General features: G+C 66.4%; 112 protein-coding genes, 2 tRNA genes and 1 pseudogene (1 of these 115 cut by a window edge). 77 read left to right on the plus strand and 38 right to left on the minus strand.

What is annotated here, in order from left to right; all coding sequences use genetic code 11:
- Positions 1-302 precede the first annotated feature (302 nt).
- The 6 genes from ACLMAJ_RS32660 (at position 303) to ACLMAJ_RS32685 (ending at position 6,348) form a co-directional block, all read left to right on the plus strand.
- Complete coding sequence (locus ACLMAJ_RS32660; RefSeq protein ID WP_412017859.1) at positions 303-2,345, plus strand: magnesium chelatase subunit D family protein; 2,043 nt, start codon at positions 303-305, stop codon at positions 2,343-2,345.
- A 32-nt stretch (positions 2,346-2,377) separates the two neighbouring features.
- Entirely contained in the window at positions 2,378-2,992 is a 615-nt protein-coding gene (gene cobO, locus ACLMAJ_RS32665; RefSeq protein WP_412017735.1) for a cob(I)yrinic acid a,c-diamide adenosyltransferase, read from the plus strand.
- A gap of 157 nt (positions 2,993-3,149) precedes the next feature.
- The gene (locus tag ACLMAJ_RS32670) at positions 3,150-4,697 is read left to right on the plus strand and encodes a cobyrinic acid a,c-diamide synthase CobB (RefSeq protein WP_412017736.1); all 1,548 of its coding nucleotides are present in this window, start codon (positions 3,150-3,152) and stop codon (positions 4,695-4,697) included.
- Complete coding sequence (locus ACLMAJ_RS32675) at positions 4,684-5,064, plus strand: cobalamin biosynthesis protein (protein WP_412017737.1); 381 nt, start codon at positions 4,684-4,686, stop codon at positions 5,062-5,064. Before ACLMAJ_RS32670 ends, ACLMAJ_RS32675 begins: the two co-directional genes overlap by 14 nt.
- 117 nt (positions 5,065-5,181) lie before the next feature.
- Complete coding sequence (locus ACLMAJ_RS32680) at positions 5,182-6,090, plus strand: bile acid:sodium symporter family protein (protein WP_412017738.1); 909 nt, start codon at positions 5,182-5,184, stop codon at positions 6,088-6,090.
- Positions 6,091-6,135: 45 nt separating this feature from the next.
- The gene (locus tag ACLMAJ_RS32685) at positions 6,136-6,348 is read left to right on the plus strand and encodes an SDR family oxidoreductase (protein ID WP_412017739.1); all 213 of its coding nucleotides are present in this window, start codon (positions 6,136-6,138) and stop codon (positions 6,346-6,348) included.
- A 59-nt stretch (positions 6,349-6,407) separates the two neighbouring features.
- Here ACLMAJ_RS32685 and ACLMAJ_RS32690 read toward each other — a convergent pair whose 3' ends face one another.
- Together ACLMAJ_RS32690 and ACLMAJ_RS32695 are read right to left on the minus strand one after the other, a co-directional pair.
- Complete coding sequence (locus tag ACLMAJ_RS32690) at positions 6,408-7,505, minus strand: Rv3169 family protein (RefSeq protein ID WP_412017740.1); 1,098 nt, start codon at positions 7,503-7,505, stop codon at positions 6,408-6,410.
- 8 nt (positions 7,506-7,513) lie between these two features.
- The gene (locus ACLMAJ_RS32695; RefSeq protein ID WP_412017741.1) at positions 7,514-8,644 is read right to left on the minus strand and encodes a phosphotransferase family protein; all 1,131 of its coding nucleotides are present in this window, start codon (positions 8,642-8,644) and stop codon (positions 7,514-7,516) included.
- Positions 8,645-8,975: 331 nt separating this feature from the next.
- On the opposite strand from ACLMAJ_RS32695, the gene ACLMAJ_RS32700 reads away from it, so the two are divergent.
- Positions 8,976-10,340 carry a DoxX family protein gene (locus ACLMAJ_RS32700; protein WP_412017742.1) on the plus strand — a complete coding sequence of 455 codons (1,365 nt, stop codon included), beginning with the start codon at positions 8,976-8,978 and terminating at the stop codon, positions 10,338-10,340.
- A gap of 20 nt (positions 10,341-10,360) precedes the next feature.
- Here ACLMAJ_RS32700 and ACLMAJ_RS32705 read toward each other — a convergent pair whose 3' ends face one another.
- Together ACLMAJ_RS32705 and ACLMAJ_RS32710 are read right to left on the minus strand one after the other, a co-directional pair.
- The gene (locus tag ACLMAJ_RS32705; RefSeq protein ID WP_412017743.1) at positions 10,361-11,320 is read right to left on the minus strand and encodes an isopenicillin N synthase family dioxygenase; all 960 of its coding nucleotides are present in this window, start codon (positions 11,318-11,320) and stop codon (positions 10,361-10,363) included.
- Between the two features lie 52 nt (positions 11,321-11,372).
- Positions 11,373-11,843 (minus strand): nucleoside deaminase, encoded by a 471-nt coding sequence (locus ACLMAJ_RS32710; RefSeq protein ID WP_412017744.1) that lies wholly within the window; start codon positions 11,841-11,843, stop codon positions 11,373-11,375.
- An 85-nt stretch (positions 11,844-11,928) separates the two neighbouring features.
- Here ACLMAJ_RS32710 and ACLMAJ_RS32715 point away from each other — a divergent pair, with 85 nt between their 5' ends.
- Positions 11,929-13,464 carry a PucR family transcriptional regulator gene (locus ACLMAJ_RS32715; RefSeq protein WP_412017745.1) on the plus strand — a complete coding sequence of 512 codons (1,536 nt, stop codon included), beginning with the start codon at positions 11,929-11,931 and terminating at the stop codon, positions 13,462-13,464.
- Between the two features lie 31 nt (positions 13,465-13,495).
- Here the strand turns inward: ACLMAJ_RS32715 and ACLMAJ_RS32720 are convergent, their stop codons facing one another.
- Positions 13,496-14,905, minus strand: coding sequence for a purine-cytosine permease family protein (locus ACLMAJ_RS32720; protein WP_412017746.1), 1,410 nt, complete (start codon positions 14,903-14,905; stop codon positions 13,496-13,498).
- Between the two features lie 116 nt (positions 14,906-15,021).
- Entirely contained in the window at positions 15,022-16,005 is a 984-nt protein-coding gene (locus ACLMAJ_RS32725; protein WP_412017747.1) for a poly(ethylene terephthalate) hydrolase family protein, read from the minus strand.
- A gap of 72 nt (positions 16,006-16,077) precedes the next feature.
- Between ACLMAJ_RS32725 and cobA the strand changes: the two genes are divergently transcribed.
- The 3 genes from cobA (at position 16,078) to ACLMAJ_RS32740 (ending at position 20,488) form a co-directional block, all read left to right on the plus strand.
- Positions 16,078-17,352 carry a uroporphyrinogen-III C-methyltransferase gene (gene cobA, locus ACLMAJ_RS32730; RefSeq protein ID WP_412017748.1) on the plus strand — a complete coding sequence of 425 codons (1,275 nt, stop codon included), beginning with the start codon at positions 16,078-16,080 and terminating at the stop codon, positions 17,350-17,352.
- A 126-nt stretch (positions 17,353-17,478) separates the two neighbouring features.
- Entirely contained in the window at positions 17,479-19,014 is a 1,536-nt protein-coding gene (locus ACLMAJ_RS32735; RefSeq protein WP_412017860.1) for an MFS transporter, read from the plus strand.
- Positions 19,015-19,027: 13 nt separating this feature from the next.
- Positions 19,028-20,488, plus strand: coding sequence for an MFS transporter (locus ACLMAJ_RS32740; protein WP_412017749.1), 1,461 nt, complete (start codon positions 19,028-19,030; stop codon positions 20,486-20,488).
- A 28-nt stretch (positions 20,489-20,516) separates the two neighbouring features.
- Here ACLMAJ_RS32740 and ACLMAJ_RS32745 read toward each other — a convergent pair whose 3' ends face one another.
- The 3 genes from ACLMAJ_RS32745 to ACLMAJ_RS32755 are packed head-to-tail and all read right to left on the minus strand — an operon-like array spanning position 20,517 to position 23,870.
- On the minus strand, positions 20,517-20,924 hold the full coding sequence (locus ACLMAJ_RS32745) for a PPOX class F420-dependent oxidoreductase (protein ID WP_412017750.1): 408 nt from the start codon (positions 20,922-20,924) through the stop codon (positions 20,517-20,519).
- 49 nt (positions 20,925-20,973) lie between these two features.
- Positions 20,974-22,344 carry an aspartate aminotransferase family protein gene (locus tag ACLMAJ_RS32750; RefSeq protein ID WP_412017751.1) on the minus strand — a complete coding sequence of 457 codons (1,371 nt, stop codon included), beginning with the start codon at positions 22,342-22,344 and terminating at the stop codon, positions 20,974-20,976.
- A gap of 35 nt (positions 22,345-22,379) precedes the next feature.
- A complete protein-coding gene (locus ACLMAJ_RS32755; protein WP_412017752.1) occupies positions 22,380-23,870 on the minus strand; it encodes a CoA-acylating methylmalonate-semialdehyde dehydrogenase in 1,491 nt (496 codons plus the stop codon).
- Between the two features lie 225 nt (positions 23,871-24,095).
- On the opposite strand from ACLMAJ_RS32755, the gene ACLMAJ_RS32760 reads away from it, so the two are divergent.
- On the plus strand, positions 24,096-25,697 hold the full coding sequence (locus ACLMAJ_RS32760) for a PucR family transcriptional regulator ligand-binding domain-containing protein (protein ID WP_412017753.1): 1,602 nt from the start codon (positions 24,096-24,098) through the stop codon (positions 25,695-25,697).
- A gap of 32 nt (positions 25,698-25,729) precedes the next feature.
- Positions 25,730-26,419 carry an NADPH-dependent F420 reductase gene (locus tag ACLMAJ_RS32765; RefSeq protein WP_412017754.1) on the plus strand — a complete coding sequence of 230 codons (690 nt, stop codon included), beginning with the start codon at positions 25,730-25,732 and terminating at the stop codon, positions 26,417-26,419.
- Positions 26,420-26,461: 42 nt separating this feature from the next.
- On the opposite strand, the gene yaaA is transcribed toward ACLMAJ_RS32765, so the two are convergent.
- Positions 26,462-27,205: a peroxide stress protein YaaA gene (gene yaaA, locus ACLMAJ_RS32770; RefSeq protein ID WP_412017861.1), complete on the minus strand. Its 744-nt coding sequence runs from the start codon at positions 27,203-27,205 to the stop codon at positions 26,462-26,464.
- Between the two features lie 58 nt (positions 27,206-27,263).
- Between yaaA and ACLMAJ_RS32775 the strand changes: the two genes are divergently transcribed.
- Together ACLMAJ_RS32775 and ACLMAJ_RS32780 are read left to right on the plus strand one after the other, a co-directional pair.
- Positions 27,264-29,012 carry a proline--tRNA ligase gene (locus ACLMAJ_RS32775; RefSeq protein WP_412017755.1) on the plus strand — a complete coding sequence of 583 codons (1,749 nt, stop codon included), beginning with the start codon at positions 27,264-27,266 and terminating at the stop codon, positions 29,010-29,012.
- A gap of 130 nt (positions 29,013-29,142) precedes the next feature.
- Positions 29,143-30,894 carry an acyl-CoA dehydrogenase family protein gene (locus tag ACLMAJ_RS32780; protein ID WP_412017756.1) on the plus strand — a complete coding sequence of 584 codons (1,752 nt, stop codon included), beginning with the start codon at positions 29,143-29,145 and terminating at the stop codon, positions 30,892-30,894.
- 98 nt (positions 30,895-30,992) lie between these two features.
- Here the strand turns inward: ACLMAJ_RS32780 and ACLMAJ_RS32785 are convergent, their stop codons facing one another.
- Positions 30,993-31,427, minus strand: a complete 435-nt coding sequence (locus tag ACLMAJ_RS32785; RefSeq protein WP_412017757.1) for a ferritin-like domain-containing protein — start codon at positions 31,425-31,427, stop codon at positions 30,993-30,995.
- Entirely contained in the window at positions 31,424-32,050 is a 627-nt protein-coding gene (locus ACLMAJ_RS32790; RefSeq protein WP_412017758.1) for a hypothetical protein, read from the minus strand. The genes ACLMAJ_RS32785 and ACLMAJ_RS32790 overlap by 4 nt, the downstream gene beginning before the upstream one ends.
- Before the next feature lie 193 nt (positions 32,051-32,243).
- On the opposite strand from ACLMAJ_RS32790, the gene rimP reads away from it, so the two are divergent.
- From rimP to ACLMAJ_RS32830, 8 genes are all read left to right on the plus strand, one after another.
- Positions 32,244-32,891, plus strand: coding sequence for a ribosome maturation factor RimP (rimP, locus tag ACLMAJ_RS32795; protein ID WP_412017759.1), 648 nt, complete (start codon positions 32,244-32,246; stop codon positions 32,889-32,891).
- Complete coding sequence (gene nusA / locus ACLMAJ_RS32800; RefSeq protein ID WP_412017760.1) at positions 32,888-33,919, plus strand: transcription termination factor NusA; 1,032 nt, start codon at positions 32,888-32,890, stop codon at positions 33,917-33,919. The genes rimP and nusA overlap by 4 nt, the downstream gene beginning before the upstream one ends.
- Before the next feature lie 146 nt (positions 33,920-34,065).
- Positions 34,066-34,401, plus strand: a complete 336-nt coding sequence (locus ACLMAJ_RS32805; protein WP_412017862.1) for a YlxR family protein — start codon at positions 34,066-34,068, stop codon at positions 34,399-34,401.
- Between the two features lie 108 nt (positions 34,402-34,509).
- Entirely contained in the window at positions 34,510-37,557 is a 3,048-nt protein-coding gene (gene infB, locus ACLMAJ_RS32810) for a translation initiation factor IF-2 (protein ID WP_412017761.1), read from the plus strand.
- 101 nt (positions 37,558-37,658) lie between these two features.
- Positions 37,659-37,949, plus strand: coding sequence for a DUF503 domain-containing protein (locus ACLMAJ_RS32815; RefSeq protein WP_412017863.1), 291 nt, complete (start codon positions 37,659-37,661; stop codon positions 37,947-37,949).
- 27 nt (positions 37,950-37,976) lie between these two features.
- Positions 37,977-38,423, plus strand: coding sequence for a 30S ribosome-binding factor RbfA (gene rbfA, locus ACLMAJ_RS32820; RefSeq protein ID WP_412017762.1), 447 nt, complete (start codon positions 37,977-37,979; stop codon positions 38,421-38,423).
- Positions 38,424-38,436: 13 nt separating this feature from the next.
- Entirely contained in the window at positions 38,437-39,453 is a 1,017-nt protein-coding gene (locus ACLMAJ_RS32825) for a DHH family phosphoesterase (protein ID WP_412017763.1), read from the plus strand.
- 148 nt (positions 39,454-39,601) lie between these two features.
- Entirely contained in the window at positions 39,602-40,969 is a 1,368-nt protein-coding gene (locus ACLMAJ_RS32830; RefSeq protein ID WP_412017864.1) for an MATE family efflux transporter, read from the plus strand.
- A gap of 66 nt (positions 40,970-41,035) precedes the next feature.
- Here ACLMAJ_RS32830 and grpE read toward each other — a convergent pair whose 3' ends face one another.
- Positions 41,036-41,521 (minus strand): nucleotide exchange factor GrpE, encoded by a 486-nt coding sequence (grpE, locus tag ACLMAJ_RS32835; protein ID WP_412017764.1) that lies wholly within the window; start codon positions 41,519-41,521, stop codon positions 41,036-41,038.
- 103 nt (positions 41,522-41,624) lie between these two features.
- On the opposite strand from grpE, the gene ACLMAJ_RS32840 reads away from it, so the two are divergent.
- From ACLMAJ_RS32840 to ACLMAJ_RS32870, 7 genes are all read left to right on the plus strand, one after another.
- Positions 41,625-43,307 carry an Hsp70 family protein gene (locus tag ACLMAJ_RS32840; protein ID WP_412017765.1) on the plus strand — a complete coding sequence of 561 codons (1,683 nt, stop codon included), beginning with the start codon at positions 41,625-41,627 and terminating at the stop codon, positions 43,305-43,307.
- An 8-nt stretch (positions 43,308-43,315) separates the two neighbouring features.
- Positions 43,316-46,384, plus strand: a complete 3,069-nt coding sequence (locus ACLMAJ_RS32845; protein WP_412017767.1) for a hypothetical protein — start codon at positions 43,316-43,318, stop codon at positions 46,382-46,384.
- 745 nt (positions 46,385-47,129) lie between these two features.
- Positions 47,130-48,086 carry a metallophosphoesterase family protein gene (locus ACLMAJ_RS32850; protein ID WP_412017865.1) on the plus strand — a complete coding sequence of 319 codons (957 nt, stop codon included), beginning with the start codon at positions 47,130-47,132 and terminating at the stop codon, positions 48,084-48,086.
- A gap of 40 nt (positions 48,087-48,126) precedes the next feature.
- Positions 48,127-48,801, plus strand: coding sequence for a 4'-phosphopantetheinyl transferase Npt (gene npt, locus ACLMAJ_RS32855; protein WP_412017768.1), 675 nt, complete (start codon positions 48,127-48,129; stop codon positions 48,799-48,801).
- Positions 48,801-49,733, plus strand: coding sequence for a tRNA pseudouridine(55) synthase TruB (truB, locus tag ACLMAJ_RS32860; protein ID WP_412017769.1), 933 nt, complete (start codon positions 48,801-48,803; stop codon positions 49,731-49,733). Before npt ends, truB begins: the two co-directional genes overlap by 1 nt.
- A gap of 69 nt (positions 49,734-49,802) precedes the next feature.
- On the plus strand, positions 49,803-50,051 hold the full coding sequence (locus tag ACLMAJ_RS32865) for a DUF4345 domain-containing protein (RefSeq protein WP_412017770.1): 249 nt from the start codon (positions 49,803-49,805) through the stop codon (positions 50,049-50,051).
- Between the two features lie 223 nt (positions 50,052-50,274).
- Complete coding sequence (locus ACLMAJ_RS32870) at positions 50,275-50,472, plus strand: hypothetical protein (protein WP_412017771.1); 198 nt, start codon at positions 50,275-50,277, stop codon at positions 50,470-50,472.
- Between the two features lie 282 nt (positions 50,473-50,754).
- Here ACLMAJ_RS32870 and ACLMAJ_RS32875 read toward each other — a convergent pair whose 3' ends face one another.
- On the minus strand, positions 50,755-51,423 hold the full coding sequence (locus ACLMAJ_RS32875; protein WP_412017866.1) for a metal-dependent transcriptional regulator: 669 nt from the start codon (positions 51,421-51,423) through the stop codon (positions 50,755-50,757).
- A gap of 378 nt (positions 51,424-51,801) precedes the next feature.
- Between ACLMAJ_RS32875 and ACLMAJ_RS32880 the strand changes: the two genes are divergently transcribed.
- The 5 genes from ACLMAJ_RS32880 (at position 51,802) to ACLMAJ_RS32900 (ending at position 59,096) form a co-directional block, all read left to right on the plus strand.
- Positions 51,802-52,767 (plus strand): bifunctional riboflavin kinase/FAD synthetase, encoded by a 966-nt coding sequence (locus tag ACLMAJ_RS32880; RefSeq protein ID WP_412017772.1) that lies wholly within the window; start codon positions 51,802-51,804, stop codon positions 52,765-52,767.
- Between the two features lie 290 nt (positions 52,768-53,057).
- Entirely contained in the window at positions 53,058-53,327 is a 270-nt protein-coding gene (gene rpsO, locus ACLMAJ_RS32885; RefSeq protein ID WP_412017773.1) for a 30S ribosomal protein S15, read from the plus strand.
- 504 nt (positions 53,328-53,831) lie between these two features.
- Positions 53,832-56,111 carry a polyribonucleotide nucleotidyltransferase gene (locus ACLMAJ_RS32890; protein ID WP_412017774.1) on the plus strand — a complete coding sequence of 760 codons (2,280 nt, stop codon included), beginning with the start codon at positions 53,832-53,834 and terminating at the stop codon, positions 56,109-56,111.
- A 146-nt stretch (positions 56,112-56,257) separates the two neighbouring features.
- Positions 56,258-57,553 (plus strand): M16 family metallopeptidase, encoded by a 1,296-nt coding sequence (locus ACLMAJ_RS32895; RefSeq protein ID WP_412017775.1) that lies wholly within the window; start codon positions 56,258-56,260, stop codon positions 57,551-57,553.
- Between the two features lie 52 nt (positions 57,554-57,605).
- Entirely contained in the window at positions 57,606-59,096 is a 1,491-nt protein-coding gene (locus tag ACLMAJ_RS32900; protein WP_412017776.1) for a tetratricopeptide repeat protein, read from the plus strand.
- 134 nt (positions 59,097-59,230) lie between these two features.
- On the opposite strand, the gene ACLMAJ_RS32905 is transcribed toward ACLMAJ_RS32900, so the two are convergent.
- Positions 59,231-59,566, minus strand: coding sequence for an ArsR/SmtB family transcription factor (locus ACLMAJ_RS32905; RefSeq protein ID WP_412017777.1), 336 nt, complete (start codon positions 59,564-59,566; stop codon positions 59,231-59,233).
- Here ACLMAJ_RS32905 and ACLMAJ_RS32910 point away from each other — a divergent pair.
- Together ACLMAJ_RS32910 and ACLMAJ_RS32915 are read left to right on the plus strand one after the other, a co-directional pair.
- Positions 59,565-60,872 carry an MFS transporter gene (locus tag ACLMAJ_RS32910; protein ID WP_412017778.1) on the plus strand — a complete coding sequence of 436 codons (1,308 nt, stop codon included), beginning with the start codon at positions 59,565-59,567 and terminating at the stop codon, positions 60,870-60,872. The two genes, ACLMAJ_RS32905 and ACLMAJ_RS32910, sit on opposite strands and share 2 nt — an antisense overlap.
- A gap of 55 nt (positions 60,873-60,927) precedes the next feature.
- Positions 60,928-60,999: transfer RNA gene (locus ACLMAJ_RS32915), tRNA-Gly, on the plus strand.
- A 129-nt stretch (positions 61,000-61,128) separates the two neighbouring features.
- Here the strand turns inward: ACLMAJ_RS32915 and ACLMAJ_RS32920 are convergent.
- Both ACLMAJ_RS32920 and ACLMAJ_RS32925 read right to left on the minus strand, forming a co-directional pair.
- On the minus strand, positions 61,129-61,482 hold the full coding sequence (locus ACLMAJ_RS32920; protein ID WP_412017779.1) for a VOC family protein: 354 nt from the start codon (positions 61,480-61,482) through the stop codon (positions 61,129-61,131).
- Positions 61,483-61,576: 94 nt separating this feature from the next.
- On the minus strand, positions 61,577-62,014 hold the full coding sequence (locus tag ACLMAJ_RS32925) for a hypothetical protein (protein WP_412017780.1): 438 nt from the start codon (positions 62,012-62,014) through the stop codon (positions 61,577-61,579).
- 183 nt (positions 62,015-62,197) lie between these two features.
- Here ACLMAJ_RS32925 and ACLMAJ_RS32930 point away from each other — a divergent pair, with 183 nt between their 5' ends.
- A complete protein-coding gene (locus tag ACLMAJ_RS32930; protein ID WP_412017781.1) occupies positions 62,198-62,827 on the plus strand; it encodes a winged helix-turn-helix transcriptional regulator in 630 nt (209 codons plus the stop codon).
- Between the two features lie 88 nt (positions 62,828-62,915).
- On the opposite strand, the gene ACLMAJ_RS32935 is transcribed toward ACLMAJ_RS32930, so the two are convergent.
- Positions 62,916-63,251: a YnfA family protein gene (locus ACLMAJ_RS32935; protein ID WP_412017782.1), complete on the minus strand. Its 336-nt coding sequence runs from the start codon at positions 63,249-63,251 to the stop codon at positions 62,916-62,918.
- A gap of 519 nt (positions 63,252-63,770) precedes the next feature.
- Between ACLMAJ_RS32935 and ACLMAJ_RS32940 the strand changes: the two genes are divergently transcribed.
- Positions 63,771-64,883: an ABC transporter substrate-binding protein gene (locus ACLMAJ_RS32940; RefSeq protein WP_412017783.1), complete on the plus strand. Its 1,113-nt coding sequence runs from the start codon at positions 63,771-63,773 to the stop codon at positions 64,881-64,883.
- Between the two features lie 73 nt (positions 64,884-64,956).
- Here ACLMAJ_RS32940 and ACLMAJ_RS32945 read toward each other — a convergent pair whose 3' ends face one another.
- A complete protein-coding gene (locus ACLMAJ_RS32945) occupies positions 64,957-65,331 on the minus strand; it encodes a nitroreductase family deazaflavin-dependent oxidoreductase (RefSeq protein WP_412017784.1) in 375 nt (124 codons plus the stop codon).
- Between the two features lie 162 nt (positions 65,332-65,493).
- On the opposite strand from ACLMAJ_RS32945, the gene ACLMAJ_RS32950 reads away from it, so the two are divergent.
- Positions 65,494-66,138, plus strand: coding sequence for a TetR/AcrR family transcriptional regulator (locus ACLMAJ_RS32950; RefSeq protein WP_412017786.1), 645 nt, complete (start codon positions 65,494-65,496; stop codon positions 66,136-66,138).
- Here the strand turns inward: ACLMAJ_RS32950 and ACLMAJ_RS32955 are convergent.
- Positions 66,135-66,485, minus strand: coding sequence for an ATP-binding cassette domain-containing protein (locus tag ACLMAJ_RS32955; RefSeq protein WP_412017867.1), 351 nt, complete (start codon positions 66,483-66,485; stop codon positions 66,135-66,137). The genes ACLMAJ_RS32950 and ACLMAJ_RS32955 overlap by 4 nt on opposite strands.
- Before the next feature lie 137 nt (positions 66,486-66,622).
- Here ACLMAJ_RS32955 and ACLMAJ_RS32960 point away from each other — a divergent pair, with 137 nt between their 5' ends.
- Together ACLMAJ_RS32960 and ACLMAJ_RS32965 are read left to right on the plus strand one after the other, a co-directional pair.
- Positions 66,623-67,033, plus strand: a complete 411-nt coding sequence (locus ACLMAJ_RS32960; RefSeq protein WP_412017787.1) for a hypothetical protein — start codon at positions 66,623-66,625, stop codon at positions 67,031-67,033.
- Positions 67,030-67,353, plus strand: coding sequence for a transcriptional regulator (locus ACLMAJ_RS32965; protein ID WP_412017788.1), 324 nt, complete (start codon positions 67,030-67,032; stop codon positions 67,351-67,353). Before ACLMAJ_RS32960 ends, ACLMAJ_RS32965 begins: the two co-directional genes overlap by 4 nt.
- 92 nt (positions 67,354-67,445) lie before the next feature.
- On the opposite strand, the gene ACLMAJ_RS32970 is transcribed toward ACLMAJ_RS32965, so the two are convergent.
- A complete protein-coding gene (locus ACLMAJ_RS32970) occupies positions 67,446-68,033 on the minus strand; it encodes a TetR/AcrR family transcriptional regulator (RefSeq protein WP_412017790.1) in 588 nt (195 codons plus the stop codon).
- Between the two features lie 94 nt (positions 68,034-68,127).
- Between ACLMAJ_RS32970 and ACLMAJ_RS32975 the strand changes: the two genes are divergently transcribed.
- Together ACLMAJ_RS32975 and ACLMAJ_RS32980 are read left to right on the plus strand one after the other, a co-directional pair.
- The gene (locus ACLMAJ_RS32975; protein ID WP_412017791.1) at positions 68,128-68,616 is read left to right on the plus strand and encodes an anthrone oxygenase family protein; all 489 of its coding nucleotides are present in this window, start codon (positions 68,128-68,130) and stop codon (positions 68,614-68,616) included.
- Positions 68,617-68,685: 69 nt separating this feature from the next.
- Complete coding sequence (locus ACLMAJ_RS32980; protein ID WP_412017792.1) at positions 68,686-69,126, plus strand: VOC family protein; 441 nt, start codon at positions 68,686-68,688, stop codon at positions 69,124-69,126.
- 18 nt (positions 69,127-69,144) lie between these two features.
- On the opposite strand, the gene ACLMAJ_RS32985 is transcribed toward ACLMAJ_RS32980, so the two are convergent.
- Entirely contained in the window at positions 69,145-69,543 is a 399-nt protein-coding gene (locus ACLMAJ_RS32985) for a hypothetical protein (RefSeq protein WP_412017793.1), read from the minus strand.
- Positions 69,544-69,702: 159 nt separating this feature from the next.
- Here ACLMAJ_RS32985 and ACLMAJ_RS32990 point away from each other — a divergent pair, with 159 nt between their 5' ends.
- Complete coding sequence (locus tag ACLMAJ_RS32990) at positions 69,703-71,121, plus strand: pentapeptide repeat-containing protein (protein WP_412017794.1); 1,419 nt, start codon at positions 69,703-69,705, stop codon at positions 71,119-71,121.
- Between the two features lie 137 nt (positions 71,122-71,258).
- Here ACLMAJ_RS32990 and ACLMAJ_RS32995 read toward each other — a convergent pair whose 3' ends face one another.
- The gene (locus tag ACLMAJ_RS32995; RefSeq protein ID WP_412017868.1) at positions 71,259-71,654 is read right to left on the minus strand and encodes a VOC family protein; all 396 of its coding nucleotides are present in this window, start codon (positions 71,652-71,654) and stop codon (positions 71,259-71,261) included.
- 345 nt (positions 71,655-71,999) lie between these two features.
- Between ACLMAJ_RS32995 and ACLMAJ_RS33000 the strand changes: the two genes are divergently transcribed.
- Entirely contained in the window at positions 72,000-73,106 is a 1,107-nt protein-coding gene (locus ACLMAJ_RS33000; protein WP_412017795.1) for an alcohol dehydrogenase catalytic domain-containing protein, read from the plus strand.
- Between the two features lie 8 nt (positions 73,107-73,114).
- On the opposite strand, the gene ACLMAJ_RS33005 is transcribed toward ACLMAJ_RS33000, so the two are convergent.
- Entirely contained in the window at positions 73,115-73,579 is a 465-nt protein-coding gene (locus ACLMAJ_RS33005) for a MarR family winged helix-turn-helix transcriptional regulator (protein ID WP_412017796.1), read from the minus strand.
- A 60-nt stretch (positions 73,580-73,639) separates the two neighbouring features.
- On the opposite strand from ACLMAJ_RS33005, the gene ACLMAJ_RS33010 reads away from it, so the two are divergent.
- Entirely contained in the window at positions 73,640-74,050 is a 411-nt protein-coding gene (locus ACLMAJ_RS33010; protein WP_412017797.1) for a MarR family winged helix-turn-helix transcriptional regulator, read from the plus strand.
- Here the strand turns inward: ACLMAJ_RS33010 and ACLMAJ_RS33015 are convergent, their stop codons facing one another.
- Positions 74,051-74,428, minus strand: coding sequence for an alpha/beta fold hydrolase (locus tag ACLMAJ_RS33015; protein WP_412017876.1), 378 nt, complete (start codon positions 74,426-74,428; stop codon positions 74,051-74,053).
- 110 nt (positions 74,429-74,538) lie between these two features.
- Positions 74,539-74,583, minus strand: a pseudogene (locus tag ACLMAJ_RS33020) (hypothetical protein); the annotation flags it as partial.
- Between ACLMAJ_RS33020 and ACLMAJ_RS33025 the strand changes: the two are divergent.
- The 8 genes from ACLMAJ_RS33025 (at position 74,584) to ACLMAJ_RS33060 (ending at position 81,063) form a co-directional block, all read left to right on the plus strand.
- Entirely contained in the window at positions 74,584-74,826 is a 243-nt protein-coding gene (locus ACLMAJ_RS33025; RefSeq protein ID WP_412017877.1) for a hypothetical protein, read from the plus strand.
- Positions 74,823-75,569, plus strand: a complete 747-nt coding sequence (gene dapB, locus ACLMAJ_RS33030; RefSeq protein ID WP_412017798.1) for a 4-hydroxy-tetrahydrodipicolinate reductase — start codon at positions 74,823-74,825, stop codon at positions 75,567-75,569. Before ACLMAJ_RS33025 ends, dapB begins: the two co-directional genes overlap by 4 nt.
- The gene (locus ACLMAJ_RS33035) at positions 75,566-76,069 is read left to right on the plus strand and encodes a tetratricopeptide repeat protein (RefSeq protein ID WP_412017799.1); all 504 of its coding nucleotides are present in this window, start codon (positions 75,566-75,568) and stop codon (positions 76,067-76,069) included. Before dapB ends, ACLMAJ_RS33035 begins: the two co-directional genes overlap by 4 nt.
- Positions 76,066-76,563 carry a flavodoxin family protein gene (locus tag ACLMAJ_RS33040; RefSeq protein ID WP_412017800.1) on the plus strand — a complete coding sequence of 166 codons (498 nt, stop codon included), beginning with the start codon at positions 76,066-76,068 and terminating at the stop codon, positions 76,561-76,563. The genes ACLMAJ_RS33035 and ACLMAJ_RS33040 overlap by 4 nt, the downstream gene beginning before the upstream one ends.
- A 152-nt stretch (positions 76,564-76,715) precedes the next feature.
- Complete coding sequence (locus tag ACLMAJ_RS33045; protein WP_412017801.1) at positions 76,716-77,444, plus strand: DNA-binding response regulator; 729 nt, start codon at positions 76,716-76,718, stop codon at positions 77,442-77,444.
- Between the two features lie 71 nt (positions 77,445-77,515).
- Complete coding sequence (locus tag ACLMAJ_RS33050) at positions 77,516-78,802, plus strand: sensor histidine kinase (RefSeq protein ID WP_412017802.1); 1,287 nt, start codon at positions 77,516-77,518, stop codon at positions 78,800-78,802.
- Positions 78,795-79,814 carry a hypothetical protein gene (locus tag ACLMAJ_RS33055; RefSeq protein ID WP_412017803.1) on the plus strand — a complete coding sequence of 340 codons (1,020 nt, stop codon included), beginning with the start codon at positions 78,795-78,797 and terminating at the stop codon, positions 79,812-79,814. Before ACLMAJ_RS33050 ends, ACLMAJ_RS33055 begins: the two co-directional genes overlap by 8 nt.
- Positions 79,815-79,863: 49 nt before the next feature.
- The gene (locus tag ACLMAJ_RS33060; protein WP_412017804.1) at positions 79,864-81,063 is read left to right on the plus strand and encodes a winged helix-turn-helix domain-containing protein; all 1,200 of its coding nucleotides are present in this window, start codon (positions 79,864-79,866) and stop codon (positions 81,061-81,063) included.
- Between the two features lie 35 nt (positions 81,064-81,098).
- On the opposite strand, the gene ACLMAJ_RS33065 is transcribed toward ACLMAJ_RS33060, so the two are convergent.
- Positions 81,099-81,551 (minus strand): hypothetical protein, encoded by a 453-nt coding sequence (locus ACLMAJ_RS33065; protein ID WP_412017805.1) that lies wholly within the window; start codon positions 81,549-81,551, stop codon positions 81,099-81,101.
- Positions 81,552-81,698: 147 nt separating this feature from the next.
- Between ACLMAJ_RS33065 and dapA the strand changes: the two genes are divergently transcribed.
- Together dapA and ACLMAJ_RS33075 are read left to right on the plus strand one after the other, a co-directional pair.
- Entirely contained in the window at positions 81,699-82,607 is a 909-nt protein-coding gene (gene dapA / locus ACLMAJ_RS33070; protein WP_412017806.1) for a 4-hydroxy-tetrahydrodipicolinate synthase, read from the plus strand.
- The gene (locus ACLMAJ_RS33075) at positions 82,604-84,673 is read left to right on the plus strand and encodes a ribonuclease J (protein WP_412017807.1); all 2,070 of its coding nucleotides are present in this window, start codon (positions 82,604-82,606) and stop codon (positions 84,671-84,673) included. The genes dapA and ACLMAJ_RS33075 overlap by 4 nt, the downstream gene beginning before the upstream one ends.
- A gap of 62 nt (positions 84,674-84,735) precedes the next feature.
- Here the strand turns inward: ACLMAJ_RS33075 and ACLMAJ_RS33080 are convergent, their stop codons facing one another.
- Complete coding sequence (locus ACLMAJ_RS33080; RefSeq protein WP_412017808.1) at positions 84,736-85,284, minus strand: WKL family lipoprotein; 549 nt, start codon at positions 85,282-85,284, stop codon at positions 84,736-84,738.
- Positions 85,285-85,347: 63 nt separating this feature from the next.
- The gene (locus ACLMAJ_RS33085) at positions 85,348-85,716 is read right to left on the minus strand and encodes a DUF4189 domain-containing protein (protein ID WP_412017809.1); all 369 of its coding nucleotides are present in this window, start codon (positions 85,714-85,716) and stop codon (positions 85,348-85,350) included.
- Positions 85,717-85,974: 258 nt separating this feature from the next.
- Here ACLMAJ_RS33085 and ACLMAJ_RS33090 point away from each other — a divergent pair, with 258 nt between their 5' ends.
- Both ACLMAJ_RS33090 and ACLMAJ_RS33095 read left to right on the plus strand, forming a co-directional pair.
- Positions 85,975-86,598, plus strand: coding sequence for a TIGR03085 family metal-binding protein (locus ACLMAJ_RS33090; RefSeq protein WP_412017810.1), 624 nt, complete (start codon positions 85,975-85,977; stop codon positions 86,596-86,598).
- A 156-nt stretch (positions 86,599-86,754) separates the two neighbouring features.
- On the plus strand, positions 86,755-89,337 hold the full coding sequence (locus ACLMAJ_RS33095; RefSeq protein ID WP_412017811.1) for a DNA translocase FtsK: 2,583 nt from the start codon (positions 86,755-86,757) through the stop codon (positions 89,335-89,337).
- A 69-nt stretch (positions 89,338-89,406) separates the two neighbouring features.
- On the opposite strand, the gene ACLMAJ_RS33100 is transcribed toward ACLMAJ_RS33095, so the two are convergent.
- Positions 89,407-89,556, minus strand: coding sequence for a hypothetical protein (locus ACLMAJ_RS33100; protein ID WP_412017812.1), 150 nt, complete (start codon positions 89,554-89,556; stop codon positions 89,407-89,409).
- Between the two features lie 70 nt (positions 89,557-89,626).
- Between ACLMAJ_RS33100 and ACLMAJ_RS33105 the strand changes: the two genes are divergently transcribed.
- Entirely contained in the window at positions 89,627-90,610 is a 984-nt protein-coding gene (locus tag ACLMAJ_RS33105) for a helix-turn-helix domain-containing protein (protein ID WP_412017813.1), read from the plus strand.
- 107 nt (positions 90,611-90,717) lie between these two features.
- Here the strand turns inward: ACLMAJ_RS33105 and ACLMAJ_RS33110 are convergent.
- Positions 90,718-90,791 (minus strand) — tRNA-Leu (locus ACLMAJ_RS33110).
- Between the two features lie 561 nt (positions 90,792-91,352).
- Here ACLMAJ_RS33110 and ACLMAJ_RS33115 point away from each other — a divergent pair.
- Positions 91,353-92,354 (plus strand): TerC family protein, encoded by a 1,002-nt coding sequence (locus tag ACLMAJ_RS33115; protein ID WP_412017814.1) that lies wholly within the window; start codon positions 91,353-91,355, stop codon positions 92,352-92,354.
- Positions 92,355-92,415: 61 nt separating this feature from the next.
- On the opposite strand, the gene ACLMAJ_RS33120 is transcribed toward ACLMAJ_RS33115, so the two are convergent.
- Both ACLMAJ_RS33120 and ACLMAJ_RS33125 read right to left on the minus strand, forming a co-directional pair.
- On the minus strand, positions 92,416-92,700 hold the full coding sequence (locus tag ACLMAJ_RS33120) for a YciI family protein (protein WP_412017815.1): 285 nt from the start codon (positions 92,698-92,700) through the stop codon (positions 92,416-92,418).
- Positions 92,701-92,712: 12 nt separating this feature from the next.
- Complete coding sequence (locus ACLMAJ_RS33125) at positions 92,713-93,282, minus strand: amino-acid N-acetyltransferase (protein ID WP_412017816.1); 570 nt, start codon at positions 93,280-93,282, stop codon at positions 92,713-92,715.
- A gap of 136 nt (positions 93,283-93,418) precedes the next feature.
- Here ACLMAJ_RS33125 and pgsA point away from each other — a divergent pair, with 136 nt between their 5' ends.
- The 7 genes from pgsA to ACLMAJ_RS33160 all read left to right on the plus strand — a co-directional run bounded on the left by pgsA (position 93,419) and on the right by ACLMAJ_RS33160 (position 98,575).
- Positions 93,419-94,078, plus strand: coding sequence for a CDP-diacylglycerol--glycerol-3-phosphate 3-phosphatidyltransferase (gene pgsA, locus ACLMAJ_RS33130; protein WP_412017817.1), 660 nt, complete (start codon positions 93,419-93,421; stop codon positions 94,076-94,078).
- Positions 94,075-94,608, plus strand: a complete 534-nt coding sequence (locus ACLMAJ_RS33135) for a CinA family protein (RefSeq protein WP_412017818.1) — start codon at positions 94,075-94,077, stop codon at positions 94,606-94,608. The genes pgsA and ACLMAJ_RS33135 overlap by 4 nt, the downstream gene beginning before the upstream one ends.
- Before the next feature lie 132 nt (positions 94,609-94,740).
- Positions 94,741-95,196 (plus strand): helix-turn-helix domain-containing protein, encoded by a 456-nt coding sequence (locus ACLMAJ_RS33140; protein WP_412017819.1) that lies wholly within the window; start codon positions 94,741-94,743, stop codon positions 95,194-95,196.
- Positions 95,197-95,396: 200 nt separating this feature from the next.
- On the plus strand, positions 95,397-96,227 hold the full coding sequence (gene pspA / locus ACLMAJ_RS33145; protein WP_412017820.1) for a phage shock protein PspA: 831 nt from the start codon (positions 95,397-95,399) through the stop codon (positions 96,225-96,227).
- A gap of 153 nt (positions 96,228-96,380) precedes the next feature.
- Positions 96,381-97,286 carry a phage shock envelope stress response protein PspM gene (gene pspM / locus ACLMAJ_RS33150; protein ID WP_412017821.1) on the plus strand — a complete coding sequence of 302 codons (906 nt, stop codon included), beginning with the start codon at positions 96,381-96,383 and terminating at the stop codon, positions 97,284-97,286.
- Positions 97,287-97,523: 237 nt separating this feature from the next.
- Positions 97,524-97,697, plus strand: a complete 174-nt coding sequence (locus ACLMAJ_RS33155) for a hypothetical protein (protein WP_412017822.1) — start codon at positions 97,524-97,526, stop codon at positions 97,695-97,697.
- A 167-nt stretch (positions 97,698-97,864) separates the two neighbouring features.
- Positions 97,865-98,575 carry a PIG-L deacetylase family protein gene (locus ACLMAJ_RS33160; RefSeq protein WP_412017869.1) on the plus strand — a complete coding sequence of 237 codons (711 nt, stop codon included), beginning with the start codon at positions 97,865-97,867 and terminating at the stop codon, positions 98,573-98,575.
- 97 nt (positions 98,576-98,672) lie between these two features.
- Here ACLMAJ_RS33160 and ACLMAJ_RS33165 read toward each other — a convergent pair whose 3' ends face one another.
- Positions 98,673-99,218 carry an HD domain-containing protein gene (locus ACLMAJ_RS33165; RefSeq protein ID WP_412017823.1) on the minus strand — a complete coding sequence of 182 codons (546 nt, stop codon included), beginning with the start codon at positions 99,216-99,218 and terminating at the stop codon, positions 98,673-98,675.
- A gap of 145 nt (positions 99,219-99,363) precedes the next feature.
- Here ACLMAJ_RS33165 and ACLMAJ_RS33170 point away from each other — a divergent pair, with 145 nt between their 5' ends.
- From ACLMAJ_RS33170 to ACLMAJ_RS33180, 3 genes are all read left to right on the plus strand, one after another.
- Positions 99,364-100,527, plus strand: coding sequence for a glycosyltransferase (locus ACLMAJ_RS33170; RefSeq protein ID WP_412017824.1), 1,164 nt, complete (start codon positions 99,364-99,366; stop codon positions 100,525-100,527).
- 205 nt (positions 100,528-100,732) lie between these two features.
- Positions 100,733-100,927 (plus strand): DUF3046 domain-containing protein, encoded by a 195-nt coding sequence (locus ACLMAJ_RS33175; RefSeq protein WP_412017825.1) that lies wholly within the window; start codon positions 100,733-100,735, stop codon positions 100,925-100,927.
- Positions 100,924-102,168 carry a phosphotransferase gene (locus ACLMAJ_RS33180; RefSeq protein ID WP_412017826.1) on the plus strand — a complete coding sequence of 415 codons (1,245 nt, stop codon included), beginning with the start codon at positions 100,924-100,926 and terminating at the stop codon, positions 102,166-102,168. The genes ACLMAJ_RS33175 and ACLMAJ_RS33180 overlap by 4 nt, the downstream gene beginning before the upstream one ends.
- A 2-nt stretch (positions 102,169-102,170) precedes the next feature.
- Here ACLMAJ_RS33180 and ACLMAJ_RS33185 read toward each other — a convergent pair whose 3' ends face one another.
- A complete protein-coding gene (locus ACLMAJ_RS33185) occupies positions 102,171-102,686 on the minus strand; it encodes a CGNR zinc finger domain-containing protein (protein WP_412017827.1) in 516 nt (171 codons plus the stop codon).
- Positions 102,687-102,840: 154 nt separating this feature from the next.
- On the opposite strand from ACLMAJ_RS33185, the gene ACLMAJ_RS33190 reads away from it, so the two are divergent.
- From ACLMAJ_RS33190 to ACLMAJ_RS33200, 3 genes are read left to right on the plus strand one after another with little or no spacing between them, the layout of a single operon-like run.
- Complete coding sequence (locus ACLMAJ_RS33190) at positions 102,841-103,302, plus strand: VOC family protein (RefSeq protein WP_412017828.1); 462 nt, start codon at positions 102,841-102,843, stop codon at positions 103,300-103,302.
- Between the two features lie 38 nt (positions 103,303-103,340).
- Positions 103,341-104,228, plus strand: coding sequence for a pyridoxamine 5'-phosphate oxidase family protein (locus ACLMAJ_RS33195; RefSeq protein WP_412017829.1), 888 nt, complete (start codon positions 103,341-103,343; stop codon positions 104,226-104,228).
- A 34-nt stretch (positions 104,229-104,262) separates the two neighbouring features.
- Positions 104,263-104,712: a nuclear transport factor 2 family protein gene (locus tag ACLMAJ_RS33200; protein ID WP_412017830.1), complete on the plus strand. Its 450-nt coding sequence runs from the start codon at positions 104,263-104,265 to the stop codon at positions 104,710-104,712.
- Positions 104,713-104,809: 97 nt separating this feature from the next.
- Here the strand turns inward: ACLMAJ_RS33200 and ACLMAJ_RS33205 are convergent, their stop codons facing one another.
- Positions 104,810-106,219, minus strand: a complete 1,410-nt coding sequence (locus ACLMAJ_RS33205; RefSeq protein WP_412017831.1) for an MFS transporter — start codon at positions 106,217-106,219, stop codon at positions 104,810-104,812.
- Between the two features lie 97 nt (positions 106,220-106,316).
- Between ACLMAJ_RS33205 and ACLMAJ_RS33210 the strand changes: the two genes are divergently transcribed.
- The 3 genes from ACLMAJ_RS33210 (at position 106,317) to recX (ending at position 109,530) form a co-directional block, all read left to right on the plus strand.
- Entirely contained in the window at positions 106,317-107,339 is a 1,023-nt protein-coding gene (locus tag ACLMAJ_RS33210) for an Lrp/AsnC family transcriptional regulator (protein WP_412017832.1), read from the plus strand.
- Positions 107,340-107,555: 216 nt separating this feature from the next.
- On the plus strand, positions 107,556-108,602 hold the full coding sequence (recA, locus tag ACLMAJ_RS33215) for a recombinase RecA (RefSeq protein WP_412017833.1): 1,047 nt from the start codon (positions 107,556-107,558) through the stop codon (positions 108,600-108,602).
- A gap of 337 nt (positions 108,603-108,939) precedes the next feature.
- Entirely contained in the window at positions 108,940-109,530 is a 591-nt protein-coding gene (gene recX / locus ACLMAJ_RS33220) for a recombination regulator RecX (protein WP_412017834.1), read from the plus strand.
- 214 nt (positions 109,531-109,744) lie between these two features.
- Here the strand turns inward: recX and ACLMAJ_RS33225 are convergent, their stop codons facing one another.
- Both ACLMAJ_RS33225 and ACLMAJ_RS33230 read right to left on the minus strand, forming a co-directional pair.
- Positions 109,745-110,638 (minus strand): amino acid ABC transporter permease, encoded by an 894-nt coding sequence (locus tag ACLMAJ_RS33225; RefSeq protein ID WP_412017835.1) that lies wholly within the window; start codon positions 110,636-110,638, stop codon positions 109,745-109,747.
- On the minus strand, positions 110,635-111,163 hold the 3' portion of the coding sequence (locus tag ACLMAJ_RS33230) for an amino acid ABC transporter permease (RefSeq protein WP_412017836.1). Its footprint extends 152 nt past the window's final position; only the last 529 of its 681 coding nucleotides appear in the window; its start codon lies off the right edge, out of view — the gene reads right to left on this strand; it ends in the stop codon at positions 110,635-110,637. Before ACLMAJ_RS33230 ends, ACLMAJ_RS33225 begins: the two co-directional genes overlap by 4 nt.

The raw sequence follows: 111,163 nt of genomic DNA on the forward strand, positions 1-111,163 counted from the left end.
CGCTTCCGAGCAGTCGAGACTCGCGCCTTCGGCGCATGCGCTTCGACTGCTCGGAAGCGAGACGGGCCGCGAACTCTAGTGCTCGGTCTCGCTTCGCTCGGAATGCGGGGTCGTGCCGGAGTGGGCGCGTGAGTGGGGATGATGCGGCTCGGTGGATGCCCCGTCGGGGGGCGCGAGCTGATGGCGAATGCTCAGTCGCAGGTCCGGGACTGTTGGAGGGTGCCGGGAATCGGCGGGTAGGGCGTGAATAGAGTTGGGACGTGTCCTTGTCCCATACGGAAACCGCACCGCAAGTTCCCGCACTGATCGGTTCGCGTCCTGGCGCGGACGGTGAGGCCGGGTTCCCGTTCTCCGCTGTGGTGGGGCAGGAGCGGCTGCAGCTTGCGTTGATCCTGTGTGCGGTGCATCCGGGGATCGGCGGCGTGCTGGTGCGTGGGGAAAAGGGCACCGCCAAGTCGACCGTGGTGCGGGCGCTCGCGCAGTTGCTGCCGCCCGTCGTGGACGAGACGGGCGCGCGGCCCGCGCGACTGATCGAGCTGCCGGTGGGGGCCACAGAAGACCGCGTGGTCGGATCTCTGGATCTGGAGCGGGTGCTGCGGGACGGGGAGCAGGCGTTCCGGCCCGGATTGCTCGCGGCCGCTCATCATGGCGTGCTCTACGTCGATGAAGTGAACCTGCTGCACGATCATCTGGTGGACGTGCTGCTCGACGCGGCGGCGATGGGGCGGGTGCACATCGAGCGCGACGGTGTCTCGCATTCGCATCCGGCGCGGTTTGTGCTGGTGGGAACCATGAACCCGGAGGAAGGTGAGCTGCGTCCGCAGCTGCTCGACCGGTTCGGGCTGACCGTCGACGTCGTGGCCTCACGCGAGGTGGATGTGCGGATGGCTGTGGTGCGCCGCAGGCTGGACTACGAAGCGGACCCGGGCGGGTTCGCCGCGAGTTACGCAGCCGCGGACCTGGATATCGCCGAGCGGATCCTCACCGCGCGCGACCGCGTCGCCGGTGTGCGGCTCGATAATGTGGAGTTGCGCCGAATCGCCGCGCTGTGCGCGTCTTTCGATGTGGACGGAATGCGCGCGGACCTGGTGGTTGCCAGAACCGCGACCGCGCACGCGGCGTGGCGTGGCGCCGACTCGGTGTCCGAAGAGGATGTGCGGGTTGCCGCGGAGCTGGCATTGCCGCACCGCCGCCGCCGCGATCCGTTCGATGAGCCCGGCATCAGCGAGGAGCAGCTCGACGACGCGATGCGCGATGCGGGCGAGGAAGCGCGTACCGAGCAGGCGGGTGAAAGCCCTGGGGAGCAAGGCGAATTCGGACTTGACCAGGCGGATCAATCTGCTTCGGGCGATAGCAGCGGAAGCGACGATCTCGATCCGGACAGGGGACCGGACGCCCCGGACGGCGGATCCGACGGATCGGACGACGATCCCGACGGCGGCCCTGACTCTCCCGACGGTGGGCCCGGCGGCGGTCGATCGCCCGCCGCTCGCGAAGGCCGAACCGGTACTCCCGCTTCATCGGTCGTGACACCGCCGCGCTGGGAAGTCCCCGGCGTCGGCGAGGGCGCGGCAGGCCGCCGTTCCCGCGCGCAGACGAGGCAGGGCCGCACGGTCCGTTCCAGCGCCGACACCTCCGCCGGACTGCATTTGCTCGGTACCATCTTCGCGGCCGCACCCCACCAGCGCGCCCGTGGCCGCGGCGACGGCCCGCTGAAGCTGGCGGCCGAAGACCTGCGCGGTGCGTATCGCGAAGGGCGCGAAGGCAATCTGGTCATCTTCGTGGTCGACGCGTCCGGATCCATGGCGGCGAGGGACCGGCTTTCCGCGGTCACCGGAGCCATCGTCACCCTGCTGCGCGACGCCTATCAGCGCCGTGACAAGGTCGCGGTGATCACCGTGCGCGGCCAGGAGGCGGAACTCGTCCTGCCGCCGACCTCCTCGGTCGATATCGCGGTCCGCCGCCTGTCCGGCATGCGCACCGGCGGCAAAACTCCACTCGCCTCGGGCCTGATGAAGGCCCGCGAAGTGGTGCACCGCGAACGAGTCCGCGACCCCCGTCGCCGCCCCATGCTCGTGCTCCTCACCGACGGTCGCGCTACCGGAGGCACCGACCCGCTGCCCCGAGCCCGCACCGCTGCGTCCATGCTGGCCAACGAAGCAGTGACCTCGATCGTCGTCGACTGCGAACGCGGCATGATTCGCCTCGGCCTCGCCGCCGACCTGGCCCGCAACCTGCGTGCCGGTTATCTGCAACTGGGCGAACTGACCGGCGATTCGGTCGCCGACATCGTCCGCGCGGGCTCCGGTCGCAGCGGCGGGCGCACCGCGCCGCGAGCCGCCTGACCTTCTGATCAATGGACTACCAAGGAGTTTCGATGCCTAAAGGTGTGCCGGAGACCGTTCCCGATGATGGGCTGACCACGCGCCAGCGGCGGAATCAGCCCGTGCTCGCGGTGCACACCGGGCCGGGTAAGGGCAAGTCGACCGCGGCGTTCGGGATGGCATTGCGTGCCTGGAACCAGGGGTTCGATGTCGCGGTATTCCAGTTCGTGAAGAGCGCTAAATGGAAAGTGGGCGAGGAAGCCGCTTTTCGTACCCTCGGCCGCCTGCATGAGGAGACCGGCGCAGGCGGTGCGGTCGAATGGCACAAGATGGGCGAAGGCTGGTCGTGGACCCGCAAGCCCGGCAGCGACGAAGACCACGCCGCCGCCGCGCTCGCGGGCTGGCAGGAAATCGCCCGCCGACTCGAGGCCGAGCAACACCGCTTCTACGTTCTCGACGAATTCACCTACCCGCTGAAGTGGGGTTGGGTCGACATCGACGAGGTCGTCGAGACACTACAAAACCGCCCAGGCAACCAACATGTCGTCATCACCGGCCGCGACGCCCCACAAGCCCTCATCGATGTCGCCGACCTCGTCACCGAAATGACCAAGCTGAAACACCCCATGGACACAGGCCGAAAAGGCCAACGAGGCATCGAATGGTGACTCTCGCCTCGGCGTGCTTCGGGGGTGCGTGCCGCCTGGCTGTGCTGCGAAGCGGGAAGGCTGCGGCCGCAACGGGATTGGTCGTGGCGCTGCCTGGTGCGGCGAATCCGGTGGCCGGAGGATCGCGCCTGCTGGCGGAAGCCGTCCTGGGTGCGGGATGGCAGAGTGTGCTCCCGGGGAGGCCGTGGTGAGTGTTCCCGCGGTTGTGGTTGCGGCTCCGGCGTCGGGGAGTGGGAAGACGACGGTGGCGACGGGGTTGATCGGGGCGTTACGACGGGCGGGACATCGGGTGGCGCCGTTCAAGGTTGGGCCCGATTACATAGATCCGGGGTATCACGGGCTTGCCGCGGGGCGTCCGGGCCGCAATCTCGATCCGGTGCTTGTTGGCATGGAACGTGTTGTGCCGCTGTATCGGCACGGTGCGCAGGGGTGTGACCTCGCGGTGGTCGAGGGCGTGATGGGGCTGTTCGACGGCCGCATCGACGAGAACCAGTCCGGCGCGATCGCGGAGGGCTCTACCGCGCAAGTCGCCGGATTGCTCGGCGCGCCAGTGGTGTTGGTTGTCGACGCGCGCGGCCACAGTCAAAGCCTCGCCGCACTCCTGCACGGCTTCGCCACCTTCGACAGTACGATCCGCCTCGGTGGCGTGATCCTCAACCGCGTCGGCAGCGAACGCCACGATCAGGTCTTGCGCGCAGCCTGCGACCGCGTGGGCCTGGCCGTACTCGGATCATTGCCGCGAATGGCCGAACTCGAAGTCCCTTCCCGACACCTCGGCCTCATTCCCGCCGTCGAACATGGCGTCGCCGCGACCGCCGCTGTCGAAGCGATGACGGATCTCGTTGCCGCCCACCTCGATCTACACGCCATCGCGGCACTCGCCCACTCGACGGCCGCCGGTCCGATATGGGATCCGGGAATGGAGCTGATGCCGCCCGATCCGGCGCACCGCGCTGAGACAGGTCGGTCCGGTGTGGTCGCGTCCGCGGATAGCGGGCGTGCTGCGATAGCGGGTGGTTCTGGTGCGGTGACGTCCCCGCACAGGCGTGCCTCCGGGCCTTCTGCTGTGGTTGCGGGTTTCGACCCGGTGATCGCCATGGCCGGTGGTCCTGCCTTCACCTTCGGGTACGCCGAGCATCGCGAACTATTGGTCGCGGCGGGTGCGCAGGTGGTTGTCTTCGACCCGATGCATGACGAACTCCCCACCGGCACAGCAGGTCTGGTGCTACCGGGCGGATTTCCTGAGGAGCACGCCGCCGATCTGGCTGCCAATGCCGCTCTCCTCGCGCAGGTGGCCCAGCAGGCTCGCCGCGGGCTGCCGGTGCACGCCGAATGCGCCGGACTGCTGTATCTCACCCGATCGCTGGACGGCCACGCGATGGCCGGTGTAGTCGACGCGACAGCGGAATTCGGACCGCGCCTGACCCTCGGCTATCGAGATGCGGTGGCACTGACCGACTCTGCGCTGTGGCGAGCAGGGGAGCGCGTGCGCGGCCACGAATTCCACCGCACCCGGCTCGTCGCCACGGGCACCGCCACCCCCGCCTGGGGTTGGCACGTCGGCGGCGAACGAATCCGCGAGGGCGCACTCACCCACCACGTGCACGCGTCCTACCTACACACCCACCCAGCCGGAAACCCGGAAGCCATAGCCCGTTTCGTCGCCGCGGCCGCCGACTACGCACACACCCGTGCCACCACCTGAACTAGCCGTCGGCCTCGGCCTACGCCCGAACACCTCGGCCGAGCGCATCCTCTCGGCCATCCGAGAAGCACTGGGCGACAACCCCATCGTTTGCCTGGCAACCCTCGACGGCCGAGCCGCCGAGCCCGGCGTACGCGCCGTCGCCGCCCACCTCGACATCCCGCTGCGCGCCTACACCGCCGAAGAACTATCCCGAGTCCCCGTCCCGAATCCGTCAACCCGCACCAACACTCTCCTGGGCACCCCCAGCGTCGCCGAAGCCGCCGCAACCCTGGCAGCCAACGGCCCTTTGGTAATCCCTAAGCGCACAATCGACGGCATCGTCATCGCCGCCGCCCTCCAGCGACCCGCACCGGTGTCCCGCTGACTGGACGGCCTTGTTGCGGAGGGGATTACGCCTGGCTAATCTGCAGGCATTTTGAGACGTATCGGTTTCAGAATAATGGACCCTTCGGTGGGTCCGGTTGGATGATTGAGGAACAGCATGGACTCTTCGCTCGTATCTGTCGCGCTGCCCCTGGCTTTGGCCATCATCATGTTCGGGCTCGGGCTATCGCTGACCACCGAAGACTTCACGCGCATCGCGCGGAATCCGCGGACTGTGGCCATAGCCTTGGGCTGCCAGTTGCTCGTATTGCCCGCGGTTGCCTTCGGACTCGTGCTGGTGTTCGATCTGTCACCGATTCTCGCGGTCGGGATGATGTTGCTCGCATCGTCGCCGGGCGGCACGACGGCGAACCTGCTCAGTCATCTGTTCCGTGGGGATGTCGCGCTGAATGTGTCGCTGACCGCGGTAAATTCGGTCATCGCGGTGGTGACGGTGCCGTTGATCACCAACTTCGCCATCAACTATTTTGATTCGGATGGTGCGGCAGGCGCGGTAGGCCTGCAATTCGGCAAGGTCGTTCAGGTGTTCGCGATGGTCTTGATCCCGGTCGTCATCGGGATGTTGGTGCGACGGCTGGCTGCCGCCTTCGCCGACCGGATGGACCGGCCGGCGCGGATCGGTTCGGCGCTCGCATTGCTGCTCGTTATCCTGGGGGCCGCGGCAGGCGACCTCGACAACCTGACCTCCTACCTGCTCGAGGTCGGCGCCATTGTCGTGGTGTTCTGCCTCATCAGCCTGACCGTCGGCTATTTCGTACCGCGCTGGTTCGGTGTCGACTACCGGCAGGCGATCGCCTGCTCGATGGAGATCGGCGTCCACAACAGCGCCCTTGCCATCGCGATTGCCATCAGCGTCCTCGACAGCACGGAAATGGCGATCCCGGCAGGGGTTTACGGTGCCCTGATGTTTCCGCTGGCCGCGACCGTCGGGTGGCTCATTACGCGACGGCAGGCCGAACCGGCGCCCGTGGATCCGGTCAGCCCCGGTGTGCCCGAAACGGCCTGAGTGCACGCCTGCGCGGAGGAACTGGCCTGTCTGGGCCGTCGGGTTGTGCATGACCTGTGCGATGCGTTGGACCAGCGCAAGCTGGGCGTCCCCCAGGAAATGATCGACTCCTGGGTTCAGGACGTCCCGCTCGGCCGCATCGGTGCTCCCGCTGACATCGCCGAAGCCGCGGCCTTCCTCGCCTCGGATGCCGCCGGCTACATCACCGGCGACAACCTCATCGTTTCCGGCGGCATCGGCATACACGCCCACCTCTGACTAGCCACCGCTTCGACCTGGTTGCCGCCGGGTAGGTCATGCCTATCCGGCGGCGAGGATTACGGCGCTACCGAACCCCAGTCGGCGAAGCCGGTGGGGTCGTGGCGGCCGAGGCTGGCGTGTTCGAACAGGCCCCAGCCTTCGGCGTCGCCGCAGCGGGCGTGGGCGACATGGTCGATGACGCCGTAGGGGACTCGGCTCGCGACGGCAGGGTCGGTGAGGTCGTAGCTGCTGCTGGAGGACCATTCGCGGCCCATCCAGCGGCCGTGCAGCCAGTCGGGGTCGCCGCCGTAGCCGCAGCCGACATGCAGGGCGAGGTTGGTGACGGTCTTGATTTCGACCTCCAGCGGTTTACCGTCGGGCGTGCTGAGTTCCAGTCGCGCGCCTACGGGATGCCTTGTGCCGGAACGGTAGTCGATGTGGATGCGCGGCCAGCCCAGCTGCTCGGTGCGGCCGTCGGGGAAGATACGGACCGCGTCGTTGAGGGTGCGGGTGCCGTCCGGCTCCTCCTGCACGATGATCACGATGGCGAAATCGTCGAAGCGAATCGGCACATACATCCACCAGAATCCGCCGGAGGGCTCCGCGGCGGCCCGCCCGGGCGGCTCGGGCTCGCCGACCGGTCGGATGCCCCAGGAGCGGTCCCTTGTCCCCATCCAGACGTCCGGGTCGACGGTGAAGTCCGTGCCATCGACTTGCAGCGTCCCCGCCCAGGAGCCGACCTGCGCGAAGCGGGTCGCCTGAATGATCGGTCGGTTGCCGTTGAGGATCAGGTGCGGCTGTTCCTGGACGGTGGGAAACGAGCCTTCCCAGGTGAGGTCGAGACTGAGGTCGTCATGCTCACAGATCACCCGGATGCGTTGCAGCGGTTCGAGTATCTCGATGCGGTAGCCGCCGACCTGCTGGTCGAGGCTGCGGTCGCCGAGCGCGTCGGAGAAACGGACCGAGCGCTGGGTGTCACCACGCCGGACGGCGACATAGGCGTCGGTCACGCCGAGATTCGGGTAGACGCCGAAGCCGGTGACGAAGAAGGTGCCACCGTCACGGTTGTGGCCGTTGAAATAACTTCTGTCGTAGAAGTTCCGGTCGCTGCTGGCCACCCGGGCCAGCGACAGGTGCGTCTGATGGATCGGGTATTCGTCCAAGGGCACAGGCATGGCTGGTCTCAATCCCACTCGTAGGTTCCGGCGAGCAGCGCCTCGAGGCTCGCTCGGTGCATCACGTAGTCATCGCGGTCGGGTGTGTCGGTGTCTTCGCCGAAATGGATCATCCTGCGCTTGACCCTCGCCATCACGATCGCGTGCCGCAGTGCGGCGTAGACGATGTAGAAGTCGAGGTCGCGGACCGTATATCCGGTGACCTCTTCGTATTTGGCGACGATGTCGTCGCGGCGCAGGAAATCCGCGAGGCCGGGTTGTTCGAAGCGGGTGGCGATGTCCTGGAAGAACCGATGGATGAAGATGAGCCAGGCGATGTCCAGCTCGCGCGGCCCGAGTCCGGCCATCTCCCAGTCCAGCACGCCGACCGGTTCGAATCCGTCGTAGAGGATGTTGCCCGGTCGCGAGTCTCCCCACGCGAGCACATCGGGACCGGGGTCGGCGGGCCAGTGCGCGTCGAGCCAGTCGAAGGCACGCTCGATGATCGGGATCGAGTAACCGTCGTCGGCCAGCGCCCACCGGTACCACTTGCGATGCCACTCGACATGCCTGCGCAACGCTTGGCCGGGGCCGTCGAGCATGGGGAATCGGGTGGCCGGGTCCTTGATCGCGTGCACCTTCGCGATGACCTCGACGGTATTGGCGGTGAGCTGGGCGCGCTGCTCGGGGCTCGCGTCGAACAGCCAGCCGATGAACACGTACGGCGGATTATCCGCCGGCACCCGCCCGTCGATCCGCTTCATCACGAAAAACTTTGTGCCCAGCGGTTTCTCGTCAGTCTCCAGCCAGCGCAGCTCCGGCACCGGCACATCGGATGCCTCCGCGACACCCGCCATGATCTTGTATTGCGTTTCCAGATCATAGTTTTCGAATACCGGGAACGACTCGGCCTCCGGCGTCATCCGCGCGACGAACGATCCGGCCTCGAGCCTGCCGTCCACGCTCCATTCGGCGTCGAACAACACCGTAGGGCTCGACATCCCGGCGCCCTGCGGACGCGACAGTGCCGAGATCTTCGGCGGATGGTCGGCGGAGACCTTCGAGTCCAGCCACCGGGATAAATCCTCGGCGAGGGCATCGAGATCGCGGTCGCTGACAGTCAGCTGTCGCTGCGCGGTGGGATCGGGATCTTCGGCCATATCTTATCCTCCTGCACCATGAACCTTCGGCCAGAATGTAACGCGTTCTAGTTCTATATGGCCATCAAAACGGCAAGAAAGTGCAAGGCCGCTCACTAAGCGGCATCGGTGCTTGACAGCACCGTGTAGTCATCCTTCGTATTCACCCTGCCGGCTCTCGCGGCGGTGGTGACCCCGGACCGTACCGAGCCGATGCCGACCGGACTACCGGCACCCCGATCCTGGTGGGGTCAGCACCACGACATAGACGGGGGTTCGCTCTGAGGACGACCGGTGGTGGGCCTCGATAGTTTCGAGCGGTCACCATTTCATCGTCAGGCAGGGAGATCGTGTGGGTGCGATAGTCAGTCCGGATCGAACTCGTATTCGGCCGCAACGGGATTCGTCCGCCGAGGGCGATAACCCGAGTTGGAACTCGATCACTCGGGTGGCCTTCCGCATGTGTGTGGCTTACTTCGGGCTGTTCAGCCTGGTGTTCGCACAGATCACCTTCGTATTCACCGGGCTTGCCGGGCAATGGCTCCCCGACGACGCGATCCTCTGGCAGATGAAGACACTCGACCCGGTCACCAGCTGGGTCGGCAGGCAGGTTTTCGGCATCGATGCGGTTCTGCACGATTCGGGCAGCGGCGACCAGGCGGTCATCTGGGTGCTGGTCTTCTGCCTGTTGGTAGTAGCCGCGGTGATCACCGGCATCTGGACCGCACTCGACCGCCGCAGCGAGTACACCAGGCCGAATGCCTGGTTCCTGGTCTTCATCCGGCTGTGTCTGGCCGGTCAGATGATCTTCTACGGAATAGCGAAAGTCATTCCGACACAGATGCCGAGCCCGCCGTTGGCCGCCTTGCTACAGCCCTACGGCGACTTCAGCCCGATGTCGGTGCTGTGGATGCAGGTCGGCAGTTCGCATCCGTACGAGATTCTGCTCGGCTGCGCGGAAGTGCTCGGCGGCCTACTGCTGGTCCTCGCGCGGACCGCGACACTCGGCGCGATGTTGAGTCTGGTGAGCCTGGCGCAGGTGTTCGTGTTGAACATGACCTTCGACGTCCCGGTGAAGATTCTGTCCTTCCATCTGGTGTTGCTTTGCCTGGTTTTGCTGGCGCCGCAGACACGCAGGCTGGCGAATGTCCTTGTGCTGGAACGGCCCTCGGAACCCGCGACCCAGCCGCGACTGTTTCGCACGCAGCGAGCCGAACGGATCGCCACCACGGCGCAGATCTTCCTCGGTATCTGGGTGTTGATCGGTTGTGTGCAGATCGGCTGGGACAGTTGGCGCGAATACGGTGGCGGCGCGCCGAAACCGTCGCTGTATGGGATCTGGAATGTGACGGATTTCGACATGGACGGTGCTGCGCTGCCGCCGCTGACCACCGAGCAGAACCGTTGGCAGCGACTGGTTTTCGACACCGACGGTGCGACGTATCAGCGCATGGACGGCAGTCGCGTGCCGATCGAGGCTGTGATCGACCGGGACGCAAGGACCATTGTCCTTTCCGAACGCGCACAGGAAACCTCGGCGCAGCCGAGCCAGTTGGCTTCGTTCACGTTCGAACAGCCGGATCCTGATCGGCTCATCCTGCGAGGGCAGCTGAGCGGCCGACCGGTGACAGTGTTCTTGGATGAGCTGAATCTCGACAGTTTCCCCCTGCGCAATCGCGGTTTCCACTGGGTCCAGGACTATCCGTACTTTCACTGACCGCTGACCCGATGTCCAGGTCAGCCGACCGTGATGGCATCCAGCCGGGTGCGCAGGAATTCGGCGGAAACCACCGGCGGCAGACCGCTCACCTCGCCGATCGGCGGTGCCAACGGTGTGACGACGGCGTCGTGGTCGAGTTCGTAGAAATAGATCAGGGAGACGAGATCCTCTTCCGGGGCCTGTGCCTGAGGTGGCAGCACCCGGTGCCGACCGGAAGGCCACCGCTCGCCGCTCCAATAGGCAAGTAGGTCACCGATATTCACTGTGAGAGCGGCCAGGTCGTAGGGTGCGTCGGCCCACCCTCCGGCCTCGGTATAGACCTGCAATCCGCCCGCGCCCGGCTCGCGGTCCAGGACGGTGACGGTGCCGAAATCGGTGTGCGGGCCGATGCGGAACTGGCCGGGCTCCGGTGCGCCGACCACCGTCAGCGGCGGGTAGTGGTTGATATTGCAGGTCCAGGTCGGTCGCCCGGCGAGTCCTTCGAAAGGGTTGGCGGGCAAGTGAAGTGCGGCGGCGAACAGTGCGAGCAGTTCATCCGACAGTGTCCGCATGGCGGCGGTGTAAGTGCTCAGCAGTTCCCGCAGCTCGATCACCTCGTCGGGCCACACGTTCGGCAGGAACCAGACGTCGTCGACCCGCGGGTCGCCGGTCCTGGTGTCCGCCCCGATGGCGAAGGTCTCCTTCAGGTCCGGTGGGGTCTCGGTGCCCTCGGCGTAGCCGTTTGCCTCCTTGCCGGGACCGATCCAACCGCGACCGCCGACGGTGACGGCGTAGCGCTCCTTCACCTGCTCCGGCAGTGCGAAGAAGCGCCGGGCCGCCGCGCGCACCGCCGCGGGCAGCTCCTGCGGCAAGCCGTGCCCGTAGACCAGGAGGAATCCGGCGCGCCGCAACCCCTCGTCCACTTCGCGCTCGACCTCGGCCGCCGAAGTGCCGCCCGCGCGCCATGCGGTGAGGTCGATGGAGGTGATCGCGTTCATGTGCGGCCTTCCTTGTGTCGATCGGTGGTTGTCGAGCGACCGTCCGTTGCGCTCATCGAGCCTCGATGTCGTCCGCGACGCCGATGTCCTCGTTCCACAGTGCGGGCTTGTCGGCGATGAATTCGGTCATCAGGTCGATGAGGCGCTGGTCTTCCAGGACGGTGACCTCGACACCGTGCTCGGCCAGCCAATCATGGCCGCCGTAGAAGGTCTGCGATTCGCCGACGATCACCGCGCCGATGCCGAACTGGCGCACCAGCCCACTGCAATACCAGCACGGCGACAGCGTCGTCACCATGATCGTCGAGCCGTAGTCGCGACGGCGGCCCGCCGCGCGGAAGGCGTCGGTCTCGGCATGGATGCTGGGATCGCCGGACTGGACGCGGCGATTGCGGCCGCGACCCAGCAGCGTGCCGTCCGTGGCGAACAAGGCAGCGCCGATCGGAATACCACCCTCGGACAGGCCGCGTAGCGCCTCGTCGTAGGCCACCTCGAGCAACTGTTGTGCCGGTACCTGCGTCATGGCTCAACCCTCCAAGCAATCGGGTCCGCGCCGCAACGTACAGATCGTCCGTATCGCTCGGGGAGATGGATGACAAGATGACCGTATGTTGCCCACCGTTCGCGAGCTGCTCGCCGATCAGTTCAGCGCGGCCGATCCACTCGTCCTGGCGGGTAGGAGCAAGTTGAAGCGGGCGGTGCGCTGGGTGCATTCGAGCGAGATCTACGAAATCAGTCCGCTGCTTTCGGGCGGCGAATTGTTGTTGACCACCGGTCTCGGCTTGGCAGGCGTCGATGCGGGGACCCGGCGGCACTACATACGCGAGATCGCGGGTCGCGGGGTCGCGGGAGTGGCTTTCGAACTTGGCCGCACCTTCGACACGATGCCACCGGACATGGTGGAGGAAGCCTCGCGTAATGGTTTGCCGCTGATCGCGCTGCGGACGGTGGTGCCGTTTATCGACCTGTGCCGTTCCGCCAATACCGAGATCGTGTCGCGCGAGGTGCGGTCGCTGCGCTTGCTCAACGAGTTGGCGCGCGATCTCACCGGTGAGCTCGCGGCGGGCAACGGGGTGGCGCATCTGCTCGGGCGCATAGCCGCGGTCGCCGAGTGCGCGCTCATCGTGACGAGTGGTAGCGGCGCGCTGATCGCCGCGCACGGGGTAGATGACGACCGATCCGCTTGGGCCGCTGTGGAATCCGCCGCCGCGTTCGCGCCGATCCGGGCGCGAGAGAACACCTGGGGAACGCTCACCGCGGGACCCGGATCGGTGCTGGATCCAGCCTCCCTCGCCGCGGTACTCGAACAATCCGCGCCGAGTATCGCTCTTGCCCTGGCGAACTCGGGCGCGCCGACCGGCCGACCACAGCTCGCGGCGACGACACTGCTCGCCGATCTGCTGGACGGCAAGCCGATTCGACAGGCCGATCTCGAGGTGCGCGCAGCGGCCGCGAGCTTTCTGACAGTGCCGGGTCGAATCTCGGTTCCGGTGGCCATCGACGCCCCGGACGCCCGCATCGCCGCCCGTCTCTTGGACACCGCGGCAAAGGAACTCGGCAGGCCAGGTCTGGTCGCGGAGGTGCATGCCACCACCTACGGCGTGCTCGCCGTCGAGCAGACGGGACCGGATCCGGTCGGCGAGACCGTGCGGGTACTGCGAAAGTCCTTTGCCACCAACACCATCGAGGGTGTCACCATCGTGGTCGGTGATCCATCCGAGTTCACCTCGGCCGCGCTCACCGGTTCGCTCGAAGCCACTCGCTCCGCACTCCGTGTGGCCACCCGCCAGCGCCGCGACCGGCTGGTGGGCAGCCCCATCTCCACCTGTCGTGAACTGGCCACCGAGCTCGTCGTCGAATCACTCCCCGAAACCGAACGCGCCCGCCTGATCGCCACCACGATCGCCCCGCTGATCGCTTGGGACGCAACCCATCACAGCAACTTGTCCCGCACTCTCGAGGTGTACCTCCGCCACGGCGGCAGCCCCACCCGTTGCGCCACCGCGCTGCACATCGGCCGCCAATCCCTCTACCAAAGGCTCGACCGAATCCGCGACCTCCTCGGCTACGACCCCGGCACTCCCGCCCTCGCCGGAACCCTTCTCCTCGCCCTGTGTGCCCACCGACTCGCCGCCGTGACCTGACTGTGGCGTGTCGACCGGAAGCCGCAGCTATTCAACCGTGTAGTGCGCCCGTCGGCTCGTTGTCGATACCGCGAGGGCGTGCGAGCAGCACGTAGGCGACCAGGGCTGAGGCGAATCCGACGAAGAAGGTGATGTCGCCGAGGTCGGGTAGTTCGCGGACAACATAGCCGGTGAACTCGGCCTGGTTGGAGAACAGCAGAATCGAGACGACGAGGCCGATGAGGAATGCTGCGACGCCGCCCCAGTTCGTGTAGCTACGGTCATAGAGCAGGTCGTCGAATCGTCTTCCGCGGCGCAGGTATTGGTCGGCGAACATCACGCCCAGCCACGGGCCGATCCAGTACGCGACGATCAACAGGAATGCCTCGTAGCTTGCGGCGGCATCGGGAAGTGCCCACCAGGCGACCAGGAATCCGACCGCGCCGAAGCCGATGGACACCACCGCGCGTTGGGTGCGGATCGGCAATTTCAAGCCGATGGTGACGAACGCCATTGCCCCCGAATATACATTGAGCGCGTTGGCCGCGACGGCGCCAAGCGTGATCGCCAGCAGTGTCGGATTCGCCAGTGCGCTGGGCAGATTGGCGGTGAAAACATCCGTCGGGCTGCCCTCGACCGTGCTGGCGATGGTCGCCGACGCGGCGCCCAGCGCCGAGAGCCACAGGCAGGAGACGAACAACCCGGCCGCGGCGTAACCGCCAGTGGCGACCTTCGATACCGTGGCGGGCAGGTACCGGGTGTAGTCCGCGGCGTATGGATTCCAGCCGCCCGCATAGCCGAACGCGGTACCGACGGTGAGCAGGAAACCGCCCATGCCGCCCACTCCGCCGGACGGAGCGGGGGCGCCGAGATCGGCCTTGGTCAAGATGACGACGGTGACGACGAGGAACACCACCGCGAGCACCGGAAAGACGAACCGCTCGAACGCGTGCACCAGATTGTGGCCGAAGACGGCAAATCCAGTCTGCGCCACCACGATCAGTATCAGCGAAAGGATCTTCGGCATCCCGGTCAAGGTGCTCAGCGCGAAGGCGCCGCTGACGCTGTTGGTCGCGAACCAGCCGACACCGCACATGATCGACATGAACGCCGCGGGCAGCGCATTGCCCCGATAGCCGAATGCCAAGCGCCCCAACACCATCTGCGGCACGCCGTGCTCGGGCCCGCGCGCCGACAGCACGTAGTGCGCGGCCGCGCCGAGGCCGACACCGATCGCGAGCCCGAGCCCGGCCTGCCAGAAGTTCATGCCGAAGGCGGTCGCCGACAGCACGCCGATGAAGATGGTGGCGAATTCCAGGTTCGGGGAGGTCCAGGTCCAGAACATTTGACGCGGGGTGCCGTGCCGCGCGTCGGCGGGGATGTATTCGTTGCCGCCGGGTTCTACCGCGATGACGCGGTCGGCGTATTCGGACGCTTGCGGCGGGTCATCGGTCAGTGCCATGCATGAACACTCGTCGTCGGTGGGGTTTCCAGCAACCGACGAACTGTACGTCAGCGCCGACCCTGTAGCGGACAATTCGTCGACCGGTGGCTCGCCGTCCCTACGGCACACGCCGCTCAGCGCGTGACGGTGCTGGACTGATTGCTCCAGTTCGGCGACGGTGCGAGGAATGCGCCGGAGCCGGTGCGGAATGCCGCCTCGGCCTCGGCATCGCCGCCGAGCTGGGCCATCAACCATGCCGTCGGATAACCGAGATACCCGTAAACGCCACTGGTACAGGGAGTGGACGCCTTCGCGCAGTCCGGTTGGCCTTGCACGTCATTGTGGTCGGGGCCGTTGAGTGTCGCCCACACCTTCGGCACGTTCGCCGGGGTCGCGTCGTAGTACGCCTGATTCGACTGCAACCCGACCACCTGCCATGGCAGCGCCTGCGTCGAGGGGGAGATGAACCGGTCGGAAGAGCCGTTGACGAAGAACACCGAACCCGAGGTGAGTGCGCGGCTGTCGGCGCAGGTGACCCCCGACGAGCACCAGAGCTGGGCCGGAAGCTCTATCGGCACCGCGGTTTTGATCGCACCCTGCGACGCTCGCATCGCGTTGAGTACACCGCTCGCGCCCTGCGAATGGCCCATCGCGCCGGCCGCCGCCGTGTCGAGCTTCCCGGCGAAGACGCTCGCCGGATCCGCGGCGAGACCCTTCAGATAATTCAGCGAGCCCAGGATGTCGCTACCGGAGCCGGTTTGCTGGTTTTCGGTGCCTATCACCACGAAACCCCACGACGCCAAATGCCGAAGCAGGTAGGTGTACTGACTCGGCACGGCATTGGTTCCGTCACCCCAGACAACAATCGGGTGCTTTGCCGTGGAGGTGGCGAGATCCGCCGGGTACCAGACATCGTATTTCGCGCCGGTGGAATCGCAGCAGCCGAAGCCGAGTTCCTCGGTCACCGCCGACGGCCCGTCCTGGAAGTATTTCGACTCGATGCCGGGCGTAGGCACATAGGCCTGCGAATCTGCCTGCGCGACACCCGCTGTCGCATCGAACCCGGCCAGCGTCACCGCTGCCGCCACCACACACATCGCCCGTGCCCACCGAATCATGCGCACGAGTATAGGAACGCCCGCGCGAGGTGATTGTCGACACCGTGACCTCACCCCTTAGGCTCGAACACTGTGCCGAACACCTCTGACTCCACCGATGGCCAGCCCGCTGGCGACCCGAACTACCTGGTCGGGCTCGATCTCGAGGGCCGCCGCGTCGTAGTGGTCGGCGGTGGCACCGTCGCGCAACGCCGACTCGGACTGTTGATCGCCTCCGGTGCGGACGTGCACGTGATCAGTCGTGAGGTCACCCCGGCAGTCGAGGGGATGGCCACCTCGGGGCAGCTCACCGTGACACTGCGCGCGTACACGGACGGCGATCTCGATGGCGCGTGGTACGCGATCGCCTGTACCGACGAACCCGAGACCAACGCGGCCGTCGTCGAGGAGGCCACCCGTCGACGCATCTTCTGCGTGCGCGCCGATGTCGCCAGGCTGGGAACCGCTGTCACTCCGGCGACGGCACGCTACGACGGACTCACCCTCGGCGTGCTCGCCGGTGGGCAGCATCGGCGCTCCGCCGCGGTGCGGACCGCGCTGCTCGAGGCACTGCAATCCGGTGTGGTGAACGATGATTCGACACCGATGACCCCTGGTGTCGCACTGGTCGGCGGCGGTCCCGGCGATCCGGATCTGATCACCGTGCGCGGCCGCAGGCTGCTGGCAAGGGCGACTCTCGTGATCGCCGATCGGCTGGCCCCACCGGAACTGCTTGCCGAACTCGGCCCCGACGTCGAGGTGATCGACGCCGCGAAGATCCCGTACGGCCGCGCGATGGCGCAGGAGGCGATCAATATCGCACTGGTCGAGGGCGTCAAGGCGGGCAAGTTCGTAGTGCGGCTCAAGGGCGGCGACCCGTATGTGTTCGGTCGCGGCTACGAGGAAGTGGAAGCGTGCGTCGCGGCCGGGATACCGGTCACCGTGGTGCCCGGCATAACCAGCCCCATCTCGGTTCCCGCTGCGGCGGGTATCCCGGTGACCCACCGCGGTGTCACCCACGAATTCGTGGTGGTCAGCGGGCATGTGGCACCGGAGCATCCGGATTCACTCGTCGACTGGTCCGCGCTGGCGAAGTTGCGCGGCACCCTCGTGTTGATGATGGCCGTCGAGCGGATCGATAAGTTCGCCGCCGTGCTGATCGAAGGCGGGCGTTCGGCCGACACTCCGGCGACCGTGATCCAAGAGGGCACCCTGCGTACGCAACGGGTATTGCGCGCGGACCTCGGCACCGTCGCCGCCCGGGTACGCGATGAAGGCATTCGCCCACCGGCGATCGTGGTGATCGGCCCGACGGCCGGATTCTCCGCGGAGCCGGCGCGACCTGGCGTCGGATCCGCCAACGGATAACGCCGTGAGCATCACAAGTACTCGCGTGATCGGTTGTGACTCCGCAGACCGGACTCGCGTCGGGCCGAGTCACTACCGCCGAGTCAACTACAGTGGCTCACCGTGCTCGAGAATCCCCCTCCGACGATGCAGTATCCGGTGACGCAGCGGGCCTTCGGGCTCGCGATACTCGTGCTGAGCGGGCTGCAGCTGATGGTTGTGCTCGACGGCACCGTGGTGATCTTCGCGCTGCCACGGCTGCAGCAGGAGATGGGAATGTCCAGCTCGGGTGCCGCCTGGACAGTGACCTCCTACGGTCTCACCTTCGCTGGCCTGATGTTGCTCGGCGGCAGACTCGGCGACAGGTTCGGCCGCAAACGCATGCTGATGCTCGGTGTCGGGCTGTTCACCTTCGCCTCGTTGCTATGCGGGTTAGCGCAGAACGAGGCCATGCTGATCGCGGCGCGCGCCATGCAGGGTGCCGGAGCGGCGATTGCGGCACCGACAGCCTTCGCCCTGGTGGCAACCACTTTCGCGCCCGGTAAGCCGCGCAATCAGGCGATCGCGATCGTCGGCTCCATGGTCGGTATCGGCTCCGTCGGCGGTCTGGTGGTCGGCGGTGCGCTGACTCAGCTGTCCTGGCGGTGGATCTTCCTCATCAATGTGCCGATCGGTGCGCTGATCATTCTTGGTGCGTTGTACCAGCTCGCGGACACCGAACACCACCGATCCTCGCTGGATGTGCGTGGCGCGGTGCTCGGCACGCTGGCCTGTGCCGCCATCGTGTTCGGCGCGACCGAGGGACCGGAGCTGGGCTGGACCAGCCCGCTGATCATCGGCGCGCTCATCGGCGGTGTGCTGCTGCTGATCATCTTCGTGATGGTGGAACGGCAGATCGAGAATCCGCTGCTGCCGTGGTCGCTGTTCAACAGCCGCGATCGTGTCGCGACCTTCCTGTTGATCTTCCTGGCCGGCGGCGTGCTCGGTGCGATGACGTTCTTCGTCGCGCAGTTCCTGCAGAACGTGCTCGGTTACGGGCCGCTGGTCGCCGGCGTGGCGTCGATTCCGTTCACGATCGGCATCGGCATCGGCGGTGCGCTGGCCTCCAAGGCGGCGTTGGTGGTGTCGCCGCGTTGGCTGCTGTGTGGGTCGGCCTTCGTTCTTTCCGCGGGATTGCTGGTCGGTTCGCAGCTCGACGGCACCGTGAACTATCTGACGACCTTGCTGCCGCTGCTGATCGTGATGGGCTTCGGTGTCGGTGTAGCGATGGTGCTCGCGCCGCTCTGCGTGCTCGTCGATGTGCCCGCGTCCGATATCGGCCCGCTGTCCGCGGTGGGGCAGATGTTCATGAACCTGGCAACGCCGGTGTTCATCGGTCTGCTCACCCCCATCGCGGCTTCGCGCACGATGTCGATGGGCGGCCGCACCGGTAAGGCCGCGGATATGAACGAGGCCGAGATCTTCGCGCTCGGCAGCGGGTACACGCTGGTTCTCGCGGTCTGCTCGCTCGTCGCGGTGGCGGCGGGCTTCATCGCGCTGGTGCTTCGTTTCACGCCGCAACAACTGGCTCAGGCACAGCACGCACAAGAGGAAGCGCAGCAGACCGGTCCCATGCCGGTTATCCGTACGCATCAGACGGGTCCCATCCCGGTGATTCGCCGGTCCGACTTCAACTCCCGATAGTCCCGCTCCGGCGATGCACTATCCGGTGACGCAGCGGGCGTTCGGTCCGGCGATTCTTGTGCTGAGCGGGCTCCAGCTCATGGTGGTGCTCGACGGCACCGTGGTGATTCTGGCGCTTCCGAAGCTACAAGAGGAGCTAGGACTATCCAGTTCCGGCAATGCCTGGATGATCACCGCATACGGTCTGCCGCTGGCCGGGTTCATGCTGCTGGGCGGGCGTCTCGGGGACAGATTCGGTCGCAAACGCATGTTCATCCTCGGTGTCGCGCTGTTCACGCTGGCCTCGTTGCTCTGCGGTCTGGCACAGAACGAATGGATGATCATCGCCGCGCGCGCGATCCAGGGGACCGGAGCGGCGCTCGCGGCGCCGACCGCGTTCGCTTTGGTAGCCAGCACTTTCGCACCCGGCCGGGTGCGTAACCACGCCTTCGCGATATTCGGTTCCATGATGGCCGTCGGATCGGTCGGCGGTCTGGTCGTCGGCGGTGCGCTGACCGAGCTCAGCTGGCGATTCATCTTCTTGATCAATGTGCCGATCGGCGCACTCATCATGCTGGGGGCCGCCTACCAGTTGCGCGATACCAGCCATCGGCGGCTTTCCATCGACGTCCGCGGCGCGTTCCTCGGTACCCTCGCCTGTTCCGCCATCGTGTTCGGTGCGACCGAAGGCCCCGGATTCGGCTGGAACGACCCGCTGATCGTCGGATCGCTGGTGGCCGGTGTGGTGGGGCTGTTCGTCTTCGTCTTCGCGGAACGCCGGGTGGAGAATCCGCTTTTGCCCTGGTCGTTATTCGATGATCGTGATCGGGTGACCACCTTCGCCGCGATCCTGCTGGCGAGCGGTCTGTTCGCCGCGACAACCTATTTCGCGGGTCTGTTCGTTCAGAACGTCGTCGGTTACAGCCCACTGGTCGCCGGTGTGGCCTTCATTCCGTTCACCATCGGCGCGGGTATCGGAACCGCTATTTCGGCGAAGCTCGCGCTGATGGTCGCGCCGCGCTGGCTGCTGAGCGTCGCGTCGGTGATCCTGTTCATGGGGTTGTTCTTCGGTTCGACGCTCGACGGTGGAGTGCGCTATTGGCCGACGCTGCTGGTGCTGTTCACGGTGATCGGTTTGGGCATCGGCATGGTTATCGTGCTGGTCCCGCTGTGCGTGCTGGTCGGCGTACCGCCGGATAACATCGGCCCGCTCGCCGCGGTAGGCCAGACCTTCCTGAATCTCGGTACCCCGATCGCGATCGGGCTGCTCACCCCGGTCGCGGCCTCGCGCACCCTGGCCCTCGGCGGGCGCACCGGTACGCCGTCGGAGATGACGCAGACCGAACTCGACGCTTTGGGCAGTGGTTACACGTTGGTGCTGTTCGTGACGGCGATCGGCGCGCTGCTCGTCGGGCTGCTTGCTCTGACACTGCGGTATTCGCCCGATCAAGTCGCACGGGCGCAGCACGCGCAAGAAGAAGCCCAGCAGAGCTGACCCGCTGGGCTGCGTCGGCTTCACCAATTCACAGGCGGCCCGCGACCTTGCGTGGAGTGACGCGCACGATGATGCGGGGGCCGTCGTTGACGGAAGCGGGGTTGAACTCCAGGTAGGGCAGCCCGGTGTAGTGCTGCGACAACTCGTTGGGCAGCGTCTTGTCCGGATCAGGGGTGAGGGTGGCCGTGCCACGAATCTCCGCGTACACATACGGGTTGTCGGCCGGATTGATCAGCACCGTGATTCGCGGATCGCGGGCGAGGTTCTTGCCCTGCTGCCGGTCCGTGGTGGTGGAGAACAGCAGGTCGTCACCGTCGCGCTTCAGCCAGATGACGGTGAGGTGCGGTTGTCCGTTCGGCCCGATGGTCGCCGCGGTCGCGAATACCTTCGACTCGTCCAGGTACTTCTTCAGGTCATCGGAAAGTACAGCTGTCATGCCCAACTGAAACACCTCGCGCACCAAGTGCATTCCCGGCTCTCGTCGGCTATCGGCCGACGTGCTGGTCGGCTGTCAGCAAGGCATGGTCGAGCATCGCCAGACCTTCCTTCGCCTCGCCCTCGCTGACGACGCATGGCGGCACCACATGCAACCGGTTGAAGTTGACGAACACGAGCATGCCCGCCGCGCGGCAGGCGGCGACGAGCTCGTTCATGGCCGGACTGCTGCCGCCGTAGGGGGCGAGCGGTTCGCGGGTGGCCTTGTCGCGGACGAGTTCCAGCGCCCAGAAGACACCGATGCCGCGGACCTCTCCGATGCTCGGGTGACGCTCGGCGAGCTCCCGGAGGCCGGGGCCGAGCACGCGCGCACCGATGTCGGCGGCGTTTTCGATGATGCGTTCGTCGGTCATCGCGTTGATCGTCGCCACCGCCGCTGCCGTTGCCAGGGGATGACCCGAGTAGGTCAGCCCACCCGGATACGCTCGATCGTCGAACGTCGCGGCGATATCCGGACTGATCGCGACACCGCCCAGCGGCACATACCCGGAATTCACGCCCTTGGCGAAGGCGAGCAGATCAGGGACGACGCCCTCGAAATGCTCTATCGCGAACCACTTTCCGGTGCGACCGAACCCTGACATCACCTCATCGGCGATGAAGATGATGCCGTACCTGTCGCAGAGCTGCCTGACTCCGGCCAGGTAGCCGGGCGGCGGGACCATGATTCCCGCTGTGCCAGGGATGGATTCGAGGATGATCGCCGCGATGGTGCTCGGTCCCTCGAACGCGATGGTCTGCTCGAGATGTGCGAGCGCGCGCTCGGTTTCCTCGGTTTCGTCGCTCGAATGGAACTGTGACCGATACAGGAACGGGCCGAAGAAGTGCACGACGCCGCTGTTTCCGTGGTCGTTGGGCCAGCGCCGCGGATCACCGGTGAGGTTGATCGCGGTCTCGGTGCCGCCGTGATACGAGCGGTAGCGCGCCAGCACCTTGTAGCGGCCGGTGTGCAGCCGCGCCATCCGCACCGCGTGTTCGACGGCGTCGGCGCCGCCATTGGTGAAGAAGATCTTGTTCAGGTCACCGGGTGTGCGCTCGGCGATCAGCCGCGCGGCCTCCGAGCGCGCCTCGTTGACGTGCTGCGGTGCGACGGTGCAGAGCTTGGCCGCCTGCTCCTGCACCGCGGCAACGACTTTCGGATGCTGATGGCCGATATTGGTGTTCACCAACTGGGAGGAGAAATCCAGCAGCCTGTTGCCGTCGCCGTCCCACACATGGCAACCCTGTGAAGCGGTGATGGTCATCGGCGTGATCTGTGCTTGCGCTGACCACGAGTGGAAAACATGCAGGCGGTCGAGTTCATAGGCGCGGGCAGCGGCCCGTCTTGCCTGGTCCGGGGTCGATCCGTTGGGCAGAGTCATCGGCGGGTTCTCCTGCGTCACTCGGTCTGCGGGCATTACTTGTTCTGTGGGAAGCCCAATTCGAGTCCGCCATGGCTCGGATCGAGCCAGCGGCTGGTGACGGCCTTGCCCCGGGTGAAGAAGTGCACGCCATCGGTGCCGTGCGCGTGCGAATCGCCGAACAGCGAGTTCTTCCAACCGCCGAAGCTGTAGTACGCCATGGGAACCGGGATGGGCACATTGATGCCGACCATGCCGACCTCCACCTCGTTGTGGAAGCGCCGGGCAGCGCCGCCGTCGTTGGTAAAGATCGCGGTCCCGTTGCCGTAGGGGTTCGAGTTGATCAGCGCCAGCCCGTCGTCATAGGTGTCGACCCGGACCACCGACAGGACGGGGCCGAAGATTTCGTCGGTGTAGACGCTCATCTCGGTGCCGACGTGATCGAGAATGGTCGGCCCGAGCCAGAATCCGTTCACCTCGCCGTCGGCTTCGACGCCGCGGCCATCGAGAACGACGGTGGCTCCGGCGGATTCGCCCGCATCGATATAGGTGGCAACGCGATCGCGGTGCTCGCGGGTCACCAACGGACCCATATCGGTGTTGCGGGTGCCGTCACCGGTCTTGATCGTCGCGGCGCGCTCGGCGATCTTGGTGACCAGTTCGTCGCCGACCGTGCCGACCGCGAGTACCACGCTGATCGCCATGCAGCGCTCGCCCGCGGAGCCGAAACCAGCGTTGACCGCGGCATCGGCGGCCAGATCCAGGTCCGCGTCCGGCAGCACGAGCATGTGGTTCTTCGCGCCGCCGAGTGCCTGCACCCGCTTGCCGTTCGCGGTGCCGCGCTGATAGACGTACTTCGCGATCGGCGTCGAGCCGACGAACGAGACCGCCTTGATACCCGGGTTGTCCAGCAACTCGTCGACCGCGACCTTATCGCCCTGCACTACGTTGAAAACCCCTGTGGGCAACCCTGCTTCGTGCCACAGCTCGGCCATCCACAGCGCGGAGGACGGATCCTTCTCGCTCGGCTTGAGCACGACGGTATTGCCCGCCGCGATCGCGACCGGGAAGAACCACATCGGCACCATCGCGGGGAAGTTGAACGGCGAAATGACGGCCACCGGCCCCAATGGCTGGCGGATAGAGAAGATGTCCACCTTCGTCGATGCGTTCTCGGTGTACCCACCCTTTATCAGATGCGGGATGCCACAAGCGAATTCGACGATCTCCAGGCCGCGGGTCACCTCGCCGAGCGCATCGGAGAGCACCTTGCCGTGCTCGGCGGTGATCAGTCGGGCCAGCGCTTCCTTGCGCTCGTTGAGCAGTTCACGGAACCTGAACAGCACCTGGGTCCGCCGGGCAAGCGAGGCGTCGCGCCACGCGGGGAACGCCGCGGTCGCGGAATCGATGGCCGTCCGGACGTCCGCGACGTTCGCCAGAGCTACCTGCCCGGTCACCACGCCGGTCGCGGGGTTGGTCACCGGCGCGCTCGCCGCACTCGTTCCGGCGAAGCCCTTACCGTCCACCCAATGCGCGATTGTCTGCATATCTCCTCGATTCGATCCGTGAGCGTCGGTGTGTAGAGCCTTCGGGTGCCGGTGCCCTGGTGTTCCGGGATCCAGAATGCGCGGGAGCCGGTGACCGTACCCGTGCTTTGCCGGATCCCGGCATGCGCCGGGGTGACGTTGTCGAGGCTTACTCTTCCGCATGAATCGGCTGATGCGGGCCGACGATCTGTACGCGATTCGCGTATTCGTATTACGATTCGTCAGGTGCTGCTTTCTGTTGCCGATGTCCTGGCCATGCCGGTGGTGCGTGCGGGGGAGCCGCAGGTCGTCGGTGGGGGATCGCTCGATCGTCCGGTGCGGTGGGTGCACGTCAGCGATGTTCCCGCTGTCGCCGGATTGCTGTCCGGCGGTGAACTGATCTTGACCACCGGACCAGCCTTGAGCGGTAGCGATGCGGCGACCGTCGACTATCTGTCGGCCTTGGCGGCGGCAGGGGTGTCCGGACTTGTCGTCGAACTCGGTGCCGCCGTGCCGGAATTGCCGCCGGTGGTCGCAAGTACGGCCGATGCGCTCGGGCTTCCGGTGATCGCGTTGCGGAGGGTCACCAGGTTCGTCGAGATCACCGAGGCGGTGCACCGGGTGATCGTGGCCGACCAGTACGCGGAGCTGGAGTTCGCACGAACGGTGCACGAGACCTTCACCGAACTCAGCGTCCGTCGTGCCTCGCTTGCGGAGATCGTCAAGACCGCCGCGGGCATGCTCGACTGTTCGGTGGTGCTCGAAGACCTTTCGCACCGCGTGCTCGCGCTGACCGCGCGGCACACCACCACCTCGGCGATCCTGGAGAACTGGGAGAGCACCTCGCGCATGCTGCCCGAAGGCTGGGATGTGGTGGCCGTCGGGCCGCACACCCAGCGGTGGGGCAGGCTGATCCTGCGTTCGAGCGGGGTGCCGACACCGCGGGCGCGCACGGTCCTCGAGCGCGCCGCCCAAACGCTGACCCTGCATCGGATGATCGACAAGGATCGCTTCGGTCTGCATCGGCAGGCGCAGACCGGGCTCATCGATGACATGGTCAACGGCAGGGTTCTCGACGAACGTGACGCGCAGGCCAGGGCGGCAGCGCTGGGTTTGCTTGCGCGCCGGGTGAAGTACGTGCCGCTGGCGATGGATGTGGCCGCGCTCGACGAATCCGATCAGGTCGCCAGGCAGCGCCGCAGCGCGGGCGTGCTCGACGCGGTGACTCACGGCCTCGGTTTGGCGAAAGCCACCGCACTGACCGCGGCCGACCACGGCGATCGGATCAGCATAATCCTCGCTGTCTCGCGCTCCGCCGTGCTCGACGAGGTGCTACGTGTGGTCTGTGCGGCGATTACCGCAGAGGTGCGCCGCGTCGACGGCGTGCAGCGGGTTGTCGTCGGTGTCGGCGCGGATTCGGAGTCCCTGCTCGACACCGCACGAGAGCTCGCCCACGCGGCGCATGTCGCCGAGGTCGCGCTGTCGCTGGAGACGTCGGCACCGCGAGTTTTCTATCGCGGCGGTGACGTCCGACTGCGTGGGCTGCTCTCGCTGATCCGCAATGAACCCGGCGTGCAGAGCTTCGCCGAGACCGAGTTGAGCGCGTTGCTGCGCTTCGACATTCGGCACGCGGCCGATCTGGTCCGCACCCTGCGGCAATTCCTCGATGTGGCGGGCAACAAGACCGAAATCGCGCGCAGGCTCAACATCAGCAGGCCGACACTGTACGACCGGCTGGCCCGCATCGAGCGCATCCTTGATGTCGATCTGGAGGATGGCGAATCCCGCACCTCGTTGCACACCGCGCTACTCATCCGCGACCTCACCGCGAACGCCGAAAAACTGTAAACCCGGCGGGAACATCGGCGGGGTGTGGTGGGTTGGATGCGGACATGACGACACTGGGATTGATCGGTAGCGGGCATATCGGTAGCGCGCTGGCTCGGCTGGCTGTGGCCGCCGGATTCGATGTTGTAGTGAGTAATTCGCGTGGGCCGCAGACGTTGGGCGAGCTGGTGGCCGAGCTCGGTCCGAGTGCCAGGGCGGCAACGGCTGAGGAGGCGGCCGCGGCGGGGGACATCGTGGTTGTCACGGTGCCGCTGCGCAATTATCGGCAGGTGCCGGTCGAACCGCTCGCGGGCAAGGTTGTCATCGATACCAACAACTATTACCCGGATAGGGACGGTCGCTTTCCCGAGCTCGACGCGGGCACCACCACCAGCGGTGAACTGCTCCAGCGGCACCTGCCGACTTCGCGAATCATCAAGGCGTTCAACAATATCTACTTCCCACACCTTGCCGCGCTCGCCCGTTCCGAGGGTTCCTCCGAGCGCACCGCACTGCCGATCGCAGGTGACAACTCCGATGCGAAAACTGTCGCCACCGAACTTCTCGATGCCTTCGGCTACGACGTCGTCGACGTCGGCGCCTTGAACGAAAGCTGGCGTTTCCAGGTCGGTACCCCGGCCTACGGCGATCCCTACGCGGTGGCCCTTCCATTCAGTGACCACGATGCTGCCCCGGCTTCCGCCGAGAAGGTCCGGGCGGCACTGGCGGCGGCGCAGCGGTAGCGGCTGCCGGGAGGCGGGTTCGGCGCTCCCTGGCTGTGTGCCTCAGGTGAGGATCAACAGCTCTGTCGGGGAGGCGATCTCGGTCTTCAGACCCGACTTGGTTGCGATGCGGGCGACGGCGCGGATGTCGGTCGGATCGGCGCGGGTGAGGACGAGGGCCCGGGCCAGCAGGCCCTTGTGGTGCTTGTTGAAATGGCTCACCACGGTTCGGGAGCCGTCGGGGTGTTCAGTGAGGACGTTGGCGGTGATCGCGCCGGGGACACGGCCCAGCTGTTGATAGGTGCCCGAACGGAGATCGATGACCAGCTCGCCGGCGGCTTCGGCGTGCAGCGCGTCCGGAAGCGCGTCGCGCCACAGTGCCGAAAGAGTGGGCAGGCCAGGAAGTTTGGAGCCGCCGGAGAGGCGGTAGGCGGGAATGGGATCGGTGGCGCGGACGGCGCCGAAGAGTGCGGAGCCGATGGCAAGGCGGGCGTCGGCCTTGGCGCGCTGAGCCCTGGTGAAGGCGCGCGCGTCGAGTGCGTCGTAGAGAACGCCGGTGTAGCGCTCCAGCGCGGGCCGGGTGCGGGAGGAGCGCAGGCTCGCATTCCGGACGATTTCGGCGTCGGCCCCCTTGCCGAGACCGAGGACCGCACGCGCGGCGTCGGGGTCGGCGGCCAGCTTGACCACCTCGTCGATCAGACGGTCGCGCACCGAGGTGAGCTGCGGCATCGTCAACGCCGCCAGCTCCAGAGGCGCGTCGGAACCACCGTCGGACTTGGTTTCGGAAGGAGGCAGCAGCACCAGCACGAGCGGATACGGTAATGCGTTGCAGATGTCGGCTGGCCAGCGACTACCCTGTGGTTCCGTGATCACCCGCCTCTCCCGCCTGTTCCTGCGTACCCTGCGCGACGACCCCGCCGACGCCGAGGTGCCCAGCCACAAACTCCTTGTGCGCGCCGGATACGTGCGCCGTGTCGCCCCGGGTGTGTACTCGTGGCTGCCGCTGGGCCTACGGGTACTACGCCGGGTCGAGAAGGTCGTCCGGGAAGAGATGGACGCCATCGGCGCGCAAGAGATCTCACTTCCTGCGCTGCTGCCGCGCGAACCGTACGAGACCACCAACCGGTGGACCGAATACGGTCCCGCTCTCTTCCGGATGCAGGACCGCAAGGGCGCCGACTACCTGCTCGGCCCCACTCACGAGGAGCTGTTCGCGCTCACCGTGAAGGGCGAATACAACTCGTATAAAGACCTTCCCGTCACGCTGTACCAGATTCAGGCCAAGTACCGCGACGAGGAGCGTCCGCGCGCGGGCATCCTGCGTGGGCGTGAGTTCATCATGAAGGACTCCTACTCGTTCGACCTGAACGAGGACGGACTGAAGGCAAGCTACACCGCGCACCGCGAGGCCTACCAGCGCATCTTCGAGCGATTGAAGGTCGATTACGTCATCGTCGCCGCCACCTCCGGCGCGATGGGCGGCAGCGCGTCGGAGGAGTTCCTCGCCGACAGTCCGGTCGGTGAGGACACCTACGTGCGGTGCGTCGAATCCGGCTACGCGGCCAACGTGGAAGCGGTCATCACGCATGCTCCCGAACCGCTGCCCATCGAGGGGCAGCCCGAGGCCGTCGTGCACGACACTCCGAACACGCCGACCATCGCGACGCTGGTCGCATGGGCCAACGAGGCGAGTGTTTACGGCCGCCCCGTCACCGCGGCCGACACCTTGAAGAACGTCATAGTGAAGCTGCGCCACCCTGACGGCAAAACCGAGCTTCTCGGCATCGGTATCCCCGGTGACCGCGACGTCGACGACAAGCGCCTCGGTGCTTCCGTCGAACCTGCCGAGGTCGAGCTGATCAACGAGGCAGATTTCGCAGCCAATCCATTCCTGGTGAAGGGTTACATCGGGCCGAAGGCATTGCAGGACAACGGGGTTCGCTACTTGGTCGATCCCCGTGTCGGTACCGGCACCGCCTGGATCACCGGCGCGGACAGCCAGGGTAAGCACGTCGTCGGCCTGGTCGCCGGCCGCGACTTCACCCCCGACGGCACCATCGAGGCCGCCGAGGTCCGTGACGGTGATCCCTCGCCGGACGGGCGTGGTCTGCTCGTCGCCTCGCGCGGCATCGAGATCGGACACATCTTCCAACTCGGCACCAAGTACACCGACGCCTTCGACGTCGACGTACTCGGCGAGAACGGCAAGCCGGTCCGACTCACCATGGGCTCCTACGGTGTCGGAGTGTCACGGATGGTGGCCGTCATCGCCGAGCAGCAGCACGACGACAAGGGCCTGCGCTGGCCGCGCGAGGTCGCTCCCTTCGATGTGCACGTGGTGATCGCCAACAAAGACGAGTCGTCCAAGGAGGGCGGCGAGCAGGTTGCCGCGCAACTGGACGTTGCGGGCTTGGAGGTGGTCCTCGACGACCGCAAGGCCTCACCCGGGGTGAAGTTCAAGGATTCCGAGCTGATCGGTGTGCCGGTCGTCGTGGTGGTCGGGCGGGGCTGGGCCGAGGGCAAGGTCGAGATCCGTGACCGGTTCACCGGCGAAGCGATCGAAGTGCCTGCCGAATCGGTGGTGGACTCGGTGCTCGCGCAGGTGCGCGGCTGACAGTCGGAGGCGAGGTGCAGGGTCGGGCGCGGAAAGTGCGCCTGACCTACGGTTCCGTAGGGAGGATCCGTCTCATCGACAATGGCGGACCCCCTCCTGACCGCTGTTACTCGCTGGTAAGTTAACCCTCATGACGAGCACCGACGCGCTGTTGTTCAACCCCGCCACCTACGACCCGCAGCAGTTCGACGCCGAGACGCGGCGACTGTTGAAGGCCACCATCGAGTGGTTCGAATCGCGGGGTAAGCGTCAGCTGCTCACCGACGATGCGAATGCGGTGTGGGTGTCGGAGTTTCTCGATTTCGCCAAGAAGGAAAAGCTGTTCGCGACCTTCCTGACACCCGCCGCCTATGCCGACGGTGACGAGAACCGGCGCTGGGACGCGGCCCGTAATGCGGCGCTGTCGGAGATCTTCGGGTTCTACGGTCTCGCGTACTGGTACGCCGAGCAGGTCACCATCCTCGGCCTCGGCCCGATCTGGCAGAGCGACAACGAGGCCGCCAAGAAGCGCGCCGCCGCCGATCTCGTCGACGGTCAGGTGATGGCATTCGGCCTGTCCGAGCGCGATCACGGCGCCGACATCTACAACACCGATTTGGTGCTGACGCCGACCGAGCCGGGCAGCGCGGACGCCGAGTCCGGAATCCTGTTCCGCGCCAACGGAACCAAGTACTACATCGGCAACGGCAATGTCGCGAGCATGGTGTCGATCTTTTCCCGTCGCGCCGACATCGAAGGCGCCGAGGGCTACGTGTGGTTCGCCGCCGACAGCCGCAGCGACGACTACGAGCTGATCGACAACGTCATCCACGGCCAGCTGTACGTCAGTACTTTCGCGCTGCACAACTACCCGGTGACCGCCGAGGACATCTTGTCCACCGGTCCCGAGGCCTTCTCGGCCGCGCTGAACACCGTCAACGTCGGCAAGTTCAACCTGTGCCACGGAAGTATCGGTATGGTCGAGCACTCGTTCTACGAGGCGATCACCCACTCGAACAACCGCATCCTCTACGGCAACCCCGTCACCGACTTCCCACATGTGCGTACGAATTTCGTCGATGCCTACGCGCGCATCACCGCGATGAAGCTGTTCAGTGATCGCGCGGTCGACTACTTCCGCACCGCGAGCCTCGAGGATCGCCGCTACCTGCTGTTCAACCCGATGACGAAGTCCAAGGTGACCTCGGAGGGCGAGACCGTCATGACGTTGCTGCTGGATGTGCTCGCCGCAAAGGGATTCGAGAAGAACACCTACTTCGCCCAGGTCGCCCGCTACATCGGCACCCTGCCCCGGCTGGAGGGCACCGTGCACGTCAATGTCGGCCAGATCCTGAAGTTCATGCCGAACTACCTGTTCAACCCGAAGGACTATCCGGAGGTCGGCACCCGCCTCGACGCGGGCGACGACGAGTTCTTCTTCAAGCAGGGTCCCGCCCGCGGCGCGGGCAAGGTGCAGTTCGCCGACTGGACTCCGGTCTACGACAAGCACACCGACGTCGCGAACGTGGCCCGCTTTTACGAGCAGGCCCAGGCCCTGCGCACGCTGCTGACCACGGCCGCTCCCGACGCCGCGCAGCAGAAGGACCTGGACTTCATGCTGACCATCGGCCACCTGTTCTCACTGGTGGTCTACGGCCAGCTGATCCTGGAGCAGGCCGCCGTCACCGGCCTCGACCGCGACGTGCTCGAGCAGATCTTCGACTTCCAGATCCGCGACTTCAACACCTATGCCACTACTCTTTACGGCAAGCCGACCGCGACTGCCGCACAACAGGACTGGGCCGTCGGTGCCCTGCGTACGCCGTTCGCCGACCGCGAACGTTTCGACCGTGTGTGGACCCAGGTGGCGTCCTACGACGGCGCGTACACCATGCGTCCGTAGTCGCCGCAATTCACCGGGCTCGGCCGAACTCGCAGGCGAGGTCGGCCGAGCTCTCTGACTCGCTCGAGGGGCAATGGTGGCCCGGGCGGATCCAGCGGTCAGACTTTGCCCGGGAATGCGATCGTTGGAGGGTTCGTGCCCAGGATCGCCTGCCAGCCGGCCACGCGCAGAGCGCACTCGGTGAGGGCTTCGATGCCGATGCGGCGGACGACCTCCGTGCCCGCCCGTTCGACCACGGAGCGCCAAGCGACGGTGCAGTCGGTTTCCACGGTGACGGCGAAGTTTGCCGCCGGGATCGGGTCATCGACCGGGAACGGGGCCGTGTAGGCCGCGTCAGGGGGCGGCACTGTGCTGCCCGCCGCGGCCAGGGTTTCGATGGTGCTGTCGCGGCGGGCACGGTGTGCGGCGGTGTACTGGGTGACGAGACGGTCGCGTTCGGTGGAGGCGAACGCGTCGATCACGCCGTAGGCGTATACCGCTGCGTACTCGGCGTTCAGTGCGTCGAGCAGGGCCTGACGTTCGGCATCGGTCATGCCAGCAATACTCCCGCCTCGGTCGCGCAGGCCGCGCTGATGGAGGCCAATAGGCCCGCGCGGTAAGCGGATTGGGTGCGTGCGAGATCGGCCGCCGACTGCTGGGACATGTTGAGCCGGTCGCGTAGCTGGTCGATGGTCGGCGGCGCCGAGGGCGGCACGGCCGTACCGGAGGCGGCGGGGGATGGACCGGTGCCTGCCGGTGCGTCCATCGAGTGCGTGCGATGCGTCGGGGTGGTGCCATCGCCGAAGGCTCCGATCACCCGGGTGATCTCGGCAAGCAGAGCGTCGGCGTGTGCGGTGCGTTCGCTCGCGATCGTGGTGAGCGCGACGTGCCGTTGCGGCGTCAGCGCGATCGCCGCGGTTGCGGCCGCGGCGTCGGCGCGGGCCAGGGTCTCTTGTGCGGCAAGCGGATCCGGCTCGTAGATCCTGTCGTCGGCGCAACCGGCTGCCGCGCCGAGAGCGAGCGCGCCGAGCGTACCGCCACCGGCCAGCCGTAAGGCGGTGCGGCGGTCGATGGTACTGCCGCGAGCGGCCGATAGGCCGTCGGCGCGACCGTGCCGGTCGTCGGGAATGCCGGAGGTGCACCCGGCGCGCGGCGGGGCGGGAAGGCGGATGGGCACGGCACCATCGTGCCAGATTCGCGCGATGCCCCTGACCACCCGCCGACCGTTCCGAACACCGGGGAGCGGCGGTCGTACGCACACGAAACTTGCCTAAGGCCGCTGGTCCTTTACACTCTCGTGGCGCGTTACGCTAGACCTTGGGTAGAGAATTTTCCCCGTCACGTCACAACTGAACCAGGAGCCGCCCCACATGCCGATGCCGACCGAGGAAAGGCTGAGCCAGCTCGTTGCTGGACTCGTCGAACGCCGAGGGTTCGACCTCGAGGGCGTCGAGATTTCGACGGCCGGCAAGCACGCGGAAGCGCAGGCTCGGGTGAAGGTGATCGTGGACAGCGATGACGGTTCGGATCTGGACACCATCGCCGAACTCAGCAAGGAGCTCTCCGAGCGGCTCGACGAGGCAGACGATTTCGGCGAGACCGAGTATCTGCTCGAAGTCACCACACCCGGTATCGACCGCCCGCTGACCGTCGACAGGCACTGGCATCGCGCGCGTGGCCGTAAAGTGCGGATCTCACTACGCCCAGGGGCGCCCACCCCTGATTCGGGTGGATCGGACACCTTCGACGCCAGGGTGGGTGAGCTCACCGATGGCACGGTGGCGCTGGTGCTCGGCGGCAAACGCAACCCACACCGGGTGAGCGTGGCGCTCGCCGATATCGCCGAGGCCGTCGTCCAGGTCGACTTCTCGCCGCCGGGTGCGCGCGAGCTCGAACTCGCGGGTGGAGTCGCTCCCGGCCGCCCGCAGCCGGGAGAGGAAGAGGAAGTTCTAGAAACCGAAGCATTGCCCGAATCAGTAACAGCATCCGATTCGCCGACCGAAGGGATCGTGGAATGAACATCGAAATCGAAGCCCTGCGCGCGATTGTCGCCGACAAGGGGATCTCGATCGAGACCGTGATCTCCGCGATCGAGTCGGCATTGCTCACCGCCTACCGGCACACCGAAGGCCACCAGGCCAACGCGCGCATCGACATCAACCAGAAGACCGGCGTGGTGCGGGTGATGGCCATGGATGTCGACGCCGACGGCAACATGATCTCCGAATGGGACGACACCCCAGAGGGATTCGGCCGAATCGCCGCGACAACCGCACGTCAGGTCGTGCTGCAGCGGCTGCGCGATGCCGAGAACGAGAAGTCCTTCGGCGACTTCGCCACCCATGAGGGCGACATCGTCGGCGGCGTTGTGCAGCGTGACGCGCGCGCCAACGCGCGCGGCACCGTCGTGGTGCGCATCGGCAGCGAGACGCACGGGACCGAGGGGCTCATCGCTCCCGCCGAGCAGGTGCCCGGCGAAACCTACGAGCACGGCGACCGCATCAAGTGCTACGTCTACGGCGTCTCGCGTGGCCCTCGTGGCCCGCAGATCACGCTGTCGCGGACGCATCCGAACCTGGTGCGTCGGCTGTTCGCGCTCGAGGTTCCCGAGATCGCCGACGGCTCGGTCGAGATCGTCGCGGTCGCCCGTGAGGCCGGGCACCGCTCCAAGATCGCGGTGCGCAGCACCGTGCAGGGCGTCAACGCCAAGGGCGCCTGTATCGGCCCGATGGGGCAGCGGGTGCGCAACGTGATGAGCGAGCTTGCGGGCGAGAAGATCGACATCATCGACTACGCGGAGGATCCGGCGACTTTCGTCGGCAATGCGCTCTCGCCGTCGAAGGTGGTTTCGGTCACTGTCGTCGATCCGGATACGCGCGCCGCACGTGTGGTTGTGCCGGACTTCCAGCTCTCGCTCGCGATCGGCAAGGAGGGTCAGAACGCCCGCCTCGCCGCCCGCCTGACCGGCTGGCGCATCGATATCCGCAGCGACGCGGCCCCGGACACGGGCGGCGGCAGTGTGCGAACTGAGGCGCATCGAAGTTGACCGGGACCGCTCACGGTGAGTCGCGTACGGGCCCGACACCGGAGGTTCCGGATGACATGTTGGTAACTTCCGCGGGGGCGGGGTTCGGTGTTCCGACCGAGGCAGCGGTAGAGTGGTCTCAGGTTCAACGCGAGCCTTCGGTTTCCTTGCCCGAACGCACCAGCAAGCAGTCCACGGCGCCCAAGCGCCCGGCCGCTCCGGTGCGAACGTGTATCGGATGCCGGAAGCGAGAGTTGGCCGTCGACCTGTTGCGGATCGTGGCGCAGGAATGTGAGACCGGTGAAGATGGTTCTCATGTTTTTGTGGTCGTTCCCGATCCACAGCGCAGACTTCCCGGACGGGGTGCCTGGCTGCACCCCGTTTCGGTTTGTTCGACCGCAGCAGAGCGACGCCGAGCATTCGGCAGAGCACTACGAGTGTCCGGACATCTGGATATCTCAGCCCTGGAGAAGTACCTCGAGAACAGGCACGAGCACTCATGAGCACACCGTGAAGCACCAACGATGAACGTCCGTCGGAGATAACCCGAGGTCGTGCGGGCCCGCCTTCCCTAGGCGGAGGCACTGCTCGACCTCTCAGTGAGGAGAGCAGTGGCAGGCAAGGCCCGCGTGCACGAGTTGGCTAAAGAACTCGGTGTCACAAGTAAGGAACTACTCGCGAAGCTCAAGGAGCAAGGCGAGTTCGTGAAGTCGGCGTCCTCGACGGTGGAAGCACCTGTCGCACGTCGGCTGCGCGAGTCGGTGGCGTCGAAGTCCGCCCCGACCAACGGAGCATCCAAGTCCGAGGCACGTCCCGGACCCGCATCGACGGCCCGTCCGTCCGCCAAGCCCACTCCGGGTGGCCCGCGTCCTGGTCCGCGTACTCCGGCTCCGGCCGCGCCAGCTACCCCGGCGGCTCCTGTCGTGCAGGCAGCCGCTGAGCCCGTCGCTCGGCCCGCCGAGCGCGTCGCCGATGCGGTGCGCCCCGGTCCGGCTGTGAAGCCGGCGCCCGCGGCTCCCGCCGCCCGCGAAACCGCGCCGGTTCAGGACGCCGCACCGTCGGCGCCCGCCGCGCAGGCCGCTCCGGCTCCCGCCGGTCCGCGCCCGACCCCCGGTGGTGCGCGTCCCGCTCAGCCGCAACAGCAGCGTCCGGGTACTCCGGCACCGGGCTCCGGCTCGCGTCCGGGTGGTCCCGCCGGTGGTCCGAAGCCCGGCCCCAAGACTCCTCGGGTCGGCAACAATCCCTATTCCTCTGCTCCAGAGCGTGAGCGCCCCGCGGCGCGTCCCGCCCCCGGCCAGAGCAGTCCTCGCCCGGGTCCGGGGCACGCCCCCCGTCCCGGCGGAGCTCCTGCTCAGGGCGGCGCTCGTCCGGCTCCCGGTCAGGGCGGTCCCCGTCCTGCCGCGGGTCAGGGTGGTCCCCGTCCCGGTGGTCCGCGTCCGAGCCCCGGCTCGATGCCGCCGCGCCCGAATCCCGGTGCGATGCCTGCTCGTTCGGCCCGTCCGGGTCCGGGCGGCGGCGCGGGTGCCGGTCGTCCTGGTGGCGGTCCCGGCGGTCGTCCGGGTGGTCCCGGCGGTCGTCCCGGTGGCGGCGGCGGTGGCGGTGGCTACCGCGGCGGTCCCGGTGGTGGCGGCGGTAACACGGGTGCTCCCGGTGCAGGCGCGGGTGCTCCCGCGGCCGGTGGTTTCCGTGGTCGTCCCGGTGGCGGCGGTGGTCGTCCGGGTGGTCCCGGTGGCCGCGGCGGTGCCGCAGGTGCGTTCGGTCGTCCCGGCGGTGCAGTCCGTCGTGGTCGTAAGTCGAAGCGGGCGAAGCGCGCCGAGTACGAGAACATGCAGGCTCCTGCCGTCGGTGGCGTTCGCCTGCCGCGCGGCAACGGCGAGGTCATCCGTCTCGCCCGTGGCGCATCGCTCTCGGACTTCGCGGAGAAGATCGACGCCAACCCGGCCTCGCTGGTCCAGGCGCTGTTCAACCTCGGCGAAATGGTGACCGCCACCCAGTCGGTGAACGACGAGACCCTCGAGCTGCTCGGCAGCGAGATGAACTACGTCGTGCACGTCGTCAGCCCGGAGGACGAGGACCGCGAGCTGCTCAGCTCGTTCGACCTCACCTACGGCGAGGACGAGGGCGACGAGTCCGACCTCGAGATCCGTCCGCCGGTGGTGACCGTCATGGGTCACGTCGACCACGGTAAGACTCGACTGCTGGACACGATCCGTAAGACGAACGTCCGTGAGGGCGAAGCCGGCGGCATCACCCAGCACATCGGTGCCTACCAGGTGTTGACCTCCCTCGAAGGCAACGAGCGTCTCGTGACCTTCATCGACACCCCCGGTCACGAGGCCTTCACGGCCATGCGTGCCCGTGGTGCCAAGGCCACCGACCTCGCGATCCTGGTCGTTGCCGCCGACGACGGCGTCATGCCGCAGACGGTGGAAGCGATCAACCACGCCCAAGCGGCCGACGTGCCGATCGTGGTCGCGGTCAACAAGATCGACAAGGAAGGCGCGAACCCGGACAAGATCCGGCAGCAGCTGACCGAATACGGTCTCGTGGCCGAGGAGTATGGCGGCGACACCATGTTCGTCGACATCTCCGCCAGGGAGAACATCAACATCGAGGCACTGCTCGAAGCCGTCCTGCTCACCGCGGACGCGGCGCTGGACCTGCGGGCCAACCCGGATATGGACGCGCAGGGTGTCGCCATCGAGGCGCACCTCGACCGCGGCCGTGGTCCGGTGGCGACCGTGCTCATCCAGCGCGGCACACTGCGGGTCGGCGACTCGATCGTGGCGGGCGACGCCTACGGCCGTGTTCGCCGCATGGTCGACGAGCACGGCGAGGATGTCCACGCGGCATTGCCGTCGCGTCCGGTGCAGGTCATCGGCTTCACGTCGGTGCCAGGCGCGGGTGACAACCTGATCGTCGTCGAAGAGGACCGGATCGCTCGGCAGATCGCCGACCGTCGCAATGCGCGTAAGCGCAACGCGCTGGCCGCACGCAGCCGCAAGCGGATCAGCCTGGAAGATCTGGATGCCGCACTGAAGGAGACTTCGGAGCTCAACCTGATCCTCAAGGGTGACAACTCCGGTACCGTCGAGGCCCTCGAAGAGGCGCTGCTCGGCATCGTGATCGACGACGAAGTCCGGCTGCGGGTCATCGACCGTGGTGTCGGTGGCGTCACCGAGACCAACGTCAACCTGGCGTCGGCGTCGAACGCGATCATCATCGGGTTCAACGTCCGGGCCGAGGGCAAGGCGACCGAGCTGGCGAACCGCGAGGGCGTCGACATTCGGTACTACTCGGTGATCTACCAAGCCATCGATGAGATCGAGAAGGCCCTCAAGGGCATGCTCAAGCCGATCTACGAAGAGGTCGAGCTGGGTCGCGCCGAGATCCGTGCGATCTTCCGGTCTTCCAAGATCGGCAACATCGCGGGCTGCATGGTCACCTCGGGTTCGGTCAAGCGCAACGCCAAGGCGCGCTTGCTCCGCGACAACGTGGTGATCGCCGAGACGGTGACGATCTCGTCGCTGAAGCGGGAGAAAGACGATGCGACCGAGGTCCGTGAGGGCTTCGAGTGTGGTCTGACGCTGACCTACAGCGACATCAAGGAAGGCGACATCATCGAGGCTTACGAGCTGCGAGAGAAGCCGCGCGACTAATAGTCGCAACTGCCGTCGCGCCTGCCCGTCCCCGGCGAAAGCTGGGCCCGGGTGGGCGCGACGTCTCCACCCGACTACCTTTCGATGCTGAAGAGGTGTACGTGTACGTCGGTGCACTGGAGTTCGACATCCTGCTCGGTGACGTGCATTCACTCAAAGAGAAGCGTTCGGTGATTCGGCCGGTCCTGGCCGAATTGCAACGCTTCGGCGTGAGTGCCGCCGAGGGCGGGGAACACGATCGGCATCGCCGATCGTTGCTGGGAGTTGCCATGGTCAGTTCCGGAATGGAACACCTGACCGAGGTACTCGACAAATGTGAGCGGCACGTTGCCGCTCGTCCGGAGTTAGAGTTGCTGGCAGTGCGCCGCAGGATCTTCGGACCCGAAGACTGATGATTTAATGCTGAGGAGGGTTCAGCCATGGTGGATCAAGCCAGGGCACGCCGACTCGCCAAGCGGATTTCCGCGATCGTGGCGACCGCGATCGAATACGAGGTGAAGGACCCGCGCCTGAACTTCGTGACCATCACCGACGCCAAGGTCTCCCCGGATCTACGGGACGCCAAGCTGTACTACACGGTGCTCGGTGAAAGCCTGGACGTCGAACCCGATTACGAGGGCGCGGCCATGGGTCTGGAGAAGGCGAAGGGCGTGCTGCGTTCGAAGGTGGGCGCCGGTACCGGTGTGAAATTCACCCCGACGCTGGCCTTCGTGCTCGACAAGGTGCCCGAGGTCGCCGCGGACATGGAGGCGTTGCTGGCCAAGGCCAGGGCCGCCGACGAAGCGGTGGCGAAGGTGGCGGCCAGCGCAACGCACGCAGGCGAATCCGACCCGTACAAGGTCGAACGCGATACCGACGACGAGTGACATGCGGTAGACGATGACGACGATGCCCGAAGCGGTCGGCCTCGGTGCGGCCGATCTCGATCCGGCCGTCGCTGCGCTGACCACGGCGCGCTCGGTCACCATCCTGTGCCACGTGCAGCCCGACGCCGACACCATCGGCAGCGGGCTGGCGTTGGCGCTGGTATTGCATCGTCGCGGCATTCCGGTGTGGGTGTCGTTCGCCGAACCTGCCGAGTTGCCCGTTTCGATGCGGTCGTTGCCCGGCGTGCAGCACCTGGTGGTGCCTGCGGAGGTACCGCGTGAGGTCGACCTGCTCGTCGCCGTCGACTGCGGTAGTGCGGGCAGGCTCGGCGCCCTCGCCGACCGATTGTCCGGTGCCGCAACAACACTGGTGCTCGATCATCACCGATCCAACACCAGGTTCGGGATGATCAACGTGATCGATCCGAACGCGGAGTCGACCACAAGCGTGCTCGTTCGGCTGCTCGATGCCTGGCAGGTGCCGATCGATTCGGAAGTGGCGCACTGCCTTTACGCGGGGCTGGTCACCGACACCGGTTCGTTCCGCTGGGTCCGCCCGGGGACGCACCAGTTGGCCGAACGACTGCTGGCCACCGGTATCGACGGTGCGGAGATCTCCCGCACGCTGATGGATACTCATCCATTCAACTGGCTGCCGATGTTGTCCCGTGTCCTCGCCTCCGCGCAGTTGGTTCCCGCGGCGCTCGGTGGCGCCGGCCTGGTCTACGCGTTCGTGCGCTGCGCCGACGTGACCGAGGTGACCTCGGAAGAGGCGGAGAGTGTCGTCGACATCGTCCGCACCACCGCGGAAGCGGGCGTTGCCGCGGTCTTCAAGGAATCACGAACCATCCCGCAGCGCTGGACGGTTTCGCTGCGATCCCGCGACACCACTCCCGGCGCCCATGACGGCATCGATGTGGCCGCGATAGCAACCACTTTGGGCGGCGGCGGTCACCACTTCGCCGCCGGTTACACCACCAACGGCACCCCGGAATCCGTCGTTGCGGCACTGCTGGCCGCCTTCGGGTGAGCAACGCAGCGGCTCTCCTCAGATCGTGCGCTGGCGCCAGGTTGTGTCGTACCCAGCCGCTATATGTTGTGCGACAGCGAAGTCGGGTCAAGGGGAGGTGTTGGTGAGCGCTGAGGATCTCGGCGAGAGCGTGGGGAACGAGTCCGGCATTGTCGCGCCGCCGCGGGAGCGCGACGATCCGGCGGCGGATGCCGGGCCGAGGCGGATCCTCGGGCTCGCGGTGCCGACTTTGGGCGTGCTCGTCGCCGAACCCATCTACCTGCTGTTCGATCTTGCGGTGGTCGGGCGGCTGGGGGCGTTGGCGCTGGCAGGGCTTGCGGTGGGGGGATTGATTCTGACTCAGGCGAGTTCGCAGCTGACCTTCCTGTCCTACGGCACGACCGCGCGCGCGTCGCGCAGACATGGTGCGGGGGACGAGCGCGGGGCGGTGGCCGAAGGTGTGCAGGCGACGTGGATCGCGGTGGTGTTGGGGGCGCTGATTCTTGTTGCGGTGCAGGCGTTCGCGATTCCGCTGACGAGCGTGATCGCGGGCGGCGGAGATATCGCGGCGGAGGCGCTGGTCTGGGTGCGGATCGCATTGTTCGGGGTGCCGTTGATCCTGATCTCGATGGCAGGCAATGGGTGGATGCGTGGGGTGCAGGAGACTCGTCGTCCGTTGCTGTTCGTTATTGCCGGGCTGTCGATTTCGGGAGTGCTGTGCCCGGTGCTCGTGCACGGGTTACTCGGCGCGCCGAGGCTGGAGTTATCCGGCTCCGCGGTGGCCAATGTTGTGGGGCAGACCGTCACAGCGGTGCTATTTCTGAGCGCTGTGATGCGCGAACGCATTTCACTGGCTCCGCACTGGACGGTGATGCGCGCGCAATTGGTGCTCGGTCGCGACCTGATCGTTCGAAGTCTCGCCTTCCAAGCCTGTTTCGTCTCGGCGGCCGCGGTCGCCGCCCGATTCGGTGCCGCGTCCGTCGCCGCCCACCAATTGGTGCTGCAACTCTGGAATTTCCTCGCGCTGACCTTGGATTCGCTCGCGATCGCCGCCCAAACCCTTGTCGGGGCCGCGCTCGGCGCCGGTGACGCGCGGGGCGCGCGCAGTCTGGCGCGTCGAATCACCCGCTGGTCGGAGATCTTCGCGATGCTCCTGGCCGCCTTCTTCGCGGCGGGAGTCGTCGTGATTCCGAAACTTTTCACCGACGACCCCGCCGTGCTCGACCGCACGCACGTCGCCTGGTGGTTCTTCGTCGCCATTATCCCGGTCGCTGGCATCGTCTTCGCTCTCGATGGCGTTCTGCTCGGCGCGGGCGATGCCGCCTACCTGCGCACAACCACTCTCGGTGCCGCGTTGCTCGGCTTCCTCCCGGCGATCTGGCTATCGCTGGCCTTCGACTGGGGCCTGGCCGGAATCTGGTCCGGCCTTGTCGCATTCATGTTGTTGCGGTTGGTCGCGGTGGTGTGGAGGGCCGAGTCGGGGCGTTGGGCACAGGTCGGTACAGAGGTTCCTGGTCGGGGGCGCACGGCCGTCTGAGCTCGGAAGACTTGGTAGCGACCCCCAGGTTCGATGTCGAGATCGCCTGGGCTGGGCCGGTTATCGCTACAGGTAGCGGCGGACGACGACCGTTGCGGGGCGGAGGGAACGGCCGGAGACGATGAGGCCGGGCTGGACCAGGCTGTCGATGGTGCGATCCGCTGCCGGGTCATCGGTCTTCGCCACGTCGGCCGCCTCCATGGTGAGTGCGTCGAAGGGCGCGTCCGGCCGTGGCGCGACGAGGGATCCGCCGCGGCCGACGATGAGGCGTTCGACGCGGGTGGTGATGGCGTCGAAGGCCTCGCGTTCGCGGCGGGACTGCGCGGTGGCGGCGCAGGCGGCGGTGTCGGCGTGCAGGGCGAACAGTTCGACGACGAGGGGGAGGTCGGCTCCCGCGCGGTCTTGCTCGGCGCGCGTCTTGGCGCTATCGACCATGCGCTCGATGGTCGCGGCTTGGCGGGCGATCACCCGGGACAGGTCCTCGATGCGCTCGGCGAGATGGTCGAGCGTGGTCCCCGGATCCTCGGTCGGGCGGGCGGCTGGTTCCGTCATATTCGCACCATAACCGGCGCCGATCGTTCGGGTTGGGTACCAGCCGGATACGGCTGGTTTCAGGTCTGGGGATCGGTCGGATCCGGCTGCTACGATCGCGCTCATGGGGGTTTATGGCATCGACCTGGGCACGACGAACTCGGCCATCGCGCGGATCGACGCAGACGGCCGACCCGAAATCATGGTCGGGATGACCGGCGACACAACAATTCCCTCCGTGGTGCTGTTCGCGTCCGCGAACGATCACCTCGTCGGTGAAGGCGCGCGGCGGGAGGCCCGGCTGGATCCGGAACATGTGTGCGCGTTGGTCAAACGCAGAATGGGCGATACCGAGTGGCGGTTCGCGGCGCACGGCGAGAGGTGGTCGGCACCGGCGGTATCGGCGCTGATCCTGAAAAGCCTTGCCTCCGACGCCGAATTCGGTGGTGGCGAGCGGGTGAAACGGGTTGTCATCACGGTGCCCGCGTATTTCGGTGACGAGGAGCGTCGCGCGACGCTGCAAGCGGGCAACTATGCGGGTTTCGATGTCGCCGGTGTGCTGTCCGAGCCGATCGCCGCGGCGCTGTCCTACGGGTTCGGACGGCTCGACGGCAATATGGATGTCGGCAAGCAGGGGGCGCGGGAGACCGTGCTCGTCTACGACCTCGGGGGCGGCACCTTCGACGCGACCGTTATCGAACTCGCCGATCGCCGCATCTCGGTGCTGGCCGTCGAGGGCGACCATCAACTCGGTGGTGCGGACTGGGACGAGCGGATCGCGCTATACCTATCGCAACAATTCTGCGCGGCCAATCCGGATGCCGAAGATCCGCTGGATGATTCGGCGGGATCGCAGATGCTGGTACTGGCCGCCGAACGCGCCAAGCGTGAGCTGACCGACGCTGACCGCACCGAGGTGGTTGTCGCACACGACGGCGCGCGGGCCGTCATCTCGCTGACTCGCGACGAAGTCGAGGCAATGACCGCCTCGCTGATGCGGCGCACGATAGATCTCTCCCGCGACTGCCTGGCCGCCGCGGGTAAGCGTGGCGTCTCGTCCGTCGACCGCCTGCTGCTGGTCGGCGGCTCCTCCCGAATGCCGATGGTGGAGAGCGAACTTCGGAAAGAGCTCGGCTTGGCCGGTGAACTGCGCGACCCCGACCTGTCGGTGGCTCGCGGCGCCGCGCTCTACGGCGAGAAGCTCGAGATGGAGCGGTTGGTCATCGCGGACCTGGTGACGCGGGGCAGGCTGCGCGACGGGGCGAACATTCAGGATGCGCCACAACAGGATCTGGACAATGCGATCGGCAGGGTCGCCGCGTCCTTCGGGCAACCGGTGGGTCTGGTGCGACGGATGCTGGAAATTCAGGTCGACACGGTCGTGTCGCGTGGCTTCGGCGTGCTCGCGCTCGACTATCAGTACGGGCTGGCGGCGACGTGGCTGGTCACTCGCAATCAGACACTGCCGGTGCGGGTGCGGCGCTCCTTCGGGACGGTCCGCCCGGACCAGGACGAGATCGCCCTGACCATCGTCGAGCAGCAGGGTCAGGCGGCATCGCTGCGGCCCGAGGACACAAAAGTATTGATAGAAGGCCGTATTCGGGGAATTCCGCCGGGGTATCCCGAAGGCAGCGAGGTACGGGTGACCTTCGAGATGGGCTTCGACGGCGTGCTGCACGTGACGGCACATCATATCGACGCCGATATTCCGCTGGTCCTGTCCACCCAGACCGGGGCCACGTTGTCGCAATCGGACGTGGAGCGCGAGCTGGATCAGGTCCAGCGCTCGCGCCGTCGCAGTAGCTGAGTCGCGTCATGGCCTTCAATCCGAACGACTACCGCAAGCGAGTGCTCGCACAGATCGAGCGCAAGGGCGGGATCGAGCACTCGGATCCGTTCGAGCTCTACGACATTCCGCTGGATGAAGCAGACACGCTGAGCGATGCCGAGGTGGCCGCGCAGGTCGCCGAGGTGTGGGGCTTCTGGCAGCGCCAGCGTGATCATCCGAAGTATCGAGTGCTGGCCGGACTGCTGGTCGCCGCGCACCCCGCGCTATCGGAACTGGTGCTCGTGGCGGGAGCGCGGCGGGCCGAGGCGGTGCGGGTGCGCGAGACTCGCGCAAGGCGCGACGCCGACCGTTACGACATCCTCGATACGGCCATATCCCGATTGGTTCAGCGCTACGGCGGTGTTCCGGCCGGAAAGGTCGCGGGGCTGACGGAGATCGGTGCGATGGGCGGGCTGAGCCCCGCGGAGGTCGCGACGCGCATGCGCAGGCACCGGGTCATCGCCGATGCCGAACCAACGCCCGCGGCCCCCAGCGTGCTCACCGACCAGCGCAGGCGACAGATCCGACAATTGCTCGATGAGTGGGAACGGTTGCTGGACGGGCCACCCACACCGACATTGTTCGCGCTGCTCGGGGTGGATTCCAGGACGGGAGGGCAGGCCAACGAAATTCGGCTGCGCGCAGAAGCGTTGCGCGCTCGGTCTCGGGAATTGCCGCCCGGGCGGGTTCGAGTGGTGTTGGACGAGTTACTGATTCACGTACACGACGTGCTCGAGTCCGGCGATTCCGCCGTCCGGGAATACCTGAGCGCAGTGGCCGAAGACGTCGCAGGCGAGCTGCGGCCGAAGGTGAAGGCCGCGGTGCTCGTCGAAGACCAGCTCGTGGGTGCCGACTTTCAGTATCTCGTCGACGAGGCGGTCGCACTCGGGCTCGACCGCGCCGACGCCACCCGTCTGCTCACCGACCTCGCAACGGAACTCGGTGCCCGAGTAGAGGACTCGGCGCGGAGCCTGCCCGCAGCCCAACCGGGATCGTCACCGGGCATGACCGCGCCGCAGGGGAGGACTGTGTCGCGGGGCTCGACCGAGTCGCTTGGTGGGGCTGTGTCCCCGGGCAGAACCGCGTCGTCGAGCACGGCCGCGCGTCGTCGATGGGAAGCTCCGCTGAAGGCGGCACGCGCCGCGCTGCGAGCGGGCCGCCCGGCCGAAGCGGCACGTCAGGTCGTCGAGGCGCGGCGACTCCTCGGTGCCGACGACGACGGATTGACACCCATCCGATCGGTCGCCGACGAAGTCGACCGGGTGCTTGTGGAGGCCGCTGTGCGCTGGCGCGGCGCGATCTCCGCCTGCGCCGCGAAACGATACGTCGAGGCCATCCCGCACCTGGAGTTCTTGCAGCGCACCGCCTCCGATGTGCCGCCCCCGGAGCAAGGTCGCACCCTCGACGAACTACTCGTCGAAGCCCGAGCCGCGATCGCCGAAGCGGACCACCTCGCCACCGCCGCGCAAGCGGGCCCCGCCGAAGCCCGACTGCGCGGTGCACTCGACGCCAAGGCCGTCTGCGCCGATCATGCGGGTGCCGCAGCCGCACTCGAGGCGTCACCGGTCGAGGCGCCCGCCAGAGTCGAGGCCACCCGAACGTCGAACGGATCGATCCTGGTCGTGTGGTCGCCGTCATCGACGGGCACCGTCGACTACCGAGTCACCCGCCTCCAGCCGGACGGATCCTGGCGCGTAGTGGGCCGCACCAAAGCCACCGAACTCGAAGACGGCGGCGCACCAACAGGACCGCCGCCCGTATACGCGGTCGCAGCCGCGGTCGCCGGGAAGTACTCGGAGATCACCCGCTCGGACACAGCCTCCAGCACAACACCTCATCGCATAGAAAACTCACCGAAACCGTCTGGCGAACACCAACTGCCAGCTCCGACGCCACTCGACAATTCAACCCCCACGCAGGCAGTTCCCACGCCCGCGCCGGACAACCTCGAGCCTTCGCGAAGTGCGGCTGGACCCGCGCCCGATGACGGTCGGCACCCACAGAGTGACGGTGAGCGTCCAGCCCGCGATGGTGCGCTTCCGTCGAGTGGTGGTGAGCGTCCAGCCCGCGATGCTGCGCTTCCGTCGAGTGGTGGCGAGCGTCCAGCCCGAGCTGGTGCGCTTCCGTCGGGTGATGGCGAGCGTCCAGCCCGAGATGGTGTACTCCCGCTGGGTGGTGGTGCGCTGCCGTCGGGTGATGGTGAGTATCCGGAGCGCGACCTGGGGCACTCGCAGGGGGGCGGCATGCTGTCGCAAGGGGATGGTCCGGAGCGTTCAGGCAGTGAGGGTGATGGTCCGACGCCGTCGGGAGGTGGTGGGGATCCGGAGAGCAGCCGGGACCAATCGTATGCCCGTGGTGTGCCGTCGCAGGGTGATGGTGAGTGTCCAGGCGGTGGCGGGCGCCGACAGAGCGCTGGTGCGTCTCCGTCGGGTGGCGCGTCGTCGCCGGTTGATGGTGCGTCCCCACAGGGTGGTGGAAACCCGGTGGGCGATCGAGGCGGCTCGCAGAGCGATGAGGTGCCCTCGCGGGGTGGGTATTCGGAACGCGGTCGAGGTGACTTGCCGGTAGACGACGTGCCGTCGCGAGGTGACGGTGCGAATCCTGGCGGCCTTGGTGGACGCCGACAAAGTGCCGCCGTGCCACCTCCGGACGCTGCTGGTCATCCGGAGCGCAATCGCGGGCATTCCCAGAACGATCGTGCGCCCGCCCAGAACGATCGCGCGGATCGACGCGACGATCCGGCACCCGCTGGGATCCCTACAGTCACCAGGTTGGCCGAGCAATCCGGCCTCCTGGTGTTCGCCTGGCCGACCGGCATAACCGAAGTCATGATCGTTGCTCGCGCCGACGAACCCCCGACCGCCCCCGACGACCCGCAAGCACGCGCATGGAAGGTCACCAACATGCGCTACGAGATCGACGGCGGCGTCCGCATACCCGGAGACATAAACCGTCCCTGCCACATCGCGATTGCTTCGTGCCGCCGCGATCCCACCGGAAAGCTCACTATCGCACCCGATTTCGCAGCGACGGCCCGCATCAGCTGGGAACGCTAGCGGAGCAATGTAGTCGGTGGCGCCGCCTGGGAGCACCACCGGAAAGTTCACTGTCACCACGGGTTTCGCGACGACTGCCAGAATTGGCTTGAAACGCTGGCGGAGCAATACAGTTGGTGGCGCTGTCACATCGTGGTGGCGGCGTGCCGTCGGGAGGACCACCGGAAAGCTCGCTGCTACGGTGAGTTCCGGCTACGGCCTGGATCTACTGGGAACGTAGCCGAGCGATTCAGTGGGTTGGTGCCGTGATTGCGCTGCGACCGCAGTGAATTCATCGGCAGGCCGACCGCCGCGGCAGGTTTCGCGGCTACTGCATGGCTGGCGAAGCAATATCGTCGAGTTGATGCCGCGACCTAAAAGTTTGGTCCGCAGGAAACGCAGCGGAGAAATGTGGCCGATGGTGCCGGTATGCCGCTGGAGACCGTCGTGAAGCCGCAAGAATGCTCGAGTATCGCGGCGTCAACGGTCGATCGCCAACCCTTCAGGCCGCGCGGCGCGCGGCGCAACGGTGAGCTGCGCGGTGTCCAAGATCTCGGCATACCAGATCAGATCAGATCGAGATCGCCGAGGATTTCGCGTCGAGTATCACCAGTGGCGTATGGCGGCGGGCATCTTCGGCGTGCTGCCACCATCAGGCGCCACTCGCGGGCTCGATACGCCCGTGGCGGGGGCGTGTGGCAAGCGACGCGCAGGTGGGAGCGGGGCGGCGGGCGTGGAGTGGTGTGGTTGTGCCAATGTAGGTGTGGTGATACCCAAGTTGATGGCGGTGAGCGACGTTCATGTCGGCCACCAGGGGAATCGTCCGGTGGTCGAGGATATCCGGGCGGATTCGCCGGAGGACTGGTTGATTGTCGCGGGTGACGTGGCGGAGAAGACCGACGATATCCGGTGGACGCTGAAGCTGTTGCGCAGCCGGTTCGCGAAGGTGATCTGGGTGCCGGGTAACCACGAATTGTGGACCACGGCAAAGGATCCGGTGCAGATGCACGGTGCGGCGCGATACGACTATCTGGTGTCGATCTGCCGCGATCTCGATGTGCTCACACCGGAGGATCCGTTCCCGGTGTGGGAGGGTGCGGGTGCGGAGGAGCACGGCGGTGCGGTGACGCTGGCCCCGATGTTCCTGCTCTACGACTACTCGTGGCTGCCCAAGGGCACCACCACGAAGACGGAAGGGCTTGCCGTCGCGCGCGACCGCAATGTGGTGGCGACCGACGAGTTCCTGCTCTCGCCGGACCCGTTCGCGACGCGCGACGCCTGGTGTCATGCCCGAGTCCAGATCACCAAACGCAAGCTGGACGCGCTTGCGCCGGGCACGCCGTTGGTGATGATCAACCACTTCCCGATGGTGCGCCAACCCACCGACGTACTGTTCTACCCGGAGTTCGCCCTGTGGTGCGGCACCGATCTGACCGCCGACTGGCACACCCGCTACAACGTGCTGTGCTCGGTCTACGGCCACCTCCATATTCCGCGCACCTCCTACTACGACGGCGTGCGATTCGAAGAGGTCTCCCTCGGCTACCCCCGCGAATGGAAGCGCCGCGGCCTACCCGATCGCCTGCTCCGCCAGATCCTGCCGACCCCGGAATACCCGCCGGGCTCGCTGAACAAATGGGGCGGGCACTTCCAGGTCACGCCGGAAATGGAAGCGGCCGCCGAAGAAATGCGAAGCAAGGCCGAACGGCGTCGCGGGGTCTGACCCGACACCCGGGTGCCGGGCTCGACTACGCTCGTTGGCGATGATCGAGAAAATTCTGCCTGCTGGTGTGGCCTCGGCCGAGCTGTTGGCGTACCCGGAGGAGCTGAAGCCGCACCCGGCGGAGGAGCATCTCATCGCGAAGTCGGTGGAGAAGCGGCGTCGGGACTTTATCGGGGCCCGCCATTGCGCGCGCCTGGCGTTGGCTGAGCTCGGCGAGCCGCCGGTGCCGATCGGGAAAGGCGAGCGGGGCGCGCCGATATGGCCGCGCGGCATCGTCGGGAGCCTCACCCACACCGAGGGATATCGTGCTGCGGCGCTCGCGCACAAACTGCGATTCCGATCCGTCGGCATCGACGCGGAACCGCATGGTCCGCTCCCCGAGGGCGTGCTGGATTCGGTGAGTCTGCCTCCCGAGCGGGAGTGGCTGAACACTGCGAGCCCGGTCACCGCATTGCATCTCGACCGACTGCTGTTCTGCGCCAAGGAAGCCACCTACAAGACGTGGTGGCCGCTGACGTCGCGCTGGCTGGGTTTCGAGGACGCGCACATCACCTTCACCGTGGACGAGAGCTCCGACGGCGCGGGCACGGGAACATTCCGCAGCGAACTGCTGGTCCCCGGACAGACCAATGACGGCGGTACCCCGCTGGCCTCGTTCGACGGCCGCTGGATGATCGGCGACGGGCTCATCCTTACCGCGATCGTGCTCGGCTGATGGCGGACTCGACGGTCCGTCCCGACGTGCTCGGCGGCCTGCTGATCGTGGACAAAGACGGCGGCTGGACCAGTCATGACGTCGTCGCGAAATCTCGGAAGTTGTTGCGTACCAAGAAGGTAGGTCACGCGGGCACGCTCGATCCGATGGCGACCGGTGTGCTCGTGCTCGGGGTGGAGCGTGCTACCAAGCTGCTCGGTCTACTCACCCTGACCACCAAGTCCTATACCGCGACCATTCGCCTCGGCCAGGCCACGACCACCGACGACGCCGAGGGTGAGGTGCTCACGACCACCCCGGCCACGTACCTTGCCGACGACGAAATCGCCACGCAGACAGCGAAACTGACAGGCGAAATCGAACAGGTCCCCGCCACAGTCAGCGCGATCAAGGTGAACGGCGAACGCGCCTATGCGCGCCACCGTGCGGGTGAAGACGTGCAGCTCGCGGCCCGTCCCGTGACGGTGTCCCGCTTCGACATCCTCGCTCGCCACGACATTTCGGACGGCAATTTCGTAGACCTCGATGTCGAGGTCGAATGCTCGTCGGGCACCTATGTGCGCGCGCTGGCCCGCGACCTCGGCGCCGCACTCGGCGTCGGCGGCCACCTGACCGCTCTGCGTCGCACCAGGGTTGGCCCCTTCACTCTCGAACACGCCCGCACTCTGGACGAATTGGCGCTCGCCGCGGAAGCCGAAACCCCGCTGCTGAGCCTGGGCATGGACGACGCTGTCCGAACCGCCTTCCCACACCGCATCATTGACGCCGAGGAAGCCGATTCGCTGCGCGACGGGCGCTGGCTGGAGCCGATCGGAATCAAGGGCGTACACGCGGCGCTGACCGAGGATGGAACGGCCATCGCGCTGCTGGAGGAGAAGGGCAAGCGCGCGGCCTCGGTGATGGTGATCCGTCCGCGCGGGCTGGTCGACTAGGCGTACTGGAGCGTTCGCGTACTAGTTCGCCGAGTTCGCCGGTGATGCGGCATCGACGGGATCCCCGACATGGGTTCCTCCGGAGTGACCGCCGACACCCAGACCCGATTCTTCGGCGCGATCTTCGTCGGCTACGGCGCCGTGTGGATCTGGGCCGCCCGCCGGTCTCCGATCTCGGCGGTAGTCATCCGCTGGCTCGCCGGAATCTTCCTGCTCGGCGCCATCGGCCGATTCATCTCGCTGGCGGTATACGGCTGGCCGCACTGGTTCCAAATCGCGCTCACCGGACCCCGGCAGCGAACAACCCGAAACACTTGAACACGCCGAACTCAGGCCCGGCCCGGCATGTCGACCACGAGAACCCGCCCGATCGGCGCTTCGTGGTGAACCGCCGCCATCCCTACAGTCGACGGCAGCGAATACACAGTGACCGGTCCACTGTGGAGACCATTCAGGACACAACCGCCGATGTCATTGACAACAGCTACGCGCACGTGACACCGGCAGCCGAATCCGTAGAAAGCCGAACTCCGGGGCGACGATGAGCCACACCGAATCGCGGCAAGCCGCACGACAGCTACTCGACGCCATCCTGGCCTCGGGCTACAACTCGATCGAGCAGTTCGTCGGCCACCTCCGCGACGACCCTCTCGCCGATACCACCATCCTGCCGCCGCTGACCGAACACAACGGCGTGCGCTTCGGACTCGAACCCAGCGGGCGCCACCGCGCCCACTAGCCTGCATTCCGACCGGCGCGCGCTGGCGGTTGGCGGCGCCCGAACATCATCACCGATGGCGCCGAATAGATTTGCCGCCAAAGACGTTCACCGATAGATCGCGGCTCGGATATTCGCGGGCATCGAGCATGTGGCGGCCCCCTAGCGAATCCGTCACCAGCAGAGAAGCTTTCGGAGACTCGGTACCGTGACGGCTGCCTTCCGTGTGATGGCGCCGTGGCGGTATGTCGATGCGAACTCCATTGCACCGCAAGGCAACTCGATGTCACCCAAGAGTAGCGCTCAGTCGGTTGTGGTGAGCCAGATGGCTTCGGCGGCGGGGCTGCCGAGGTCTATGGTGCGGTCTTCGATGCGGATGGCGATGGTGCCTGCGAAGTCTCGGCGTTCCACGACGGCGATGGGGGTGTCGAGGGCGATGCCGACGGAGTCGAAGTAGCGGAGCATGTCGGGGTCGGCATCGGAGATGCGGGCCACCCGGCCGGACTCTGTGGCGGAGAAGTCGCTCAGCTGACGGGCCGGTGGGGTGGGGACGGCGCCATCGACCGAGGGGATGGGGTCGCCGTGTGGGTCGCGGTCGGGGAAGCCGAGTTTGGCGTCGATGCGGGCCATCAACAGTTCGGAGACCGCGTGCTCGAGCACCTCGGCTTCGTCGTGCACCTCGTCCCAGCCATAGCCGAGCTCGCTGACGAGGAACGTCTCGATCAGCCGGTGGCGGCGGACCATGGCGATCGCGGCGAGGCGACCGTCCTCGGTGAGCGTGATGGCGCCGTAGCGAGCGTGTTCCACCAGACCCTGGTCGGCGAGCTTGCGGACCGCCTCGGAGACGGTGGAGGCCGAAACGCCGATTCGTTCGGCGAGCAGCTTCGTCGACACCTTCTCTTGCGACCACTCCTGCGCGGTCCAGATCACCTTCAGATAGTCCTGTGCCACTGACGACAGCACCGGCGCCATCGTCACGGTGACGCCATACGATTCACTCGGCGCCGACCCACCCGCCTGCTGCGGAGCGGCGTTCGTCAGCTGCGCCGCGACGTCGGCCAGCTCGCGTCGGGTGGCGATATCTCGTTTACCGGGCACATACCCGAGCTTAGGCACAAGCCTGCCGAATCACACATCTCGCCGCACGGGTGACCACCGTATGCACCATCCGTACACGGCACCGGAAGCGTTGTGTGACATCAGCACGCCCGAACCCGTTCGCCACCTGGGCTGTCTGCGTCACGGCCGCCCCAGTTCGGTCGGGCGGCTGTGCACGGGACACGGCTGCGCTGCGGCCCGGCGCGGGCTTCGGTCGGACTGTGTCCGGCTCTGCAATATAGGCTGCGCAGTGTGCAGAGATGGCGAAGTCTCGACGATGTGCCCGCGGACTGGGGGCGGTGTGTCCTCACGATCGGTGTGTTCGACGGTGTGCACCGTGGTCATGCGCAGCTGATCAGCCGGGCCGTGAAGGCCGCTGCCGCGCGCGGTGTTCCCGCAGTGCTGATGACCTTCGATCCGCATCCGATGGAGGTTGTGCGGCCGGGCTCACATCCCGCGCAGCTGACCACGTTGACCAGACGTGCGGAGTTGGCCGAGGAACTCGGTGTCGACGTGTTCTGTGTCATGCCGTTCACCCAAGATTTCATGAAGCTGCCGCCGTCGCGGTACGTGCATGATCTGCTGGTCGAACGGCTGCATGTGGTCGAGGTAGTGGTGGGGGACAACTTCACCTTCGGCAAGAAGGCGGCAGGCACCATCGACACCATGCGTGAGCTGGGTGGCCGGTTCGGCTTCGAGGTCGACGGCGTGAAGCTGATCGGCGAGCACGCGGTCACCTTCTCCTCCACCTACATTCGCGCCTGCGTCGACGCGGGCGATATGGGTGCGGCCGCCGAGGCGCTCGGCAGGCCGCACCGCGTCGAGGGTGTCGTGGTGCACGGCGACGGACGTGGCAAGCAACTCGGATTTCCCACGGCGAATGTCGCGCCGCCGATGCATGCGGCGATCCCCGCCGACGGTGTGTACGCGGGCTGGTTCACCGTGCTCGGCCCTGGCCCGACCATCGGCACCGTGACGCCGGGCGAACGCGCGATGGCCGCCATCTCGGTCGGCACCAACCCCACCTTCTCCGGCCGTGCGCGGACCGTCGAGGCATACGTACTCGACGGCGAGGCCGATCTCTACGGTCAGCATGTCGCGGTGGACTTCGTGGAGCACCTGCGTGGGATGCGCAAGTTCGATTCGATCGACGAATTGCTCGAGGCCATGGGCCGCGACGTGCAGAACACCCGCAAGGTCCTCGCTGGCAGTGTTTGATTTGCAGCGCCTGCGGCGCTGCGTGTTCGCGGCCACGAAGGCTCGCTTCCGAGCACTCGAGACTCGCGCCTTCGGCGCATGCGCTTCGAGTGCCCGGAAGCGAGCCGGCCGCGAACGTCGCTCGTAAGACTCGCTCCGTGGTGGACCGGATAGTTTTCGCCCTACTGCCCGATGCGATGTTCGCCGTGGGGGTCCGGTAAGGTCGATCCTCGGGTTTGCTGCGGTCCGCGGTGGCACCCTCCGGGAAACCGGATTCCGAGCGCGGTACTGAAAATAGGAGTGGACGCCCCATGGCTCTGACCACTGAGCAGAAGTCGACGATTCTCAAGGAATACGGCCTGCACGAGAAGGACACCGGTTCGCCGGAAGCCCAGATCGCGATGCTGTCCAAGCGAATCTCCGACCTCACCGAGCACCTGAAGGTGCACAAGCACGATCACCACACGCGCCACGGTCTGCTCGCGCTGATCGGCCGTCGTCGTCGGCTCTCGAAGTACCTGCAGAAGAGCGATATCGCGCGCTACCGTTCGCTCATCGAGCGCCTCGGCCTGCGTCGATAGTATTTTGCAGCGCTGTGTTCGATTTGCATCGCCGCGAACGTCGCCCGTAAGACTCGCTCCGTGGTGGTCGGGTTGGGAGTGGTACTCCCGACACACTGCGTAGGCGGAGGCGGTGGAATACCTGGCCAACGGGGAGACGTACAATCTCCCCGTTGGCTAATTGTGTATGAGGGGTATGCGCCGGAGCGACTGTTCGTAGGTTGCTCGAGACAGCATCGCCCATCTACACAACAACATTGCACAGCCGTATGCACCCGCCGCGTGGCGTCGGTCTTCGGTAGTGGCCTCCCGGCAGGTGAGGGCTCCAGTCACAGTGGAGCACCGTCGCCGGCGGGCTTCGATCGATGACCGCCTCCGCGTCGCCGAATCCAAGGGGATCTGGCCGGGTGCGCGCGTTGCAGCCAGGAGGGTTGCCGCGCGCCCGTATCCGGTACGGCTGACGAATAGCCGAGTCGCGCCCATGACGCGCTCGACTCGGCGAAGACGAGAGGTTGAGAGAAGAAAATGACCGAAACAACTGAACGCACGTCCTCTGCCGTAGAGGTTGAACCCGGTGTGTTCGAGTCCGTCGCGCTGATCGACAACGGCAGCTACGGCACCCGCACCGTCCGCTTCGAGACCGGCCGTCTGGCCCGTCAGGCCGCCGGTTCGGTCGTTGCCTACCTGGACGACGAGACCATGCTGCTGTCGGCGACCACCGCGGGCAAGCACCCCAAAGAGCAGTTCGACTTCTTCCCGCTGACGGTCGACGTCGAGGAGCGGATGTACGCCGCGGGCCGCATCCCCGGCTCGTTCTTCCGCCGCGAGGGCCGTCCGTCCACCGACGCGATCCTCACCTGTCGCCTGATCGACCGGCCGCTGCGCCCGTCCTTCGTCGATGGACTGCGCAATGAGATCCAGGTCGTCGTCACCGTGATGAGCCTCGATCCGAACGACCTGTACGACGTCGTCGCGATCAACGCCGCATCCGCGTCCACCCAGATCTCGGGCCTGCCGTTCTCCGGGCCGGTCGGCGGCGTCCGCGTCGCGCTGATCGAGGGCCAGTGGGTCGCGTTCCCGACCGTCGAGCAGCTCGAGGGCGCCGTGTTCGACATGGTCGTCGCCGGGCGTGTCGTCGAGTCCGGCGATGTCGCGATCATGATGGTCGAGGCCGAGGCAACCACCAAGGTCATCGCGCTGATCGAGGGTGGCGCGCAGGCACCGACCGAGGCTGTCGTCGCCGAGGGCCTGGAAGCGGCCAAGCCGTTCATCGCCCGTCTGTGCAAGGCGCAGCAGGATCTGGCCGCACTGGCGGCCAAGCCGACCGCCGAGTTCCCGCTGTTCCCGCCGTATGGCGCGGACGTTTTCGAGGCCGTCGAGGGTACCGCCAAGCGTGAGCTCGGCGAGGCCATGAGCATCGCCGACAAGCAGCAGCGTGAAGACAAGATCGACGAGATCAAGGTCGACGTGCTCTCCCGCCTCGGCGACGACTTCGTCGGCCGCGAGAAGGAGCTGGGCGCCGCATTCCGCTCGGTAACCAAGAAGCTTGTCCGTCAAAGGATTCTGTCCGACGGGTTCCGCATCGATGGTCGCGGTCTCGCGGACATCCGCGCACTCTCCGCCGAGGTCGCCGTTGTGCCCCGTGCACACGGTTCGGCCCTGTTCGAGCGTGGCGAGACCCAGATCCTGGGCGTCACCACCCTCGACATGGTGAAGATGGCGCAGCAGGTCGACTCGCTCGGCCCGGAGACCAGCAAGCGCTACATGCACCATTACAACTTCCCGCCGTTCTCCACCGGTGAGACCGGTCGCGTCGGTTCGCCCAAGCGCCGCGAAATCGGCCACGGCGCGCTCGCGGAGCGGGCCCTGATGCCGGTGCTGCCGAGCCAGGAAGAGTTCCCGTACGCCATCCGTCAGGTGTCGGAGGCGTTGTCCTCCAACGGTTCCACCTCGATGGGCTCGGTGTGCGCCTCGACCCTGTCGCTGCTGAACGCCGGTGTGCCGTTGAAGGCGCCGGTCGCCGGTATCGCCATGGGCCTGGTGTCGGACACCATCAAGAACGACAAGGGCGAGGACGAGGTCCGCTACGTCGCGCTCACCGACATCCTCGGCGCCGAGGATGCCTTCGGCGACATGGACTTCAAGGTTGCCGGCACCAGTGACTTCGTCACCGCGCTGCAGCTCGACACCAAGCTCGACGGCATCCCCTCGCAGGTGCTCGCCGGTGCGCTCGCTCAGGCACACGACGCTCGCGCCACCATCCTGGAGGTCATGGCCGAGGCCATCAACACTCCGGACGAGATGAGCCAGTACGCGCCACGCGTCACCGCGATCAAGATCCCGGTCGACAAGATCGGTGAGGTCATCGGACCCAAGGGCAAGGTGATCAACCAGATCACCGAGGAAACCGGCGCCAACATCTCGATCGAAGATGACGGCACCGTTTACGTCGGTGCGACCAACGGCCCTGCGGCGCAGGCGGCGATCGACATGATCAACGCCATCGCGAACCCGCAGCTGCCGAAGGTCGGCGAGCGCTTCCTGGGCACGGTCGTCAAGACCACCGCCTTCGGCGCGTTCGTCTCGCTGCTGCCGGGTCGTGACGGCCTGGTCCACATCTCCAAGCTCGGCAACGGCAAGCGCGTCGCCAAGGTCGAGGACGTGGTGAACGTCGGCGACAAGCTGCGCGTGGAGATCGCCGATATCGACAACCGCGGCAAGATCTCGCTGGTGCCGGTCGAGGAGACCACCGAAGAGCCTGCTGCCGCCGAGACCGTTGACGCGGGCGCGGCGGAGACCGAGTAGTACTTGTCCTTGTGACGAAGAAGAAGACGGCAACCCCCCTGCTCCCCGGCGAGCAGGGGGGTTCTGCCCTCCCGTCGCCTGACCGCCACCCCTCAACGGATCGCTCCGCGATGCTGCGACCCCCGCCGCGGACCGAACAGTCACCGATGACCGACACAGGTGTGCGACGCACTGTGCTGCCCGGTGGATTACGCGTGGTTACCGAGCACGTGCCCGGCGTCCGCTCGGCCTCGATCGGAGTCTGGGTCGGCGTCGGTTCGCGCGACGAAGGACCCACCGTCGCCGGTGCCGCGCACTTCCTGGAACACCTGTTGTTCAAGGCGACTCCGACGCGCTCGGCGCTGGACATCGCGCAGGCGATGGATGCCGTCGGCGGTGAGCTCAACGCGTTCACCGCGAAGGAGCAGACCTGCTATTACGCGCATGTGATCGACGAGGACCTGGCGCTGGCGGTCGACATGGTCTCCGACGTGGTGCTCAACGGCCTGTGCCGTGCGTCCGACGTAGACGTGGAACGACAAGTGGTGCTCGAGGAAATCGCCATGCGCGACGACGATCCGGAGGACCTGGTCGGCGACGCGTTTCTCAGCGCGCTGTTCGGTGATCATCCGATCGGGCGTCCGGTGATCGGTTCCATCGAGTCCATCGAATCCATGCGGGCCGCGCAGCTCCGCGGGTTCCACACGCGCCGCTACCGGCCGGACCGGATGGTCGTCGCGGTGGCGGGCAACGTCGAGCACGAGCACACGGTGGAACTGGTGCACCGCGCGTTCGCCGACCGGCTCGATCCGGTTGCCGCGCCCGCACCGCGGCGCGAGGGACGGTTCCGGCCGCATAGCGAGCCGGAACTGCACAGGATCCATCGTGATAGCGAACAGGCCCACTTGGCCTTCGGGGTGCGTGCCTTCGGGCGGCACGAGGGGGAGCAGCGCTGGCCGCTGTCGGTGCTCAATACCGTGGTCGGTGGTGGACTGAGTTCCCGTCTGTTCCAACGCATTCGGGAGGAGCGCGGACTGGCGTACTCGGTGTACTCGGGTGTCGACACCTTCGCCGATACCGGCGCGTTCTCGGTGTACATCGGCTGCCAGCCGGAAAACCTCGGCAAGGTGGCGTCGCTGGCCCGCGGTGCGCTGGAAGAGGTTGCCGCCGATGGGATCACCGACGCCGAGTGTGCGCGCGCCAAGGGGTCGTTGCGCGGCGGACTCGTGCTCGGTCTGGAGGATTCCGCATCCAGGATGAACAGGATCGGCCGCAGCGAGCTCAGTTACGGCAACCATCGGAGTGTCTCGGAAACGTTGGCGCGCATCGACGCGGTGACTACCGAGGAGGTGTCGGCGATCGCGGCTACGCTGCTGGCAAGGCCGTTCGCCGTGTCTGTCGCGGGGCCCTACCGGCGCACCCGCGAATTGCCGACCGCCGTGCGACGATTGGTCGGGAGTTGACCGGGGGGTAGCCGACGGGAAGCGTCGACTTGATCGGGGGAATATGGAATCGATGACGGCGCTCGAGCGCGCGGAGGTGGCGGCGGAGCTCGGGCGGTTGGACGAAGCGCGCCATATTGTCGGCGTGGCGCTCGTCGCGGCGCCGAACAATCCGATGCTTCTCGAGCGGATGGCCGATCTGGAGTATCGGCTCGGTCATACCGAGGACGCGCTGCGGATGGCGGGGTGGGCGATCGCGACCGACCCGAATCGCTACGACGCGCATCTGACCTTGGCCATGGCCTACGAGGCGCGGGGCAAGAACGCGTCGGCGTTGCGGTACGCCAGGGCTGCGATGGCGCTGGAGCCGGACCGGGTGTCCAGCCTGTTGACGTTGGCCATGGTGATCTCCGGGGCGCCGGTCAAGTCCGCGCCGCTGCGGGCGGAGGCGCGGCATGCGCTCGAAGCGGCCGCTCGGCAGGCACCGGGTCATGCTGGCACCCATGCGTACATAGCGAACGTCTACCGGCGGCTCGGCGACCGTGAGGCCGCCGAAAAGCATCTCGACGCGGGGCTTGCCGCCGATCCGACCCATTCCGATCTCCTGGCCGAGAAGGCGAAGCTGGCGATATCGCGGCGCAGTGCCGTGCGGATTTTGCGTGGGGTGCTGGGCTCCCGTCCTGGTCACGACGAGGCCCGGCAACAGTTGGCCGCCATTACCTGGCGGGCGCTGCTGCGGCTGGCGGCGTGGTTGTGGTTCTACGCGATCGGCGTGGCGATCGGCTCGATGTGGATCGGTCCCGGCGTGCTGCGGCTGCTGAGCCTTGCGCTGTTCGTGATCGTCCCGGTGGCCTGGACCAGGGTATTCCGGGTGTTGCGAAAACAGTTGCCGCGGGGCTATTTACGGCAGCGGTTGCGTCGGCCAGCGGCAGTGCTCGCACTGGTCGTGCTGGTACTTGCGACGGTGATCGCTGACCTCGGCACCATTATCGTGCGGCTGGACTGGACGGCGGATTCGGTGCGCGGCGGGTACATCCTGCTGGAGGCGGGCGTCATCGGTGCCGCGCTCGCGCACTTGCTGTTCTTCGGCGCCTGGTTGCGCAGAACCGGCGGAGAGGAAGATCGGGAGGCGAGTTACGACTACGCCGTCGGTGGCGTTGCCATCGTGCTCGCTGTCGGGACGGTCACCATGGGATTGCTTGCCGCGCTGCGGCATTGGTCCCGGCAGCCCGCCGCGCTATGGGTGGTCATAGCCATCGTGTCGATCATCGGGGCGACCCTGGTGATCGAGATGTTGATGGCGGTGTTGCTGGAGAAGGCGCAGTTTCGGATCCGGTGGATCATGCTCATCGCGGTGCCGCTGCTCGCGCTCGCGGCCTGCGGAACCTGGTGGGGCACAGACCACATGGTGACGCGGACATTCCACAGCGAGGAACGTTTGAATTTGCCGAAAACCCCGCAGTTCCCACCGCTGCGTCCGCTGCCACCCATACCGACCTTTCGCGTGACGATCCCGCCGCTCCCGACTTCGCCCCCCGATGCACCAGATCGGGCCGGAGGATAGGAGGCGCGTCGCCACTGCCGGCTTATCAGGCGGAATGCTCTGCCACTCATGGCTCATCTGGGGGTCTGGGTTGGGATGTTCGAATCGGTGTCGCCGCGTTGGTGCCGACCCCGCGTGGTCCGGATGACGCCGTTTCAGGTTGTGCGAGCCTGATTGGCCGCATCAACCACGGCGGCCAGCAAACCGGGCAGGGCGTTGTCGAGGTCTTCGGTGCGCAGTCGCTGGCAAGTTTGGCCGTCGATGATCAGTCGCTCGATGATGCCCGCTTCGCGCAGAATCTTGAAATGATGCGTCGCGGTGGACTTGTTGATCACCTCGTATAGCGCGCTGCAACGCACGGCGTCGGCCGCGTTGCTGAGGCGCCGCACCATCTCGAGTCGCACTGGGTCCTGTAGTGCGCCCAGCACTGTGGCCAGCGGAGCCACCGGCGATGGTGCGGTACCCGCAGCCAACTCCTTAGCTCCAGTCATGATCTACCTCACTCTAGGGTTTGATGATCATCATACTAAATGTAGGGTAATCGAGTTCGATGAGAATCAAACTTACCTGATGGGAGCTGCGATGGCAGCGACAGTCGTGGCTGTGGATACACAGACTTCGCAGAGCTGGGCCTACCCGCTGGTGCTGGCCGCCAGCGGCGTAGCGCTCGGAGTGTCGGGGGTGCCCGCACCCCTGTACGGCATCTACGAGAAGGAGTGGCACCTCTCGCCGCTCACCACGACCTTTGTTTTCGCCGTGTACGCGGTCGCCGCGCTCGTTGCCGTGCTGGTATCGGGTCGGATCTCCGATGTCGTCGGGCGCAAACCGGTACTGCTCGGGGCTATTGCCACCATGATCGTCGGACTCGTGGTGTTCATGCTGGCAGATTCGGTACCGATGCTGCTGTTGGCTCGGGCGTTGCACGGGATCGCGGTCGGCTCGACGGTCGTCGCTGGTGCCGCGGCGCTGCTGGACATGCGGCCGACAAGAGGCGCGCGGTCCGGTCAGCTCAGTGGTGTCGCATTCAATGTCGGTATGGCCGTGGCGATTCTGGGGTCCGCGCTGCTGGCTCAGTACGCGCCGAACCCGCTGCGCACGCCCTATGTCGTCATCACTGTGGTCTGCTTGATCATCGGCGCCGGCGTGCTCGCGCTGAACGAGCCCCACAACGCGCGGGTCGCCGGTCGGATTCGGATCGCGAAACCCTCTGTTCCGCAAGAGATTCGAGCGGACTTCTGGTTCTCGGCAATCGGCGTGATGGCGGCATGGTCGGTGCTCGGCGTGCTGCTTTCGCTGTATCCCTCGCTCGCCGCTCAGAAAACCGGCATCCACAACCTGGTGTTCGGCGGCGCGGTAGTCGCGTCGACGGCCATATCCGGCGCCACCGCACAGCTCTTCGCGACCGGCATCCCCGCGCGAAAGGCGGCGATCATCGGTGACACCGGCATGGCAATCGCGCTGCTGCTCACCATCCCCGCCCTCGGCACCCACAACTGGGTCGTCGTCCTCGGCGCAGGTGTCCTGCTCGGTGTGACATTCGGCCTCGGCTTCGGCGGCTCACTGCGGCACTTGTCCGAGGTAGTGCCACAACACAAACGCGGCGAGACCATGTCGGCGTACTACCTACTCGCCTACACCGCCATGGCACTACCCACCATCCTCGCTGGTTGGGCAGCCACGACCTGGGGCCTGACCACAGTCTTTCCGTGGTTTGTCGTCGTCGTGGCCCTCGCCTGCTTCCTCGCCGCAGGGTTGGGCCTACGCCGAAACCGCGAGGCTCTGCAACCGGTCGTGTGAGCGGCACGCTAATATTGTTGTCACGCCGCGATGGCCTAGCCGTCGTGACGTGAATGCGGATGTAGCGCAGTGGTAGCGCATCACCTTGCCAAGGTGAGGGTCGCGGGTTCAAATCCCGTCATCCGCTCTCATAAATCTCCGCTGTGACCCGACGTCAACCGCCGTGCGGGCCAGGCGGCATTCTCATCGGCCTGGCCCGCGCGGCGCGGGTACCTCATTCCGCTCACCCAGGTTTACGTGTGGGCCGAGGCCGGGCTCACTCGTCGCGCTTGAACTGGATGATCTGAAGATAGTTTCCGTCAGGGTCGGCGAAGGTCGCGAAACGTCCGGCCGGGCGATCCTCGGCGGGGGCGATCCAATCCACGCCCGCCGCCCGCAACTGTTCTTCGACCTCGTCGAAATTGTCGACGTGGAAGTTGAGGATCACCCGGCCCGGCTCGCTGGTTGTCGAGCCGACGTCGTCCCGTTGGTCGATGACCAGCAGAAACCCTCCGAGATCGATCGCCCCTTCGCCCTTGTGTTCTGGGGCGAGTGCCTTGCGGTACCAGTCGCGCAGCACCGCGGGCCGAGTGCTGCCGAGCAGGATGCTGCCGGGTTTCGGGGTGGTCATTGAATCTCCCTATTGTGTGCAAGTAGCGGGTAGTGCGCATCAGGCTCGGAGTGGGCCCGATGTCGATGATTGATGCGTGGGGCTCAGGCCGTGTTTATGTCACGGATGCCGACTTGACCTCGACGAGAACAACATTCACCTCGCCCGCCAGTAACTCCCAGGCGTGATCGAAAGCGTCTTCTTGCCAGACGACCGCACCGGGGTTCAGGTCCACGATCTGCGTCGTCCCATCCGCCCAGGTCACTTTCTGTCGCCCGGAGCCGAGGTTGACCACCAGCATCGGCGGGTGCGAGTGCATCGCACTTTCCCAACCGTGCGAGGCGCGGGCATGGATCACCCGAACGTGTTCATTCTCGAACAAGACTTGGTGCGCATCGGGATCCACGATCGATGCATGCTGGGACTTCTGATCTGAGGCTGGGGTCTGTCTCGAAAGCGAAGTACTCATCGCAGGTTCCTGTCTGTCCGGGTTGTCGCGCGAGTTCGGGCTGCCGCTAAACAATAACCACATCGAGTTGTTAAAAACAATCACTATGAGTTGCAGTTTCGAATCAGGTCACGAAAGGGGTAGTGGCCGTGTCGAGCAGTCGTAGCCATGAGGACTCATGTCGATGCCTCGGGCTCTAGACGTCGCCGGGTGCGGTGAGCCAAAGAGTTGTGAAAAGCAACTACTATCAGTGGTAGTTTCGGATCCAGAGGACAAGAGGGTGTAGCGATGCCGACCAGTCGGAGCTATCGGGACTCATGTGGGATCGCTCGGGCTCTCGACGTAGTCGGGGAGCGGTGGGCACTGCTGGTTGTCCGGGAGCTGCTCTTGGTGCCGCAACGCTTCTCCGAGCTGCGGCACGCTCTGCCGCACGCCAGCTCGAACCTTCTTGCCGATCGACTTCGAGAACTCGAACATCACGGGGTGATCGGTCGCCGCAAGCTGACGTCAACGGCAGGCCCGCAGGTCTACGAACTGACAGAGTGGGGCCGGAAGCTGGAACCGATCGTTCTAGCCCTTGGCGATTGGGGGATCGATGCCCCCAACCCTCCAGAGCCCACCTCGCTCAGCGCCACCTCGGTGCTGATCTTTCTGCGAGGTGCCGCTCGTCCCGATTCGCCGCCGATCGTTTGTCGACTCGATCTCGACGGCTCGGTCTGGACGGTCTGCGTAGCTTCCGGAAAGGTTCAGGTGCACAGCGGTGAACCGGCCACGGCCGACATCTCGCTTCGTACAGACCCCAAGACGCTCGGCAGCCTGCTGGCTGATCCAGCCTCGCTCGACACTGCGCTCGCCGAAGGAAGCGTGGCCCTTGTGGGCGACCTTCTGGCCCTCAAACGGCTGCTATACGGGGGTTGAACTCCGGCTTGACCGGCGGCTTGTTCAACGACGACGAAGCCGACGGTCTCGGGCGAGCAGCCCGTTGTGAGCGAAGGGGTGCTCGGATTCAGGCGCTGCGCGGCGCGTACATGATGACTGCGACGCCGACCAGGCAGATCAAAGCGCCGGTGATGTCCCATCGATCGGGGCGGAATTCGTCCAGGGCCATACCCCAGGCGAGGGAACCTGCGACGAAGACGCCGCCGTAGGCGGCCAGGATGCGTCCGAAGTTGGCATCAGGTTGCAGGGTCGCGACGAATCCGTACAGGCCAAGGGCGATGACGCCTGCACCGATCCAGACCCACCCCCGGTGTTCGCGCACCCCTTGCCAGACCAGCCATGCGCCGCCGATCTCGGCGACGGCGGCCAGCGCGAACAACAGCAGCGAGCGCAGCACAGTCATGCGATGAACCCTACGAAATGAGCAGCACGCGGATTCCCGCGCGACCAGCTCTCGCCCGGTAGGTTCCACGCTCGCTGCGAGCCGCAAATCCAACCTGGTCGGTTGGGGTCGTACGGCACTATGCATCGAGGTCGCGAAGAACTCGTCGAACTCAGCGAGTCGTATCGGGCGCTCGGCAGTGGGCAGGGTGCAGGAATCGGGCACCCAGTCCTGCGAGGTGATGTCAATAGTCACAACCCCACGGTAAGGCTGTATTACCTCGGGTGCCTGCCCGCCGATCGTCGACTCGACAATCCACCCCGCCACGGCGGTCACCCCCTCGCGAATTGCCGAAAGCCTACTCCCCGTGGAGTATCTGGACTCTGGCTGCAAGATGCCATCGGAGCCGAGACGCTGCAACTGGCGAGCACGTCCGTGCTGTGGCCGTGCAGCTGCCGTCGGTGCGGTGGTGCCGGCCCGCAGCTCAGCGAACAGATAATCGGTTGCCTGTTGGCGATGGTGGTGGATGCAATGTCCGGCATGAATACGCCATCAACGCCATCTGGAGCGGGGCAGGCTGACGCACCATCCGTCCAGATCGGCGCTCTCGTTCCGCTGACTCGACCCGGCTGGGTCGAGGCAGGCCAACACTTGCTCGCGGGGCTCGAGCTGGCCGTTCGCGAAGTCAATGACGCCGGCGGGATCCTCGGAACACCACTCGAGCTGGTGGTCCGAGACACCGCGGCTGATCCGCAGCGGGCCGAGGCGGCCGTGGATGAATTGGCTCGCCTTGGCGTGGCTGCCTTGGCGGGGGAGTATCACAGCGTTGTCGCTCGCGTCGCTGCCGCCAGGGCCGACGCCCTCGGCCTGCCGTTCCTCTGCTCGTCAGCGGTTCTCGACGCGCTGACCGAACAGCCAACGGAATGGGTCGCGCGCCTGGCTCCGCCGCAGTCGCGCGGCTGGCAGGTCTACGCAGACTTTCTCCTCAGCGCGGGCCACCGTCGAATCGCCGTGGCAGCCGAGTCGAGCGTCTACTGGGTATCGGGGTCCCGCATTCTGCGGGACTACCTCAGTCCACGCGGCGGCACCATCATCGAACTCGACATGCGCGTGCTCGCCCCCACGGCCGTGTGCGACGAACTCGTCGACAGTCGCGCGACAGCCCTTCTTCTTCTGGTCGGCCACCCGGAGCCGGCAGTGTCGATCGTCAAGTCTGTCCGCCGCGACCAGCGCCTCGCCGCGATCATGATTGGTGCTCCGGCCGGGCAACCGGAATTCGCCGAATGGGTGTCGTTGCTGGGCGACGACAGCGCCGCGATCCCGTTCTTGCGCTACCTGCCCGAGCGCCTCAGCCCGCTCGGTGCACGAGTTGAGACGACGCTGCGCGAGCGGCTGGCCGCAGCGCCCTCCTTCGTAGCCTTCGAGGGCTACGACACGATCGCTGTCCTCGCCGCTGTGTTGCGTTCTCACGGTGCGGGCCGGGCGAGCACTGCCGAATCCTGGCCGCGCGTCGCGGTCGAAGGCACCCGCGGGCAGATCCAATTATCCCGCACGCCAGGCATCAGCGTTTGGCAATGGGCTCGGCCGCCAATCCAAGTCGTTGATCGAGATCCGGCGGAACCCGATCGCTTTCGGATCGTTCACACCAGCTGAGAGGAGTGGTGGTGACTGCCTACTGGGTGGCCGCCGCCGTCGCTGAAGGCGGCGTGCGATCCGGATCCGATCGTCAGCATGTCGCCAGGTCCATGCGGAGGAATTCGGTGATGCGAAGCACCTTTGGCGGACGGGTCGCCTCATCGGAGAGGGCTTGGAACGCCTCGTCTTTCCCGAGGAGGCGTGGGGCCGCGAGTTCTATTTCCTGCCCGTCGATTCGGAGCTGTGCGCCGCCGGCGATGAGGATGTTCTGGACCCAGTCCGCACCAGATCCGTACACCAGAACGAACAGGTAGCCGCCGTCGACAGGGTGTGCCTCGAGCGGCGTGCGGTACGTCGCGCCGGAGGTGCGACCGATGTGCGTCAGCACCGGCCACTTTCCGCCCGCGATTGCGTGCGGGTTGAACACTCGCTTGTTGATGTGTCCCCACCACCTCGGCATCGGCATTGCGATCTCCTTTTCTCGTCTCGGCGGGGGAGCGTCGTGGGTCGGATTCGCCGAGCTTCCATCTGGTACAACGTGGTCGGCTTACGCCTGTAAGGCGGGCTTACATCTGTAAGGTAGTCTTACGCGCGTAAGCCTGTCAATGCATCCGTCCCGGGAGCCGCCGTGTCACGACCACCACTCAGCAGCGGGCGTGTGCTGGAAGCCGCGATCCGGGTTGCGGATCGCGGTGGCGTGGAGGCGATCACGATGCGACGGGTGGCGCAGGAACTGGGTGTGGAGGCGATGTCGCTCTACCACCACGTACCGAACAAGGACGCGATCCTCGACGGGGTGGTCGACGTGGTGTTCGCGGCGATCGAGCTGCCCAGCGCCGATGGTGCGGATTGGCGCGACGTGCTCCGTGCGCGCGCCTGCTCCGCGCGTACGGTCCTGTCGTCGCACCGGTGGGCTCTCGGTCTCATGGACTCCCGTCGCAACCCGGGACCGGCCACACTGCGCCATCACGACGCCGTCCTCGGAGTCCTCAGAGAGGCGGGGTTCACACTGCCGATGGCGGCCCACGCTGTGTCGCTCATCGACAGCTATATCGGCGGGTATGTCCTTCAGGAGGCGAGTTTGCCGGTGACGACGCCCGACGAAGTCGAGGAAGTGGCGGGCGGCATCCTCGAGCACCTGCCGCAGGATCAGTTGCCGTACCTCAGGGAGATGATCGTCGACCACGCTTTACGGCCGGGCTACGACCACGCCAGCGAGTTCGGCTACGGCCTGGATCTGATTCTGGATGCGCTCGAAGCCCGCCGGAATTAGCGAGCGACAACTTGTCCAGCACATCCTTGGGTTCCATCTTGACGCCCATGCGCTCCATCAACTAGTCCGCGTCGCAGCCCCTGTCTGCGCGGCATTCCGCTCAGCTCGGCGAAGTAGGCCAGCTGTTCACGCGGGCGCATCTTCGCGTACAGCCCGCGCTCTTCGGGCAGGTATCCGATGCGGCGGCGGGACTGCTCGTCGACCACCGCGCCGTTCCATCGGACCTCGCCCGCATCCGCGAACAGCACGCCGAGCGCGATCCGCATGGCTGTCGTCTTGCCTGCGCCGTTCGCGCCGCGGAACCCGTACAGCTCACCGGGCCGGACGTCGAACGTCAGCCCGTTCAGACCTGTTTATCGCCGAATTGCTTTGTCAGTCCGTGGAATTCGAGCACGTCTGACATCTCCCCGTTTCGAGCTCATCCAAACATTTACCAGGTAGGAAAGCTGTTGAATCTTTGGAAACTAGATGCTAGGTTGGCAACATGGAACCGAGCGAAGCAAGACAACATCTGGATGGGGCCCGGGACTCGTATCAGTCCGCAGTACTGCCGCCGATGCCCGCCTGGATGCCGGTTACCTGTGGGGTCCTGATCGGCAGCGGGGTGGCGCTGGCCGGACAGGCCGCGCCGACCCCCTGGTTGCGAGTGCTTCTCATCGGAGTCGCCGTCGCCCTTGCTGGTGTCGGGGTGCTCTTGTACTCGTCATCGCGGCGCAAGAATGGAGTTCGCGGCCTGCGTGGCTCGGCTCGCGGTCAGGCGTCAACACTTACCGTCTGCGCCATCGCTTTTCTCATCAGCGCGGTGAACGCCTCCGCTGAACTCCGGTGGATCTACGTTGCCATCGGGGTGATCGTCGGGCTCGCAGTAGTGTTCGTGCTGGGGCGACGTAGATGACCGCGTCAGGTGAACTGGACCCGGCGTTCCGGTCCGCATCCCGGATCAGGGTCGCCGCCTACCTGTCGGGCTGTGATGAAGCGGAATTCCAGGCCGTCCAGACCTACTGCGAACTCACCCCGTCCAACCTGTCGAAGCTCGTCTCGGCAATGGAGGAGATAGGTTACGTATCCGCCAGAAAGGGGTATGTCGGGAAAACTCCGCGCACCTGGTTGGCGCTGACCGCTCTCGGCCGCTCCGCACTGGCGGCGCATCTGAACACACTTAAGAAGATTGCCGAGTCCGCGAGAATCGCGGGACATACGGAGGGGCGTCGGTGATCTGAGGGTGAGCATCGATGCCCCGTACGCATCATTCGAATTCAGCAGTTCTCGGTTGCGGCAATAATCGGAGGAAAGCCGCACCGAACAGCTCAGCCGAACAGTCCGGCTCGGGCACCGGTGAGTGCCAGCGCGGCAGCGGCGTCGGCGGTCGCGTCGGTCACCTGCTCTCGGGTGATGAGCGCGCGGAAGTAGATCGGCGCGACCAGCGCCTTGACGAGTTCGCCCGCATCGGTACCCTCGGGCAGTTCGCCGCGCTCGACGGCGCGGACGACCACCGGCAGCGACTTTCGGATGCGGTCGCGGAAGACGTGCCTGACCGCGTCGGGCGGGCGGGCCGATCCCGCCGTCTCAGAGAGCAGTACTGACAAGACCGCTTGTCCGCCTGTGCTTTTCACCCATGCGACCAGGCCTCGTGCCAGGTCGCGCAGGTCCTCGTCGATCGAACCCGTATCGGGGATGGGGATTTCGGCGGTGACGCTGTCGGCGAGCGCATCGGTGACCAGAGCGTCGCGGTCGGGCCAGCGGCGGTAGACGGTGGTCTTGTGGACCCCTGCGCGCCGGGCCACGTTCTCCATCGTGAGTGCCGCGTAGCCCTGCTCGCCGAGCTCCTCGACGGTCGCGGCCAGTACCGCGGCACGAACCTTCGGGCCACGTCCCAGCGGTGCGGGGGAACTCATTGCAACTCCTTGTTGCGATATCGGCGGGTTCGGGGCAAGCTCTAGATTATCGCATCGCAACTTGATGTTGCGATAATTGAGACGGGAGTTCCTCATGCAGTCGAAACTCGTTCGGTCAGCGGCAGTACTGTTCCCCGGCCTGTTGGCCGGAGCCTTCGGATACGGCGCGGTCAATGTGCTGTACGCATTCCGTGAGGTGCCGCTGGACGTCCGGTTCACCTTCCATGTCGCGCTCATGCGGGTCAATGGTCCGGTCATGCAGATCCTCATGGGGCTGACCATACTGAGCACGCTGATGCTGGCCGTGCGATCGACGTCACGATCCCGATGGCTGGCCGCCGGAGCATCGGGGCTCGCGGTCACCTCGTTCCTGGTTACCCGCCTCGGTAATGTGCCGATCAACCAAAAGATCAAGGTGTGGGCGGTCAGTGGCCCGCCGAGCGACTACACCGAGATTTTGCGGCGCTGGGAGCTGCTCCACTTCACCAGGACCGGCTGCGCACTGGTGGCCTTCGTCCTCGCGGTTGTCGTCGTGACCGGATTGCTGCCCGGTGAGCAGGACAGAGCGGGACGCGCCGACTGAGCGCAGCGGCCGCGACCTGCCGTCCGATTTCTTCAAGACTTCGCGATGGCGCGCAGGTTGAGTGTAGATATGAGGACCCACATCAACGCCATCACACTGGCCGTGAGCGACCTCGATCGCTCGTTCCGCTTCTACCACGAAGGTCTCGGCTTGCCCTCGCCTGGCATCATCGGCACCGAGTACGTGGGCGGCGACGACACCCCCGGCGGTTCGGCCGCCATGTTCACCCTCGACAACGGCCTCCTCCTCTCGCTCTACGGCCGCACCGACCTCGCCAAGGACGCCGACCTCCCCGATGGCCCGGTCACCGGTGCCGCAATGAGTCTCGGTTACTTCGTCGACACCAGAGAGGAGGTCGAGGAGGTCCTGGAAAGGGCACGTCAAGCCGGTGGCACCGTCGTCCGCCCGCCACTCGAACGTCCATGGGGCATCTATGCCGGCTATTTTGCCGACCCCGACGGCCACCTCTGGGAGGCGGTATTCTTCCTGGACGGCAAGCGACCCAGCTGATCCTCGCGAAGGCCGTTGTCAGGTAGAGATTTCGGTCTCGTGCACGGTGCGCCAGCGCAACTCCGGACCCTCGGCGATCAGTACGGCGGTCACCTGTCGGCAGCTGCCAGTTCCGCCGACGCGATGCAGCTCCATGAAACGGACGACTACGAGGTTTCCTTCGCGAGCCAGCTCGTGCACGTCGGAGATATCGATCTTCAACCCCGGCTGGATATTTCGGGCGCCACGTAACCCCGCGAGTAGTTCGGCTCGGCCGATTATCTCGCCGGAGGTGGTCACCATCGAGAATTCCTCGTGCTGGACCGCGGCAAATCGTTCGAAAACCTCCATGCCCGCGTTGGAACCGAGCCAGGCTGCCAGGTCGGCGTGCAGCGTCTCTACCGCTGCGACCGGATCACAAGAGACGTCAGCAAACATTCGCGAATCATAGGGCCGCGCGGGTCGCCGGTCTCGTTATCGGCGAGCTGTGCGCGTGTCGGTGACCTGGATCGGGTGGGTATCCGAAAAGGTTTGGGGCGCATCGGTCGCCGATCTCGTCCAGTAGTCGAAGAGCGACAATCCCACTACCATGCGGAGATGCGATGGGGGAGGCTGGGCGACCGACTGCACCGCGCGGCGTTGTTGCTCGCGGTTGTGGCTGTCGTGCTGTGTGGCTTGGCGATCGCGGGTCTGACCTGGTGGTTGTTGTGGTGGACTCTCGGGGCGAAGGCGGAGACGCCGAATCAGTTGGACCTCACCAAGATCGCGCTGTCGGTGGCGGCGGGTGTGGGCGGCGCGGTTGCTCTGGTCGTGGCCTACCGGCGGCAGCGGGATCTGGAGCGCGGCCGGTTCGCGGAGTTGTTCGGGGCGGCGGCTGAACAGCTGGGTGATGCCGACGTCGCGGTCCGGATCGCGGGGGTCTACGCGATGGCGGGGGTCGCCGACGAATTCGCGGCGCCTGGTCGAAGACAGCAGTGCATCGACGTGTTGTGCGGATATCTGCGGCTGCCCTTCGACATCGATGAGGGGACGAATCACCTTGTCTCGCGGGCCGAGTCGAGGGAAGAAGCCGGGGTCAGGGTCGAACGGGTCTACCAGTTCCGGCAGAACGACAGCGAGGTGCGCCGAACCATCGTCAAGGTGATCGTCAACCATGTGCGGCGCTCGGCGGAGGTGTCCTGGTCGGATCGCGAGTTCGCGTTCAACCGCGCGGTCCTGGAAAGGGCGGACTTCCGATACGCGGTGTTTGCCGGTAAGCACACCTCGTTCGCCCAAGCGATTTTCACCGGCAGAACCACATTCGAGCGCACGACCTTCTCCGGTCCACACGCCAGTTTCCGCGAAGCACGATTTCAGGATGGTTCCGCGGTGTTCGACCATGCCGAGTTCGGATCGACTCGTGTCGAGAAGTACGAGGTCGCCGGATTCGGCACCACCTTCAACGATGTCACCTTCGACTGCCCGACGTCATTCGAACACGTGACTTTTCGTGGCCCGCGCACCACCTTCCAGGGTGCTCGTTTCCTCGGCGCGCGAACCTCCTTCCAGGAGGCGAAGTTCCGCGCCGAGCTCACTTCCTTCGAGCGTTCGGTATTGGACGGCGAGCGAATCACCTTCGCGGGCAGTGAGTTCGCGAGCACCCGCATCACCTTCACCGGCACCCAGTTCTACGCCGCGACCATCGACTTCGACGACGCCCAGCTCGGCGCGCCATCCCGATTGCGTACCAGGGGAACTCGCGAGACGGACTTCAGACACGCCGAATTCCACGGTGCCCTCAGCTTCGCCCGCACCACTCTCGGCGGCCGCACCGTCGACTTCTCCGAAGGTGACTTCTTCGGTGATATCTCCTTCCGCACCACCCGTTTCGCCGCCAACGAGGTCAGGTTCGACGATCCCGCGGCGTGGGTCGGCGCCCACTTCGATTGGGACGACAATCCCATCCGTAAGCCTGCTTGCGTCAAGCCCAACCCTTGGCCACCGGCACCGGTTCAGCCCCCTGCGCCGACCCGGTGATTTCGCGGTATCGAACATTCTGTCTTCACCGCCGCCCGCATGCAGCCGGGCCGCGCCGACGGTGGTCGCTTCGATGAGCAGGCAGACGTCTGGATGAACCGGGGCGGCGCCCGATTCGGACGCCGCCCTTGCTGTTCTTACCTCGGCCAGCCGCCGTAGGGGACGGTGATCAATTCCATGAAGTGGCCGTTGGGGTCTTGGAAGTAGACGCCGCGGCCGCCGTCGTTGTTATTGATCACGTTGACGCCCCGCTTCTGGGGGTCGGCCCAATGCTCCAGTTTGTAGCGCTGGATTTTGGCGTAGGCCACGTCGAACTCGGCCTCGGACATCAGGAATGCGTAGTGCTGCGGCTGGATTTCGGTGACATGAGGGGGAAGTCCGGCGAAATCGAAGGTGACTCCGTTGCCCGTGGAAAGCGGGATGAACGGGCCCCATTCTGTGCCGAGTTCCAAGCCGAGGATGTCTGCCCAGAATTCGGCGGACACCCGATTGTCGTGACAACCGACAATGGTGTGATTGAACTGTACGGACAGGGGATTGCTCCTTGTGTCGTGACGGTCCCGACCCTGGGCTCGGTACAAGGCGGCCTACAGGAGCACCGTCACGGCCGAAGATGGTAGCACCGAAAGCGTCGAGCGTGCCAGCCTTTCGTGATCTCGGCCAGCTCGGCCGGCTGGCCGCTGAGCTCGGCGGTTCGAGGAGCGCCACGAACGATCAGGACCGGGGAACCGGTATGCGGTCGGCGCGCGGATTGAGCTGGCCCCTCGGCTGTCATGGCCGGTCACGGGGCTGAGCGAGTCGGCAGGTTGGTGGCCGCTCGGGGTCACTTTCGGGGTATCCGCTCGGCGGTGCGGACCGTGGGCGGTAGCGTCGGCGGAATGAAGATTCGTGGGGCGGTCCTGGAGCAGATCGCAGCGCCCGTGCCGTTCGCCGAATCGGCGCCGATCACCGTGTGTGAGCTGGAGCTGGGCGAACCAGGACCCGGCGAGCTGCTGGTGCGGATCGAGGCGGCGGGACTGTGCCATTCGGACCTGTCGGTGGTCGATGGGAACCGGGTGCGACCGGTGCCGATGCTGCTCGGACATGAGGCGGCGGGGCGGGTCGAGGCCGTCGGCGCCGGCGACTCCGATATCGCGGTCGGGCAGCGCGTGGTGATGACCTTCCTGCCGCGCTGCGGCGACTGCGCGGGCTGTGCGAGCGAGGGGCGGACGCCGTGCGGGCCCGGCAGCGCGGCCAACAATGCGGGCGAGCTGCTCAACGGTGGCCGACGGCTGCGCCGTGATGGTGCGGAGGTGCACCATCATCTGGGTGTTTCCGCATTCGCCACCTACGCCGTCGTTGATCGCCGTTCGGTGGTGCCGGTCGACGATGATGTGCCACCGGAGGTCGCGGCAGTGCTCGGCTGTGCCGTCCTGACCGGTGGCGGCGCGCTGCTCAACTCCGCGAAGCCGGGACCCGCCGACCGGATCATGGTTGTCGGGCTCGGTGGTGTCGGGATGGCGGCGCTGCTCGTCGCGGTATCGCTGGGTGGCGCGGAGGTCATCGCGGTCGACACTGTTCCGGAAAAGCTCTCTCTGGCAAAGGAACTCGGTGCCACTGCGGCCTATACTCCGGCCGAGGTCGTCGAGCGGGGGGTGCAGGCGGAGGTCGTCGTCGAGGCGGCGGGCAATATTCGCGCCTTCGAAACCGCGGTCGCGGCAACGGCGCCCGGCGGCACGACGGTCACTGTGGGTCTACCCGCTCCCGATGCGAGGGCGAGCATTTCACCCCTCGCCCTTGTCGCGCAGGGCCGTTCGATCATCGGCAGCTACCTCGGCTCCGCGGTGCCGTCGCGCGACATCCCCGAGTACGTCCGGATGTGGCGCGAGGGCAGGCTACCGGTCGAGCGGCTGGTGTCCGCACACGTCGGACTCGACGAAATCAACCATGCGATGGACGAACTCGCCGCCGGCCACGCGCTGCGTCAGGTGATCGTCTTCGAGTGACGTCGCTGTCATCGATCGTCCGATTCTCGACGCGCCGCGGCGGGATTGTCGAGCGCGTCGACGAAACGGTTGAGCAGGCGGGCGAATTCGGTGCGTTCTTGGTCGGTCCAGTCCGACATGGCTGCGGCCATGGCGCCGCGGCGGCCGTCGCGGGCCGCGGCTACCAGGCGCGTGCCGTCGGGGGTGAGACGCAGGACGGCGCGGCGGCCGTCGTGCTTGTCGGCCACTCGTTCGAGTAGGTCGGACGAAACTGCCTGGGCGACAAGGCGACTCGCGCGCGGCTGGTCGACGCCGAGTACGGGCGCCAAGGTTCCGACGGTGGCGGCGTCGGATGCGGCCACGGCGTCGAGGACACGGAATACGGCGATCGGCACGGTCGACTTACCTGCTGCCAATGCGCCACGGGTCTGCCTGCGCCGGATTCGGACCATTGCCGCTTCGACGGCCTCGGTGATCAAATCATGCTCTTCCATCGACCCTACTTTCATGTAAGACTACATGTAGTTGTAATCTTACATGCTCTTGGAGGAATGATGGCCGAACGGCGCCCGATCGGGTACTGGCTCAAGGAGCTCGATCGACTTGTCACCGCGCGGTTCGAGGAGGATCTCGCGGCGGGCGACCTGAGTCGCAGGCAGTGGCAGATGCTCAACTCGCTTGCCGAGGGGCCGCGCCCAGCGGGCGAGGTTCGTGATGGCCTCGCGCCGTTCTGGACCGAGGCGGGGGAGTGGGATGCTCAGCTCGCGCGGTTGGTGGAGCGCGGCCTCGTCGTCGAGGACTCGGGCAAATTGTCACTGACCGACGTGGGTCGCGCGACACACGACGACGCGTTCGCCCGGATCGGTCGTCGGCGGCGCGCGATGGTCGAGGGCATCACCGATGAGCAATATCTCGAGACGGTGCGCATCCTCGAAAAGATGGCCGCGAATATGGCGGCCGAATAGCTATGTCACGCTGAGGAACTCGGTCACCGCATCGATGTAGTCGGCGGGGCGACTGATCAGGAGCGAGTGTCCGCCGGTCGGGATGGTGCGGTATCGGCCGGTTGGATGTAGTTCGAGCAAGCGGCCGGTGTGGGTGGTGGTGATCAGTGGGTCGTCGTCGGCGCGAAAAAGCAGCGTGGGTCCCTGCCAGGCCGTGCCCGCCATGATCTCGTCGAGGCGTTCGGCGAGTTGCAGCATCCGCTGGTACGACAGGACCGTGCCCGCACTGCCCGCCGGGTCGGTGACGGCTTCGATCTGCTCGATCCAGAATTCGGCATCCTCGTGTCGCCCCACAGGCCGCGCAACGCCGTGCGGACCGATTCGCGGGCCTGCGTCCATGGCGTGTTCCCTGCGGTGTCCACGCGCATCCGCAACCGATCCAGATCTTCGGGACCGTAGAGGCCGGTGCTGGTCAGCGTCAGGGATCTGATGCGCTCCGGTGCCCGTCGCGACAGCAGTTCGGCGAACATGCCGCCCGCGGACTGGCCGACCACGTGGGTTCGGTCGATGCCCTCGGCGTCGAGTATGGCGACGAGGCCATCGACGACCTCATCGCAGGTTTCGATGAGCGGTGGGAAGTCGGGGGCCAGCGTCCGAAACCTTGGGTGCAGCGCAGGGCGTGGACCCACGGCGAGATGGGCGGCGCCCGCGACTGCGCTCGGGGCGGCGGGCGGACCGTGCGCGAGCGCGCCCTTATAGGCTTTGTGGAACTGGAGCGGAACGAGGAGGTGCGGTGACCATTCGGGTCGGAGTGCTCGGTGCACGCGGGAAAGTCGGACAGGCGATCTGTGCGGCGGTGGAGGCTGCCACCGATCTGGAGCTGGTCGCCGCCGTCGACAAAGATGATTCCCTCGAGGCGTTCACCGAGGTGAATACGCAGGTCGTCGTCGATTTCACGCACCCGGACGTGGTGATGGGGAATCTGAAGTTTCTGGTGGAGCGCGGGATTCACGCGGTGGTCGGCACCACCGGTTTCGATGCCGCGCGGCTCGACGAGGTACGCGGCTGGCTGGCCGAGCGCCCGGAGACCGGCGTACTGATCGCGCCGAACTTCGCGATCGGCGCGGTGCTGTCCATGCGTTTCGCCGAACAGGCCGCCCGGTTCTTCGAATCGGTCGAGGTCATCGAGCTGCATCACCCGAACAAGGCCGATGCGCCTTCGGGTACCGCCTACCGCACCGCAGGGCTGATCGCGGCCGCCAGGGAACGTGCCGGTGTCGGCCGCAGTCCGGACGCGACAAGCACCGAACTCGAAGGCGCGCGCGGCGCCGATGTCGAGGGCGTGCGGGTGCATTCGGTGCGGCTGGCAGGGCTGGTCGCACATCAAGAGGTGCTCTTCGGTACGCAGGGCGAAACTCTCACCATCCGGCACGACTCCATCGACAGGAACTCCTTCGCCCCCGGCGTACTGCTCGGCGTGCGCGAGATCGCCGCGCGCCCCGGCCTGACCGTCGGACTCGATCCGTTGCTGGATCTGTGAGCACACCGGAACCGGTCGAGTCGCAGGATTCCGGCCGCGGCACCGAGGTACGCAAGGTCGTCGCACTACTTGCGGCGCTTGTCGTCGTACTCGGCTTCTACTTCCTGCTGCTCGGCCGAATTTCGTTGAGCCTCATCAGATCCGGTGATGTCGCCGCGATCATTATCGGCGTCGGTGTGCTGATCTTGCCGTTGCTCGGCGTGTGGATGGTGGTGGCCACCGTGCGCTCGGCGCTGTCGCATCAGCACCTGGCCCGCCGCATCCACGACGAGGGCCTGGAACTCGATACCTCCGAGCTGCCCCGCCGTCCGTCCGGCCGCATCGAACGCGCCGCGGCGGATAAATTGTTCGACCAGGTCAAGCAGGAATGGGAGGCAGACCCGGACAACTGGCGCGTCTCTTACCGGCTGGCCCGCGCCTACGACTACGCGGGCGACCGCACCCGCGCGCGCGAGACCATGCGGCGCGCGGTGGAGCTGGAGAAACTCGAGCGCGAATGACCTCGAACGCGTCGAGCTCGCCCCGCGCTACGCTCAGCGACGTGCCTCGGTTGTTGATCGTTCATCACACGCCCTCGCCACATATGCAGGAAATGTTCGAGGCGCTGATTGCCGGCGCGACGGACCCGGAGATCGAAGGTGTCGAGGTGGTTCGCCGCGCGGCCCTCGCGGTGACGCCCGTCGACATGCTGGGGGCCGACGGTTACCTGCTCGGGACCCCCGCGAACCTGGGCTACATGTCCGGCGCGCTCAAGCACGCCTTCGATGTCTGCTACTACCCGTGCCTGGATTCGACCGGTGGTCGCCCATACGGTCTCTACCTGCACGGTAACCAGGGCACCGAGGGTGCCGAGCGTGCTGTCGAGAGCATCACGACCGGTATGGGCTGGGTGAAAGCCGCCGCACCCGTCATCGTTTCCGGGGCGCCCACGAAGGCTGACCTCCAGCGGTGCACAGAACTCGGTGCTACCATCGCCGCCCAGCTCATGCTCTGAAATTCGCCGCGACCGACCGGAATCTGCCACCGTCGGTATCCGGGTGGGCCCCCGCTTTTGGTGGCTGACCTCCGGAAGCATCCGCCGGGCATACTCATGGTGACGTTGTAGCGGTGGGGCTGTGGACGAGCTACTCAGGATGGGAGTTCGAGGTGACCTGGGTCGAAGGTGGCGCGGATGCGCCACGGCGGATTGGTCTCGTCGAAGACCACGAATCGGTCGCGATCGGGCTTGCCGCAATGCTCGCACCGGAACCGGATCTCGATTTGGTGCTGACCGCGGGGACCGTGCCGGAACTGTTGGCCGCCGCTGCCGTCGGCCTAGCGGCCGATGCGGCAGTGCCACTGACCGCGGCGCGACCCGTGCTGGACTTGGTGGTGCTGGACCTGCGGCTGGCCGACGGATCCTCACCCGAGGACAACGTGCGCGCACTGCGCGACCGCGGGATGGAGGTCCTGGTGTTCACGGGGGCGGACAACGCGTTTCTGGTGCGCGCGGCCGCGAAGGCCGGTGTGCTCGGCGTGGTGCGCAAATCCGAGAATCTGCCGACCGTGGTCGCGGCCGTACGCAGGGCAGCGTCCGGCGAGCAAGTGGTGACCACCGATTGGGCCGCGGCCATCGACGGTGATCCACAGCTGTCCAACGTGGGGTTGAGCCCGCGTCAAGAAGAGGTGCTCACCCTGTATGCCTCGGGCGAGAAGGCCTCCAGGGTCGCGCGGCTGACCGGCCTTTCCGAGCAGACGGTCAACGACTATCTCGGCCGGATTCGGCAGAAGTATTCCGACGCCGGTCGCCCTGCTCCTACCAAGACCGACCTGTACAAGCGGGCGGTGGAGGACGGATGGCTGCCGGTTCCCGAGCGCATCCGCGCGCATGAGTGAGCTTAGCGAGCGAACATGAGCGCAGCCGCAGTCGCGGTCATGCCGGAGTCGGGCGCCGGCGAGGCGCAGGTATGACCGCGTCCAGCACGCTGGACAGCCCTGCCGCGGATTCCGTGACGCTGGACCGCTTCCGGTCGAGTCGTTGGCGCCGTCGCGTAGCGGCGGTGTCCGGGGAAAATCACGCCGAGTCGACCGCCGACCGCATTCTGCGCAGGCTCGGTCTGACCATCGGTCTCGCCGGACTGATCGTCGCCGTGGTGGAACTGCCCGACATCGCCGACCAGAGCCGATTCGTGGCGCCCGGCTGGACCGCGCTGACCGTGATACTCGCCCTCGGCTGGTTTCCGGTGCTCGCCGTGGTGTCGCTCGGGCGAAGCAGACGGGTGATCCGGACGGTAGCCGGACTTGCGGCGCTGAGTTTCCTCGCGGCGATGGCGACTATTCCGTTGGCCTACTCGGAGCCGACCTCGGACGCGTCCTCGGTGTGGGTGTATCGGGTGCTCGCGCTCGGTGTCCTCGCGGCGGCCTTGGCGTGGCGGCCGCCGCTGTCGGTCGTCTATCTGATCGTCGCGGCAGGGGAAGCGGCGCTGGCGAATCGTTCTGTTGTGGCGGGTGGCACCACGTTGTCGCTGATCGGCGACTTCGCGCGCGCGGCTGGGCTGTGCGCGATGTTCCTGTGGTGCTGTACCTACGCGCTCGCGTCGGCGGCGCGCGTCGACCGTGAGTCGGTGATCGCGAGCAAGCGGGCCGCGGCCGTGGCAGGCGCGGCGGCAAGGGATCGTGAGCAGGCGAGATTCGCCGCGCTGATCCATGATGCGGTGCTGTCGACGTTGCTCGATGCTTCCCGGGCGGGCACCGAATCGCCGGTGCTGCGCCAACAGGCGCAACGAACACTCGACCAACTCGACGAATGCCGCGGCGGTGACACCGAACCCGACCATCTCGACGCGCAATCGGCGGTCGGCTTCCTGCGCTCGGCGGTACACGAGGTGAATCCCGGAGTCCGATTCACCGCACGGCGTTGGGCAGGGCTCGATGATTTGCGGTTACCGGTCGACGCCGCGGGCACCATCGCCGCCGCGCTCGCGGAGGCGGTGCGCAACAGTCTGCGTCATGCGACGGTGCCGGGCAGGTCGGTACGGCGAACGGTGACTGTCACCGTGAGCGCGGGCGGTATCCGCGTGGTGTTCCGCGACGACGGCGCCGGTTTCGATCTGGATCGGGTGCCCGCCGATCGGCTCGGCAACTCGGTCAGCATTCTCGGGCGGATGCGACAGCTGGCGGGCGGGGCCGGATTCGTGGAATCCCAACCGGGAGAAGGCACCACGGTGACGCTGGTCTGGGGTGGCGGTGGCTGACACCCATACCGAATTCGGGCTGCGCGACCTGCTCGGCCTGCGAGATCGCTGGGCATGGCTGTTCCTGCTTGTTTTCGAGCTGACCATCGTGCTGTACATGCTGCGGAATCTGCCAGAGGCAGCGCCCATACCGGCGCTGGCCGCGCTGCTGATCATGGTCGTCGCCGGTGTATTGGTGCTGGTGATTCCGGTCGACCCGCTGCCGTGGCCGGCCACGGTGTTCGTCGCGGCCGCTGGACCGGTGGCGACCGCGCTGACCACCATCGATGTCACACACGGCCTGACAAAACCGGTGTGGACCCCGTTCGCGTCGTCCTACGTCCTCGCGGTGCTGGTGCTGCGCGGCCGCTTGGGCGCTGCCTGGCTCGGTGTCGGCGGGATCGCGGTGGTGATCGCCCTCGTCGGTGTGATGACCGGAGTGCGGGTCGGTGTCGTGGTCGGGTCGGTGGTACCGGTCGCGACGGTAGCGGGCATCTCGATCTGTGCGGCGGTCATGCGACCGATGCAGCGATCGCTGCGCCTGCTGCGGGAGGATGCGACCATGCGCGCGGCGGCGGAGGCTACCATGGCCGCGGAGAACGGTGAACGGGATCGACAGCTGGCCAGGCTCGACAAGGTCGCCCGCCCGATCCTCGAACGCATCGCCGGTGGTGCCGAGCTCACCGCGGCCGAGCGCGAACAGTGCAGGCTGCTCGAGGCCGAACTGCGCGACGGGCTGCGCGCGCCACAGTTGGTCACCGATGAATTGAGCAGTGCCGCCCGAGGTGCGCGCTCCCGTGGCGTCGAGGTGGTGCTGCTCGACGACGGCGGCTTCGCCGGGGTGCCGCACTGGGTGCGTCAGCAGGTAATCGACTCGGCGACAAAGGAATTGGATGCGGCCAACACGGGTTCGGTGACGGTGCGGGTGCTGCCGATGGGCCGCAGGATCTTGGCAACGGTGCTCGCGAACGCGCCCGAACTCGATCGGCGCACCGAGATCGACACCGCGGGAGAGGTGTCGATCTCGACCTGACGATGGCCGCGGCGGGGATCTTGTCGGACCTTCATGGCACAGTGCGGTCATGCGGAAGATGAGTGCGGCGGCGGCGCGGCGAACGGCGTTGGCCGCGCAGGGTTTCGGCAGGCGCAAACCGGCCGCGCCGACCCGGCGAACGGTGCTCGATGTTGTGGGCAGAACGCAACTGCTGCAACTGGATTCGGTATCGGCAGTGGTTCGCGCGCACTACGCGCCGGTGTTCAGCAGAATCGGCGGCTACGACCGCGCGCTGCTGGACGAGGCCGCCTGGAGTCACGGGGCGCGGCGGCCACGCAAACTTGTCGAATACTGGGCACACGAGGCCGCGTTGATCCCGGTCGAGGACTGGCCGCTGATGCGGTGGCGGATGGCTAGATACGACCACGGCCGCTGGGAGGGTATGCGGCGGGCGGTCGAGCGCAATCCCACGCTCGGCAACGACGTCCTCGAGGTGATCGCGGAGGTCGGCGCGGCGACCGCCGGTGAGGTAGAACGGCACCTCGAGCTGGATAAGCCGCGCCCCAAGGGGTCCTGGTGGAACCTCAGCGACACGAAGATGATCTGCGAGCAACTCTTCGCCAATGGCGCACTTTCGGTTGACAAGCGGGTCGGTTTCGCCAGGCACTACGACCTGGTCGAACGGGTGATTCCGCCGGAGATATTGGCGCGTGAGGTTGCCGAGGACGAAGCCATCCGCGAATTGACGCTGCGTGCGGCGACCGCGCTCGGCGTGGCGACCGAAGCCGACCTGCGCGATTACTACCGAACCCATCGCACGCAGACCGAACCTGCCATCGCCGCCCTGGTCGACGCGGGGGAGCTGGAACGGGTCGAGGTCGTGGGCTGGGACAAGCCCGCCTACCTGCGGACCGGTGCCGCGACGCCACGCCGGATCGAGGGCGCGGCCCTATTGTGCCCGTTCGATCCGCTGATCTTCTTCCGTGCGCGCACCGAGCGGGTATTCGACTTCCACTACCGGATCGAGATCTACACGCCGGAACCTAAACGGGTGCACGGCTATTACGTCTTCCCGTTCCTGCTCAACGGTGAGCTCGTCGGCCGTGTCGACCTACGCGCCGAGCGCGCGGCAGGACGGCTGTTGGTACCCGGCGCTTTCGCCGAACCTGGTTACTGCACATCGGAGACCGTCGCAGCGCTCGCCGAGGCGCTGCGAGAAATGGCGGACTGGCTCGAACTGGACAAAGTGGTGATCGGTGAGCGCGGTGATCTCGCCCCGCTGTTGTGATCCGACCTTGGGGTCTGATCTGACCTCGGGTGTGATCAGACGTCGCGCTTGGGCCCATAACCACGCATCTGATCGCGCAGCGCGCCCGAAACCACGCCCGACAGCCACGAGTTGAGCGACATATTGCTCTGCGCGGCAGCCTCTTCGGCACGCGATTTCAGCTGTTCGACCAGACGCAGGGTGACGCGGCTGATATCGCCGGTCATTTCCTCGAAGCTCGGATGGTCGCCCTCGGCAGAGGTTGCCGAGTTCTTGCGCACATCCACGCTCGCGTCGGTTCCGTCGACGGAGACGTGCACGGTGCGGTCACCGAGCGCGGTGCTGACCTCGGTGGCCATGTCCGATAGTGCGGCAAGCAGTGCGAGCCGGGTCGCACTCTCCGCCGCCGCGGCCAACGCGGCGGCGGTGGCCTGGGTTTTTTCGTCCCCGAGCGCGGCGGCCGCGATCAGGTCGTCACGTAGCCGATTGGTGTACTTGTTGAGATCCATGACATCATTGTGACGCCATTCGTGATGTCATACAAGGTGCGGCTTGACGCCAGTGCCGCGCAGTGGGAGTCGAATCGCTCGCATGGGCGGTCCGATCGGTGGTCAGGGTGTCGAGCGCATTCCATAGAGCGGGTAGCCTTTCTGACCATGACGAACGGTGAATCGACGCCAACGGAGCTGCGTGCCTCCGGCACGGTAGGTGTCGCGATGGTGACTCCCTTCAGTGCCGAGGGCAAGCTCGACGTCGATGCCGGTGTTGCCTTGGCGGCTCGTTTGGTCGAGCGCGGCGTCGATCTGCTGGCGATCTCCGGTACCACCGGTGAATCGCCGACTACCACCGAACTGGAGAAGGCCGATCTGCTGCGCGCCGTCGTCGACGCCGTCGGCGACCGTGCCACCGTGATCGCCGGTGCGGGCACCTACGACACCGCGCATTCCATCGAACTCGCGCGCAACGCCCAGCGGGCCGGTGCGCACGGGTTGCTGGTGGTGACCCCGTACTACTCGCGTCCCTCGCAGGCCGGTCTGCTCGCCCATTTCACGGCCGTCGCCGACGCAACCGATCTGCCGGTCACCCTGTACGACATTCCGCCGCGCTCGGTGATCCCCATTGCCACCGACACCATCCGTAGGCTTGCCGAGCATCCGCGTATCGTCGCGGTCAAGGACGCCAAGGGGGACCTCAACGCGGGCGCGGGCCTGATCGCCACGACCGATCTGGCCTTCTACTCCGGCGATGATGCGCTGAATCTGCCCTGGCTTTCGGTCGGCGCCGTCGGATTTATCAGTGTCATAGGGCATCTCGTGCCCGAACGGCTGCGCGCGATGCGTGATGCCTGGGCGGCCGGTGATGTGGTGCGCGCCAGGCAGATCAATGTCAGCCTGCTGCCGTTGAACGCGGCGATGACCCGTCTCGGTGGTGTCGCCATGAGTAAAGCCGGGCTTCGATTGCTCGGCGTAGACGTAGGAGAGCCACGCTTGCCACAACTGATGCCCATCGCCGAACAGCTCGACGAGTTGTCCGCTGACCTGCAGATCGCCGGGGTGCTCGGATGAGTGAGCCGCTAGCACGTCGCCCCCGCCGCGCCGCTTCCCGTGCGGCGGGCGCACCGCCACCCACACCGAAGCGTGCCCCGAAGGCCGCCCAACCCGCACCACAGGACAGTCCGATAGAGCTCGACAGCATTGTGCAGGCCGCGGCCGCGGCGCAGGTCGAGTCGGCCGGTCAGGCCGCGAGTGCCGTCCAGGCCGCGGGCGCGACACAATCCGGAGCGCGCCGCGCGAAGCAGGCCGCATCGGACAACGCGCCCGCCAAGAAGGCCGCCAAGAAGACCTCGGCCCCCGCCGAGCAGCAAGCACCGGCGAAGAAGCCGGGACGCGCGCGTCAGCAGTCGGGCCGAGGCCGCGCCGAGCAAGCACCGACCCGACCCGCTGATCGCCCTATCGCCGATCGCCTCGGCGCCCCGCCGAAGCTGCCCAAGAACGGTCTGCGCGTCTTCGCCCTCGGCGGCATCGGCGAAATCGGCCGCAACATGACGGTTTTCGAGTATGGCGGCAAGCTGCTCATCGTCGACTGCGGTGTGCTGTTCCCCGAGGACCAGCAGCCGGGCGTCGACCTGATCCTGCCCGACTTCCGGCCCATCGAGGACCGGATCGACGATGTCGTCGCCGTCGTGCTCACCCACGGCCACGAGGATCACATCGGCGCGATCCCGTTCCTGCTGCGGCTGCGCCCCGACATCCCGGTCATCGGTTCGAAGTTCACCCTCGCGCTGGTCGCGGCGAAGTGCAAGGAGCACCGCCAGCGTCCGAAGCTCACCGAGGTCGTCGAGGGCGAGCGCACCACACACGGCGTGTTCGAGTGCGAGTACTTCGCGGTCAACCACTCGATCCCGGACGCGCTCGCGGTGGCCATTCGTACCCCGGCGGGTGTCGTACTGCACACCGGCGACATCAAGCTCGATCAGCTGCCGCTGGACGGTCGGCTCACCGACCTCGCAGGGTTCTCTCGCCTCGGTGACGAAGGCGTCGACCTGTTCCTTGTCGACTCGACCAACGCCGAGGTGCCCGGCTTCGTCACACCGGAACGCGAGATCGGCGGCGTCCTGGACACGGTGATCGGCAAAGCCCGCGGCCGCGTGATCGTCGCGTCGTTCGCCAGCCACGTGCACCGCATCCAGCAGGTCGTCGATGTCGCGCAGAAATACGGGCGGCGGGTCTGCTTCGTCGGACGCTCGATGGTCCGCAATATGGAGATCGCCCAGGATCTCGGATACCTGACCGTCCCGGACTCCGTCGTTGTCGATCTCGACGTCGCCGCGACGCTGCCCGGCGACCGGCTGGTGCTGATCTCGACCGGCTCACAGGGCGAACCACTCTCGGCGCTGTCCAGGATGGCGCGCGGTGAACACCGCCAGATCAATATCCGCCAGGACGACCTGGTCGTGCTGGCCTCCTCGCTCATCCCCGGCAACGAGAACTCGGTCTTCGCCGTGGTCAACGGCCTGGCCCGGCTCGGCGCGACCGTGATCACCCAGCAGAACGCGAAGGTACACGTCTCCGGGCACGCGTCCGCGGGCGAACTGCTGTACCTGTACAACGCGGTCCGCCCGACCAACGCGATGCCGGTGCACGGCGAATGGCGGCATCTGCGCGCCAACGCCGCGTTGGCCATCGCCACCGGCGTGCCGGAGGACCGGGTCGTGCTCGCCGAGGACGGTGTCGTTGTCGACCTGGTCGACGGGATCGCCTCGATCGTCGGGCGGGTCCCGGTCGGGCACGTCTACGTCGACGGCCTTTCGGTCGGCGATGTCGGCGAATCGACGCTGTCGGACCGGCTGGTGCTCGGCGAGGGTGGGTTCATCTCGATCACCGTCGCGGTCGACTCCTCCACCGGCAAGGCCGTCAGCGCGCCAGAGGTGAGCGGCCGCGGCTTCTCCGACGATCCCACCGCGCTCGCTGATGCCGCGGAACTCGTCGAGGCCGAACTGCTGCGGCTGGCGGGCGAGGGCATCACCGACACCCACCGCATCGCGCAGAGCGTGCGCCGCGTCGTCGGTCGCTGGGTGGCGGATGTCTACCGTCGCCGCCCGATGATCATCCCCACCGTTATCGGGGTCTAGCAGACAGAAACCGCCGGATGATGTCAGACATCATCCGGCGGTTTCGTATTTCGTGCTGAAGCTTACTTCGCTTGGCAGGCAGCCGAATCCAGCTTCGCCGACTTCACGACGTTGCAGGTGAACTGGTGCGAGACCTTCCACTGATCACCCTCGGCGACGAACTCGACGAAGGCATTCTGCACCGGTTCACCATTGATGGTGACCTTGGCGTCGGCCTTCAGCTTGCCGTCTGTCGGCTCCTGCACGCCGGTGATCTCCACCTTGACGTTCTGCGCCTTGGCGGCCTCGACGAGCTTGTCGACCAGCTGGGGATCGCGCTCGGCGTCCTGCACCCAGGTGATCTTTTCCTCGCTGCTGACGCTCGGATCGAACGCCTTGGTGATGCGCTCGTTGAGCAGCGAGACGGCGGGCTTGGCCAGGTTCGGTACCGTCGTCGGCTTCGCGGAACCTTCCGCGGTGCCCTCGCCGCTCTTACCGCTCTCGAACTTGCCTGCCGCCGACGTCGGCGTGCTCGAGCCCGACGACGAGTCGTCGGAGCTGCACGCGGTGAGTCCGAATGCCGCGGTCGCGACCGCGACCGCGACCGCCGCTCGAATTGTTCTCTGCTTCACTGAATTTCCCCTGGAATATGTGTCGCGGACCCGGACGGGCGCTGCGACGGAGGTGATGTCGGTTTACAGCGAGTAGCCGCTGGTGCAGCGCCAGTCCACGACGTGGCCGCCGGCCACCCGGCTCAACGCGGCCGATTTGGCGGCGGAGTAGCTGGCGCGAGCGGAAGCGCTCCATTGCGACGACGAGCTGGCGAGGACACCGCAGCCGTTGGTCCACGAGATCAGCACCTCGCAACCGGCGCCACAGCCCGACACGGCGGAACTCTCCGCCGCCGAGTAGCTGCCGTAGTTGTTCGAGATCGCGTAGTCCCCGTTGCTGGAGACGGCGATGGCGCCGTAATACCCGTACGCGGCTTGCGCGGGCGCCGCGGTGGCCAGCACAGTTCCAACCGTTGCCGCCATGATGGCGGCACCGGTGACGAATTTCTTCACAGGTGAATCCCCTTCTTGCTCACAGGTCCACGACCCGATGGACCGAGTGACAAGCTACAGAGCCGAGGCCGCAAGCGCTACCCGAGAATTCGGGGCGCGGCCATGGGAGCCACTCGATGCCGGGTGATGCCGGAGGAATCATGTCTCCCCGCACCGGGCGTGCGATGGATAGTGTTGCCGAGCGAAAGCCGGGATGCAAGCGAAGAAAACATGTTGTGCGACAGGGCGATGTCGCGGCGATCGACTATGTTCGAGCACGTGAGCATGGCACAGCGGGAACGTCAGGCGCTGGTCGAGGCGATGTCCGCCGTCGGACCGGACGCACCGACTCTTTGCGGGGAGTGGACGGTACGAGAACTGGCGGCGCACTTGGTGGTTCGCGAGCGTCGCCCCGACGCGGCGCCGGGGATCATGCTGAAGCCGCTGGCGGGGTATCTCGAAGGCGTGCAGGCCAAGGCGGCACTCGCGCCCTTCCCCGAGCTGCTCGAGCAGGTGCGCACCGGACCGCCGTGGTGGTCGCCGCTGCGCCTGGTCGACGCCGTTGCCAACCTGTCCGAGATGTTCGTCCACCACGAAGATGTGCGTCGTGGCACGCCGGGATGGGAGCCGCGCAAGCTGTCGGACGCCGACGAGGCGAGGCTGTGGTCGCTGCTGCGCAAAATGGGGCGAATGGCGTACCGGAAGGCGGCGGTGACCGTCGTACTCGCGACACCGGACGGTGACCGGGCGGTGGTGCACACGAAATCCGATGCCGAGGTGACGTTGACCGCCAAGCCCTCTGAGCTGTTGCTGCATGCGTTCGGCCGCGACGAGGTTCGGCTGGAGACCGCCGGTGATCCCGGTGATGTTCGCGCGGTACTCGCCCTCGATCGTTCGGTGTAGCCGCAGCACGCTCGACACACGACGGCGATTCAGGGAAGAAGCCAGCTCGACGGCGGCCGGTACGACCTGCGCTTCCGCGCGATTCGGCGCGGTTGAGACGGCCGATACCAGTGTTGCGGATGGTCCGGATGGTGCGTTAGCGGCTAGCCTGAGGTCATGGCAGGTAAGTCCCGCAGCTCCACGACCTCTCGTGCGCGGGCGGGATCGGCCCGAGGCAGGACCACCGCGGCACGGTCCCGCTCGGCAACACCGCGTGGTGCCGCTAACCCGCGCGCCACCGCCGCGCCGCGCGCACGCTCCGCCGCGGCCCGCCGCCCGGCCCGCCGCAAGTCCGATACCGCGCCACTCGCGGTGATCAGCCGCGGCATCAGCACCGGCTGGAATATGCTCGCGCGCGGCCTCGGTGCCACCACCCGCACGATCAGCCGGGCCGGCGAGATCGAACACGGCCATCGCCGCGACGGCATCGCGCTCGCTCTTATCGCGCTGAGCGCGGTGATCGCGGCGGCGGTGTGGTTGTCGGCGGGCGGACCGATCGGACACTGGGTCGAGGAAGCTATCCGCGCGGTCGCCGGATCGGCCTCGGCCGGGCTGCCTTTCGTGGCCACCGCGATCGCTGTCGTGTTGATGCGCACCGAGGCGCACCCGGAAATCCGGCCGCGACTTGTGCTCGGCGGACTACTTGTCGGGCTGCCGATCCTCGGACTCTGGCATGTCGCCGCCGGATCGCCGACCGATGCGCACGAACGTTCCCGGGCAGCGGGTTTCGTCGGCTTCGTGATGGGCGGCCCGCTCACCAGCGGGCTCACCGCCTGGCTGTCGGTGCCGATTCTGTTGCTCGCCATTATTTTCGGCGTACTTCTACTGACAGGGACCACCGTTCGTGAGGTGCCCAACCAGCTGCGGCACTACTTCGGCCTCGGCACCGGTGGTGACGAATACGGTGACTACGACGGCGAATACGATCCCGCCAACTACGACGCGGACGGGTTCCCGTTGCATCGTTCCAGCGGGACGACGCGTCGCGGCCGCACCCCGGCCGAGAACTATCCGCCCGACGAGTTCGGCAACTCCGATGCGGTCACCGAGGTAATCGGCGAGCCGCCGCTGCGCGACGCCAAACCCATCGCGGCCGAACCGCCCGAAGAGAAGCCCAAGCCGAAGAAGCGTCCGGTCAAGGTCGCCGACCAGACCCCACCGCCGCCGAAGCAGATGGAACTGATCGCCGACAGGGAGATCGAGGGCGACTATGTACTGCCGCCGCTCACGCTGCTGACCGACGGTGATCCACCCAAGAAGCGCAGTGCCGCCAACGAATCGATGATCGAGGCGATCACCGAGGTGCTGGTGCAGTTCAAGATCGACGCGGCGGTCACCGGATTCGTGCGCGGCCCGACCGTCACTCGCTACGAGGTCGAGCTCGGGCCCGGCGTCAAGGTCGAGAAGATCACCGCGCTGGCCCGGAATATCGCGTATGCCGTTGCGACGGAGAATGTTCGGCTACTCGCTCCGATTCCCGGCAAGTCGGCCGTCGGCATCGAGGTACCCAACGCCGACCGTGAATTGGTTCGCCTCGCCGATGTGCTCAAAGCGCCCTCGACCCGAAATGACCATCACCCGTTGGTGATCGGACTCGGCAAGAACATCGAAGGCGATTTCGTCTCGGCGAACCTGGCGAAGATGCCGCACCTGCTGGTGGCAGGCTCGACTGGTTCCGGTAAGTCGAGTTTCGTGAACTCGATGCTGGTTTCGCTGCTCGGTCGGGCAACGCCCGACGAGGTCCGGATGATCCTCATCGACCCGAAGATGGTGGAACTCACCCCCTACGAGGGCATTCCGCACCTGATCACGCCCATCATCACCCAGCCGAAGAAGGCCGCGGCGGCGCTTGCCTGGCTGGTGGAGGAGATGGAGCAGCGCTATCAGGACATGCAGGTCAACAAGGTCCGCCACATCGACGACTTCAACAAGAAGGTGAAGTCCGGTGCGATCACCGCGCCGCTCGGCAGCGAGCGGGTCTATCGCCCCTATCCGTACATCCTTGCCATCGTCGACGAACTCGCCGACCTGATGATGACCGCGCCGCGCGATGTCGAGGAAGCAATCGTCCGTATCACGCAGAAGGCCCGCGCCGCGGGCATTCACCTCGTGCTCGCCACCCAGCGGCCTTCGGTGGACGTGGTCACCGGCCTGATCAAGACCAACGTGCCCTCTCGCCTGGCCTTCGCCACGTCCTCGCTCACCGACTCCCGAGTCATCCTCGACCAGCCCGGCGCGGAGAAGCTGATCGGTATGGGCGACGGCCTGTTCCTGCCGATGGGCGCGAACAAACCCACTCGCCTCCAGGGTGCCTTCATCAGCGACGAGGAAATCCACGCCGTCGTCGATTTCGCCAAGAACCAGGCTGAACCCGACTACCAAGAGGGCGTTACCGCCGCGAAGGCAGGCGAGAAGAAGGACGTCGATGCCGACATCGGCGACGACCTCGAGGTTTTCGTCCAGGCCGTAGAACTGGTGGTGAGCTCCCAATTCGGCTCCACCTCGATGTTGCAGCGCAAACTCCGCGTCGGCTTCGCCAAGGCGGGTCGCCTGATGGACCTGATGGAAACCCGCGGCGTCGTCGGTCCCAGCGAGGGGTCGAAGGCCCGCGATGTCCTCATCAAACCGGATGAGCTGGACGGCCTGCTCTGGTCGATCCGCGGCGGCGGGGATGAATCCGACAGCGCCGATGAGGAGTAACCGGTAGCGGTGGCCGTCGTTCGCCTGTCCGCTGGTGGGTGTGGTCGATGAAACAGCCGAAATCCGTGGCTATCCGGCCTCACGGCAGGTGTCGCGAGCAGTTCGCCGTGGCGACGGGTCGAGGCCGTGCCTGATGGCGTTTCCTGCGTTGATGCCGTAGGCGAAGTCGGCGAGTGTCTGCCACAAAGTGCGGAGGTACCTCGGGACTGTGAAGTGCATAGGGCAATGGTGCGCGTCCCGAGCAGCGTCGACGAGTGGCGTCAATGACACTCTTCGCTAAGATTTGGCCATGAGTGCGATCAGGAAGCCGACGGTGTCGGTACTGGCTTACGACGGCATGACTGCCTTCGAAACCGGCATCGTGACCGAGGTGTTCGGATTGGTCTGGCCCGACATCGACGCGGACTGGTACGAACTGACCATTTGCACCGAGAGTCGTGAGCCGGTCCGGATGATCGGTGGCGCCACCCTCTCGTCGCCGTACGGTCTCGACGACCTGGCCGCCGCCGATACCGTCATCGTGCCCAGCGTCGTGGACCCGACCGTCGAGTCGTCGCCGGAGTTGGTGGCGGCGCTGCGGTTGGCGCACCAACGTGGCGCCAGGGTGGTGTCGATCTGCTCCGGCGCGTTCGCATTGGCCGCCGCCGGACTGCTCGACGGGCGGCGGGCCACCACGCACTGGCGCTACGCCGACCAACTGCGCCGACGCTATCCGGCGATCGAGGTCGACCCGCGCCCGCTCTACGTCGACGACGGTGCCGTGCTGACCAGCGCCGGTTGCGCTGCCGGTCTCGATCTGTGCCTGCACATCGTTCGCAACGACTTCGGTGTCGCGGTCGCCAACGCGGTTGCCAGGCGCCTGGTGGTCCAGCCACATCGGGAGGGCGGCCAGGCGCAGTACATCGAGGCACTGGTGGTCGCCGACGCGGACGACGACCGGGTGGCGAGCAGCATGGCCTGGGCGCGGCAGCACCTGGCCGAGCCGATCACCGTCGACCTGCTGGCGCGCAAAGCGCATATGTCGACCAGAACCTATCTGCGCCACTTCAACCGCTGCGCCGGTACCAGCCCGATCCGCTGGCTGATCGGTCAGCGGGTCCAGGCGAGCTTGCCGCTGCTGGAGACCACCGATATGTCTGTCGAGCGGATCGCCGCGACCGTCGGCTTCGACGCCCCGGTCACCTTCCGGCACCATTTCCACAACGCCATGCGCACGTCCCCGTCCGCCTACCGCCGCACCTTCCGCCCACCCGCCGCAGTCGAGCGCAAGTAGCTCATCGTGGAGTCGAACCACGCGATCGGGCCTTATGAGAGCCAGACGGCAGCCTGCATGAGCTCTATCTGTTTGAGCTACAGACACTTCCGCGCGTACGCGGATCGTTCCCTCGGCGAGATTCGAACTCGCACTATCCGACTTCTAGGGCCGGTGCCTCTACCGGTTGGGCTACGAGGGATTGGTTTTTCGGGTGCCCGTGGGTGGGATCGAACCACCGGCCCGCACCGGCGGAGAAAAAACTGAAAGGGGCCATTCCTCGGCGTGTGCCGTGGAATGACCCCTGTCGCAGGTCTTCTCGAAATCGAGACCTCAGAGGCCGCTCACACGGATCGCGCGATCGCCGGATTGCATGGCGGGACGTAGGGCATAGGTCAGCCAGGCACCATCTAGCAATCGTTGCCGTCGCTGCTGGGTCTGCCCGATCATCTGCCCGGCCTTCTGTGGTTCGTGGGTTTCGTTGTCTCCGACCGTAGCATCGGGTCTCCCGGTAGGGAACCGATTTACGGCTCGGATATCGGTATCGAAAACTGATGGAGTTGCTATCGGTGTCAGTGAAAATCCAGTCCGATCATGGTTGCTCCGAGTCGCGAGAGCGGGATCGTGTCGGTGCCGATGTGGCATCTGCGGCATGGCGGGAGGCGGGGCCGCATGTGAAATTATGAACAGCAACTAACCCGCAAGCGACAAGAACGGACAAATCGGGCATGCTTGATGTCATGATCAACCACAGGGACGCCGCATGCACGTAACCGCTGTCGAATGGGTGATCACGATTGTCGTGATCCTGGGGCTGTTCGTCTTCGACTTCTTCGCACACGTTCGCACCCCACACGACCCGAGTTTCAAGGAATCCGGGATCTGGTCGGCTGTGTACATCGGGCTCGCGCTGGTGTTCGGCGGAGTCGTCGCCTGGCAGTGGGGCTCGACCTTCGCGGGGGAGTACTACGCGGGTTTCGTCACCGAGAAGGCGCTCTCGGTGGACAACCTGTTCATCTTCCTCATCATCATGTCCACGTTCGCGGTGCCGCGGATCTATCAGCAGAAGGTGCTGCTGATCGGCATCGTGCTCGCGCTGGTGATGCGAGGCATCTTCATCGCTGTCGGCGCGGCCGCGATCAGCGCGTTCAGCTGGGTGTTCTATCTGTTCGGGCTGTTTCTCGTCTACACCGCGATCAAGTTGCTCGGCGAGAGCGGGCACGAGGTCGAGCACGAGGAGAAACGCGATAGCCGCATCGTCGCGCTTGCCAAGCGGGTGCTCCCGACTACCGATACCTACGACGGCGACAAGCTGATCACCCGGATCGACGGACGTCGGATGGTCACGCCGCTGCTGCTCGCGCTGCTCGCGATCGGCTTCGCCGACCTACTGTTCGCGCTGGACTCGATTCCGGCGATTTACGGTCTCACCGAGGAGCCCTACATCGTCTTCACCGCGAACGCGTTCGCGCTCATGGGCTTACGTCAGCTGTTCTTCTTGATCGGCGGATTGCTGGACCGTCTGGTCTATCTCTCCTACGGACTCTCGGCCATCCTGGCGTTCATCGGCGTCAAGCTGGTGCTGCACGCGCTGCACGAGAACACGCTGCCGTTCATCAACGGTGGTGAGCATGTGAGCGTGCCGGAGATTTCCACGCCGATGTCGCTCGCGGTCATCCTCGGCATCCTGATCGTGGCGACGGTCGCCAGTTTGATCAAGACGAGGGGTGCCGCGCCCCAGAAGGTCGACGGCCCCGGCGAATAAGCGACAACCGTCGGCGTCATCGTGACAGGTGACGCCGACGGTCTCGGCCCAGCGGATCCGATCAGGAAGCGAAAGCGCCCATCACCGGCGCCCACTCCACGGCGCGGACCGCGTCGATCAGCTGCTCCCGCGCGAACGGGTCCTGCTCGAGCAGGCCCGCGAGCGTGGGCAAGTCCTCGGCCCGAAACAGCAGCAACGCTCCCGAGCCATCCGGGTACGGCCCGGTGCTGAGCAGGGTGCCTGCCTCGATTTGGCTCGACAACCAGGTCCGATGCTCAGGGCGGTGGGTGTCGCGGCCGGGGACGGTCGCATCGGAATAGGTGTAGTGAACGGCGAAGATCGGCACGGGTGTCGCTCCTTAGGAGAGGTTCAACAGCATTCGAGTATTGCCGAGGGTGTTGGGTTTCACGTAGCTGAGATCGAGGAACTCGGCGACACCGGTGTCATAGGAGCGGCACATCTCGGCATACACCTCGGCCGTCACCGGCGTGCCCTCGATCTCGACGAAACCGTGCCTTGCGAAGAAGTCCACTTCGAAGGTGAGCACGAACAGCCGCCCGAGTTCCAGCTCCCTGGCTACCGCGACGAGCCGGTGCACGAGGAGTTTGCCGACCCCGAGGCCCTTGACGTCTGGATGTACCGCGACCGTGCGCATCTCGCCGAGATCCGCCCACAGCACGTGCAGCGCGCCACAGCCGACCACCCGGCCGTCGAGCTCGGCGACCCAGAATTCCTGGACCGCCTCGTACAAGTTGACCAGGTTCTTTTCCAGCAGGATCCGACCGGCGTAGACATCGACGAGGTGCTTGATCTCGGGCACATCGGAGGTTCGCGCGCGTCGCACCACGGGGGTGGAATCATGGGTGGCGGGTGCCACGCCGGTATGCGCATCGCTGGTCGGACCACCTACTGGTCCCCGAGAGGTCATGGGGTGCACAGTAGTCGGCCCGGTTACCGATAGGCTGAAGGTGTGCCGCACATCCGATCGCTCCGCTCACCGCATCGCGCCGAGCAGCGCGACCGGATGGAGAGCCGGCCATGAAGCCGCCTACCGAGGCGGAGGCATGAGCGTGCAGCCCGACGAGATCGACCAGCACTGGACGGAGCCGGCCCAGATTCGCTCGGGGTTCGTGCCCGCGCAGGCCGAGCCCGCCGTTCCGCTCATGAATATCGCGAACATTCTCACCATGCTGCGCATCGCGCTGGTGCCGTTGTTCGTGCTCGCGTTGTTCGCGGACGGGGGACATGAGACCGGTTGGCGGATCGCCGCCGCCGCGCTGTTCGGCATCGCCGCGATCACCGATCGCTTCGACGGGCAATTGGCCCGCAAATACGGGTTGGTCACCGATTTCGGCAAGCTCGCCGACCCGATCGCGGACAAGGCGCTGATCGGCTCCGCGGTGATCGGTCTTTCGGTTCTCGGTGATCTGGCCTGGTGGATCACCCTTGTGATCTGTGGCCGCGAGATCGGGATCACGCTGTTGCGGTTGGCGGTGGTGCGTCGCGGCGTCATCCCGGCCGGTCGCGGCGGCAAGCTCAAGACACTGGTGCAGTCCGTCGCGATCGCGGTTTTGCTGCTGCCGTTGGCGGGCGGATTCGCGACCGCGGGAATGGGTTTGATGTACGTGGCCGTCGCGCTGACGGTCATCACCGGGCTCGACTACGTCGGTCAGGCGGCCAGGGTGTGGTTCGCCGGCGCGCCTGGCCGGGCTCGCGGGGCATGACCGATCCCTCGCAGGGCGCGACCGATCCACTGATCGCCGACGTGCCCGCCGCCGACCTGGTGCGCGCACTCGAGGCGGCGGGACAAACCGTCGCGACCGCGGAATCTCTTACCGCGGGCCTGCTCGCGGCGACCATCGCCGGAGTGCCGGGTGCCAGCGTGGTGCTGCGCGGCGGCCTCGTGGTGTACGCCACCGATCTCAAGCACAGCCTCGCGGGCGTCAGCGACGAAGTACTCGCGACCGAAGGTCCGGTGGCCGCGAGCACCGCGGAGCAGCTGGCCGTCGGCGCCCGGATCCGGTGCGGCGCGGATTGGGGTGTCGGGCTGACCGGAGTCGCGGGGCCGGACGCACAGGGCGGGCATCCCGTCGGCACCGTGTTCCTCGGATTGGCTGGTCCAGGGCATACCGAGGTCGTCCGGTTGAAACTCGACGGCGACCGGTGGACTATCAGGATCGGCGCAACACACACGGCCATCCGGGAGTTACTGCGATATGTGCGGGCCGGAGGGACCTCGGACTCGGCACCCTGAACGCGCGGCGAAGAGAAGTTCGTTTCGCGGGAACCAACCGGGCCGTGTCCGACGTTGTGCCAGAAAGAACGGCATGCGCAATGCCTATGGGTGCTGCGTGTGGCCCGCTGTCAGTGAGCGAAGGAGAACGAGATGACGCTGCTGCGAGAGGCGATCGGGGATAGTCTGCGGCGTGCTCGTCTCGCCCAGAATCGGACCCTTCGCGAGGTCTCCACCTCGGCGCGCGTGAGCCTGGGTTATCTGTCCGAGGTCGAGCGCGGCCGCAAGGAAGCATCCAGCGAACTGCTGGCCGCCATCTGCGCCGCCCTCGACGTACCACTGTCCCGAGTGCTGTGGGATGTGAGCACGATCATGGCAGGCACCGATGGGCTGCCCGCCCGCGAGCCCGTGCAGGCCGCTACCGCGCCCGAGACCGAGCCGACGGCCGCTGCCGAACCCGCCGAGACCAGCACGCCCGAGCCCTCGACCGCGAGCATGTCGGCGGCCGGTGCCGCGACGAAGGTCCGTCCGCCGCATATCGCGCAGGACACCAGGATCGTCATTCCGGCGCCGAAATCCGACATCCTGGTCCTGGTGAAGAGCAATTGACGCAGAACGAGTGGTGGCAGCCACGGGCAACGCTGCGGACCGGTGCCGGGAACGGATAGATTCTCCCTAGGCGTCGGAAAGGTCGGGTTCTCCCGGTCGGGTGCCCACATGGTGGAGGATAGGCACATATCGGGTGCGTGACGGTCGCGCACTAGAGTCGCGGTAAAGCGCGGCGCATCAGATGGAGGCGGGATCAATCGATGGCTAATCCGTTCGTGAAGGCCTGGAAATACCTGATGGCCCTCTTCGATGCGAAGATCGAGGAGCATGCGGATCCGAAGGTCCAGATTCAGCAGGCTATCGAGGAAGCTCAGCGCCAGCATCAGGCCCTGTCGCAGCAGGCCGCGTCGGTCATCGGCAATCAGCGTCAGCTGGAGATGAAGCTCAACCGTCAGCTCGACGAGGTCGAGAAGCTCAACGCCAATGCGCGCCAAGCTGTTCTGCTCGCCGATCAGGCCGCCGGCGCCAATGACACCGAGAAGGCGATCCAGTACACCAACGCGGCCGAGGCCTTCGCCGCGCAGCTGGTCACCGCCGAGCAGTCCGTCGAGGACCTCAAGGTGCTGCACGACCAGTCGCTGCAGGCGGCCGCGCAGGCCAAGAAGGCCGTCGAGCAGAACGCGATGATGCTGCAGCAGAAGGTCGCCGAGCGCACCAAGCTGCTCAGCCAGCTCGAGCAGGCCAAGATGCAGGAGCAGGTTTCCGCCTCGCTGCAGCAGATGGACTCCACGCTGTCCGCGCCGGGCTCTACCCCGAGCTTGGATGCGGTACGCGACAAGATCGAGCGCCGTTATGCCAACGCACTCGGTTCCGCGGAGCTCGCGCAGAACACCGTGCAAGGCCGCATGCTCGAGGTCCAGCAGGCCAGCATCCAGATGGCGGGGCACAGCAAGCTCGAGCAGATCCGCGCATCGATGCGCGGCGATGCACTGCCCGCGGGTGGCGCCACCGGCGCGCCCGCCATCAACCCGGTGCAGCCACAGGCGAATCCGGCGCAGCCACAGATGAACAAGGGTCAGACCGCGCAGTAGTAGCGCGGGCGGCTGCCTGTAGGTCGCCCGAAACTACGCTGCCGGAGGCTCAGCGAGGACTGGTTCGGTGAAGGCTCGTTCGGTGCATGTGCTGCTCGGGCCTTTTGTCGAGCGCGTACAGCCCTCGCACGCACCGACGGTGGGAGGGAAGCCGTGAGCCGCAAGCGAATCCGTGAGCAGTCGGTCCGAACCGAAGCAGGCGTCGTGCGGTCGAGTCGCCGCGCGGTCGTGCGCGCGCAGTCCGCGATCGTGCCGCAGCCGGGAAGCCTTCCTGACAATCTGCGCGAGGTCGGGCAGCACGCGCTGGTCGCCGTGCGCCGCTGGGCGGATCCGAGGGAACGGGAGCTGCGCAAGCGACGAAGGGCGCGCCGCAGAAGCTTTCAGCTCGGCACGGTGTCGGGTCTCACCACTGCGGGGACCGTCGGGCTCGTCATCATCGCCGCACCGGTCTGGGCTGTCGTCGTCGTGGGCGGGGGAGCCGTCGCCCTCGTGACCGGAACCGCGCTGAGTGCGCGTCGCTATCTGCGACTGCGCAGCTCGCCGCTACCGCAGGCGACGTTCGTTGCACGCAAGCAGCCGCCGCTGTGGTCGTCCGCGCGTGCGCCGATCACCAGATTGATCCGTGCCGAGCGGGCCATGCACGGCTTGGCCGGGCAGATCGCGCGCTCGAACCGGCTGCCCGACGACGAATTGGTGGATATGGTCGAGACCGCGGAATCCGGAGCCGCCGCTCTGCACGCGCTCGCCGCGGACGTAGCCGCGATGGAGCGAGCCATCGGCGCCATGGGCGAGACGAATTCCGATGCGGCAGATGCTCTTTCGGACAATGTGCAGTTCGCGCTCACCCGCCTGGATGCCGGTGTCGTCGAATACGAGCAGGTGGTCGCCGCCGCCGGGCGCATTCTCGCGGTGCCGGAAGCCACTGTGCTTCGCCACGATTTCGACTTGATCGTTTCCGACTTGCGGCACGCCGCCGACCGTCTCGACGGCTGGGCACAGGCGCTCACCGAGGTCGCCGACTACCAGGTCGGCGCTCGAGTGCCGCCGCAGCGACTGTAGCGGCGCTTGGAAGCCTCGGACCAGCAGCAACGTCGCTTCCGCTCGGACTTCGCGGTAACTCGGAGCCTCGAGCCCGAAGGCGCGACCGTATGGTCGAGGGGACTTCGTGGGTCAGGGTGAACCCTGATATTCACCCGGATATCGGTGCTGACCTGGTGATTTATTGTCGCTGGGCTGACAGCATTGAGGAGTCGGATCGTCGGATGGCGGTTCGGGTGAGACCTTCTGGAGGCTGCAATGTTGTGGAAGATCATCGGTGTCGTAGCGGTCGTCTGGATCGCGCTCGCGATTATCGGCGCACTCATCAAGGGACTGTTTCCGATTCTGGTGATCAGCGCCGTCGTATTCGGCCTGTACCTGCTCTACAAGGCGGTATCCGGGTCGAACAAGTCCTCGGTCACCAAGCTCTAGGCCGGACTCCTGTGTCGGTGCGATGCGGTGTCGCGAGTGCTCTCGGTCGATGTGTCCGAGAGCACCGGCCCCTCGGTGAGCGGCGCCATGCTGCGATATCGCCCGGCCACTGCGCGGAAAACTTGGACACACGGTCTAATCCGCACTCAGGTGCTTGAATGTGTGCTGTGGAACAGGTTCCGGAGGACTGGCAGCGCGGGCTCGTGATCGTCGCCCACCCCGATGACATCGAGTACGGCGCCGCCGCGGCCGTCGCGCGCTGGACGGGGCAGGGCAAGGACATTCGGTACACCCTGGTGACCTCGGGTGAAGCCGGGATGGCAGGAGTCGCCCCTGCCGAGGCCAAGCTGCTGCGCGAGGCCGAAGAAATCGCCTCGGCGAAAGTGGTCGGGGTGCACGAGGTCGAGTTTCTCGGCCATCCTGACGGTCGGGTGGAAGAAAACCTGGCGTTGCGCCGGGATCTGGCCGCCGCGATCCGGCGCCATCGGCCGGAGTTGGTGGTGCTGTTCAACTTCGGTGACAACTGGGCGCCCGGCTTCGCCAACAGCGCCGATCACCGCGCGGTCGGTCGCGCCGGTCTCGACGCCATTTCCGACGCGGGCAACGAGTGGATCTTCCCGGAACTTTCCGACCTCGCGCCGTGGTCGCCGCGCTGGGCGGCCGTAGTCGGCCCCACCGTGACACACGCCGTCGACGTCACCGACACCCTCGACCAGGCTGCCGCCTCCCTCGCCGAGCATCGCCGCTACCTGGAGATCCTCAGCCCAGAACCGGTCGCCGACCAGGTCCGCGCCGTCATCGACATGGCAACCGGCCCGCAGGAGGGCTTCCCCGCAGCCCACGCCGTCGGCTTCGAGCTCTACTACTTCCGCAGCTGAACTTCGGTCCGGGTCGCGGCCGAGACTTCTGATAGTTCGCGCGATCCCGCACATGCGGTCCGAGAGGGCACGCTTCGGCGCGGAACCGGCCGGGTTGTCAGTTCGCGGCGGCGACTCGTTCGATGACGGCACGCCACGACTCCACGGGCGCTACTTCCAGTCCCACGACTTTCCCCGCGTCGTCGGCGCGACGCAGCGCGATGGCGGCGTCGAAGTCCGGATCAGCCTCGAACTCCGCGATTTCCGCCTCGTCCATGGGACCGCCCTGGGCGACCAGAGTGCGCTGGCTGGACGATGACAACACCGCTGCGTGCGCGGCATCGGTCGCCGCCAAATAGCGCTTGGCGACAACATGCAGTTCCACTAGTCGGGCGACTCGATCGCCGAGCAGTGGGCGGACAGCCTGTGCGCCGTGCCTGCCGTGCCCCGCGTCGTCGCCGGGAACGAGCATGTGGCCGATGTCGTGCAGCAGCCCGGCCACTTGCAGTTCCTCGTCGGCCGGATAGGCCAGGCGCAACAATTGCGCGCATTGCAGGTCGTGGTCGAGGATGTCGACCGGGTCGCCGCCGCGGTCCGGCATATCCCAGACGTCGTGACAGCCGGTCAGCAAGGTCATCACTGCGTCAACGTTGGCGACGGGCACATGCATCCTCCAGTTCGGCCTGAATGGTCTAGACCATCATGGTGGGTGATGGCGCGCAAGGCGATGTCCGGCGATCGACCACCATGTGAACATCGGGCATGACGTGGGTCACTCGGCGTGATCGATGGTGTGGCAGGCTGGGCGAATGCGTGTTGCCGTAGTAGCGGGGCCGGATCCAGGACATGCTTTCCCGGCATTGGCGCTGTGCGCGCGATTCCTGGCGGCCGGCGACGAGCCCGTGTTGTTCACCGGGCCGCGGTGGTTCGACGTCGCTCGTGAAGCGGGCATTCCGGTGCGTCGACTCAAGGGACTCGCGCCGCGGGTCGATGATGACGACGGCGATGCCGGGCAGCGGATTCATGAACGTGCTGCCCACATTTCGACGGAGATCCTGCCCGACCTGAGTGCGATGCTGCCCGAGCTGGTGGTGTCGGATGTGCTCACCGCCGGCGGTGGCATGGCCGCGGAACGGCTGGGTGTGCCGTGGGTGGAGCTGTCCCCACATCCGCTGTACCTGCCATCGAAAGCGTTGCCGCCCATCGGAAGTGGACTCGCGCCGGGGGAGGGCGTGCGTGGCAGACTGCGCGACGGACTGCTGCGCACCATGACAGCGCGCGACATTCGCAACGGTCAGCGACAGCGCGAGCACGCACGCGAGACCGTAGGATTGCCCGCGACCGACCCCGGTCCCGCCGCCCGGTTGATCGCCACGCTGCCCGCACTCGAGGTGCCGCGCCCGGACTGGCCGGAGCGCACTCATGTGATCGGCCCGCTGCTCTGGGAGCCGACCAGTGAGATCCTCGAACCGCCGCCCGGTGACGAGCCGCTGGTCATGGTCGCGCCCTCGACCGCACACACCGGCGTCGCGGGCATGGTCGAGACCGTGCTGGACGCACTCGATGGCGCAGGTGTCCGCGTCGCGATCTCCATGCTCGACGCCCCGCCCACCGATCTGCCGCCGTGGGCGACCGCAGGACTCGGCCGCCAAGACGAGCTGCTCACCCGCGCCGCCGCCGTGGTCGGCGGCGGTGGTCACGGCCTACTGGCCAAATCCCTCCTCGCGGGCGTCCCGATAGTAACGATCCCGGGCGGCGGCGACCAGTGGGAACTGGCCAATCGCGCCGTCCGCCACGGCAGTTCGATCCTCGTCCGTCCGCTGACCGCGGAAGCCGTCCGCGCGGCAGTCCTCGATCTGCTACACACTCCCGCCTACACCGCTGCCGCGCGATCCGCCGCTGCCGGCGCCGCCACCGTCGCCGATCCGGTCGAGCTCTGCCGTGCGGTGCTCGATAGTGTGCGAGCTCGATAGGTCGCGATTCGTCGCTGTCACGTCGCTGATCCGGTCGAGTTCTGCCGTGCGGTGTTCGACAGTGTGCGAACTCGAGGTCGCGATCCGTCGCTGTCACGCCGTTAGCCTGGTCGAACTCCCACCGTGCAGTGTTCGACAGCGTCGAGCCCATTAGGTCGTGCGGCCGGAGCGGGCCGGGCCGGATAGGACGAGTATCTTGAACACGGTGCGGTTGACTGAGTTCCAGGAGCTGTTGCACACCGAGTTCGGTGTGGCCCGAGGTGACGCCCTGCTGACCGATCATGTGATCCCCTCGTTGGGCGGACGGACCGGATCCGACGCCATCGGGGCCGGGATCGATCCTCGGGATGTGTGGCGTGCGCTGTGCGCGGATTTCGATGTGCCACGCGGCCGCTGGTGAGCGACAGGTCCGCGCCGGGCGCGAACGCGGGCGAGGCTGCCGTGCACCGCTTCGACGGGCGGTTGCGCATGGCTCCCGCTGACCGTGAACAGCTGGCCGCGCGGGTTGCGGCGGCCAGACCGGTCGGCTACGTCGAATGGCAGCAGGCCGGGATCGACCTGCTGCTGCTCGGGCGTTATGAGGATGCGCTCGACCATCTCGACCGCGCGCTGGAACTCGCCGACACCGAGCGACGGCGGGTCTCGGTGTTGATCAATCTCGGGGACGCCTACCGGTATCGAGGCGATGCGGCGACCGCCGAAATCCTCTACCTACGCGCGCTGGAATCGGCCAGAACCGATGTGCCGGAGGCGCTGTCGTTCGCGCTGCAACATCTGGGTAAAGCGATGGCCGAGCAGAACAGGCTGGACGAGGCACGCGTGCTGTTGGCCGAGGCATTGACGTTGCGCCGCGCGGAGGCCGACTCCGAGCTGGTCGAGTCCACCCGTGCGACGTTGAACGCCCTGGACGAGTTGCCCATTGCACTACCCCCGGCGGTGGCTGCGTTACTGGGTGACGCACCGGTCCGGTCGGGTGATCACGAGGGACTGAGCGGCGAAGTCTCGTTCGTCGGCAACGCGTACTGGGTCAAGCGCGGTCCTCGGGCGGTGGCGGAACATGCACGCCTGAACTGGTTGCGCGACTATGAGATTCGACTGCCGGACGTGGCCGCATTCGAGGGCGACGTGCTGGTGCTCGCCGACGCGGTCGCGCCGAGTCTGGCATCGCGCGCGGGGCTCGATGACGCCGAGGCGGCCGCGATTATGGGTGCGCTGCTGCGGCGCCTGCACAGCATTCCGATCACCGAGTGCCCGTTCGACGGTCGACTCGATGGCCTACTGGCCCAGGCGCGCCGCCGAGTGCTCGAGGGGCTGACCGATCCCGCGGACTTCGATGACGACCACGAAGATCTGACCCCCGAACAGGTGCTGGAAAGGCTCCACGCGCAGCGCCCCGACGAGTCCGACCTCGTGGTGGTCCATGGTGACTTCACGCCGTCGAATGTGCTGGAGGGTGGCATCCTGATCGACGTCGGAGGCCTGGGCGTCGCGGACCGGTACCGGGATCTGGCGTTGGCCGAGCGCGACCTACTGGATGACTTCGGCATCGACGAGGTCCGGGCGTTCTTCGCCGCCTATGGGCTCGACGAGCCCGATCGGCGGAAGCTGGACTACTACCGGCTGCTCGACGAACTCTTCTGACCTCACGTCTTTTTCGCGTAGTGGCGCGCAGCCTTGGCGCGATTGCCGCAGGTCGCCATCGAATGCCAGCGGCGGGTGCCGTTTTTCGAGGTGTCGTAGAAGAAGAGCACGCATTCGGGGTGGGCGCACTGGCGGATCCGGTCGGGGACATCGGCGAGCAGTCGCAGCAGATTATCCGTTGCCAGCCAGGCGGGCAGCCACGCCGGGTCCGCCACGTCGTCGATATCGGCGGGGCCGGCGGCGGTGAGGGTGCGCCGGATGCGCCCGTGCTCGAGCACGGCGTTGAGCCCGGAGTTCGTGGTGTGCTTCACCACGTCGTAGATCGCGGAGCGTGCGGTGAGCACCGTCTCGAGTGTCCGTTCGTCGGCGGTCGCACGGTCGGCCAGACCTGCCGAGTTCAGCCAAATGTCGAGTCCCGCGACGTCGGTCAGCAGGTCCTGTGGTCCGTTCTCGATCCACCTCGTGTTCAGCAGGTCGAGTGCCAGCGGTTCACCGAGGTGGGGGCGTGGATCGAGCATGACTGAGGGTAACGAGGTTCTTGGTGTCGGCATGACAACCACCGCCGTTCTAACCGGATAAATCAACTTTACAGGTTGACGTCATATCTCAGCGCGGCTATGTTCTAACCATTGAAATCATCAATGATGGTTTGACCTTCTGGAAGGGCGCACGATGACGACGGCAATCCAACCCCAGCTGGCCACCGGGCACATCGGACTCAACGTGTCCGACCTGGACCGATCGGTGGACTTCTATCAGCGCGCGCTGGGCTTCGAACAACTCGCGGCCAGCACCGACGACGACCGCCGATGGGCGTTCCTCGGCGCGGCCGGCAAGCTCGTGGTGACCCTGTGGGAACAGTCCGATGGTGCGTTTTCCACCGAAACCCCCGGCCTGCACCACCTCTCGTTTCAGGTCGACACCATCGAGCAGGTGCGTTCGGTCGAAGCGGTACTGCGCGAACTCGCGGTGAAATTCGCCCACGAGGGCGTCGTCGCACACGGTGAGGGCGTTGCCTCCGGCGGGATCTTCTTCGCGGACCCCGACGGCATCCGCCTCGAGGTCTACGCCCCGACCGGCGCGGAATCCGCACCCGCCCCCGCGGGTGCCGCACCCACGTGTGGATTCTTCTGACTCCAATTGTGGTCGAACTATCGGACAGGAGAATTGCGATGGGGCACTTTCACCCTGGCGAACGGATCGTCCAGCAGCGTATGGGGCAGGACCACATCGCCGAGCGCGTCGGCCGGATGATCCGTGCCGACATTCCGGAGGTCGCCGCGTCCTTCCTGGCCGAGCAGCCGATGGTGGTGATCGCGGCCGCCGACGACGCCGGGCGGATGTGGGCCGGTGAACTGGTAGGCCCGCCCGGTTTCGTGCACGCCCTCGACCGTGAGACGATCGCCGTCGACGCGCGACCGGTCCCCGGCGATCCGCTGCGCGACGCGCTGGCTCACCGGGCAAGGATCGGCATGATCGCCTTGCAACCGCAGCGCAGACGACGGATGCGGATCAACGGGACCGCGACTCCGCTGGGTGGCGGCCTGCGGATCGCCACCGACCAGGTGTACTCGAACTGTCCGAAGTACATCTCGCGCAGGCAGATCGAGTCCTACCGCCCGGATATCGGTCCCTCGGCTCCTGATCGCGGCACCGAGCTGGACGCGCGACAACAAGAGGCCATTGCCGCAGCCGACACGTTCTTTCTCGCTACCGCAGACCTCGACGGCAATGCCGATGCCTCCCATCGCGGCGGCAATCCCGGCTTCCTACAGGTCCTTTCGCCGACCCGGCTTCGCTGGCCGGACTACCGGGGCAATTCGATGTTCATGACGCTCGGAAACATCGAGGTGAATCCGCGCTGCGGAATCCTGGTCCCGGACTGGGTGACCGGCGGCTCCCTCCAGCTCGCCGGGACTGCCCAATTGGTGTGGGACCAAGCGACCTTCGCCACCGGTGCGCAATGCTCGATCGACTTCACAATTACCGATGTCGTCGAGATCCGCACCGCGGGGCCACTGCGCTGGGGTTCCGCCGAACTCTCACCCGTAAACCCCTGACCCACAGTCGAACCCGCACTCGATAAGGAGCGCCATGCGCCCCCCGCTACCCCCCTTCGATCGCGAATCCGCCGAAGCGAAGGTTCGTGCCGCCGAAAATGCTTGGAATACTCGCGATCCGGAGCGTGTCGCCGCCGCTTACACCGAGAACTCGGTGTGGCGTAACCGCGACGAGTTCTTCACCGGTCGCGCGGCGATCGTCGAATTCCTCACTCGGAAATGGTCCGTCGAGAACGGCTACGCGCTGCGCAAAGACCTGTGGGCCTTCGAAGGCGACCGCATCGCGGTCCGCTTCCAGTACGAATGGCACGACGAGTCCGGCCGATGGTGGCGCAGCTACGGCAACGAACAATGGGAATTCACCCCCGAGGGCCTGATGTCCCGCCGCGAGGCCAGCATCAACGATGTCGGCATCGCCGAATCCGAGCGCCGCATCTTCGGCCCACGGGAAGAAGGCGACGATTCGGTCCAGCCCCAGCAGTGATCTCGCTCCGAAGCCGGACGCTGCGCTGCGCGCCGGAACCGCGATAGCGGTTCCGGCGCATGGCTTGCGGATTCAGCGCTGCTATCGAATCCGCACGTTACGCGGCGACGGCCGTACGCTCGTCCTGATCCGCACCGGCAACCGCGCCCTGCCGATGGAACAGGGCGAACGCGATCAGCCCGAACACGATGCCGACCGCGGCCGATACGGCGAGCGCCGCGTCGATTCCATCGACGAACTGCGGCAGCGTCATCCGCTGCTCGGCATCGGCGACCCCGCGGAACACAGTGCCAAGCACCGCGACTCCGAGCGCGAGCCCGAGCTGCCGTGCGGTGTTGACCGCGCCTGCCGCTGTGCCGCCCTGCTGTGGCGGTACCGCCGCCATGCCGACGGCGACCAATGCCGGTGCGTTGACGCCGATCCCCGCGCCGATCACGACGAATCCGGGAATCAGTGCGATCCAGGATGACCCGGTGTCGATCAGGGTGAGCAGCCCCGCTCCGATGCCGACGACGACGAGCCCGGCTCCGATCGTCCACTTCGGTGCCGTGTCGTGCAGCATTCGCCCGAACACTCCGGCGACGACGAACGCCGTCGCGGCCATCGGCAGCATCGCAAGGCCCGCGTGCAGCGGCGTCATATGCAATTGCTGCTGAAGCCACAGCGAGATCAGCGGCGTGGCCGCGAACGCCGCGAAGGTCTGTCCGCTCGCCCCGACGAGAGTGGCGCCGAAATCGCGGTTGCGCAGCAGTGCCAGCGGAAACATCGGTGCCGCGCTGCGATATTCGACGAACCAGAAGGTCAGCAGCGCGGTAGCGCCGAGCGCGAGCGCGGCCACCGCGGGCCCGTCTGTCCACCCGTGCTCACCACCGCGGATTACGCCGTAGGTCACCGCGGTGGCGGCGGTCGCGAAACTCAGCATGCCCGGCACGTCCACGGTGCGATCGGCCCGCCGCGCCGACGGTGGAAAAACCAAGGCGGTCAAAGTGATCGCCACCAGCGCGATCGGCAGATTGACGAAGAAGATCCACTGCCATGAGAACAGATCGGTGAGCACGCCGCCGAGCACGACGCCGAGACCTGCCGCCGCGCCGGAGACCGCGCCCCAGATCCCGAAGGCGACGCCGCGATCACGGCCGGTGTAGGTCGCGTGCAGCAGCGACAGTGTGGTCGCGAACATGGCCGCGCCACCGACGCCCTGAAGTGCCCGCGCCGCAATCAGACTCGGTGCCGACTGTGCGAGTCCGCAGACCAGGGACGCGACCGCGAACACCACCAGCCCGACGAGATACGTCCGCTTCGCGCCGACCCGGTCGGCCAGCGAGCCCAGGACGAGCAGCAGCGCGGCCAGTGCCAGCGCGTAGCCGTCGACCACCCACTGCAAGCCGGACAGACCGGTGCCGAGGTCGTCGGCGATGTCGGGGAGCGCGACATTGACGATCGTGACGTCGATGAGCAGCATCAGCGTGCCGAGGCACGCGGCGAACAAGGGGAGCCATTTCTTCACGGGAGCCTCCAGGGCAATACGAACGATATCGACGCCCAGCGTGCGGCAATCAGAGGTATCCGCCTAGCCGCAGCAAAGACTGCGATAGATTCCTCCTGTGCAGCCTGAAGATGTGCAGGAATCCTCCCTGTTGGATGTTCTCGACAAGCAGATCGTGCACGCGCTGGTGACCGACGCCAGAATCGCTTTCGCCAAGCTCGGCACCATTCTGGGAGTCTCGGAGCAGACCGTGGCGCGCCGCTACCGATCACTACGCCAGCGCGGCATCCTGCATGTGTCGGGCCAGGTGAACGCCGTGCCGCTCGGCCACGCCCGCTGGGTGATTCGACTCAGATCGACGCCGGACAAGGCGGTGCGGCTTGCCGAATCGCTGGCAAGGTTCCCCGATCTGAGTTGGATCACACTGCTGTCCACCGGATCCGAGGTGACCTGCGTGAGCCGACCGCGTTCCGTCGAGCGTCGCGACAAACTGCTGCTGCACACGCTGCCCAAGGCCAGCCAGGTGACCGGGCTGATCGCGCACGAGGTGATGCACCGGTTCCCGCTCGATGAGGAGTGGCCGCACTACAGCCACCTGTTCACCGAAGCGCAGTTGCGCGAACTCGGCCAACGGGGAACAACGGCGGACTACCTCGGACCGGAGGCGCCGGTCGAACTCTCGGCGCAGGACGAGGCGATGCTGGCGATCCTCGGCAGGGACGGGCGTGCGCCGTACGCGCAGATCGCTGCCGAAATTGACTGGACCGCAACGCGAGTGGCTCGTCGCATGGCCGAACTCGTCGAATCCGGGGTGCTGTACTTCGATCTGGACTTCGCGATCGAACGGATGGGATACGCCGTTCGAGCGGCGCTGTGGCTGCGCACCAGGCCCGCTGATCTCGAGGCGACGGGTGCGGCGATCGCGGCGCATCCGGAAACCGTGTTCGTCGCCGCGACCACCGGGCCGACCAATCTGATGGCTTCGATCATGTGCGGCGATACCGCGCACCTCTACCGCTACGTCACTCAGCGGCTCGGCGCCCTCGACGGGATAACCGATATCGAGGTGACGCCCGCGCTGCGGGTGTTCAAACAGGCGCAGACGTTGCTGGACAGCGACCGGATTTCGCTGGTGCGGTGATCGGATCGCATCGATGCCGGCGGACCCGGTTGTGGGCCGACCTGGCTTAACGGGTCGGTTGCCAGGGACAGGAAAGCCGGTTTGCGTGTTGCCGGGCGCGTCGCTTGACTCGAACATCTGTTCGTCTAATGTGGTCGCCAGAACTTGTCGGTGCCGCCCTCTAATGTGGGCGCCAACCAAGAACGAAGACTTACCCGGCGAAAAGGGGATCAGGACATGGCACCACAGGCGTATGACCGCGACAAGGCGCTCGAGATGGCGTTGTCTCAGGTGGAGAAGAGCTTCGGCAAGGGCGCGGTCATGCGTCTCGGCGAAGAGACTCGCCAGCCCATCGCGGTGATCCCGACCGGTTCCATCGCGCTGGACGTGGCCCTCGGTATCGGTGGTCTGCCCCGCGGACGTGTCGTGGAGATCTACGGCCCCGAGTCCTCGGGTAAGACGACCGTCGCGCTGCACGCGGTTGCCAACGCGCAGGCGGCAGGCGGTGTCGCCGCGTTCATCGACGCCGAGCACGCCCTCGATCCCGACTACGCCCGCAAACTCGGCGTCGACACCGACGCCCTGCTCGTCTCGCAGCCGGACACCGGTGAGCAGGCCCTGGAAATCGCCGACATGCTGATCCGCTCCGGTGCGCTTGACATCATCGTCATCGACTCGGTGGCCGCGCTGGTGCCGCGCGCCGAGATCGAGGGCGAGATGGGTGACAGCCATGTCGGTCTGCAGGCCCGTCTGATGAGCCAGGCGCTGCGCAAGATGACCGGCGCGATGAGCAACACTGGTACCACCGCGATCTTCATCAACCAGCTGCGCGAGAAGATCGGCGTGATGTTCGGTTCCCCCGAAACCACCACCGGCGGTAAGGCACTCAAGTTCTACGCCTCGGTGCGCCTGGACGTGCGCCGCATCGAGACGCTCAAGGACGGCACCGACGCGGTGGGTAACCGCACCCGCGTCAAGGTCGTCAAGAACAAGGTGGCGCCGCCGTTCAAGCAGGCCGAGTTCGACATCCTGTACGGCTTCGGCATCAGCAAGGAAGGCTCGCTCATCGACATGGGTGTCGAGCACGGCTTCGTCCGCAAGTCCGGCTCCTGGTACACCTACGAGGGTGACCAGCTCGGCCAGGGCAAGGAGAACGCCCGCAAGTTCCTGCTGGAGAACACCGACGTCCGCGACGAGATCGAGAAGAAGATCAAGGAAAAGCTCGGCATCGGCGCCGATGTGACCGCGGCCGACGCGGCCGCCGAGGTACCCGCCGATTTCTGATCCGATGGACGGCCGACGCGCACCGCAACGTTCCGGTCCGGCCGCGCCCGATGAGGCGCGGCCCGACCCGGTGAACGAAACGCGGCGTCGGCTGCAAGAACTCCTGTCCGCTTCCGGCCGTTCCGCTGATTCGGTCAACACTGGATCGCACGAGTCCGGATTCGGGCGCTTCCGGTCGGCCGAAGGTGGTTCGGCCGATCCGGACATGGGAGGAATCTGGTCGAGCGCGCTCGAACCGCAGCGGGCGCGCTCGACCGGTTCAACAAGGCGTAGGCGCGCAAAAGCCACCCCATCGGGCGATTCTGATCGTTCGGGAAGCCGATGGGAGGCGGATCCGGTGGCGGCCGGATCCGAGCGGGGGCGATCGGATCCGAAACAGGCCGGTGCGCACCGGTCCTCATCGGAACCCGCCCTGCCGGGCGGGACGGTCGAGCAGGCGAGGGACGCAAGTCTGCGCCTGCTCGCCGTCCGCGCCCGCAGCCGCGCCGAACTCGCACAACGCTTGGCCGCCAAGGGGTTCACCCCCGAGGTGACCGAAACCGCCCTTGACCGCCTGGCCGGGGTCGGTCTCATCAACGATGCCGCCTTCGCCGAAGAGTGGGTGCACGCCCGCCACACCTTTTCCGGCAAAGGCAAACAAGCCCTTGCCCAGGAACTCCGTCGCAAAGGCATCGCAGAATCCGACGCCGCCCCGGCGCTGGACGCCATCACCGCCGATGACGAAGAATCCCGCGCCATCGAACTGGTCCGTCGCAAACTCCGATCGGTCCCCGCAAACCTGGACCGCGACAAAACAATCCGCCGCCTGGTCGGCATGCTCGCCCGCCGCGGCTACAACCAATCCACCGCCTACCAGGTGGTGAAAGCGGAACTGGCGAGCCACGGCTCAGCTTCCGACACCGAAGACCTCCCCGACACGATCGACTAGCTCCAGCAGTTGATCCGCCCGCTATCTTCCGAGAAGGCATGGGCCAGCTCCGCCCCAGCTCACCCAGGTTCGATGCGCCCGGCCGCATCGAACTGGCAGCCATCCTCGACCGGCTCGCCTGAACCTCACCCCGCGGTAGATCGGTCACCGGCACGAATGGCGGTGCGCTCGAGCGGATTATCGCGTCGAGCGCACCGTAGCTCCTTGCCGAGCGCTACTTCTTCGTGATATCCACGCCGGGCGCGGCATCGGTGAGGATCGAGTCGGCCGCCAGCACGGTGCCGCCCTTGTGCTTGCGTCCGCGCAACCGCTTCTCGACCCTTGTCGCGACGAGGGTCAGTGTGCTGTTGAGAGCGATCATGACGATCGCGATGACCATCAACGACGGAATCGTGTTCTGTTCGGCGGCGCCGAGTTGCTGCCCGGACCGCACGATTTCGACGTAGGTGATCTGGTAGCCGAGCGCCGAATCCTTCAACGCGACAACCATTTGTGAGATCAGCGCGGGCAGCATGGCGGTGATCGCCTGCGGCAACAGGATCAGCCGCATCAGCTGGCCCTTGCGCAGACCGAGCGCGACCGCGGCCTCGGTCTGCCCCTTCGGCAGCGACTTGATACCGGCCCGCACGATCTCGGCGATGACCGACCCGTTGTAGACCGTCAATGCGGTGACCACGGCAGCAAGCGCCAGCTGATCCACCTTGAACAGCTTGTAGTCGGAGAAGATCGCGAACAGGAAGATCATCAGGATCAGCACCGGGATTGCCCTGGCGAGTTCGACGACCGCGCCCGCGACCCAGCGCACCACCCGATGCTCCGACATCCGCAGAATGCCGAAGACCATGCCGACCACGAGCGCGAACACGATCGACATCAGCGCCGCGACCACTGTGCCCTTCAAGCCGGGCAGCAGATAGGTGGTCCAGACTTCCTTCTCCAGGAAGGGTTTCCACTTCTCCGAGGTGAACTGTCCCTTGTCGGCGAAGCCGCTGTACAGGTACCAGAGGATGCCCGCGACCGCGACGAGCACCAGCACGGAATAGATGTTGTAGCGGATGCGCGCGCGCGTGCCAGGCGCGTCGAACAGGACGGATGCGCCTGCGCTCATCGGGCAACCTCGTATCGTTTGGCGAGCCAGCCGAACAGCAGGCCCATCGGCAAGGTCAAGATCACGAAGCCGAGCGCGAAGATCGCGCCGATGGCAATCAGCGCGGCCTCGGAGTCGATCATGCCCGCCATCAGGTTGGCGGCCTCGGCGACGCCGATCGCGGAGGCGATGGTGGAGTTCTTGGTCAGCGCGATGAGTACGCTGCCGATCGGGGCGATAACCGAGCGGAACGCTTGCGGCAGCACCACGAGTCGCAGGTTCTGGCCGAAGCTGAAGCCGAGCGATCGGCCCGCCTCGGACTGCCCCATCGGCACCGTGTTGATGCCCGAGCGAAGCGATTCACAGACGAAGGCCGCCGTGTAGACGCTGAGCCCGATGATGGCGAATCGGAAGTTGTTCTGCGCCACGGAATTCGGGCCCTCCGGCGCGAGCCGCCAGCCCATCGTGGTGTAGAGACCCAGTGAGCAGAACACGATGATCAGCGTCAACGGGGTATTGCGGAAGATGGTGACGTACGCGGTGCCG

The organism is Nocardia arseniciresistens, assembly GCF_046764875.1.
Taxonomy (GTDB): domain Bacteria; phylum Actinomycetota; class Actinomycetes; order Mycobacteriales; family Mycobacteriaceae; genus Nocardia; species Nocardia arseniciresistens.

Bases quoted from the DNA above. Each gene is read 5' to 3' on its own strand.
- ACLMAJ_RS32825 (WP_412017763.1), top strand. From the start codon at position 38,437: ATGACGACGATGCCCGAAGCGGTCGGCCTCGGTGCGGCCGATCTCGAT.
- ACLMAJ_RS32740 (WP_412017749.1), top strand. From the start codon at position 19,028: ATGCACTATCCGGTGACGCAGCGGGCGTTCGGTCCGGCGATTCTTGTG.
- ACLMAJ_RS33115 (WP_412017814.1), top strand. From the start codon at position 91,353: ATGCACGTAACCGCTGTCGAATGGGTGATCACGATTGTCGTGATCCTG.
- ACLMAJ_RS32990 (WP_412017794.1), top strand. From the start codon at position 69,703: ATGCGATGGGGGAGGCTGGGCGACCGACTGCACCGCGCGGCGTTGTTG.
- ACLMAJ_RS32735 (WP_412017860.1), top strand. From the start codon at position 17,479: ATGCAGTATCCGGTGACGCAGCGGGCCTTCGGGCTCGCGATACTCGTG.
- ACLMAJ_RS33190 (WP_412017828.1), top strand. From the start codon at position 102,841: ATGACGACGGCAATCCAACCCCAGCTGGCCACCGGGCACATCGGACTC.
- ACLMAJ_RS32840 (WP_412017765.1), top strand. From the start codon at position 41,625: ATGGGGGTTTATGGCATCGACCTGGGCACGACGAACTCGGCCATCGCG.
- recA (WP_412017833.1), top strand. From the start codon at position 107,556: ATGGCACCACAGGCGTATGACCGCGACAAGGCGCTCGAGATGGCGTTG.
- ACLMAJ_RS33225 (WP_412017835.1), bottom strand. From the start codon at position 110,638: ATGAGCGCAGGCGCATCCGTCCTGTTCGACGCGCCTGGCACGCGCGCG.
- grpE (WP_412017764.1), bottom strand. From the start codon at position 41,521: ATGACGGAACCAGCCGCCCGCCCGACCGAGGATCCGGGGACCACGCTC.
- ACLMAJ_RS32975 (WP_412017791.1), top strand. From the start codon at position 68,128: ATGCAGTCGAAACTCGTTCGGTCAGCGGCAGTACTGTTCCCCGGCCTG.
- ACLMAJ_RS33065 (WP_412017805.1), bottom strand. From the start codon at position 81,551: ATGGATCTCAACAAGTACACCAATCGGCTACGTGACGACCTGATCGCG.
- ACLMAJ_RS32725 (WP_412017747.1), bottom strand. From the start codon at position 16,005: ATGATTCGGTGGGCACGGGCGATGTGTGTGGTGGCGGCAGCGGTGACG.
- ACLMAJ_RS33140 (WP_412017819.1), top strand. From the start codon at position 94,741: ATGACGCTGCTGCGAGAGGCGATCGGGGATAGTCTGCGGCGTGCTCGT.
- dapA (WP_412017806.1), top strand. From the start codon at position 81,699: ATGACGAACGGTGAATCGACGCCAACGGAGCTGCGTGCCTCCGGCACG.
- ACLMAJ_RS32905 (WP_412017777.1), bottom strand. From the start codon at position 59,566: ATGACTGGAGCTAAGGAGTTGGCTGCGGGTACCGCACCATCGCCGGTG.
- ACLMAJ_RS32745 (WP_412017750.1), bottom strand. From the start codon at position 20,924: ATGACAGCTGTACTTTCCGATGACCTGAAGAAGTACCTGGACGAGTCG.
- ACLMAJ_RS33060 (WP_412017804.1), top strand. From the start codon at position 79,864: ATGCGGAAGATGAGTGCGGCGGCGGCGCGGCGAACGGCGTTGGCCGCG.
- ACLMAJ_RS32755 (WP_412017752.1), bottom strand. From the start codon at position 23,870: ATGCAGACAATCGCGCATTGGGTGGACGGTAAGGGCTTCGCCGGAACG.
- ACLMAJ_RS32750 (WP_412017751.1), bottom strand. From the start codon at position 22,344: ATGACTCTGCCCAACGGATCGACCCCGGACCAGGCAAGACGGGCCGCT.
- ACLMAJ_RS33015 (WP_412017876.1), bottom strand. From the start codon at position 74,428: ATGGACGCAGGCCCGCGAATCGGTCCGCACGGCGTTGCGCGGCCTGTG.
- ACLMAJ_RS32985 (WP_412017793.1), bottom strand. From the start codon at position 69,543: ATGTTTGCTGACGTCTCTTGTGATCCGGTCGCAGCGGTAGAGACGCTG.
- ACLMAJ_RS32920 (WP_412017779.1), bottom strand. From the start codon at position 61,482: ATGACCACCCCGAAACCCGGCAGCATCCTGCTCGGCAGCACTCGGCCC.
- ACLMAJ_RS32965 (WP_412017788.1), top strand. From the start codon at position 67,030: ATGACCGCGTCAGGTGAACTGGACCCGGCGTTCCGGTCCGCATCCCGG.
- truB (WP_412017769.1), top strand. From the start codon at position 48,801: ATGGCGGACTCGACGGTCCGTCCCGACGTGCTCGGCGGCCTGCTGATC.
- ACLMAJ_RS33195 (WP_412017829.1), top strand. From the start codon at position 103,341: ATGGGGCACTTTCACCCTGGCGAACGGATCGTCCAGCAGCGTATGGGG.
- ACLMAJ_RS32865 (WP_412017770.1), top strand. From the start codon at position 49,803: ATGGGTTCCTCCGGAGTGACCGCCGACACCCAGACCCGATTCTTCGGC.
- npt (WP_412017768.1), top strand. From the start codon at position 48,127: ATGATCGAGAAAATTCTGCCTGCTGGTGTGGCCTCGGCCGAGCTGTTG.
- rimP (WP_412017759.1), top strand. From the start codon at position 32,244: ATGCCGATGCCGACCGAGGAAAGGCTGAGCCAGCTCGTTGCTGGACTC.
- ACLMAJ_RS32910 (WP_412017778.1), top strand. From the start codon at position 59,565: ATGATCTACCTCACTCTAGGGTTTGATGATCATCATACTAAATGTAGG.
- ACLMAJ_RS32890 (WP_412017774.1), top strand. From the start codon at position 53,832: ATGACCGAAACAACTGAACGCACGTCCTCTGCCGTAGAGGTTGAACCC.
- ACLMAJ_RS32690 (WP_412017740.1), bottom strand. From the start codon at position 7,505: ATGCCTGTGCCCTTGGACGAATACCCGATCCATCAGACGCACCTGTCG.
- pgsA (WP_412017817.1), top strand. From the start codon at position 93,419: ATGAGCGTGCAGCCCGACGAGATCGACCAGCACTGGACGGAGCCGGCC.
- ACLMAJ_RS32780 (WP_412017756.1), top strand. From the start codon at position 29,143: ATGACGAGCACCGACGCGCTGTTGTTCAACCCCGCCACCTACGACCCG.
- pspA (WP_412017820.1), top strand. From the start codon at position 95,397: ATGGCTAATCCGTTCGTGAAGGCCTGGAAATACCTGATGGCCCTCTTC.
- ACLMAJ_RS33125 (WP_412017816.1), bottom strand. From the start codon at position 93,282: ATGACCTCTCGGGGACCAGTAGGTGGTCCGACCAGCGATGCGCATACC.
- ACLMAJ_RS32875 (WP_412017866.1), bottom strand. From the start codon at position 51,423: ATGGCGCCGGTGCTGTCGTCAGTGGCACAGGACTATCTGAAGGTGATC.
- ACLMAJ_RS33200 (WP_412017830.1), top strand. From the start codon at position 104,263: ATGCGCCCCCCGCTACCCCCCTTCGATCGCGAATCCGCCGAAGCGAAG.
- ACLMAJ_RS33185 (WP_412017827.1), bottom strand. From the start codon at position 102,686: ATGCTCGATCCACGCCCCCACCTCGGTGAACCGCTGGCACTCGACCTG.
- ACLMAJ_RS33105 (WP_412017813.1), top strand. From the start codon at position 89,627: ATGAGTGCGATCAGGAAGCCGACGGTGTCGGTACTGGCTTACGACGGC.
- ACLMAJ_RS32940 (WP_412017783.1), top strand. From the start codon at position 63,771: ATGAATACGCCATCAACGCCATCTGGAGCGGGGCAGGCTGACGCACCA.
- ACLMAJ_RS32960 (WP_412017787.1), top strand. From the start codon at position 66,623: ATGGAACCGAGCGAAGCAAGACAACATCTGGATGGGGCCCGGGACTCG.
- ACLMAJ_RS33010 (WP_412017797.1), top strand. From the start codon at position 73,640: ATGGCCGAACGGCGCCCGATCGGGTACTGGCTCAAGGAGCTCGATCGA.
- ACLMAJ_RS32870 (WP_412017771.1), top strand. From the start codon at position 50,275: ATGAGCCACACCGAATCGCGGCAAGCCGCACGACAGCTACTCGACGCC.
- ACLMAJ_RS32705 (WP_412017743.1), bottom strand. From the start codon at position 11,320: ATGAACGCGATCACCTCCATCGACCTCACCGCATGGCGCGCGGGCGGC.
- cobO (WP_412017735.1), top strand. From the start codon at position 2,378: ATGCCTAAAGGTGTGCCGGAGACCGTTCCCGATGATGGGCTGACCACG.
- ACLMAJ_RS33040 (WP_412017800.1), top strand. From the start codon at position 76,066: ATGACCTCGAACGCGTCGAGCTCGCCCCGCGCTACGCTCAGCGACGTG.
- ACLMAJ_RS33095 (WP_412017811.1), top strand. From the start codon at position 86,755: ATGGCAGGTAAGTCCCGCAGCTCCACGACCTCTCGTGCGCGGGCGGGA.
- ACLMAJ_RS33005 (WP_412017796.1), bottom strand. From the start codon at position 73,579: ATGGAAGAGCATGATTTGATCACCGAGGCCGTCGAAGCGGCAATGGTC.
- ACLMAJ_RS33155 (WP_412017822.1), top strand. From the start codon at position 97,524: ATGTTGTGGAAGATCATCGGTGTCGTAGCGGTCGTCTGGATCGCGCTC.
- rbfA (WP_412017762.1), top strand. From the start codon at position 37,977: ATGGTGGATCAAGCCAGGGCACGCCGACTCGCCAAGCGGATTTCCGCG.
- nusA (WP_412017760.1), top strand. From the start codon at position 32,888: ATGAACATCGAAATCGAAGCCCTGCGCGCGATTGTCGCCGACAAGGGG.
- ACLMAJ_RS33100 (WP_412017812.1), bottom strand. From the start codon at position 89,556: ATGCACTTCACAGTCCCGAGGTACCTCCGCACTTTGTGGCAGACACTC.
- ACLMAJ_RS33135 (WP_412017818.1), top strand. From the start codon at position 94,075: ATGACCGATCCCTCGCAGGGCGCGACCGATCCACTGATCGCCGACGTG.
- ACLMAJ_RS32720 (WP_412017746.1), bottom strand. From the start codon at position 14,905: ATGGCACTGACCGATGACCCGCCGCAAGCGTCCGAATACGCCGACCGC.
- ACLMAJ_RS32845 (WP_412017767.1), top strand. From the start codon at position 43,316: ATGGCCTTCAATCCGAACGACTACCGCAAGCGAGTGCTCGCACAGATC.
- ACLMAJ_RS32945 (WP_412017784.1), bottom strand. From the start codon at position 65,331: ATGCCGATGCCGAGGTGGTGGGGACACATCAACAAGCGAGTGTTCAAC.
- ACLMAJ_RS32670 (WP_412017736.1), top strand. From the start codon at position 3,150: ATGGCAGAGTGTGCTCCCGGGGAGGCCGTGGTGAGTGTTCCCGCGGTT.
- ACLMAJ_RS32900 (WP_412017776.1), top strand. From the start codon at position 57,606: ATGACGGCGCTCGAGCGCGCGGAGGTGGCGGCGGAGCTCGGGCGGTTG.
- ACLMAJ_RS33075 (WP_412017807.1), top strand. From the start codon at position 82,604: ATGAGTGAGCCGCTAGCACGTCGCCCCCGCCGCGCCGCTTCCCGTGCG.
- ACLMAJ_RS32710 (WP_412017744.1), bottom strand. From the start codon at position 11,843: ATGACGCAGGTACCGGCACAACAGTTGCTCGAGGTGGCCTACGACGAG.
- ACLMAJ_RS33050 (WP_412017802.1), top strand. From the start codon at position 77,516: ATGACCGCGTCCAGCACGCTGGACAGCCCTGCCGCGGATTCCGTGACG.
- ACLMAJ_RS32695 (WP_412017741.1), bottom strand. From the start codon at position 8,644: ATGGCCGAAGATCCCGATCCCACCGCGCAGCGACAGCTGACTGTCAGC.
- ACLMAJ_RS32970 (WP_412017790.1), bottom strand. From the start codon at position 68,033: ATGAGTTCCCCCGCACCGCTGGGACGTGGCCCGAAGGTTCGTGCCGCG.
- ACLMAJ_RS32785 (WP_412017757.1), bottom strand. From the start codon at position 31,427: ATGACCGATGCCGAACGTCAGGCCCTGCTCGACGCACTGAACGCCGAG.
- ACLMAJ_RS32715 (WP_412017745.1), top strand. From the start codon at position 11,929: ATGTTGCCCACCGTTCGCGAGCTGCTCGCCGATCAGTTCAGCGCGGCC.
- ACLMAJ_RS33000 (WP_412017795.1), top strand. From the start codon at position 72,000: ATGAAGATTCGTGGGGCGGTCCTGGAGCAGATCGCAGCGCCCGTGCCG.
- ACLMAJ_RS32980 (WP_412017792.1), top strand. From the start codon at position 68,686: ATGAGGACCCACATCAACGCCATCACACTGGCCGTGAGCGACCTCGAT.
- ACLMAJ_RS32680 (WP_412017738.1), top strand. From the start codon at position 5,182: ATGGACTCTTCGCTCGTATCTGTCGCGCTGCCCCTGGCTTTGGCCATC.
- ACLMAJ_RS32930 (WP_412017781.1), top strand. From the start codon at position 62,198: ATGCCGACCAGTCGGAGCTATCGGGACTCATGTGGGATCGCTCGGGCT.
- ACLMAJ_RS33170 (WP_412017824.1), top strand. From the start codon at position 99,364: ATGCGTGTTGCCGTAGTAGCGGGGCCGGATCCAGGACATGCTTTCCCG.
- ACLMAJ_RS32935 (WP_412017782.1), bottom strand. From the start codon at position 63,251: ATGACTGTGCTGCGCTCGCTGCTGTTGTTCGCGCTGGCCGCCGTCGCC.
- rpsO (WP_412017773.1), top strand. From the start codon at position 53,058: ATGGCTCTGACCACTGAGCAGAAGTCGACGATTCTCAAGGAATACGGC.
- ACLMAJ_RS32895 (WP_412017775.1), top strand. From the start codon at position 56,258: ATGACCGACACAGGTGTGCGACGCACTGTGCTGCCCGGTGGATTACGC.